112 protein-coding genes, 1 other RNA gene, 1 pseudogene and 2 other annotated features (2 of these 116 running past the window's edge) are annotated in these 115,343 nt (G+C 34.9%); of the genes and pseudogenes, 18 read left to right on the plus strand and 96 right to left on the minus strand.

Annotated elements, in window-relative coordinates; genetic code table 11:
• From C794_RS10315 to gpr, 36 genes are all read right to left on the minus strand, one after another.
• On the minus strand, positions 1–35 hold the beginning of the coding sequence (locus tag C794_RS10315; protein WP_017797055.1) for a tRNA (adenine(22)-N(1))-methyltransferase. The gene continues 703 nt to the left of window position 1, outside the view; only the first 35 of its 738 coding nucleotides appear in the window; the start codon lies at positions 33–35; the stop codon falls past the left edge of the window.
• A 75-nt stretch (positions 36–110) separates the two neighbouring features.
• Positions 111–500 (minus strand): cytochrome c550, encoded by a 390-nt coding sequence (gene cccA / locus C794_RS10320; protein WP_017797056.1) that lies wholly within the window; start codon positions 498–500, stop codon positions 111–113.
• An 88-nt stretch (positions 501–588) separates the two neighbouring features.
• Positions 589–1,098, minus strand: a complete 510-nt coding sequence (locus C794_RS10325) for a hypothetical protein (protein ID WP_017797057.1) — start codon at positions 1,096–1,098, stop codon at positions 589–591.
• 285 nt (positions 1,099–1,383) lie between these two features.
• Entirely contained in the window at positions 1,384–2,517 is a 1,134-nt protein-coding gene (gene rpoD, locus C794_RS10330) for an RNA polymerase sigma factor RpoD (protein ID WP_017797058.1), read from the minus strand.
• A 30-nt stretch (positions 2,518–2,547) separates the two neighbouring features.
• Complete coding sequence (gene dnaG / locus C794_RS10335; RefSeq protein ID WP_017797059.1) at positions 2,548–4,362, minus strand: DNA primase; 1,815 nt, start codon at positions 4,360–4,362, stop codon at positions 2,548–2,550.
• Positions 4,363–4,708: 346 nt separating this feature from the next.
• Positions 4,709–5,524: a pyruvate, water dikinase regulatory protein gene (locus C794_RS10340; RefSeq protein WP_017797060.1), complete on the minus strand. Its 816-nt coding sequence runs from the start codon at positions 5,522–5,524 to the stop codon at positions 4,709–4,711.
• A 33-nt stretch (positions 5,525–5,557) separates the two neighbouring features.
• Positions 5,558–6,187, minus strand: a complete 630-nt coding sequence (gene ccpN, locus C794_RS10345; RefSeq protein WP_017797061.1) for a transcriptional regulator CcpN — start codon at positions 6,185–6,187, stop codon at positions 5,558–5,560.
• 109 nt (positions 6,188–6,296) lie between these two features.
• Entirely contained in the window at positions 6,297–8,375 is a 2,079-nt protein-coding gene (glyS, locus tag C794_RS10350; RefSeq protein ID WP_017797062.1) for a glycine--tRNA ligase subunit beta, read from the minus strand.
• A 1-nt stretch (position 8,376) separates the two neighbouring features.
• Positions 8,377–9,258: a glycine--tRNA ligase subunit alpha gene (gene glyQ, locus C794_RS10355; protein WP_017797063.1), complete on the minus strand. Its 882-nt coding sequence runs from the start codon at positions 9,256–9,258 to the stop codon at positions 8,377–8,379.
• Positions 9,259–9,610: 352 nt separating this feature from the next.
• Positions 9,611–10,381: a DNA repair protein RecO gene (gene recO, locus C794_RS10360; protein ID WP_017797064.1), complete on the minus strand. Its 771-nt coding sequence runs from the start codon at positions 10,379–10,381 to the stop codon at positions 9,611–9,613.
• A 31-nt stretch (positions 10,382–10,412) separates the two neighbouring features.
• Positions 10,413–10,559: a YqzL family protein gene (locus C794_RS20445; RefSeq protein ID WP_017797065.1), complete on the minus strand. Its 147-nt coding sequence runs from the start codon at positions 10,557–10,559 to the stop codon at positions 10,413–10,415.
• A gap of 98 nt (positions 10,560–10,657) precedes the next feature.
• On the minus strand, positions 10,658–11,560 hold the full coding sequence (gene era / locus C794_RS10370) for a GTPase Era (protein WP_017797066.1): 903 nt from the start codon (positions 11,558–11,560) through the stop codon (positions 10,658–10,660).
• Between the two features lie 295 nt (positions 11,561–11,855).
• Positions 11,856–12,218, minus strand: coding sequence for a diacylglycerol kinase family protein (locus C794_RS10375; RefSeq protein WP_017797067.1), 363 nt, complete (start codon positions 12,216–12,218; stop codon positions 11,856–11,858).
• Positions 12,208–12,672, minus strand: a complete 465-nt coding sequence (gene ybeY / locus C794_RS10380; protein ID WP_017797068.1) for an rRNA maturation RNase YbeY — start codon at positions 12,670–12,672, stop codon at positions 12,208–12,210. Before ybeY ends, C794_RS10375 begins: the two co-directional genes overlap by 11 nt.
• The gene (locus C794_RS10385) at positions 12,672–14,804 is read right to left on the minus strand and encodes an HD family phosphohydrolase (protein ID WP_017797069.1); all 2,133 of its coding nucleotides are present in this window, start codon (positions 14,802–14,804) and stop codon (positions 12,672–12,674) included. Before C794_RS10385 ends, ybeY begins: the two co-directional genes overlap by 1 nt.
• Before the next feature lie 64 nt (positions 14,805–14,868).
• Complete coding sequence (locus C794_RS10390) at positions 14,869–15,822, minus strand: PhoH family protein (protein ID WP_017797070.1); 954 nt, start codon at positions 15,820–15,822, stop codon at positions 14,869–14,871.
• Positions 15,823–15,824: 2 nt separating this feature from the next.
• Positions 15,825–17,048: a sporulation protein YqfD gene (yqfD, locus tag C794_RS10395; protein ID WP_017797071.1), complete on the minus strand. Its 1,224-nt coding sequence runs from the start codon at positions 17,046–17,048 to the stop codon at positions 15,825–15,827.
• A gap of 21 nt (positions 17,049–17,069) precedes the next feature.
• Positions 17,070–17,351 (minus strand): sporulation protein YqfC, encoded by a 282-nt coding sequence (yqfC, locus tag C794_RS10400; protein WP_017797072.1) that lies wholly within the window; start codon positions 17,349–17,351, stop codon positions 17,070–17,072.
• Between the two features lie 343 nt (positions 17,352–17,694).
• Positions 17,695–18,189, minus strand: a complete 495-nt coding sequence (locus tag C794_RS10405) for a hypothetical protein (protein WP_017797073.1) — start codon at positions 18,187–18,189, stop codon at positions 17,695–17,697.
• Between the two features lie 36 nt (positions 18,190–18,225).
• Entirely contained in the window at positions 18,226–19,218 is a 993-nt protein-coding gene (gene floA, locus C794_RS10410; RefSeq protein ID WP_017797074.1) for a flotillin-like protein FloA, read from the minus strand.
• An 11-nt stretch (positions 19,219–19,229) separates the two neighbouring features.
• On the minus strand, positions 19,230–20,570 hold the full coding sequence (locus C794_RS10415) for an NfeD family protein (RefSeq protein WP_017797075.1): 1,341 nt from the start codon (positions 20,568–20,570) through the stop codon (positions 19,230–19,232).
• Positions 20,571–20,770: 200 nt separating this feature from the next.
• A complete protein-coding gene (locus C794_RS10420; protein WP_017797076.1) occupies positions 20,771–21,217 on the minus strand; it encodes a GatB/YqeY domain-containing protein in 447 nt (148 codons plus the stop codon).
• Positions 21,218–21,232: 15 nt separating this feature from the next.
• Positions 21,233–21,409, minus strand: a complete 177-nt coding sequence (gene rpsU, locus C794_RS10425; protein WP_010650937.1) for a 30S ribosomal protein S21 — start codon at positions 21,407–21,409, stop codon at positions 21,233–21,235.
• 150 nt (positions 21,410–21,559) lie between these two features.
• The gene (gene deoC / locus C794_RS10430; RefSeq protein WP_017797077.1) at positions 21,560–22,225 is read right to left on the minus strand and encodes a deoxyribose-phosphate aldolase; all 666 of its coding nucleotides are present in this window, start codon (positions 22,223–22,225) and stop codon (positions 21,560–21,562) included.
• A gap of 23 nt (positions 22,226–22,248) precedes the next feature.
• Positions 22,249–23,601, minus strand: a complete 1,353-nt coding sequence (mtaB, locus tag C794_RS10435) for a tRNA (N(6)-L-threonylcarbamoyladenosine(37)-C(2))-methylthiotransferase MtaB (RefSeq protein WP_017797078.1) — start codon at positions 23,599–23,601, stop codon at positions 22,249–22,251.
• The gene (locus C794_RS10440; RefSeq protein WP_017797079.1) at positions 23,598–24,365 is read right to left on the minus strand and encodes a 16S rRNA (uracil(1498)-N(3))-methyltransferase; all 768 of its coding nucleotides are present in this window, start codon (positions 24,363–24,365) and stop codon (positions 23,598–23,600) included. Before C794_RS10440 ends, mtaB begins: the two co-directional genes overlap by 4 nt.
• Positions 24,366–24,373: 8 nt before the next feature.
• Positions 24,374–25,321, minus strand: coding sequence for a 50S ribosomal protein L11 methyltransferase (prmA, locus tag C794_RS10445; RefSeq protein ID WP_017797080.1), 948 nt, complete (start codon positions 25,319–25,321; stop codon positions 24,374–24,376).
• Positions 25,322–25,381: 60 nt separating this feature from the next.
• The gene (gene dnaJ, locus C794_RS10450; RefSeq protein WP_017797081.1) at positions 25,382–26,509 is read right to left on the minus strand and encodes a molecular chaperone DnaJ; all 1,128 of its coding nucleotides are present in this window, start codon (positions 26,507–26,509) and stop codon (positions 25,382–25,384) included.
• Positions 26,510–26,657: 148 nt separating this feature from the next.
• Positions 26,658–28,496: a molecular chaperone DnaK gene (gene dnaK, locus C794_RS10455; RefSeq protein ID WP_017797082.1), complete on the minus strand. Its 1,839-nt coding sequence runs from the start codon at positions 28,494–28,496 to the stop codon at positions 26,658–26,660.
• 34 nt (positions 28,497–28,530) lie between these two features.
• Complete coding sequence (grpE, locus tag C794_RS10460; RefSeq protein WP_017797083.1) at positions 28,531–29,109, minus strand: nucleotide exchange factor GrpE; 579 nt, start codon at positions 29,107–29,109, stop codon at positions 28,531–28,533.
• Positions 29,110–29,197: 88 nt separating this feature from the next.
• Positions 29,198–30,229: a heat-inducible transcriptional repressor HrcA gene (hrcA, locus tag C794_RS10465; RefSeq protein WP_017797084.1), complete on the minus strand. Its 1,032-nt coding sequence runs from the start codon at positions 30,227–30,229 to the stop codon at positions 29,198–29,200.
• A gap of 85 nt (positions 30,230–30,314) precedes the next feature.
• A complete protein-coding gene (gene hemW, locus C794_RS10470; RefSeq protein WP_017797085.1) occupies positions 30,315–31,487 on the minus strand; it encodes a radical SAM family heme chaperone HemW in 1,173 nt (390 codons plus the stop codon).
• A 92-nt stretch (positions 31,488–31,579) separates the two neighbouring features.
• On the minus strand, positions 31,580–33,388 hold the full coding sequence (lepA, locus tag C794_RS10475) for a translation elongation factor 4 (RefSeq protein WP_017797086.1): 1,809 nt from the start codon (positions 33,386–33,388) through the stop codon (positions 31,580–31,582).
• 130 nt (positions 33,389–33,518) lie between these two features.
• Entirely contained in the window at positions 33,519–33,821 is a 303-nt protein-coding gene (locus C794_RS10480) for a hypothetical protein (RefSeq protein ID WP_017797087.1), read from the minus strand.
• An 11-nt stretch (positions 33,822–33,832) separates the two neighbouring features.
• Positions 33,833–34,987, minus strand: a complete 1,155-nt coding sequence (locus C794_RS10485) for a stage II sporulation protein P (RefSeq protein ID WP_026133785.1) — start codon at positions 34,985–34,987, stop codon at positions 33,833–33,835.
• Between the two features lie 104 nt (positions 34,988–35,091).
• Positions 35,092–36,195, minus strand: coding sequence for a GPR endopeptidase (gene gpr, locus C794_RS10490; RefSeq protein ID WP_017797089.1), 1,104 nt, complete (start codon positions 36,193–36,195; stop codon positions 35,092–35,094).
• A 216-nt stretch (positions 36,196–36,411) separates the two neighbouring features.
• Between gpr and rpsT the strand changes: the two genes are divergently transcribed.
• Positions 36,412–36,672 (plus strand): 30S ribosomal protein S20, encoded by a 261-nt coding sequence (gene rpsT / locus C794_RS10495; RefSeq protein ID WP_017797090.1) that lies wholly within the window; start codon positions 36,412–36,414, stop codon positions 36,670–36,672.
• A gap of 72 nt (positions 36,673–36,744) precedes the next feature.
• Here rpsT and holA read toward each other — a convergent pair whose 3' ends face one another.
• Positions 36,745–37,755 carry a DNA polymerase III subunit delta gene (gene holA / locus C794_RS10500; RefSeq protein ID WP_017797091.1) on the minus strand — a complete coding sequence of 337 codons (1,011 nt, stop codon included), beginning with the start codon at positions 37,753–37,755 and terminating at the stop codon, positions 36,745–36,747.
• Positions 37,756–38,082: 327 nt separating this feature from the next.
• On the opposite strand from holA, the gene C794_RS20450 reads away from it, so the two are divergent.
• A complete protein-coding gene (locus C794_RS20450; RefSeq protein ID WP_017797092.1) occupies positions 38,083–38,217 on the plus strand; it encodes a YqzM family protein in 135 nt (44 codons plus the stop codon).
• Positions 38,218–38,288: 71 nt separating this feature from the next.
• Here C794_RS20450 and C794_RS10510 read toward each other — a convergent pair whose 3' ends face one another.
• The 11 genes from C794_RS10510 to C794_RS10560 form a co-directional block, all read right to left on the minus strand.
• Positions 38,289–40,595 (minus strand): DNA internalization-related competence protein ComEC/Rec2, encoded by a 2,307-nt coding sequence (locus tag C794_RS10510; protein WP_017797093.1) that lies wholly within the window; start codon positions 40,593–40,595, stop codon positions 38,289–38,291.
• A gap of 10 nt (positions 40,596–40,605) precedes the next feature.
• Positions 40,606–41,166, minus strand: a complete 561-nt coding sequence (locus C794_RS10515; protein WP_017797094.1) for a ComE operon protein 2 — start codon at positions 41,164–41,166, stop codon at positions 40,606–40,608.
• Between the two features lie 47 nt (positions 41,167–41,213).
• A complete protein-coding gene (locus C794_RS10520; protein ID WP_017797095.1) occupies positions 41,214–41,810 on the minus strand; it encodes a helix-hairpin-helix domain-containing protein in 597 nt (198 codons plus the stop codon).
• Positions 41,811–41,915: 105 nt separating this feature from the next.
• Positions 41,916–42,668, minus strand: a complete 753-nt coding sequence (locus C794_RS10525) for a class I SAM-dependent DNA methyltransferase (protein ID WP_017797096.1) — start codon at positions 42,666–42,668, stop codon at positions 41,916–41,918.
• Positions 42,669–42,671: 3 nt separating this feature from the next.
• The gene (gene rsfS, locus C794_RS10530; protein ID WP_017797097.1) at positions 42,672–43,028 is read right to left on the minus strand and encodes a ribosome silencing factor; all 357 of its coding nucleotides are present in this window, start codon (positions 43,026–43,028) and stop codon (positions 42,672–42,674) included.
• Complete coding sequence (yqeK, locus tag C794_RS10535; protein WP_017797098.1) at positions 43,029–43,601, minus strand: bis(5'-nucleosyl)-tetraphosphatase (symmetrical) YqeK; 573 nt, start codon at positions 43,599–43,601, stop codon at positions 43,029–43,031.
• On the minus strand, positions 43,582–44,157 hold the full coding sequence (locus C794_RS10540) for a nicotinate-nucleotide adenylyltransferase (protein WP_017797099.1): 576 nt from the start codon (positions 44,155–44,157) through the stop codon (positions 43,582–43,584). The genes yqeK and C794_RS10540 overlap by 20 nt, the downstream gene beginning before the upstream one ends.
• 24 nt (positions 44,158–44,181) lie before the next feature.
• Complete coding sequence (yhbY, locus tag C794_RS10545) at positions 44,182–44,472, minus strand: ribosome assembly RNA-binding protein YhbY (RefSeq protein WP_017797100.1); 291 nt, start codon at positions 44,470–44,472, stop codon at positions 44,182–44,184.
• A gap of 2 nt (positions 44,473–44,474) precedes the next feature.
• A complete protein-coding gene (gene aroE, locus C794_RS10550; protein ID WP_017797101.1) occupies positions 44,475–45,305 on the minus strand; it encodes a shikimate dehydrogenase in 831 nt (276 codons plus the stop codon).
• A 20-nt stretch (positions 45,306–45,325) separates the two neighbouring features.
• A complete protein-coding gene (yqeH, locus tag C794_RS10555) occupies positions 45,326–46,426 on the minus strand; it encodes a ribosome biogenesis GTPase YqeH (protein WP_017797102.1) in 1,101 nt (366 codons plus the stop codon).
• Between the two features lie 2 nt (positions 46,427–46,428).
• On the minus strand, positions 46,429–46,944 hold the full coding sequence (locus C794_RS10560) for a YqeG family HAD IIIA-type phosphatase (RefSeq protein ID WP_017797103.1): 516 nt from the start codon (positions 46,942–46,944) through the stop codon (positions 46,429–46,431).
• Positions 46,945–47,317: 373 nt separating this feature from the next.
• Between C794_RS10560 and C794_RS10565 the strand changes: the two genes are divergently transcribed.
• The 10 genes from C794_RS10565 to sigK all read left to right on the plus strand — a co-directional run bounded on the left by C794_RS10565 (position 47,318) and on the right by sigK (position 55,974).
• A complete protein-coding gene (locus C794_RS10565) occupies positions 47,318–47,458 on the plus strand; it encodes a sporulation histidine kinase inhibitor Sda (RefSeq protein ID WP_017797104.1) in 141 nt (46 codons plus the stop codon).
• Positions 47,459–47,801: 343 nt separating this feature from the next.
• The gene (locus C794_RS10570) at positions 47,802–50,219 is read left to right on the plus strand and encodes a Na+/H+ antiporter subunit A (protein ID WP_017797105.1); all 2,418 of its coding nucleotides are present in this window, start codon (positions 47,802–47,804) and stop codon (positions 50,217–50,219) included.
• Positions 50,216–50,650, plus strand: coding sequence for a Na(+)/H(+) antiporter subunit B (locus tag C794_RS10575; protein ID WP_017797106.1), 435 nt, complete (start codon positions 50,216–50,218; stop codon positions 50,648–50,650). The genes C794_RS10570 and C794_RS10575 overlap by 4 nt, the downstream gene beginning before the upstream one ends.
• Positions 50,650–50,988: a Na(+)/H(+) antiporter subunit C gene (locus C794_RS10580; protein WP_011066389.1), complete on the plus strand. Its 339-nt coding sequence runs from the start codon at positions 50,650–50,652 to the stop codon at positions 50,986–50,988. The genes C794_RS10575 and C794_RS10580 overlap by 1 nt, the downstream gene beginning before the upstream one ends.
• A complete protein-coding gene (locus tag C794_RS10585; RefSeq protein WP_017797107.1) occupies positions 50,981–52,465 on the plus strand; it encodes a Na+/H+ antiporter subunit D in 1,485 nt (494 codons plus the stop codon). The genes C794_RS10580 and C794_RS10585 overlap by 8 nt, the downstream gene beginning before the upstream one ends.
• A 5-nt stretch (positions 52,466–52,470) precedes the next feature.
• Positions 52,471–52,947 carry a Na+/H+ antiporter subunit E gene (locus C794_RS10590; RefSeq protein WP_017797108.1) on the plus strand — a complete coding sequence of 159 codons (477 nt, stop codon included), beginning with the start codon at positions 52,471–52,473 and terminating at the stop codon, positions 52,945–52,947.
• Entirely contained in the window at positions 52,947–53,225 is a 279-nt protein-coding gene (locus tag C794_RS10595; RefSeq protein ID WP_017797109.1) for a Na(+)/H(+) antiporter subunit F1, read from the plus strand. The genes C794_RS10590 and C794_RS10595 overlap by 1 nt, the downstream gene beginning before the upstream one ends.
• Entirely contained in the window at positions 53,209–53,568 is a 360-nt protein-coding gene (gene mnhG, locus C794_RS10600; RefSeq protein ID WP_017797110.1) for a monovalent cation/H(+) antiporter subunit G, read from the plus strand. Before C794_RS10595 ends, mnhG begins: the two co-directional genes overlap by 17 nt.
• A gap of 106 nt (positions 53,569–53,674) precedes the next feature.
• Entirely contained in the window at positions 53,675–55,153 is a 1,479-nt protein-coding gene (locus C794_RS10605; RefSeq protein ID WP_017797111.1) for a UDP-N-acetylmuramoyl-L-alanyl-D-glutamate--2,6-diaminopimelate ligase, read from the plus strand.
• Positions 55,154–55,269: 116 nt separating this feature from the next.
• A complete protein-coding gene (gene sigK / locus C794_RS10610) occupies positions 55,270–55,974 on the plus strand; it encodes an RNA polymerase sporulation sigma factor SigK (RefSeq protein ID WP_017797112.1) in 705 nt (234 codons plus the stop codon).
• A 143-nt stretch (positions 55,975–56,117) separates the two neighbouring features.
• Here sigK and mtnN read toward each other — a convergent pair whose 3' ends face one another.
• The 17 genes from mtnN to cymR form a co-directional block, all read right to left on the minus strand.
• Positions 56,118–56,807: a 5'-methylthioadenosine/S-adenosylhomocysteine nucleosidase gene (gene mtnN / locus C794_RS10615; RefSeq protein ID WP_017797113.1), complete on the minus strand. Its 690-nt coding sequence runs from the start codon at positions 56,805–56,807 to the stop codon at positions 56,118–56,120.
• Between the two features lie 15 nt (positions 56,808–56,822).
• Positions 56,823–57,503: a YrrS family protein gene (locus C794_RS10620; RefSeq protein ID WP_017797114.1), complete on the minus strand. Its 681-nt coding sequence runs from the start codon at positions 57,501–57,503 to the stop codon at positions 56,823–56,825.
• 206 nt (positions 57,504–57,709) lie between these two features.
• On the minus strand, positions 57,710–58,186 hold the full coding sequence (greA, locus tag C794_RS10625; RefSeq protein WP_017797115.1) for a transcription elongation factor GreA: 477 nt from the start codon (positions 58,184–58,186) through the stop codon (positions 57,710–57,712).
• Between the two features lie 127 nt (positions 58,187–58,313).
• A complete protein-coding gene (gene udk, locus C794_RS10630) occupies positions 58,314–58,946 on the minus strand; it encodes a uridine kinase (protein ID WP_017797116.1) in 633 nt (210 codons plus the stop codon).
• Between the two features lie 13 nt (positions 58,947–58,959).
• Positions 58,960–59,610, minus strand: a complete 651-nt coding sequence (locus C794_RS10635) for an O-methyltransferase (protein ID WP_017797117.1) — start codon at positions 59,608–59,610, stop codon at positions 58,960–58,962.
• Between the two features lie 59 nt (positions 59,611–59,669).
• Complete coding sequence (gene mltG / locus C794_RS10640) at positions 59,670–60,788, minus strand: endolytic transglycosylase MltG (protein ID WP_017797118.1); 1,119 nt, start codon at positions 60,786–60,788, stop codon at positions 59,670–59,672.
• Between the two features lie 202 nt (positions 60,789–60,990).
• Positions 60,991–61,269, minus strand: coding sequence for a DUF1292 domain-containing protein (locus C794_RS10645; protein WP_017797119.1), 279 nt, complete (start codon positions 61,267–61,269; stop codon positions 60,991–60,993).
• A gap of 61 nt (positions 61,270–61,330) precedes the next feature.
• A complete protein-coding gene (gene ruvX / locus C794_RS10650; RefSeq protein ID WP_017797120.1) occupies positions 61,331–61,744 on the minus strand; it encodes a Holliday junction resolvase RuvX in 414 nt (137 codons plus the stop codon).
• Positions 61,741–62,010, minus strand: coding sequence for an IreB family regulatory phosphoprotein (locus tag C794_RS10655; protein WP_017797121.1), 270 nt, complete (start codon positions 62,008–62,010; stop codon positions 61,741–61,743). Before C794_RS10655 ends, ruvX begins: the two co-directional genes overlap by 4 nt.
• 95 nt (positions 62,011–62,105) lie before the next feature.
• Positions 62,106–64,745, minus strand: a complete 2,640-nt coding sequence (gene alaS, locus C794_RS10660) for an alanine--tRNA ligase (protein WP_017797122.1) — start codon at positions 64,743–64,745, stop codon at positions 62,106–62,108.
• A gap of 312 nt (positions 64,746–65,057) precedes the next feature.
• Complete coding sequence (locus tag C794_RS10665; RefSeq protein WP_017797123.1) at positions 65,058–66,125, minus strand: AI-2E family transporter; 1,068 nt, start codon at positions 66,123–66,125, stop codon at positions 65,058–65,060.
• 43 nt (positions 66,126–66,168) lie between these two features.
• Positions 66,169–66,354, minus strand: coding sequence for a hypothetical protein (locus tag C794_RS10670; RefSeq protein WP_017797124.1), 186 nt, complete (start codon positions 66,352–66,354; stop codon positions 66,169–66,171).
• A gap of 68 nt (positions 66,355–66,422) precedes the next feature.
• Entirely contained in the window at positions 66,423–68,747 is a 2,325-nt protein-coding gene (gene recD2 / locus C794_RS10675) for an SF1B family DNA helicase RecD2 (RefSeq protein ID WP_017797125.1), read from the minus strand.
• 33 nt (positions 68,748–68,780) lie between these two features.
• Entirely contained in the window at positions 68,781–69,446 is a 666-nt protein-coding gene (locus C794_RS10680; protein ID WP_017797126.1) for a tetratricopeptide repeat protein, read from the minus strand.
• A 16-nt stretch (positions 69,447–69,462) separates the two neighbouring features.
• Positions 69,463–70,578: a tRNA 2-thiouridine(34) synthase MnmA gene (gene mnmA / locus C794_RS10685; protein WP_017797127.1), complete on the minus strand. Its 1,116-nt coding sequence runs from the start codon at positions 70,576–70,578 to the stop codon at positions 69,463–69,465.
• 14 nt (positions 70,579–70,592) lie between these two features.
• A complete protein-coding gene (locus C794_RS10690; RefSeq protein WP_017797128.1) occupies positions 70,593–71,735 on the minus strand; it encodes a cysteine desulfurase family protein in 1,143 nt (380 codons plus the stop codon).
• A 148-nt stretch (positions 71,736–71,883) separates the two neighbouring features.
• The gene (cymR, locus tag C794_RS10695) at positions 71,884–72,303 is read right to left on the minus strand and encodes a cysteine metabolism transcriptional regulator CymR (RefSeq protein ID WP_017797129.1); all 420 of its coding nucleotides are present in this window, start codon (positions 72,301–72,303) and stop codon (positions 71,884–71,886) included.
• A 136-nt stretch (positions 72,304–72,439) separates the two neighbouring features.
• On the opposite strand from cymR, the gene C794_RS10700 reads away from it, so the two are divergent.
• Both C794_RS10700 and C794_RS10705 read left to right on the plus strand, forming a co-directional pair.
• Positions 72,440–73,717: a replication-associated recombination protein A gene (locus tag C794_RS10700; RefSeq protein WP_017797130.1), complete on the plus strand. Its 1,278-nt coding sequence runs from the start codon at positions 72,440–72,442 to the stop codon at positions 73,715–73,717.
• A gap of 85 nt (positions 73,718–73,802) precedes the next feature.
• Positions 73,803–74,474, plus strand: a complete 672-nt coding sequence (locus tag C794_RS10705; RefSeq protein WP_017797131.1) for an RsfA family transcriptional regulator — start codon at positions 73,803–73,805, stop codon at positions 74,472–74,474.
• A gap of 107 nt (positions 74,475–74,581) precedes the next feature.
• Here C794_RS10705 and ssrS read toward each other — a convergent pair.
• From ssrS to C794_RS20840, 4 genes are all read right to left on the minus strand, one after another.
• Positions 74,582–74,766, minus strand: a non-coding RNA gene (ssrS, locus tag C794_RS20455) — 6S RNA.
• Between the two features lie 76 nt (positions 74,767–74,842).
• On the minus strand, positions 74,843–76,618 hold the full coding sequence (gene aspS / locus C794_RS10710; protein WP_017797132.1) for an aspartate--tRNA ligase: 1,776 nt from the start codon (positions 76,616–76,618) through the stop codon (positions 74,843–74,845).
• Complete coding sequence (gene hisS / locus C794_RS10715; protein WP_017797133.1) at positions 76,611–77,900, minus strand: histidine--tRNA ligase; 1,290 nt, start codon at positions 77,898–77,900, stop codon at positions 76,611–76,613. The genes aspS and hisS overlap by 8 nt, the downstream gene beginning before the upstream one ends.
• Positions 77,901–77,958: 58 nt before the next feature.
• Positions 77,959–78,179, minus strand: a binding site (T-box leader).
• 52 nt (positions 78,180–78,231) lie between these two features.
• A complete protein-coding gene (locus tag C794_RS20840) occupies positions 78,232–78,405 on the minus strand; it encodes a hypothetical protein (RefSeq protein ID WP_017797134.1) in 174 nt (57 codons plus the stop codon).
• Positions 78,406–78,511: 106 nt separating this feature from the next.
• On the opposite strand from C794_RS20840, the gene C794_RS10725 reads away from it, so the two are divergent.
• A complete protein-coding gene (locus tag C794_RS10725) occupies positions 78,512–79,552 on the plus strand; it encodes an N-acetylmuramoyl-L-alanine amidase family protein (protein ID WP_017797135.1) in 1,041 nt (346 codons plus the stop codon).
• 37 nt (positions 79,553–79,589) lie between these two features.
• Here the strand turns inward: C794_RS10725 and dtd are convergent, their stop codons facing one another.
• The 6 genes from dtd to C794_RS10755 all read right to left on the minus strand — a co-directional run bounded on the left by dtd (position 79,590) and on the right by C794_RS10755 (position 88,683).
• Positions 79,590–80,036, minus strand: a complete 447-nt coding sequence (dtd, locus tag C794_RS10730) for a D-aminoacyl-tRNA deacylase (protein WP_017797136.1) — start codon at positions 80,034–80,036, stop codon at positions 79,590–79,592.
• Between the two features lie 127 nt (positions 80,037–80,163).
• The gene (locus tag C794_RS10735) at positions 80,164–82,368 is read right to left on the minus strand and encodes a RelA/SpoT family protein (RefSeq protein WP_017797137.1); all 2,205 of its coding nucleotides are present in this window, start codon (positions 82,366–82,368) and stop codon (positions 80,164–80,166) included.
• A 611-nt stretch (positions 82,369–82,979) separates the two neighbouring features.
• Positions 82,980–83,492 carry an adenine phosphoribosyltransferase gene (locus C794_RS10740; protein WP_017797138.1) on the minus strand — a complete coding sequence of 171 codons (513 nt, stop codon included), beginning with the start codon at positions 83,490–83,492 and terminating at the stop codon, positions 82,980–82,982.
• Entirely contained in the window at positions 83,482–85,797 is a 2,316-nt protein-coding gene (recJ, locus tag C794_RS10745) for a single-stranded-DNA-specific exonuclease RecJ (protein WP_017797139.1), read from the minus strand. Before recJ ends, C794_RS10740 begins: the two co-directional genes overlap by 11 nt.
• 259 nt (positions 85,798–86,056) lie before the next feature.
• Entirely contained in the window at positions 86,057–88,303 is a 2,247-nt protein-coding gene (gene secDF, locus C794_RS10750; protein ID WP_017797140.1) for a protein translocase subunit SecDF, read from the minus strand.
• A 41-nt stretch (positions 88,304–88,344) separates the two neighbouring features.
• A complete protein-coding gene (locus C794_RS10755) occupies positions 88,345–88,683 on the minus strand; it encodes a post-transcriptional regulator (RefSeq protein ID WP_017797141.1) in 339 nt (112 codons plus the stop codon).
• Positions 88,684–88,755: 72 nt separating this feature from the next.
• Here C794_RS10755 and spoVB point away from each other — a divergent pair, with 72 nt between their 5' ends.
• Entirely contained in the window at positions 88,756–90,306 is a 1,551-nt protein-coding gene (gene spoVB / locus C794_RS10760; protein WP_017797142.1) for a stage V sporulation protein B, read from the plus strand.
• Positions 90,307–90,644: 338 nt separating this feature from the next.
• Here spoVB and C794_RS10765 read toward each other — a convergent pair whose 3' ends face one another.
• The gene (locus C794_RS10765; protein ID WP_017797143.1) at positions 90,645–91,940 is read right to left on the minus strand and encodes an ArsB/NhaD family transporter; all 1,296 of its coding nucleotides are present in this window, start codon (positions 91,938–91,940) and stop codon (positions 90,645–90,647) included.
• Between the two features lie 260 nt (positions 91,941–92,200).
• On the opposite strand from C794_RS10765, the gene C794_RS10770 reads away from it, so the two are divergent.
• On the plus strand, positions 92,201–92,584 hold the full coding sequence (locus C794_RS10770) for a TIGR04086 family membrane protein (RefSeq protein ID WP_017797144.1): 384 nt from the start codon (positions 92,201–92,203) through the stop codon (positions 92,582–92,584).
• 116 nt (positions 92,585–92,700) lie between these two features.
• On the opposite strand, the gene yajC is transcribed toward C794_RS10770, so the two are convergent.
• The 18 genes from yajC to C794_RS10860 all read right to left on the minus strand — a co-directional run bounded on the left by yajC (position 92,701) and on the right by C794_RS10860 (position 112,342).
• The gene (gene yajC / locus C794_RS10775) at positions 92,701–92,961 is read right to left on the minus strand and encodes a preprotein translocase subunit YajC (protein WP_017797145.1); all 261 of its coding nucleotides are present in this window, start codon (positions 92,959–92,961) and stop codon (positions 92,701–92,703) included.
• Positions 92,962–92,977: 16 nt separating this feature from the next.
• Positions 92,978–94,117, minus strand: coding sequence for a tRNA guanosine(34) transglycosylase Tgt (tgt, locus tag C794_RS10780; protein ID WP_017797146.1), 1,140 nt, complete (start codon positions 94,115–94,117; stop codon positions 92,978–92,980).
• Between the two features lie 14 nt (positions 94,118–94,131).
• On the minus strand, positions 94,132–95,157 hold the full coding sequence (gene queA, locus C794_RS10785) for a tRNA preQ1(34) S-adenosylmethionine ribosyltransferase-isomerase QueA (RefSeq protein WP_017797147.1): 1,026 nt from the start codon (positions 95,155–95,157) through the stop codon (positions 94,132–94,134).
• Positions 95,158–95,172: 15 nt separating this feature from the next.
• A complete protein-coding gene (locus C794_RS10790; RefSeq protein ID WP_017797148.1) occupies positions 95,173–95,364 on the minus strand; it encodes a DUF2905 family protein in 192 nt (63 codons plus the stop codon).
• 2 nt (positions 95,365–95,366) lie between these two features.
• A complete protein-coding gene (gene ruvB / locus C794_RS10795; protein WP_017797149.1) occupies positions 95,367–96,371 on the minus strand; it encodes a Holliday junction branch migration DNA helicase RuvB in 1,005 nt (334 codons plus the stop codon).
• Between the two features lie 18 nt (positions 96,372–96,389).
• On the minus strand, positions 96,390–96,995 hold the full coding sequence (gene ruvA, locus C794_RS10800) for a Holliday junction branch migration protein RuvA (RefSeq protein ID WP_017797150.1): 606 nt from the start codon (positions 96,993–96,995) through the stop codon (positions 96,390–96,392).
• Positions 96,996–97,078: 83 nt separating this feature from the next.
• Positions 97,079–97,810: a YebC/PmpR family DNA-binding transcriptional regulator gene (locus C794_RS10805; protein ID WP_017797151.1), complete on the minus strand. Its 732-nt coding sequence runs from the start codon at positions 97,808–97,810 to the stop codon at positions 97,079–97,081.
• A gap of 77 nt (positions 97,811–97,887) precedes the next feature.
• Positions 97,888–98,454 carry a YhcN/YlaJ family sporulation lipoprotein gene (locus tag C794_RS10810; protein ID WP_017797152.1) on the minus strand — a complete coding sequence of 189 codons (567 nt, stop codon included), beginning with the start codon at positions 98,452–98,454 and terminating at the stop codon, positions 97,888–97,890.
• 488 nt (positions 98,455–98,942) lie between these two features.
• Positions 98,943–100,106 carry a SafA/ExsA family spore coat assembly protein gene (gene safA, locus C794_RS10815; protein WP_017797153.1) on the minus strand — a complete coding sequence of 388 codons (1,164 nt, stop codon included), beginning with the start codon at positions 100,104–100,106 and terminating at the stop codon, positions 98,943–98,945.
• 247 nt (positions 100,107–100,353) lie between these two features.
• Positions 100,354–101,208 (minus strand): prephenate dehydratase, encoded by an 855-nt coding sequence (gene pheA, locus C794_RS10820; protein WP_017797154.1) that lies wholly within the window; start codon positions 101,206–101,208, stop codon positions 100,354–100,356.
• A 35-nt stretch (positions 101,209–101,243) separates the two neighbouring features.
• Positions 101,244–102,524, minus strand: a complete 1,281-nt coding sequence (obgE, locus tag C794_RS10825) for a GTPase ObgE (protein ID WP_017797155.1) — start codon at positions 102,522–102,524, stop codon at positions 101,244–101,246.
• Positions 102,525–102,538: 14 nt separating this feature from the next.
• Entirely contained in the window at positions 102,539–103,066 is a 528-nt protein-coding gene (locus C794_RS10830) for a Spo0B domain-containing protein (RefSeq protein WP_017797156.1), read from the minus strand.
• A 147-nt stretch (positions 103,067–103,213) separates the two neighbouring features.
• On the minus strand, positions 103,214–103,504 hold the full coding sequence (rpmA, locus tag C794_RS10835; protein WP_011066439.1) for a 50S ribosomal protein L27: 291 nt from the start codon (positions 103,502–103,504) through the stop codon (positions 103,214–103,216).
• Between the two features lie 14 nt (positions 103,505–103,518).
• Positions 103,519–103,848 carry a ribosomal-processing cysteine protease Prp gene (locus C794_RS10840; RefSeq protein ID WP_017797157.1) on the minus strand — a complete coding sequence of 110 codons (330 nt, stop codon included), beginning with the start codon at positions 103,846–103,848 and terminating at the stop codon, positions 103,519–103,521.
• Positions 103,849–103,865: 17 nt separating this feature from the next.
• The gene (gene rplU, locus C794_RS10845; protein ID WP_011066441.1) at positions 103,866–104,174 is read right to left on the minus strand and encodes a 50S ribosomal protein L21; all 309 of its coding nucleotides are present in this window, start codon (positions 104,172–104,174) and stop codon (positions 103,866–103,868) included.
• 15 nt (positions 104,175–104,189) lie between these two features.
• Positions 104,190–104,305 (minus strand) — a sequence feature (ribosomal protein L21 leader region).
• Between the two features lie 568 nt (positions 104,306–104,873).
• A complete protein-coding gene (locus C794_RS20160) occupies positions 104,874–107,708 on the minus strand; it encodes a gamma-glutamyltransferase (RefSeq protein ID WP_017797158.1) in 2,835 nt (944 codons plus the stop codon).
• Positions 107,709–107,862: 154 nt separating this feature from the next.
• The gene (locus tag C794_RS19820; RefSeq protein WP_017797159.1) at positions 107,863–111,369 is read right to left on the minus strand and encodes an amidohydrolase family protein; all 3,507 of its coding nucleotides are present in this window, start codon (positions 111,367–111,369) and stop codon (positions 107,863–107,865) included.
• Between the two features lie 100 nt (positions 111,370–111,469).
• The gene (locus tag C794_RS10860; RefSeq protein WP_017797160.1) at positions 111,470–112,342 is read right to left on the minus strand and encodes a serine hydrolase; all 873 of its coding nucleotides are present in this window, start codon (positions 112,340–112,342) and stop codon (positions 111,470–111,472) included.
• A gap of 1,332 nt (positions 112,343–113,674) precedes the next feature.
• Here C794_RS10860 and C794_RS21030 point away from each other — a divergent pair.
• Positions 113,675–114,037, plus strand: a pseudogene (locus tag C794_RS21030) (DUF2512 family protein).
• Between the two features lie 134 nt (positions 114,038–114,171).
• Here C794_RS21030 and C794_RS10870 read toward each other — a convergent pair.
• Positions 114,172–115,038: a site-2 protease family protein gene (locus tag C794_RS10870; RefSeq protein ID WP_017797162.1), complete on the minus strand. Its 867-nt coding sequence runs from the start codon at positions 115,036–115,038 to the stop codon at positions 114,172–114,174.
• On the minus strand, positions 115,025–115,343 hold the end of the coding sequence (locus tag C794_RS10875) for a M23 family metallopeptidase (RefSeq protein ID WP_017797163.1). Its footprint extends 458 nt past the window's final position; only the last 319 of its 777 coding nucleotides appear in the window; its start codon lies beyond the right edge, outside the window; it ends in the stop codon at positions 115,025–115,027. The genes C794_RS10870 and C794_RS10875 overlap by 14 nt, the downstream gene beginning before the upstream one ends.

Consider the following 115,343-nt stretch of genomic DNA (forward strand, 5'->3'; position numbering starts at 1 on the left):
TTTAAACGATTTGATAAACTAACTCTCTTACCCATTACCTTATTCACCTTCTACATTAAGAAAAGCTTTCTGATTTTCAGCAGAAAGCTTTCATTCATTTAAACTTATAATTACTGTTTCTCACTTAACCATTGCGTTAATGCTTCCAAATCTTCACCTTGTACTTGAGATTGAGCTGGCATATTCCCTATACCTTCTTGTACAATCTGAGCAATTTCTTCTTGAGAATATTTGCTTCCGATTTCAGTTAAAGCAGGTGCAGATCCACTAGCTAAATCAGATCCATGACACATTGCACAATTATTTTGGAATACTGCATCTCCATCTCCTCCAGCAGTTTCTCCACCGCCTTCTTCAGATTGCTCGGTTTCTTCCCCACCATTTTCTTCAGCGTCTTGAATAGCTTGTCTTTGATCAATTCCAACTACTGAAATAATAATTACAGCAAGGATCCCGATAACAGCAATAATCGCATATGGTATAACCGGGTTTTTTTTCATTATGCTTCCTCCCTTATGTAATCCCCTTAATGCATATATAAAAGACTATATATAGTGTACTTTAAAATCTAATAATTTTAAAGGATTATCATAGAAAATTTAAAAAAACGACATAAATTAACATAGATAAAAGAGCAATTAGACCAACCATTCTTAAAATACGATCTTTAAGGATATATCCTATGATATACCATAGAAAAAATTGAAAACTTACCATAATAATAACAATTAACGGATTAAAAAATAATTGAATTAGCAATATTGATAATTGTAATAAGAACAATAAAAACGATATCCATCCAATAAAAGAAATAAGTTGTTGATGTGGACGAAAAAATATAATTCCTATTCCACTAAAAATTAATCCGAATGCTAATAATAAAAATTGTAATTGTGAATGATTATAAAAAATAAAAAGTGTTGATACAACTACTAGCATTACCAGTATTAAACTAAAATATACAAAGGCAATTCGATGTTTCTTTCGTTTGCCTTCTGCTACTTTTATTTCTCCACCTTGTGAATATAATGCAAGGAGATAATCACAATATCTCTCGGGTAATAAACGATGTTCTTTCCAATAACTAATTTCATTCATGATAAGTTTCGTTTTTTCTTTTGAAATCCGGATCACCCCATTTTTTAGATATACATAGAGGTTGGGCCAAAAGTATTTATGCAAAAGATAAATCCGAATGATTGGTTATTGAAAATCTGCTTTAGAAATATACTCCGCTTATCCTAAGGCGGCTGGTGCGGATGATTATACATCAAGATCTCGCCTAAGCCTTTTCCCATAAAAGTATCCGTATATTTCTTTCGCTTATTCTAACTATCATCCGTCTTTTGACCAAAACTTTTTGTTATGTCCCAACCTCTTGATTTAATCTAAAAAGTCTTTAAGACGCTTGCTTCGACTTGGGTGTCTTAACTTACGGAGTGCTTTAGCCTCTATTTGTCGAATTCGTTCACGAGTTACTCCGAAGACTTTTCCTACTTCTTCTAATGTTCTTGTTCGCCCATCATCTAGTCCAAATCGTAATCGCAGGACATTTTCTTCTCGATCTGTCAGCGTATCTAAAACATCTTCTAATTGTTCTTTTAGTAATTCATAAGCCGCATGATCTGATGGTGATATCGCTTCTTGATCCTCTATAAAGTCTCCTAAATGAGAATCGTCTTCTTCTCCAATTGGTGTTTCTAATGATACTGGTTCTTGAGCAATTTTAAGAATATCTCTTACTTTATCCGGACCTAGCTCCATTTCTTCTCCAATTTCCTCTGGAGTAGGTTCCCGTCCAAGGTCTTGAAGTAAAGACCTTTGTACCCGAATCAACTTATTAATCGTTTCAACCATATGAACTGGTATTCTAATTGTTCTTGCTTGGTCAGCTATTGCACGAGTAATTGCTTGACGTATCCACCATGTTGCGTACGTACTAAATTTAAATCCTTTACGATAATCAAACTTTTCTACAGCTTTGATAAGACCCATATTTCCTTCTTGGATAAGGTCCAAGAACAACATTCCTCTTCCAACATAACGTTTAGCTATACTAACTACTAATCGTAAGTTCGCTTCAGCAAGACGTCTTTTTGCTTCTTCATCGCCTTCTTCAATACGTGAAGCAAGATCGATCTCTTCCGCAGCAGACAATAGATTTACCCTACCAATTTCCTTCAAGTACATTCGAACAGGGTCATTAATTTTAATGCCTAATGGTACACTTAAATCATTAAGATTAAATTCCTCTTCTTTAGCGATTTTCTGCATTTCGGGGTCATCCTCCGACTCACCTATCACATCAACACCCTGTTCTTCTAGGTACTCATAAAATTCATCCATTTGTTCGGGTTCAAGTTCGAAATTAGATAAACCGTCTGCCACCTCTTCATAGGCTAATGAACCGCGTTTTTTTCCAATTTCTAAAAGTCTATTCTTAGCTTGTTCTAAAGTAGTTACTTCCGTTGTTTCTGTTACTTCTTCTTTCATATGCGAAGGCTTTTGTTCGGCCATGAGTCCCCCTCCTTCCAAATCAAATAATTTTTAGTCCATGTGCTTACGCTGTTTTTGAATTTCAATAATTTCCATTGCTATTTTAGCAGCTTCCATTGGATTGTTTTCTTGCTCTGCAATTCTTTGCTTTTCTTTCAAGGATTTAATACTTACATTTTGATTACTTTCGTTTAAGATAAATCGAATGTAATCATCAATTTCTTCATCTGTACTATTTGCAATATCCGTCATCATCACAGCTTCAACAACTTGTTTCTTTAAATGATCATCGGATAATCTTTCCATAAATAATCCTATATCTGGAGGATTACCCTCCTCATAATAAGCATATAAATGCGTAGCAATTACTTTGTGATCATTAACATTAAATGCCGCTCCTAAATCGTTTTGTACCTTTTCAGTAATATACGAATCCTGCAACATATATGCAATTAATTTTTTTTCTGCATTAATATAAGCAGGATGAAGCTTGGTTTGGTATGATGAAATACTTTTATTAGTATATCTGTTATACCGCTGATTATCCCTATAATCCTGTTGATTATTACGATACGATTGTAATTGTGTCATTAAAGAATCATGAGATAAATTAAATTCTTTATGCAACTCTTGGACATAATATTCCCGTTCTAGGGTGCTCTCAATCATCGAAAGTTCTTTTAGTACTTTTTCGATATAAGCAATCCGATCTCCTTCTACTTTTAAGTTATAATCTCTGCGAAAATATCTCATATAAAAGGTCATATACGTATCACTTGTTCGTATAATCCGGTTCTGAAAAGCCTCCATACCATTACTTCGTATAAAACTATCTGGATCATCAGTAGGATCCATTTTTGCAATTCTTATATCACATCCTACCGATCGAAGTAATTGAGAAGCTTTGTAGGCCGCATTAAGTCCTGCATCATCTCCGTCATAGCAAAGTATTACTGTTTCTACGTAACGGTTTAATAATTTTGCTTGGGCTTCTGTCAGAGCTGTACCTAATGTAGCCACTACATTTTTTAAACCAGCTTGATAAGCACTAATAACATCAACAGACCCCTCAAATAAAATAACTTCATTTTCTTTTCGGATATGCTTTTTTGCTAAATCAAAATTAAATAATATTTTACTTTTTTGAAACAACCCGCCTTCAGGGCTGTTTAAATACTTTGGTTCTACACCATCATGCAACGCACGCCCAACAAAACCAACTGTTTTCCCTATAGCATTCCGGATTGGAAATATTACTCTCCCACGAAAACGGTCTATTACATCATGTTCATTATGTGCTGATAAAATACCGTTTTTTACAAGTAATTGTTTACTAAATCCTTTCTTGGTAAGAAACTCTAAAGTAAAGTCTTTTATATTCGGAGCATAGCCAATCTGAAAGTCCTCCATTGCTTCATCAGTTATACCACGTTCTTTCAAATATTGATAACCTTCTTTACCGTCTTTCGTGTACTTCAGTAAATGATGATATAACTTCATAAGCCAATCATTTGCTGTAAGAACTTGTTGATCTTCATCTGATAAAGAGGATTCTTTTTTAATAGATGATTGAGGCAATTCAATTCCTTGCTTCTCTGATAAGAACTGTAGCGATTCATAAAATGTAAAACTTTCTATTTCTTTCAAGAAGGTGAATACATTACCACCTTTTCCACATCCAAAACAATGAAAAATTTGTTTTTCTTGAGATACCGAAAAAGAAGGTGTTTTTTCCCCGTGAAACGGACAAAGGCCAAAATAATTTCGCCCCTGTTTCTTCAGTTGAATATATTCTCCAATAATATCAACAATATCATTAGCATTTTTCACTTGTTCAATGATTTCATCTGGTACTTGATTGGTCATCTTTACCACCATACTATAATATTATTCGTGACATCTTAAAAAAATCCTTCAGTTTTCGACATATTTTTCTCTTATTCCGAAAAAAACACCTTCTAAATGCTAAAAGTAACTCTCAGAAGGCTTTCATAATATTTTTTTCGCTAATTACCTTTCTTTAGATTCTACAAAAGTGTAGTAGAATCCTTCTTTCTTCTTAATGTTTTACTTTTCAGAATTGGATTTTGTATTGTTATGCTCACACGAATGATTATTATAATATATTTTTTAATGGATATCTATCATTTTGCCTCATAATCTAGTAAAAAGAAAAACATTCTGCTTTTACGACAGAATGTCATCTTACTGTTTATAATGCATTATTTTCTTGTTTCAACCGCAATATTTGATTTGCGGTTTCTTCCACAGCTTTATTAGAAACATCAATGACCTGACAACCAATTTTATCGACAATAGATTGGAAGTATGCTAGTTCTTGCTCGATTCTATTCATATTCGCATACGATGCTTGATCGCCAAGTCCAAGTGCCTTTAGTCGTTCTTTTCGAATACTATTCAATTTTTCTGCTGTAATCTTTAAACCAATACATTTTTTCGGATCAACCATCATCAATTCTTCTGGGGGATCTACTTCAGGTACAATTGGTACATTTGCAACTTTAATTCTCTTGTGAGCAAGATATTGCGATAATGGGGTTTTAGAAGTCCGAGATACTCCTATCAAAATGATATCAGCGCGTGCTATCCCTCTTGGATCCCTACCATCATCGTACTTAACAGCAAATTCGATGGCTTCTATTTTTTTAAAATAGTCTTCATCCAATTTATGAACTAACCCTGCCTCTAAACGGGGAGTTCGATTAAAAACTCTTCCCATTGCATCCATTGTTGGTCCCATAATATCGATGGCTTCTACTTCTAATTTTTGGGCTTGTTGATTTACATATGCCCTTAATTCAGGATCAACTAGTGTAAATCCTACTATGCTAACGGTATCTTTCGCAAGTGTAAGAAACTCATCTATCGTTTCTTTATCCTCTACATATGGAACTCGTTGAATTTTATAATCTCCATTTTTAAATTGACTCAAACCTGCTTTAACTACTAATTCCGCAGTTTCTCCCACAGAGTCAGAAAGAACATAAATAATTGGTTGGGTAGACATCCATATTACCCCTCTCTTAAGAATCAATAATCATTATATATTTTCATCCGTAGTTAGTTCTACTAACAACTTAGTCATTGTTGTCTTTGTTATTCTACCTACTACTTCTAATCCATGATCACTGTCCTTGACAACCGGAAGTCCATCGATTTGTTTTGATATTAATTTATGAGCAGCGTCGATTAACAAATCATCTTTACGGCAGACTGTAATGTTTGGCATACGTGTCATTATAATATGCACTGGGATGCTGGTTAAGTCTTGGTGCCCCATACTTGTTCTAAGTAAATCTTTTCTTGATAATACACCAGTAAGACAAGCATGATCATCAACAACGAATAATGTTCCTACATCTTCTAAGAACATAGTTGAAATTGCATCATATACAGACACACTTTCTTTGACTGCCACAGGCACCTGTTGAAATTCATGCACCTTATATTTCTTAATTTTTTCAGATAGTAACTCTGAAGCGGTTTTTCCCGTATAGAAATACCCTACTCGTGGTCTTGCATCTAAAAATCCCGCCATTGTTAATATAGCTAAATCCGGACGAAGGGTAGCTCGAGTTAAATCTAGTCGGTCTGCAATATGCTCCCCAGTAATTGGACCATCAGCTTTTACGATTTCTACTATTTGCTGTTGTCGTTTTGTTAAGTCCATTTTTTCACCACCCAAATAGCAACTATTTGTTGCTATTTAATTTTGATTGCGACCTTTTTCCTTCATTAATTGTATCAGTTATGATACCAACAAGCATCTATTTTTCCATCTAAAATTGTTGTTTCCATTCAATTTTTCTTAAATCAGCATATGGAAGGATTAGAGATGCAAGTGCTTGTATTAATGCAAGACGGTTATTACGTATTTTTATATCATCTGCCATCACCATATTGTTGTCAAAGAACGAATGAATTGGAGCTGCAAGTTGAGCAAGTGTAGCTAACGCTAGTTTCGTTTCATTATGCATGAGTTGATTTTGGTATACTTCTTTGACATCTAAATAACGCGCATAAAGTTTTTTCTCTGATTCTGTTTCTAATTTTTCTTCACTAATCGATTCATTTGTTTCTACTTTATTCGATAAATTTAAGACTCGGACGAGAGCTTCCTGGATTGGTTTGAATGATTCATCATTTCGTTTACCAGATAATTCTTGTGCCTTATCGAATGATACAAATATATTTCCAATCTTTTGATCAGTTACAGCGTGGATAACGTCTACTTCTAAACCTGCATCTTTCATTAGATATACTGTTCGCAAACGGAAAAATTCAATTAATTCTTTGGTCGTTTTCTCACTAATCGTTACACTGGATGCTTGGAAGACCTCTAATGCAATATCGATTAATTCTTCTACTGTAAGATTCCATTTTTCATTGTGTAGTATCCGCAATATACCAGCAGCTTGTCTCCTTAGCCCGTATGGATCCTGTGAACCGGTTGGTATTAAGCCAACAGCAATGCAACCAGCAATTGTGTCTAACTTATCCGCTACACTAACCACGGAACCGATTACCGATTGTGGTAAATCATCTTTAGCATGTTTGGGTTGATAATGTTCTTTTATAGCTTGTGACGTAGCTTTATCTTCACCAAAATGATTCGCGTATTTTTCACCAATAATTCCCTGTAATTCCGTGAATTCATTGACCATATTTGTCATTAAATCGAACTTAGAAATTTCTGCTGTCCGCTCAATTTTTTTTCTGTCATCTACTGCTAAGGATAGTTTTTCTGAAATGCGATCTGCAATTTGCTTCATTCTCTTTACCTTCTCGGAATAAGTACCTAGCTTTTCTTGAAAAACTACTTTCGTTAGTTTCTCTTGGAAGAAATCGATGGATTGCTTACGATCCTCATTATAGAAAAATTCTGCATCAGCTAAACGAGCTCTTAATACTTTTTCATTACCTCTGGAAACTGTTTCAATATGATAATCATCTCCGTTACGAACACCTATAAAGTAAGGCTGTAACTTCCCATTTTTGTGAACTGGAAAATAGCGTTGATGTTCTTTCATTGAAGTAATTAACACTTCAGAAGGAATTTCTAGATAAGCTTCTTCAAATTTCCCAACAAATGCAGTAGGATATTCTACTAAATTACGCACTTCTTCCAGTAGCTCCTGATCCACTGGAATTTCAAAACCATGTTCTTTTTCCAGATTTGACAGTTGATCGACAATCAGTGTTTCTCTTTCTATTGCTTTTGCAATCACATAATTATCTTTTAGTGTTTTCTCATATTCAGCCGGTTGCTGTAATGTTACTTCTTCACCTAAGAATCGATGTCCATACGTTATATTATTTGTAGCTACATGGGCAATTTCAAATGGAATGACTTCATCTCCATACATAGCCACTAACCAACGAATTGGTCTTGCATAACGTATAGTCTCATTACCCCAGCGCATATTCTTGCCAAAAGTTATGGATTCAATAATCGATTTGAATTCAGGCAATAATTCTTGAATAGATTTTCCTTCAATATGCTTTGTAACATAAATATAGGAATTGCCTTTTACTTCTCTAACAATAATATCATCTGTTGATAATCCTTGTCCTTTCGTAAATCCTTGCGCTGCTTTTGTCCAATTTCCTTCTTCATCTTTGGCAATTTTAAGTGCTGGACCTTTTACATCCTCTTCAATAGATGTTTGTTTTTCAGCCATATTTTTCACTAAAACAGCTAGCCTTCTCGGTGTTGAATAAGATTCAACGTTGTCTGAAGATACCCGATTTTCCTCTAACCATTTTTTTGTTTTTGTATATAATTGTAATTCTGCATCATCAATAAAACGTGCTGGTAATTCCTCTAATCCAATCTCAATTAATACATCACGTGCCATTTTAATTAGCTCCTTTCTCTTGAAGCATCGGAAAACCTAATTTTTCACGTTCGGAAACATATATTTTGGAAATACTTCTCGCTAAGTTACGAATCCTAGAAATATAACCAGTTCTTTCGGTAACTGAAATAACTCCTTTTGCATCTAATAAGTTAAATGTATGTGAACATTTAAGAACATAATCATATGCAGGGAATACAAGTCTTTTTTCCATGGTTTGCTTTGCTTCTTGTTCATACATTGAAAACAAGTTGAAAAGCATTTCCGTATCCGACTGTTTAAAAGTGTATGTGGAATGTTCAAATTCAGGTTGATAAAAGATATCTCGAATGGTAACACCATTATTCCATTCAAGATCAAATACATTCTCTTTATCCTGAATATACGATGCTAAACGCTCTACTCCATATGTTAGTTCTACAGTAACGGGATTTGCTTCAAGTCCACCAATTTGTTGAAAATAGGTAAATTGTGTAATTTCCATACCGTCCAGCCATACTTCCCACCCTAATCCAGCTGCACCTAATGTAGGATTCTCCCAATTATCTTCCACAAATCGTATATCATGTTCTAATGGGTTAATCCCTAATTTTTTTAATGACTCTAGATATAGTTCTTGAATATTATCCGGTGATGGTTTCATTATTACTTGGAATTGATGATGTTGATATAATCGATTAGGATTTTCCCCATATCTACCGTCATCTGGCCGCCTAGATGGTTCCACATATGCGACATTCCAAGGTTCAGGGCCCAAGCTTCTTAATAATGTCATTGGAGACATCGTACCTGCACCTTTTTCTGTATCATAAGCTTGCATAAGTATACAATTTTGATCTGACCAATGATTTTGTAATGTTAAAATCATTTCTTGAATATTCATATTGTCAACTCCTTATTTTATAATGCGAGACTTACAGGAATTAAAGACCGTCATCCCGCACACTTTTTTCTCTTCTTATAAGAAAAACCGTCCCTATGTCTATAATAGACATAGGGACGGTTTTACCGCGGTTCCACCCTACTTGCTCATGGTACCTGAGCCACTTTATAGTTCATTGCTCAAAAGTTCCTTCTTAAGGGTACTATCCTCTAGCTTTCACTATCCTAGAGTCGCTAACCATAGTAAATCCTTAATACTCTTCTTCTTCTCTGCAATAAAATTTATTTTTTAAATATGTAAAAATAATACTCTATACGGTTCATATTTGTCAATAATTACATAAATTGAAACTTCATTCAGTTGGAGAATTACCGTCCGTTACATTCAATAAATCTAATTGGTCCAATACTTTACGTGATTTAATCCCAAATCCACCATACTGATCATAATACTCATATAGTATCTTTCTTATCAATTGAACATTGGCTTTTTTCATTCGGATATTTCCAATTCGCTTCAAATCTACTTCACTAAAGAGGTACAATAATCGAGATAGTTTTCCCGAAATAGTAATCGCTTCTGGATCAAAATAAGCGCATTGTTGACATAACATACCACCTTCACTAATTGAAAATCTTATTAAATTTTCTCGCTTACCGCATCTACTGCATTGGTGAAGTATAGGAGCAAACCCTGCTTTTTTATATAACTTTAATTCATACATAATTATAGGTATATCAACTTCATCATGATTATTTATCCATAATAATGTCTGATAAAACTGTTCAAATAAATATGGATCATTATCCTTAGAATCAAGCAGTTTATCAGTTAATTCTGCGATATATGATACATAAGCTGTTTTAAAAATATCTTCTCGAACGATGCGAAAAGAATCAAGCACTTCGCCTTGTTGTATCGTACTTAATCCTGTACCGATATATACAAAAAATCGAGCATTAATGAATGGCTGCGTAACAGCAGCCATTCTGCTTTTTGGTTTTTTGGCTCCTTTTGCCAAAGCATTAAATTTACCTATTTTATTACTGAAAATAGTTACTAACTTATGCGTTTCTCCATAGTCTTGTGTTTTAATAATAATTCCATCAATTTTTTCAAGCATTCGCTCCACCTTACTTTCTTCACAAGATGAGCTATATATTGGTTTCAGTAGAAGATACTTCTGTTGATTCTTTAGCCTGTCCATCATTATCCATTGTTGCATTTTCTAATTCTTTCATCAATAAATAGGTTTCTATGTTTCCTGTATGACTAAACAACTTCCATGTTAAATCTACCACAAGAAACCCCACCTTTCTTTAATTATTAAGTTGAAAATGTAACTTATTTATAGAATGGCTTTTCTAAATCAAATCATAAGTATTAAATATTTCCATGTTTAATATTCGTCGTTTCTAAATCCAAATTCATGTAGTTGGTTTTGTCTGTTTCTCCAGTCTTTCTTCACCTTAATCCATAGCTCTAGGTATACTTTAGAACCAAGTAACGCTTCAATATCTCTTCGTGCTTGTTTTCCAATATTTTTCAACATCGTTCCTTGCTTTCCAATCAATATTCCTTTTTGAGAACTTCTTTCAGTCACAATTGTTGCTTGAATGAGTAACTTTTCATTCTCATTCTTCTCTATATTCTCAATTACTACTGCAATTGAATGAGGAACCTCTTCTTTAGTTAAATGCAATACTTTTTCTCGAATTAACTCAGAAATTACAAATCGTTCTGGATGATCTGTAACTTGATCTTCCGGATAATATTGAGGACCTTCTGGTAAATGATTCTTCAAGACATCGACTAAGTGCTCGACATTATTTCCTTCTAGAGCAGATATCGGTATAATTTCTTCAAAATCATAAAGCGACTTATACTTTTCTATTAGTGGTAATAGCTTATCCGGGTGAATTAAATCAATCTTATTAATAATAAGAAATACTGGACTATTAACTTTTTGCAGCAAATCAATAATATATTGATCTCCTCTTCCATATCCTTCATTTGCATTTATCATAAATAAAATGCTATCAACTTCATTTAATGTATCTTCTGCAATTTGAACCATAAAATCCCCAAGTCGATGTTTCGGTTTATGAATTCCAGGGGTATCAATAAAAATCATTTGTGCATCATCTGTAGTAAATACACCTTGTATTTTATTTCTTGTTGTCTGTGCTTTATCACTCATAATTGCAATTTTTTGACCAATTACTCTATTCATAAATGTTGATTTACCAACATTAGGGCGACCAATAATTGATAAAAACCCTGATTTAAAATTTGTTTCCATGTTGTATCCTCCGAGACGTTAAATTTTATTAATTTATATCATACTATAAAATGATTTCAGTTTCATTAAATCGACAAAACCTTTAAAAACTTTCTTTTATTTGCGATAGAGTGTAACTCTATTACGAATACTCAAATTAGCAATACATGTTGCATTATTTAAGGCTTCATGACATGTTTACATATTAATTAAGGATTTTTTCGATCGAGTATTGTAAAATATTAAAAAAGTCCAAACCTCATGTAAGATTTAGACCTTTTCATTCCAATTTTAATTTGGCTTACACAACTATTCTTTATAAAAGTTCAATTATTTTTGGAGCAAATATCATGATACCAACTACTACTGCAGTTAGGGCAGCTATTAAAACTGCACCTGCTGAAACATCTTTAATAAGTTTTACTGCTGGATGAATTTCGGGTTGAACATAATCCATTACTTTTTCAATGGAGCTATTAATCATCTCTGTAACTAACACTAGTCCAATCGTGAGCATAATGACTGCCCACTCTACATTCGATAAACCAATCATGATACCAAATAATATTACAACTACCGTGGAAATTAAATGTAGTTGGAAATTGGATTCTGTCGAAGCAATTTCTTTAAGACCATTCCAAGCATATCGGAAACCTATTTTTCTTCGTTTACCTTTCAACGCCAAATTCACCTAGTATTTCTTCTTGTCGAGAAAACATTCTCTTCTCATCCTCTTCTTTCATATGGTCATATCCTAATAAGTGTAGGAATCCATGTACTGCTAAAAATCCTAACTCTCTTTCTAGACTATGATCATATTCAATGGATTGTTCTTTTGCTTTGTCCACGGAGATAACAATATCTCCTAATACGAGTGGTCCATCAGCTCCGATTATCTCCATCTCATCTTCATTACTTTCTTGCATTGCAAAAGAAATAACATCTGTTGGAGTATCCTTCTGACGATAATTGCGATTTAAAACCTGAATCTCTTTGTTATCAACAAAGTTAACGGATAATTCAGCTTCCGAAGTAACACCTTCTTTTTTAGCTGCAAAATCCAATAATCGTTGAATTAAATCAATATAATCCTCCGATACAGAGTTTGTTTCATCATGAAAGTCAATGTGCATTAGTTTTCCTCCTCTTTCGGATATTGAATTCGAGAGTGAAATATTCCTTTTAATGATTCACAAATAGTAAATTGAATTACAGTAAGTTCCTTTAATGTTAAAGGACTATCATTTAATTGTCCATCAGCAACTTTATCACGGATAATACCAGAAACAATTGCTTCTATTTTTTCTTCAGTTGGTTCTTTTAAAGAACGGACTGCTGCTTCTACTGAATCACAGATGCAAATTATTGCCGTCTCTTTTAGTTTTGGTTTTGGACCCGGGTAACGGAACTCACTTTCTTCTACTTCAGGTTTTTCTTCTTTTTCTTTCATGTAAAAATATTTTAGTAAGGAATTAGAGTGATGCTGCTTCGCAATATCGATAATTTCCTTCGGCATTCGATGCTCTTTTAACATATCAGCACCATCATAAGGATGTCTAATAATAATATCAGCACTTTTTTTTGGTGGCATAAAATCATGAGGGTTGCGCATGGCTACCTGATTCTCAATAAAATACTGTGGCCTTACTGTTTTCCCTATATCATGATAATATGCCCCAACTCTTGCCAATAATCCGTTAGCCCCTATTGCTTCACATGCAGTTTCACTAATATTAGCTACCATTACAGAATGATGATACGTGCCTGGTGCTTCAGTTAATAATTTTTTTAATAGTGGTTGATTGGGATTAGACAATTGGAGTAATTTCATATCTGATAAAACACCTAATAAGCTTTCAAATAAAGGTAGCATTCCCATTGCTAGTACTGCAGCAAAGAATGCAGAAATTATTCCAAAACTGGATTGAATAATAATATCCATCCATGTATATTTTTCAAACGATAAAAATATAAATAATAATATAGTTGCAATATGAATAAGTGACATCCCAAAAGCAGACTTAAGGATTGCATATCTATCTTTAACATTAGATAGTAAGCCAACCGCTGCTACTTGCGAGACTAAAAAGTATATCCCTACTTCTACATTCAACGCCCCGGCAATTTGACCATTAAAAATAACTGTTGCAATAATGGAATAAAATATTGCCATTTTTATTGCAATCCGCTCATGTAACAGTAATTTATGTAATATTGCTGCTGTGGCAATTGGTGTTACAAAAAATAATTGATTTGATTGCGTTGTATATATACTAGTGACCTTCATTAGCAAGACAGTGACTACACTGATTAATAATACCGCTGCAACCTTTTTCATATTCCAATCATTTTCTTTTGCATTTCGATATAACTCAACTGCTATAAATATTGTAATAATGGCTATTAACAAACTCAACCCTAATAATGGAAAAATATTTCTTTCAGAGTCTAGTACACCTACTATGTCTAATTTTTCATAGATTTCATTCGTGATTGTTTGACCTTCTCGAACGATAACCTCTCCAGCTCGTATCATAACTGGATCAACTGTTGTAGCAGCATCTTTTCTAGCCTGGGAGGTTTTTTCATAATCAAAAAAGGAATTCTCCGTTACTGCAAACGTAGCTAAATCATTGAGCGCTAATGTTAATTCTTCATTGAAATCTGAGTATTCTACAGTTTGTTCTACATTAGCTATCGCAGTCTGTATATTTTCAGTCCGTACTCCCCTATTTAAAGTTTCTTCTAGAGCCTCCATAAAGATCGTTTGGGCTTGTTGTAAATCTTCATCTGATTGGGAAAGGATTGTAATTAGAGTTTGATCATTGATTTCATTGCTAATTTCATTCGATAACAATTGTTTTAACTGAATTGCTTTGTCTTGATCGGTCAGTGGAGGTACATCATTGTCTTCATTTGCTTCTTCAACTTGCTCTTCATAAAATTTATCAACTGCATCAAATAATTCAGTAATATAATTTAATCGCTCTTCTGTTACTTCTTCTGAGATATCATATCGATCTGGTACAGATTGTACAGCTTCTCTTGTCCTTCTTTCTGTCTCACCTTCATCTTCGATTGTAATTGGTGATCGTATCGTTTGATTAGCATTACTAAACCTCTCGATTTCATAAGTTTCTGTCTGTACGTTATCCCACATCAGTATAAACAAGAATAACCCTAATAAAATCACTGGTGGAATAATAATAATTGTTGAATGTTTCTGTTTAAACAACTGGTACCTTTCTGCCCATTTTTCTTTCACGTAATCTCACCTCAATGATATAGAAATAAGACCCTTTTTACGGGTCTTACTTTTGTATAAATTTTCATTTTTCATATGCGTCAATAATTTTTTGGACAAGTGGATGGCGAACTACATCAGTTTGACTGAGGTGAATGAAGGATATACCTTCAACTTTAGAAAGTAATTGTTCTGCAACTTGTAGTCCGGATGTAACTCCTTTTGGTAAATCAATTTGTGTGATATCACCTGTTATTATCATTTTCGAACCAAAACCAAGACGAGTCAAAAACATTTTCATTTGAGCAGGAGTTGTATTTTGAGCCTCATCCAATATAACAAATGCATCATCTAATGTTCTTCCTCGCATATATGCTAGAGGGGCAATCTCTATTGTTTCTCGTTCAATGAGACGTAATGTATGTTCTGATCCAAAAACATCATGCAGTGCATCATAAAGGGGTCGCAAATAAGGATCGACTTTTTCTTTTAAATCCCCTGGCAAAAACCCTAGACTCTCACCTGCTTCTACAGCAGGACGAGTTAGTATAATCTTTTTAACTAGTCCATTTTTTAATGCATGTACTGCCATTACTACAGCGAGATAGGTTTTCCCAGTTCCCGCTGGACCAATCCCAAATACTAAATCGTTACCTTTAATTGATTGTATATAGCTTTTTTGTCCAAGCGTCTTTACCCTAATTGATTTTCCTTTATAATTCTTAGTTATTTCATCTTCAAATAAAGTCTCAAACTGTGAGATTTTACCTTTGCGTGACAACTCTACAGCGTAAACAACGTCACGTTCAGTTATCGTTTGTCCTTTACGGATAACATTTAACATTGCTAAAAGAATCTCTTTTACTTGTTGTGTTGCTTGTTCTGAACCAGAAACACTAACAGCTTCTCCACGTGATACAATATTCACATCGAGCAATGTTTCTAGCTGTTGTAGGTGCTTATCATTTGTACCAAATAAACCTAAAGTTTCGTTGGTACCATTTAATTGCAAATCTAAATCAGTTAAGCGTTCGGACATAATCAGTCTCCTTGGCGAATAGGTTCATTTTTTACTATATTTTCTTCTACAGAAACATAAACGATTAATTTTACTTTACCATGCTCGATACGTTCATGCAAAACTTTTTCTGACAATATTTCCGCATCAGGACCCAGTTCGTTCTCTAATTGTTTTACCGCTTGCTGTTTACCTGCTTCAATTGCTTCTTCCTTCGTTCTTTCTCCTTCATGTAATTGTTTTTCATTTATTTCAGATTCTATAATTGAAATTGGTAATTGCCATTTTAAAAACTGGATCGGTTTTTCATTTAATTCTACTTGTGTTTGTTTAAAATCTGGATCACGAAATCCCCATATCGGGAATTGAAGTTGTCCCATTTTCATATAATATTTATTTTTATTATTACCTGTTAACTGTTCATAATTATAAGACAAGGGTACAGTTAATGTAACTTCATACCACGTATTTGCAAATATTTCTGCTTCAGCAGCAATTGGTTCGGTTTTATTCTTATCTGACTCATTTTCATCTTCGTCTTGATCTTCTTCATAACTTATATCTCCTGATACGAGTAAATCTCCTGGTTTAACATAATCATTGATTTGTTTTACTGGTTCTCCTTTGGAAACATACATCCTCGTTATAACTCCTTCTTTAGCAGCAACAATATTTCCCGGTTCACCAGGATCTAATTCTTCAACGATTATCTTTTCCACCCCTTCTAAATAAAGGGTTGTCCCTTGTAATTCAACACCTGCCCATAACAATTCTGGAACATCATCTAATAAATTCCTTTGAATATCTTTTGGTGTATCCACAGAAAATAACCAAACACCAGGATGAATGCCGTAGCTATCTAATTGTACTTTAATTTTCTCCTCTATTTCTTTCGGTACACCAGTTATATTAACAGACCATAACAAATTAGATAAAAATAAAAAAAATAACACTCCACCTATAATACCTATTACTAAGAATCGTTTTTTTAAGAATCGAGAAAATCCAAATGGTAATCCTTTTCTCTCTTCAAAAGAGATTTTATATATTGTTCTTCTACGTAATTGCTTTAGTTTCTTAATATCTTGTAACTTTAATTTAGCAATACAAGCTTTTGAAGAGACCTTTTTAACATCCCAAATTAAAATACCTTCATTTGCACATTTTTGGAAAAATAGCTCCGGCTTTTCGCCAGAGACTCGAACTGTTACATATCCTCTTATCCTCTTGCCATAATTACGTTTCATTGGAACCTCCTATTCTACGAGTTAATCCGGTAAAAATTTCACCTCATGAATGGTACCCTCCAACATAATTTCTTTCGGTAACATCATCTTTAATACAAATGCATCTCCTTTAATTTGTACATAACCATTCGTTACCTTTAATTTTAATTCGTTATTGGAATAAACCTCTAACCCTTGATGATTTTCAATATAAAAATGAATATGCCCTATGATTGTTATTCTAGGCATTTCTAGAATAACATCAGAAGGAAGAGAGAATTGTTCAATTAATAGTGAACGAATTCGCTGATGCCATTTAGCCAATGATGATCCCCCCTCACATAGATATGTATGAGAAAACTCCAATAATAAGAACAAGAACCGATCACTATATGTAATTAGCAAATAAAGAAATAAGAAAAAAGCATATAAAGTGAAATTTCATGTAGTGGAAGGATATTCTTCCTCCAACGAAAGCTTGTTAAACTTAAATTAATATTTAGAGAGTTTAAACCACTTATCCTTTATAGTTAAGTCAAATCGTCTTTAAGTTGAGTTGTTACATGTAAACATGCTGATTAATTGGAGTTCTGCTAAATCAAACACAAAAAATCCCGATTATCCATAACGATAATCGGGATTTGCATTAATGATATTATTAGCCTATCTAATGTGAACGATCACGTATCACACTTCGATATGGTTTCTTTGCTCTTGGAGAGCCTAGAACTTCTGACATAATTATACCATTTACAAGACCTTCTGCGCTTAGATTACTTGTAACTCGACGCTTCATTTCTTGCTGGCTTATACCTTGATTTTCATTTTTGTTTGTAGGTAAAATTGTCGAAGTATCTTTCTTCTCCAGATCCTCTACATTCTGTACCTGGGCACTATATTTATTAGCAATACGCTTCATTTGCTCTTGCTGTTGTTCCTGAATATTGCCTGCTGATATAGTGGGTCTTTCTTGTTCGGCATAAACCTCTCTTTCTGCTCTAGGTTGACGCTGCGTAGTTCTAGGAGCAGAGTTGGACTGTTTTTGAGGTGGAGTTTTTCTTTTTTGCTCTTCCTGATTTTTCTTTTTGCCATCTCCAAGTACTGCAATAATACCTGAAATAATAACAAAAACTAAAAATAGGTTTTCAAAAATCCAGTCCATTATATCCCTCCTTTACATCCACAATTGGAAAAGGTATTACTGTTGGTCATCATCTTTGTTCTCTTTAGACAATTTACCAATAGAATCACGCATATCTGTATCAGCATCAATGTTTTGGTAATTCATGTAATCCATAACACCCATTTTTCCAGAACGTAATGCTTCAGCTAGAGCAAGTGGTACATCTGCTTCTGCTTCCACCACTTTCGCACGCATTTCTTGAACACGTGCTACCATTTCTTGTTCTTGTGCAACAGCCATTGCGCGTCGTTCTTCCGCTTTTGCTTGTGCAATATTCTTATCTGCTTCTGCTTGGTCAGTTTGTAAGATTGCACCAATGTTCTTACCGATATCTACATCTGCAATATCAATAGATAGAATTTCAAATGCAGTACCAGAATCAAGTCCTTTACTTAACACCGTTTGTGAGATAGAATCTGGATTTTCTAATACTTGTTTATGATGGTCGGAGCTACCGATTGTACTTACAACACCTTCACCAACACGAGCAATGATTGTTTCTTCACCTGCACCACCGACTAAGCGATCAATATTTGCACGCACTGTAATACGAGCAAGCGCCTTAACTTCAATACCATCCATAGCGATACCTGCAATAAATGGTGTTTCAATTACTTTTGGGTTAACGCTCATTTGTACAGCTTCTAAAACATCACGACCAGCAAGGTCAATAGCTGCACCGCGTTCAAAAGGCAAATCAATATTTGCACGATGTGCCGCAATTAATGCATTCACTACTCGGTCTACATTACCACCAGCAAGATAGTGACTCTCTAATTGATTTGTTTTTACATTCAACCCTGCTTTATGTGCTTTAATTAGTGGGTTAATTACTCGATTAGGTACAACTCTACGTAATCGCATCCCAATTAGAGTGAAAATACTTATCTTAACCCCTGCAGCAAGTGCACTAATCCAAAGTGCTACTGGGACAAATGTAAACAAAATTGCTAAAGCGATAAGTACCGCTGCTATAATTATTATTGGTAAAATTACATTACTATCCATTTATACGCCTCCTAATTTTTTTTGATTTCCTTTACTACTACACGTACACCTTCTACACGAATGATTTTAAGATGTTGTCCTTTCCCTATAAATGAACCATCTGACACTACGTCAATTTGTTCATCTTCAAAAAGACCAATCCCTGATGGGCGCAGCGATGTTAATGCTGTTCCTTCCAGTCCTACTAGTTCTATTCGGTTAACGGAAGACACATATCCTTGCTCTGTTGCAGTACTATCTCTTAGTATAATATGGCGGAAAACTCCTTTATCCATTCCAATTCTTCTAAACAAGATTACCCCAACAATTACGGCAATTAAAAAGGCTATACCTATACTAAGAGACATATGACCAAGATCGTAACCGGACATAAACAAAGAACCTATTACGGCGGCTATACCAATAAAGCCCAGAATACCGCTTGTAACAAAAAATTCAGCAATAATTAAACCGACACCAATCAATAGAAGAATAATTGCTTCCATACCTGCAAGACCAGCTACAATATGTCCATAGAAAAATAATAACAGTGCAACTAATCCCATTGTTCCAGGCACACCAAAACCAGGTGAATACAATTCTACTACTAAACCAAGACTCGCAACGGATAGTAGGATGGGGATTACTACAGGGTTCGTTAGAAAGCGAGCTAGTTCTTCTGCAAAAGATGTTTCGACTTCTACTACACTTGCATTACTTAATTCTAGTTCTGAAAGTAACTCATTTCGATCATCTACTATTCCTTCTGCATAACCTACTTCTACAGCATCACTTGGTCCTAAAGTTAAAAACTTCCCTTCCGGAGCACCAAATTCTGGAAGGTCAATGCTACTATCTGCCATTGCTGCTGCAAAAATCGGATCTCTCCCTTGTGATTCAGCAGCACTTCTCATTTGTGCTAACCAAGCAGATTGAGCTTTTGCATCTGCAGCTGTTCCATCTTGATTAATTACCCCACTTGCTCCCATAGTAGCATGTGGGTTAAAGTAGATATTATCAGAAAATAACGCGATATAAGACCCAGCTGATAGTGCTTCGTTAACTATATACGATGTGGAAGGAACAACTAAGCTTTGAATCAGCGAACCGATTTTACCTGCCGAATCTACTCTCCCTCCTGGTGTATCTATTTCAAAAATGATATGATCTGCACCATTTTCCATCGCTTCTTCTGTTGCTCTATTCAAGAAGGCTTCTAAACCTCGCTCTACTTCGTTTTCTATTGGAATAATATAGACGGTTTCTCCTTCCCCTTGTTCTGCATCTACGGAATTTCCAGATGCAAAAGGTATGCAGAAAAGAATCACAATGAAAGTTATGTATACAGCATATCTAATCCGCTTTCCAATCAACTTAAATCACCCCCTATAAATCACCTATACCTATAATACGAAGCAATCAGTTAAAAGGATTCATCTTTTTTCGCGTATTCGGTACATCTTGATAGTACCATACAATTGAACAGTAGAGAAAGTCAGACCTTAGCAACGAATAAACATTATTTAGATTTCATCAAAAAGAGATCATCCCAGTTTAGGATGATCTCTTTTAATTAGCGCAATTCTTCTTGCACTTTTGTTTTTATTTGAGAGCCATCTGCTTTACCTTTTACTTTCGGCATAACAGCGCCCATCACTTTACCCATATCCTTCATCGATGTAGCATTCACTTCTTGAATCGTTTCCTGAATGATCGATCTTAACTCATCATCTGAAAGTTGTTCTGGTAAATACGTATTAAGTATTTCCAGTTCTTTTTCGATTTTTTCTACTAAATCTTCTCTTCCAGCATTCTTGAATTCTTGGAGGGAATCTTTTCTTTGTTTAACTTCTCTAGACAGAATTGTTAAATCTTCGTCCTCAGAAAGTGTATCTTTACCAAGTTTTATCGATTCATTCTGAATAGAAGCTTTTACCATGCGAATAACGCTAAGGCTTTCTTTATCTTTGTTCTTCATCGCTTGCTTCATATCTTGATTCAGACGATCAAGTAACGTCATACGCTTGCACCTACTTTAGAATTTACGTTTTCTAGCAGCTTCTGATTTCTTCTTACGTTTTACACTAGGTTTTTCATAGTGTTCACGTTTACGATATTCCTGTAGTGTACCGCTTTTTGACACACTGCGTTTAAAGCGACGAAGAGCATCTTCAAGAGACTCGTTTTTACGAACGCGAGTTGTATTTGACATGCTAATTTCCCTCCCTCCGAAGCACAAAACCAATTTATACAAGCATGAATCTACTCTCATGCCTTTTTAAAGTATAATATAAACATGTTTACAGGTCAACGGTTATTTGTATCTAATATTAAAAATTGGGAACAAAGAATTGTACAGATTTTAGTAGTCGGATGATCCTTGTTCACCTGAAATAATTGCCACACCCGAGCTAGCTCCAATTCTAGTCGCACCCGCTTCAATCATAGCTTTTGTTTGCTCTAGATCGCGAACACCACCAGATGCTTTTACACCCATTTCCGGACCTACTGTCTCGCGCATGAGGCGAATATCTTCCACAGTTGCTCCACCGCCAGAGAATCCAGTAGAAGTTTTTACGTAGTCAGCTTCTGCATTTTTTGCTAATTTACAAGCTCGTACTTTTTCGTCTTCTGTTAAAAGACTAGTTTCGATAATTACTTTTGTTAAAGCTTTTCCTTTAGCTGCTTCTACAACTGCACGAATGTCTTTTTCAACGAATTCATCATTATTTGACTTTAATTCACCAACATTGATTACCATATCGACTTCTGTAGCGCCATCCGTTATAGCTTGTTTAGTTTCAAATATTTTTGTTTCTGTAGAAGTTGCCCCTAATGGGAAACCAATTACTGTACAAACTTTAACTGGTGTATCTTTTAATTCATTATGGCAGTATGACACCCAATGCGGATTAACACAAACTGAAGCAAATTCATGTTGCTTTGCCTCTTCCACAATCTTCACAATACTTTCCTTTGTTGTTTCTGGTTTTAGTTGCGTATGATCGATATATTTAGCTAAATCCATTAAATCTCTTCCTTTCAAATAAGTTAAGCACCATAAACTTTTGCTTTACTGTGTGTTGAATGTTCCATAACTCGAACAAAGATTCCTTGATTAATAGGATATCCTGATTTAGTTACTTTGACTTTAACAATTTTTCCTATTAAGTCAGGTGTACCTTCAAATTGTACTTTCATATAATTATCAGTATAGCCAACTAATATATTTGGTTTGTCCTCATCTAGTCGTTCTTCTGGTATAACCTCTAATACTTCATTTTCATATCTTGAGGCATATTCTTTCGCAAGTTGGTCAGAAAGTGCAATTAAATGATGAACGCGTTCTTCTTTGATAGTGTCTTCAACTTGATCTTCCATACGAGCAGCTGGTGTTCCTGTTCTTCTCGAAAATGGAAATACGTGTAGTTCTGCATATCCAATTTCTTTTATAAAGGAATAAGTTTGTTGAAATTCTTCCTCTGTTTCACCCGGAAATCCAACAATTACATCGGAAGTAATCGCTAATCCAGGTAATGCTCTTTGCAGTTTACTAACTTTTTCTTTATAAAAACTTGTAGAATATTTTCTTCGCATTCGAGCTAGAACACTATCGGATCCTGACTGCAACGGTATATGAAGATGACGGACAATCTTATTACTTTTGTCTAGCACGTCAATGACTTCATCCGTAATTTGACTAGCTTCAATAGAACTGATTCGAATTCGCTCTAATCCTTCAACTTCTTCTAGTTCTCTGAGTAGCATAGCAAAATTGTAGTCTTTCATATCTTCTCCGTATCCAGCTGTATGAATACCAGTTAGAACAAGTTCTTTATACCCTGCTTTTACTAATTTATTAGCTTGCTCTATCACATTCTTTGGATCTCTAGATCGTAATAATCCTCTGGACCATGGAATAATACAAAATGTGCAGAAGTTGTTACAACCTTCTTGTATTTTCAATGATGCACGCGTACGATCAGTAAAAACTGGGACATCCATTTCTTCAAAGACGCGATTTTTCATTATGTTTGAAACACCATTAATAGGTTCTTTTGTTTTCTGGTGTTCTTCAATATAAGAAAAAATATTTTTACGATCTTGCGTACCTACTACTATATCTACGCCAGGGATTTCCATTATTTCACCTGGTGAAGTTTGAGCATAGCACCCAGTTACGCAGACCACTGCATCTGGATTTTTACGAATCGCTCTGCGGATGACTTGTCTGCTTTTTTTATCACCAGAATTAGTAACCGTACAAGTATTAATCACATACACATCCGAATTATGATCAAAGTCTACTCTTTCATAACCTTCTTCTTTAAACATCCTCCAGATTCCTTCTGTTTCATAATGATTAACTTTACAGCCCAGTGTATGAAAAGCCACTGTGGTCATGTTAAACACCTCAATTCTTCTAATTGATAGGAAATACTCGATAGAGCATATAAAGCGGCTGTTTCTGTGCGTAAAATACGTTTTCCAAGGCGGATAGGTATAAAATCATTTTCTATTAATTGGTCTGCTTCTTCATTTGAAAACCCGCCTTCAGGACCAATACAGAGAATTATTTTATCATGAGATGAAATGTTTTGTAGCGAGTTCACCAACTTTGAAGTCATCTTCTCTGTTTTTGCTTCTTCTTCATACGCAAATAATTTTACAGTGTGAGCAGGAGCTTCATCCAAAAGTTGTTTTAAATTCATAACCGGATATAACGTAGGGATCCGATTCCGATGACTTTGCTCACTTGCTTCCTTTAGGATTTTTTGAAATCTCTTTACTTTTTTATGATACTTTTTCTCATCATTCCAAATAGCTATTGAACGTTCAGCTTGGAAAGGGATAAATGCTGTAGCACCCAATTCCGTACCCTTTTGAAGTATCAAATCAAACTTATCCCCTTTTGGTATCCCTTGAGCAATCGTAACATGTACCGGTAATTCATTCGTGTCTTTTAACCATTCTATTACTTCTACATCCACATAATCATCCGTTAACATCGTAATACGACATAAAGCAGCTTGTCCGTTCTCAGAATTACAAATGATGTTCTCACCAACTTGTGATCGCATTACTCGTTGTAGATGATGGACATCATCTCCTGTAATACGTATTGAGTTCCGAGTAACATTTTCTTGTAATACAAAGTATCTTTGCATCTCTTCACCTACTTTTCACTTGGCTTCTTAGCAACAATTGAAACCCAGTCTTCCATTTCGTTTAGAGAAATAACTTCAAATCCTTGTTCCGTCAATTTATCTTTTACAAGTTGTTTTTTATTTTGGATAATTCCAGAAGTGATAAAATATCCGCCTTCTTTTAAATTACTCCATGCATCATCGACAAAACGTACGATAATCTCTGCTAAGATATTGGATACGATGACATCTGCCTCTTGCTGAACACCCTCTAGCAAGTTATTTTGTTTTACCATAACTGATTCATGAATCTGATTTAACTTGGAGTTTAATTTTGTACTTTTTACAGCTATTTCATCAAGATCGTAAGCATACACTTTTTCCGCCCCTAATTTGGCAGCAGCTATACTTAAAACACCTGATCCACAACCTACATCCATTACTAAATCTCCTGGATTTACATACGCTTCTAATCCTTGAATACTTAGAACTGTTGTTGGATGTGTTCCCGTACCAAAAGCCATACCAGGATCTAATTCGATAATCAATTCATCACTAGATACTGGTGTATAATCTTCCCATGTGGGAGTAATTGTAATACGATTCGATATTTTAACCGGTTTATAATACTTCTTCCATGCCGTTGCCCATTCTTCTTCATGAACTTCACTTAACAAGACTTCATTCTTACCTAAATCAATGTCATAGAGCAACAATTGATTTATAGCCTGTTTTATTTCTTCAACCGTTTCTCCTAAAAAGCTATTCATAGGAAGATATGCTTTTATACGTACTCCTTCTTCAGGGTATAGTGTGGGGTCAAGGTCATAAAGTTCCCCAAACTGAGCACGCTCCATCCTCTCAAGATCTAATGGATCCTCAATAACAAGACCACTTGCACCAGTTTCATGTAGTATATTCGAAATTGGTTCAATTGCTTCATTTGTTGTATGAATACTTATCTCTGACCATTTCATTTAGTTACCACCCGTCCAGGAAAAAATATCTATGTAAACGGCACAAAAAATTTTGTACCGTTATTCTCCTTTAAAAGCTCTACGAAAGCGTTGGAAAATATTATCATCTTGTTCATCAGTTGACTCATTTCCACCAAGTTCATTAAACTCTCGAAGTAGTTCTTTTTGTTTTTCAGATAAGTTAGTAGGTGTCATCACTTTGATCTTAATATGCTGATCTCCATGCCCTTTACCTCTTACATTCGGTGCACCTTTACCTTTAAGTCTGAAAGTTTTTCCAGTTTGTGTCCCAGCAGGAACTTTAACTTTTACTTTTCCATGTACCGTAGGAACCTCTAATTCATCACCCAAAGCAGCTTGCGCATAGGTCAGAGGCAATTCGCAGAAAATATGATCTCCTTCACGTACAAAGAAATCATGTGGTCGTACTTTAATTACGACAAATAAATCTCCTGCCGGGCCACCATTTATACCAGCTTCGCCTTTACCCGCTACTCTAATTTGTTGACCTTCATCAATGCCTGCTGGAATGGTGATATGAATCTTCTTCTTCTTCTGGATTTTTCCTGAACCACCACAAGTATTACATTTTTCAGGTATTATTTTACCGGAACCTTGACAATAATTACATACTCTGCGATTTACTACACGTCCAAATGGTGTGTTCTGTTCTTGGTTTAACTGACCAGCACCATTGCAATGGGAACATGTTTGTGGTTTTGTTCCTGGTTTTGCACCTGATCCATTACAAGTGTCACAAGATTCTTCTTTTGGAATTTCAATATCCGTTTCTTTTCCAAAGATAGCTTCTTCAAAGTTTAAAATCATTGTATATTGCAAATCATTACCTTGTTGTGGAGCATTTGGATCACGTGAGCGACCTCCGCCTCCAAAGAACATATCAAATATATCTCCGAAGCCACCAAAGTCTTGTGCTCCACCACCAAAGCCTCCAAAGCCTTGACTTTGAGGTCCTGAATGACCAAATTGATCATATTGAGCACGTTTTTGGTCATCACTAAGTACTTCATAAGCTTCTTTCACTTCTTTAAACTTATCCGCTGCACCCTCTTCTTTATTCACGTCTGGGTGGTACTTACGAGCCAATTTACGATAGCTTTTCTTTATTTCATCTTGAGATGCAGATTTATCAATCCCTAATATCTCATAATAATCTCGTTTACTCACCTTACATCACTCTCCCGACACACTTATAGCATAAGTTTTATCTTATCATCAACTATTTGTCTAAAGCAAATAGTTATTTCCATAAATCCCTAAAAAAGTCAAAGTCAAGAGAATCCTGACTTTGACTTTTCATTTATTTCATCAGCTATTATTTTTTATCATCATCGTCTACTTCAGAATAATCAGCGTCTACAACATCATCATCTTGTTTACCACTTTCTTCACCTTGCTCACCAGAAGCTTGTTGAGCTTCTTGTTGTACTTGCTCATAAAGTTTAGCAGATAATTGTTGTACATGCTCTTCTAATGCTTCTTTTTTCGCTTTCACTTGTTCCATATCACCGGACTCAAGCGCTTGTTTCAATTCATCTTTAGCAGATTCTGCTTTTTGTTTATCTTCTTCAGAAACTTTATCATCTAAGTCTTTGATTGTTTTATCTGTTGTAAAGATAAGTTGATCTGCTTCATTTCTTAAATCTACTTCTTCACGGCGTTGTTTATCCGCATCTGCATTTTCTTCAGCTTCTTTTACCATACGATCTACTTCCTCATCAGAAAGACCTGATGAAGATTTAATTGTAATTGATTGTTCTTTATTCGTACCAAGGTCTTTTGCACGTACGTTAACAATACCATTAGCATCAATATCAAAGCTAACTTCAATTTGTGGCATACCACGTGGTGCTGGTGGGATATCAGTTAATTGGAAGCGTCCAAGTGTTTTATTATCTGCAGCCATTTCACGTTCACCTTGAAGGACATGAATATCAACTGCTGTTTGATTATCAGCTGCAGTAGAGAATGTTTGAGACGCACTAGTTGGAATAGTAGTATTACGTTCAATTAATTTTGTAGTTACTGCCCCCATCGTTTCGATACCTAATGATAATGGTGTTACATCAAGTAATAATACATCTTTTACATCCCCTTGAAGAACTCCACCTTGAATTGCAGCACCAAGTGCTACGACTTCATCTGGATTTACACCTTTTGAAGGATCCTGACCTAATTCTTTCTTAATAGCTTCTTGAACAGCCGGGATACGAGTAGAACCACCAACAAGAATTACTTTATCAATGTCGCTTTTTGATAAGCTTGCATCGGATAATGCTTTACGAGTTGGTTGCATGGTACGTTCAACTAAGTCTGAAGAAATCTCGTCAAATTTCGCACGGGACATAGTCATTTCTAAGTGTAACGGACCAGCTTCTCCTGCTGTTATAAACGGAAGAGAGATTTGTGTTTGTGTTACACCAGATAAATCTTTTTTCGCTTTTTCTGCTGCATCTTTCAAGCGCTGTGTAGCCATTTTATCTTGAGATAGATCAATTCCGTTTTCTTTTTTAAACTCTTGTACCATATGATCAATAATCACTTGGTCAAAATCATCTCCACCTAGACGATTGTCACCTGCAGTAGATACTACTTCAAATGTACCATCACCAATATCAAGAATAGACACGTCAAATGTACCACCACCAAGGTCATACACAAGGATTGTTTGATCTTGATCTTCTTTGTCAATACCATATGCTAATGCTGCTGCAGTAGGTTCGTTAATAATACGTTCTACTTCAAGACCTGCGATTTTACCTGCATCTTTTGTAGCTTGACGCTCTGCATCATTAAAGTATGCTGGTACTGTGATTACCGCTTTTTCCACTTTTTCACCAATGTAATCTTCCGCATAAGACTTAATGTATTGAAGAATAATCGCAGAAACCTCTTGAGGAGTGTATTCTTTATCTTCAATTTTAACTTTATAGTCTGTACCCATGTGACGCTTAATAGATTGAATAGTATTTGGGTTTGTAATTGCTTGTCGTTTAGCTACTTCACCAACTTGGCGTTCACCATTTTTAAAAGCAACTACAGATGGAGAAGTACGGTTACCTTCCGGGTTCGGAATGACAACAGCTTCGCCACCTTCCATTACTGATACACATGAATTTGTAGTTCCTAAGTCAATTCCAATAATTTTACTCATTGTTTATTTCCTCCTTAACTGCAATAACTTTCAATTATTTATTCACTTTTACCATCGCTGGTCGAATAACACGATCTTTAAGCTGGTATCCTTTTTGTAATTCTTCTACAACTACATTGGATTCCACACTTTCATCCTCAATTTGCATTACTGCGTGATGAAGATTCGGGTCAAAAGCCTCACCCTCGGTTTTGATTGGCTCAACACCTTGCGATGTTAAAGCTTCTTGTAGTTGGCGATACACCATCATTATACCGTCGATAATGCTCTTGTTTTCTTCCGTCACTTCAACCTGTAAAGCTCGTTCAAAGTTATCCATAGCTGGTAAAAGTTCCGTGATTAAATCTTGTGATTTATACTTACGATCCGCCTCTCTTTCTTTTAGCGTTCTTCGCTTATAGTTATCAAATTCTGCTTGAAGACGCACTAAGCGATTGTAAGTTTCATCTTTTTCTTGTTGTAGTTTTGCAATTTCATCATTTTCAACAGCCTCTTCTTGAGGTTGCTCCGTTTCATTCTCTTCTGATTGATCAACGGATTCGTTTACATCAATTACTTCTTGTTCGTTTTCTTGCACTTGGTCAGAAGTAACTTGATCATTTTTATCATTCATTTGAGTGGCACCTCGCTTTCAATTTCCATCATTGACTATATCATGATTGCACTAATTAGAAAACCAAGACGTTTTAAAAGAATTTTAGCTAAGAATCTCGCTTATACCACTTATCTAAAGTGTTAGTCATTTCATCGGAAATTCCTTTCATTAAAGAAATCACCTTTTTGTATTCCATTCTTGTTGGCCCTAATAAGGCAATTGTGCCCATAAGATTTTCTCCAACATGATAGGATGCAGTTATGAGACTTAAATCTTTGATTGCTTCTACTTCATTTTCATTGCCAATCGACACTTTTATACCATGATGTGTATTTTTTAAGAGATTTGCTATTTCATCTTCTTGTTCTATTAAGGCATAAAACGATCGAATTTTATCAACATCGTTAAACTCAGGCTGCATTAGAATGTTCGATTTCCCGCCAAAATACAATTTAACAGGATGTTCGTTCATAAAGAATGCTCGAAGTAAATCAAAAGAAGCCTCAGAATCAACTATATAGCGTCTCATTAGTTGTACAACCTCACTGGAAATAACCTCACCTAATCGTATAATCGGCACACCTCTTAACCGGTCATTTAAAATATTCACTAATTTTTCTAAATCCGAAGAATCTATGCCTTTAGGTAGGGCAAAAGATCGGTGCTCTACATGACCAGTGCTGGTTACTAGGATCGCTACAGCGGTATGATCAGAAAGTGTCAATACTTGAATTTGTTTCAGCGTAGCTTCAAACATTTCTGGCCCTAAAATTATCGAAGTATAATTTGTTAGTTCAGATAATACTTCTGCAGTCATTTGTACTACTTGTTCAAATTCGAAAAACTCTCCGTCAGTATAATTACGTAATATTCCCGCTTCATGCTGGTTCATCACTGGACCTATAAGGTGGTCTACATAATAACGATAACCTTTTTCTGAAGGAATTCTTCCTGATGAAGTATGCGTTTTTTCAAGAAAACCTAAATCTTCTAAGTCCGCCATTTCATTCCGGATAGTAGCTGCACTATACGGAAGGTATTCCTTTTTTGATAATGCACGTGACCCAATGGGGTGTGCAGTTTCAATAAAATCATCAATAATGACTTGTAAAATGATCAGTTGCCTTTCAGTTAACATGATGATCACCTCTGTTAGCACTCTTGATTATTGAGTGCTAATTCTATAAATAAATTATCAAATCCCTTTTTCTTTGTCAAACAGTTTAGCTTTCTAATTGAATAATTTTATCATCAAAAGATTGCATCATTAAGAATTTCGAGAATACTTGATCCCCTAATAGCATTCCTCTGTCCGTTAAACGGTAGTTCCCATCTTTCAATCTTAATAAACCTTGTTCTAATAGCACCTGCAATTCATTTGCATATAATTTTTCGAGAGATACTCCATATTTTTGTTGAAACATCTTTTTACTAATTCCAGATGTTTTACGTAGCTGTAAGAAAAGTTCTTCTTCTATTTGGTCTTTAATAGTGATTGTTTCAATTTCGTCAATTGCACTTCCTTCACTAGCAGAACGGATATACGTACCTAATGGTTTAATATTTGATGTTCGCTTACCTGGAATGTATCCATGAGCTCCTGCACCAAACCCGTAATAATAATCATTATTCCAATATGTAAGGTTATGGTTACTTTCATATCCAGGTTTTGCAAAATTACTTATTTCATACTGCTCTATTCCACGATTTATCATCTCCCGTTGCAATATGCGATACATTTCCACTTCTGCATCCTCTGGAGGGCGTTGTAACTGACCTTTATTCTGCTTATGATAAAATACCGTCTTCGGTTCGATTTGTAATGCATAGGTTGAATAATGTGGTAATCCAAATTGAAGCGCATCATTTAATGTTTGTTCAAAGTGTTCTACTGTTTGGTTTGGTAATGCATAGATTAAATCCAGACTTATATTATGGAATTCATTTTTGGTTAATAGATTGACTGTTTCATATACATCTTTCACAGAATGCATTCTACCGATTTTACGTAGCATGTCATCGTCCATTACTTGTACACCGAACGAAACACGGTTAACTCCATACGAAGAAAGTAAATGAGCTTTTTCTTGATCGATGTCACCGGGATTTATTTCAATCGTAAACTCTTTACAAGTTCCTAAATTAAATTTTCTATCTAAAAAACCAAATAATTTTTTGAGTTGTTCAACATTTAAAGCAGTAGGTGTGCCTCCACCCATATAAATTGTATCTACATGAACATTATATCCTGATACTGTGCAATCTATTTCACGGATGAGTGCTTCAACATAATCGTCAGCCTTATTTTCCATATAAAAGTATTTAACAAAATTGCAGTAATGACATATTTGTTTACAAAATGGAATGTGTATGTATACTGCCTTTATTGAATTCAAAATTAATCAACCCTTCTAATAAAAAGGAAAACTGATAGATATCATTCTACCAGTCCCCTCTATATCCATTTATAAATCTTTTTATCATACTATTAGTTATCATCCATCTTCAATACCGCCATAAATGCCTCTTGCGGTACTTCTACAGATCCAACCATTTTCATTCGTTTCTTTCCTTCTTTTTGTTTCTCTAATAGTTTACGTTTACGTGTTATATCTCCACCATAGAGTTTGGCAGTAACATCTTTACGTACTGCTTTAATATTTGATCTCGCTACTATTTTATTTCCTATCGCAGCTTGTACTGGTACTTCAAATTGTTGTCTTGGAATTAACTCTTTTAATTTCTCTACAATTTGTTTTCCGCGCTCATATGCAAAATCACGATGGACAACAAAAGATAATGCATCTATCGTATCTCCATTTAATAAAATATCCATCTTAACTAAGTTCGATTGTTGATAGCCAATTAATTCATAGTCAAATGAAGCATATCCTTTTGTATTAGACTTTAGTTGGTCAAAGAAATCAAAGACAATTTCGGATAATGGTATATGGTATACGACATTTACTCGAATGTCATCCATGTATTGCATATCAATAAAATTACCACGTTTTTTCTGTGAAATCTCCATAACTGGGCCAACATATTCATTCGGAACCATTATTGTTGCTTCAACATATGGTTCACGTATTTGTTCTACTACTTGAGGATCAGGCATCTCAGATGGGTTATCGATATTTAATACTTCTCCATCTGTTTTTTCAACCTCAAAAATAACACTTGGTGCTGTTGTAATTAAATCAATACCAAATTCCCGCTCAATTCGCTCTTGAATAATTTCCATATGCAATAGACCTAAGAATCCGCAACGATATCCAAAACCTAATGCTTGAGAAGTTTCTGGATCATACTGTAACGAGGAATCATTTAATTCAAGACGTTCTAAAGCTTCTCTTAAGTCATTATAATCATTGGAATCGACTGGATACATTCCACAGAACACCATAGGATTTAAACGACGATAACCAGGCAAAGCTTCTTCTGCTTTCCGATTTGCATGAGTGATGGTATCCCCTACACGAGAATCTCCCACATTTTTTATAGAAGCAGTCAGATATCCTACATCTCCTACGTGTAATTCTTTTTTAGGAACCGTTTTTGGTGTAAATACCCCTACTTCATTAACTTCAAATTCTTTTCCTGTCGCCATCATTTGAATCTTATCACCAACTTTTATTGAACCTTCTTTCACACACACATAAGCGATAACACCACGATAAGAATCATATAAAGAATCAAAAATTAAAGCTTTTAAAGGTGCTTCACCATCACCAGCTGGTTCTGGTACGACTTCTGTAACACGTTCTAATATTTCTTCAATACCAATATTTGCTTTTGCAGAGGCTAATATAACATCGTCACCATCAATTCCTAGTATATCTTCTAATTCTTTTTTGACTTTTTCAGTATCTGCACTAGGTAAATCGATTTTATTAATTACAGGTATAATCTCAAGCTCATTTTCCATAGCTAAATACACATTCGCTAATGTCTGAGCTTCGATTCCTTGAGCCGCATCAACTACTAAAATTGCTCCTTCACAAGCAGCTAAACTTCGAGAGACCTCATATGTGAAATCCACATGTCCTGGTGTATCAATTAAGTGAAAAATGAACTCTTCTCCCTTATTACTTGTGTATGCAAGTTGAACTGCGTTTAATTTAATCGTAATTCCACGTTCGCGTTCTAAATCCATTCCATCTAATAGTTGATCTTTCATTTCACGCTTCGTTACTGTTTTTGTATTTTCAAGTATTCGATCAGCTAAAGTAGACTTCCCATGGTCTATATGAGCGATAATCGAAAAATTCCTGACGTTTCTTTTTTTGTTCGCCATTTCATGCACACTCCTAGTTTTAATCCTACACGTTTCTATATATACTATATTAAAATAAGACGTCAATTACTAGGATGATTATAGCAATTGACGCCTTCAGATTCAATTATTAAATAAACAAATAGGTTTATTAAAAAAAGATTTTGGATATTTCATACATAATTCCAACTATGATATCAAACACTTTTTTTACCGTAGCTTCTAATACCGAAGCGGTTTTATTTGTTAATGAATATTGTCCCTCTTCGATTTCATATACGTTTGCTTCTTGTTCCATTGATGGTTGCGAAGATTCAGTCTCAGTTGTTTCTTCTACAGCAGGAGTGGTTTCAGTAGTTTCTACTGTTGATGCTTGTTCATCTTTTTGAATTCCAAATACAAATCCGGATAGGAAAAATATAACCATGATCAACAATATTATTAAACCACGCATATTACCGCCTCCTAAGGATTAGACACTTCTTCTGCATCCCAATAATATTCACTAAATACTTCAGCTAACGCATCAGCGGATCGATACAGTTCTTCCATCGTATTGTCGACTCCTCCAAATTCGATTAGTAATGCATTACCCGAAACATCTTGATTATATACTCCATTTCCATTTGAACCATCTTTTGGATAAATACCTCGACTCAATCCTGGATATTTTTCTTCAATAAGTGCATTTAATTCTGTAGCAGTCTTCATATTTTCTTCATAATTCGCATGTGCTGTCCCAACAACAAAAATCAGTTTGGCATAGCTTTCTCCATCAATTTCTATTGTAGTTTTATCTCTACGTAACGCATCACGATGTAAATCAAACACATACTGAATATCTTTATTTCCAGAAAATGCTGTTTCTACTGCTTCTCGAGATACTTCATAGGACTGATGATATTTTTTCCCTTGTTCATTCAGTTGTTGGCCAAAATCTGTCTTATCGACGTAAGTACCAATACCTTTTCGTTCTAGAGATTGTCCTAGCCGTTCACTGACTTTAGAAATATTAATTTCGGCATGCATCGCAGAGTTTGGATCTTCCACACCTGGCAAATGTGGTAAAAACGATTCTCGATTGTGTGTTGTATATAGGAAAACAACATCTCGATCACCAGTAGTTTGCTCTACATCTTCTTCAGGAGGAAGCTCTTCATCAACATCTTCTTCTACAACAGCTTCCCGGTCCTTCAACACTTCTTCCAAAGGAGGATTGGATTCAATAGGAAAGCTTGTAAAATGATTATCATCGCCGCTCGCCATTAAAATTTGGCTGTCATATATTGAAAAACCAGGTAATTCATTTCCTAGGAGACTTCTCGGATCACTTGGTTGTATATTAGTTGCAAGCTGGAAGAATATATTTGATAACTTAGGCAACTCTTCATCATCAGGGAAGGAACTTTTATATGCTCGATTTTCCATTCCTAACATATTATAGAATACCAATTCATCGATATTTCTTGTCCAATCAGACAAAATAGTTGAAGAAAAGCGATAAGCCGGCTGAACTGTAGTTAAGATGCCGATCATTAAAAATAATACGAGTATGCTCGCTAGGTATAGTCCACTTCGCCTTGAAAAGACTTGTATAAAGGGCTTGATGTTTTTTTTCATAAGAATACACGACTCCACCTTTCCATCCAACTCTTAATTTAATCTATGAGAGGAATTTAAAAAGTAGAACCGTGTAATGATAAAAAATAGAGTATTTAATAGAGCTAACGAGAATAGTTAGCAAAGTTATCAACATCAACCTTTTCATGTAATGCAGTATTTATACCATTAGCTAATACCTCTGCCATATCAATCATAAATCCATCAACTTCTTTTGGAGTTACCATTAAATTATGTCCCATCGGCGTAAGAACCTCGGTGATAAGTTTTCGCTTTTCTTCATCTGACAGTTCCCCTACAATTCCTAAAACTGTCTTTCTTTTTTCCATATTTGGTAAATCTTCGTCTGTTAATTCTCTACTTCCAAACGACATACCGGCAGGAGTTAAAGATTTAGATGGGTCATCTTTTTCTTTCCACTCTCTACCAAAATGTTTTAAGACATAGTCAATCGTATCACTTGTAATGGTAACTGCATCAACAACTGTGGGAACTCCAATAGCGATCACCGGAATACCTAACGTTTTTTTGCTGATTTCTTTTCGTTTATTTCCAATTCCAGATCCAGGATGAATTCCTGTGTCTGAAAGTTGAATCGTTTCATTTACACGATTAATAGAACGAGAAGCTAATGCATCGATTGCTATTACCAAATCAGGTTTATACTTTTCAACTATCCCAAAGATAATATCACTAGTTTCTATACCTGTTACTCCCATAACTCCTGGAGTAACAGCAGCAACATCACGATAGCCTTGTGCTACAGTCTCATATTGCAGACGAAAAAGATGACTCGTTACTAATACTTTTTCTACGGTCATCGGTCCTAACGCATCCGGAGTAACATTCCAATTTCCTAAGCCAACAACTAAACATGTACTTTCTTTCGTAACGTTATTTTTCCTCATTAAGTCTTCTAGTTCTTTTGCCAAAACTTGAGCTGCTTGTCTTTGACGATCCGTATCTTGTTTTTTCACCCCATCAGCATAGATAGTGACATAGGAACCTGGTTTTTTTCCTAAGATCTTTTCTCCTTCTTTATCAATATCCACATATGAAATCTTAATATCTTTATCCGTTCTTTCTTTAAATGTAACTCCTTTTATCTCTTTATCACTTGTTTCTTCAGGCTTCGATTCACTGTACATATCCTTCGCTTCAATTGCTAAGTCAGTACGAACCTGGAAAGGGACTTGTTGTTCTTCCATCTTCTCATCCTTTCAAATTATAATTCCATTCTTAGAATGAGCCTTTTTAATAAATTCATACTTTATTTTATCTTTAACAATCAACAATTCTATTGAAAACTAACGTTAGCTTTGGTACAATACTTGTTGTCCTGATGAGAAATGGAGAACTTAAATAGAAGTATTTGAATAATCGAATCTGGAATCTATAGAAGCTTTTGTAGGAGGTGAATGAATATGGCAAATATTAAATCTGCAATTAAACGTGTAGAAGTTAACGAGAAGAAACGTGTTTCTAATAGCAAACAACTTTCTGCAATGCGTACTGAAATTAAGCGTGTAGAGAAAGCAGTTGAAGCAAACGATACAGATAATGCGAAATCTCTTTTCCAATCTGCATCAAAACACATTGATAAAGCAGCTCAAAAAGGTATCATCCATCAAAATGCTGCTAACCGTCAAAAATCTCGTTTAGCAAACCAGATAAATGCATTATAAAACTAAATGGATCGAATACGACCATTTAAAAAAGCCGAATGAATTCTAAGAGATGAATTCATTCGGCTTTACTTATACAACTAATTCCATTAATAATAATTCAAACGCTAAACTTTTTTCCATCTTCCCTTGCTTCATTACACTATCCGTTTCAGCAAGTTCCTGAATCATCTGTTCTAATCTATCTTGTGAAATATTTCTTTCTCTAGACATTGCAATTTTAATGACATATGGATGAGCTCCAATTTGTTTTTGCATTTGAAACTGTGTATATCCCTTTTGTTTCATTAATTTTACTCGAAGGATCATTCTGAACTGATAAGATAATAAAGCGATCATCGCAATAGGATCTTCATTCATCTTTTCTAAATCCTTATAGATCTTCATTGCTCGTTGAATATCTCCATGCATAACTGCATCCACCATTGCTAATGAGGTGCTTGTTGGAGTGTGAGAAATCAATCGTTGAGCATCCGCCTCGCTAACATGTCCCCCATCTCCCACATATAACGCCATCTTCTCTACTTCACTCTGTAATAACTGGATATTATTCGCAACTTCTGCCTCTAACATATCTTTAGCTTTAGAATCCATTGTTATCTTATTTTTTGATATGATTGAATCCAGCCATTTTCTCGCATCTTGTTCTTTTATTTCTTGACAGTCCACAAGTTGGGAATTGTTTTTAAGGTGTTTTGTTATCTTTTTACGTTCATCTAATTTTTCATAAGGAGCAATAAGTAATAAGACTGTATAATCTGGAGGATTTTGAACATACTCTTCTAAATAAGAAGTATTATGTTCAAATGGTAGCTTGTCCGGTTTTGCTTTTAAAAATGATGCATTGGTAGCAACAATCAGTTTTTTTTCCTCAAAAAACGGAAACGTCTCTGCATCTGTTAGTACTTCTTGAATTGGAATTTCATTTAAGTCATATGACGATAAATTACTTTTATCTCCATTTAATACTTGTTTTGTTAGAGCTTGTTTCAATTCTTCTAAAAAATATGACTCCGTTCCAAATGCAAGATAAACAGGTTGAACAGATTTCTTAATATCATTTACAATATTCATTATTGACATTTCATTCACACACCTATGTACTTTATATCCATATGTTAAAATGGAATGAAATGAATAGCAAGTGATATTAATTTTATAGGAGGAGAAACGCTAAAATTTATGTTGAAAGTCTTCTCCTCCTAGCTCATCTATATTAAACGCCATAGGAAAAGCTCTAGAAACCATCCCTATTGACGATATTTTTTACCTATCGTTAGTTTTTCCGATGATAGTAAAAGTATAGATGTTAACTCTTGCTAAAATTGGCTTTCATATGTGTTTCCAATGAGGTAGATTTTTTAAAGTATTTCATTTATACTTAAATTGTGATAATAGGAGGGGTACAAGTTGAACGAATTTGAAAAAGATGTACAGTATAAAGGAAATGATGTAGTTGATTCAATCAAAGGTTTTACTTTTTCATTTCTATTCTTCTTTTTAATCTTTGCAATTGGCGTAGCAATTAGTTTTATCGGTCAATAACTGAAGATGAATCGCGTAAAAAGGAAGGGATTATAGTATCTCTTCTTTTTTATTTTCTCTTCAACGATAGTTTATGGAGAATGTATTAAAAATGTTCCTTGATTATTTGAAAAATAATATTGAATTGCACCATGCAAATCCGTACGTAAAATATCGATACCTTTTGATTCCAATGTTTCAATTACTTCTACCGATGGATGTCCATATCGATTATTTCTACCAACTGAAATCAATCCAAAATCGGGATCAATTTCTTCAATATATACACTGTCACTAGATGTATTGCTTCCATGATGTGCGACTTTGAGAATATCAATATTCATTTCTGGATGATTCTTTATCAACGTCTTTTCTACATCGCTTCCAATATCTCCTGTAAATAGCCATTTTGCTCCCAAATCAGCATATAATACTAATGAATTGTCATTTAGTGATTGATGATCACTAGTTGGAGAAAGAACATGAAAATTAGTAAAGTTGCCTCTAATGGTCTGAACAGCTTCAATTCGTTTAATAATTTGATTTGGAAATGAAGCTTGAATATTTTTAATTAACTGATCATCAAAAAACGAACTCACCATTATTGTATCAACAGTTACTTCTTCCAAAATATACTCCAAGCTGCCTATATGGTCCAAGTCTTCATGTGTTAATATAATGGCATCCAAATGTGTTATCCCTCTTGAATAAAAATAAGGGCGTAATATTTGCTTATACACACTTCTACTTGCCTCCATACTTTCAAAATCAAAGGTTGAGCCTGCATCCACTAATAAAGTATCTTGTCTATATGGAGTTTCGATTAATATTGCATCTCCTTGTCCAATGTCAAACATCGTAACAATGCCCTCTTCGCTTAAGTAAGGTTTTAATGCTCCAAATATTATAGGGAGACAAAAAAGCACTCCTGATAAAAACGCCACCTTCATTCTCTTTATTTCCAGTTCGTACATAAACCGAAAGAAAAAAATATAATAAACAATTACTGCGGTGATAGATAACCCGTTCATAAACAAAGGAAATGACAAATAAGTATCTACCCATACCAGAAAATTAACTACAACAGAATGAATCCATTGAAAAGAATTGTCTAAAATAAAAAGCACTTGTTTCGGTAAGAATGATAATAACGTAGCAATATACATCAATGGTATGACAAACAAAGTGAAGTAAGGAATAATAATGACATTTAGTAAAATCGATAGCGGTTGGAAAATATAGAAATAATGCAACTGTAATGGGAGGATAGCCATTTGAGAAACAAAACTTATTTGCACTATATTCCATAAAGTTGATGTTGAATAAGAAACCCACTTGGCCGAGAGGAGAATGGCAAATGTGACAGCAAAAGAAAATTGAAATCCTACTTCATAGATAACATAAGGATCAAAGATTATTAATGACAAAAACACAAAACTAAAAATATCTATATACAAGAATTTCTTTTTAAACTTTTGAATAACAAGTAAAATCGTAATCATCCAAACTGCTCTCCAAACAGAAGGTTCACCACCGGCTAATATACCATATAAAGGTAAAAATAAAATTAAAAGTAATTGTGCCCTCTCTTTTGTTACAATATTACCTTTTACAAGTAATAGAAGCACAATGGCAATTATTAATGTGATATTTGATCCTGAGATCGCAATTATATGAGATAAACTCCATCGTTGAAATAATTCTTCAGTAGGTTCATCCATCATAGAATCATCACCAAATACAATAGAGGTTAACCACATAACGGTATTATCACTCCATCTTCCATGCATATAATCAATAAGTTGATGGCGTAACAAATATATATGACTTAATGGTTGTGGATCAGTACAATGTATTTGATTTAAATTTTCAATTATGATTTGATAATGAATATCTTTTTGTAGTAGAAATTGTTGATAATTAAATTGGGCAGGATTTGTACTCGAAGATGGTTTTTCTATAGATTCGTGAGAGGTTTGAATTACGCAGGAAGCTCCGTGTAAAAAATCCCCATTCTTAACAAATGAGGCTTGTGATTGTGCCGGTTGGTCAAAAAAGTACATAACTAAGAAATTGGTATTCGAAATAGAATGTGACCCTTCCAACTGAAATTGCATATATTCATCCGTTATGACAGCTGATCCATTAATACTACCAGTTACGTGTGACGATAGGTGTTCGAATTTCTCCTCCGCCACTTCCTCAATCTCTGGTATATAGAATGTAAAAAAACAGAATGAAATAATTGAAATTATAAATGGCAGTAAAGGAAAACCTTTACGTGCCTTTAACCAAATTAACCAAAGAATAATTAACAGTGGCAACCATTCTGCTTTAGAGCTGACATAAAGAATAGCTGCCCCTGTTGTTATCGCAGCATAATACCAATACCCTTTCATCGATATGTACCTATTTGAATAGGCGCTCTGCTTTTTCTTTAAAAAGGGAAATCTCCGTATCATTCTCAGATACTTCATCGATTTTATCGATAATCTCTTGAATAAACTGTACTTTTTCTTGAACATTTACATCTATTGACAATTGATGTAACGGGACTTTTACAATTTTTACTCCTGCCTCAGCAAACAGTTCAATCGCATATGGATGATTATGATAGTCCTCAGCATAATACACTGTTTTTATCCCACTTTGAATTAATTGCTTTGTGCATTGTAAACAAGGAAAATGAGTAACGTAGACGTCTGCACCTTCAGTTGGCACCCCAAACTTAGCACATTGTAATAATGCATTCGCTTCTGCATGAACTGTTCGGACACAATGGCCATCAATTACATAACAACCTTCATCCGTACAATGTACACTTCCAGTAACGCTACCATTATATCCTCCTGCTATTATCCGCTTATCCCGGACAATTGTAGCTCCCACTTCAAGTCTTGTACAAGTACTTCGTAGTGACAGTAAATGGCTTTGTGCCATAAAATATTGATCCCATGAAATTCTCTCCATCTTAGACTCGTCTCCTTTTATTGCACTGCTATAAAAGCTTTTTCTCTCTAAGGAATTTGAATATAATCTTTTAATGATTCAACCGTCTTTTCACCAATACCAGAAATATTTAATAAATCTTCTAATTCACGAAACAATCCATTTTCTTCACGATATTGAAAAATTGTTTCTGCCTTACTTGGCCCAATACCTGGTAATTGTTCTATTTCTTGTACTGAAGCATAATTTATTCGTATTTTTTCATTCGCCTTATCCATGTCTGCACTTATATTAGTATCTTGATCACCTTGTTCTGGAACTGCAATAATCATTTCATCTTGAACAAGTTGAGCAAGATTGACTTGAGACTGATCAGCATCCACACTAAATCCACCCGCTAATTCAATCACATCATGAATACGGTCATTTTGTTTTACAGTGTAGACCCCAGGGTTTTGAACTGCACCTTTTACATCTACCACAAATGACTGTTCCTTATCTTTTGTTGATACAGAATTTAAATTATCTTGAAAAAGTTCATCGGTATCATGTGTCTCAATAGGGAGTTCTGCAGAGGAATCTTGCTTTTTAGTAAATACTATAAAGAAGAAAACAGCTAATCCTGCAAGCAAGAAAAACGAGGATTTTTTCAGAAGATTTAGCAACAGAATTTACACCTCCTTCTGAAACTGACTTTATAAAGATATATAATCAATTCGACAAATATCTTTTATCTCCTTCTTTAACTCACATCACAAAAAACATAAAAATTAATCATTTTTTCCAGCTAAAAAAAAGATTCTTTCCCCTTCTTCTACATTTATTTTGTTTTCAAAGGAAAAATCAGCAAATACTTGGATATTATTGAATCCAGAATTAAAAAGTAATTTTTTATAAAATTCAACTGAAAATGTCCGTTGATGATGCGTTTCTGTATAACGTTCATATTTTCCTGATTGATCCTCTTCAAAGAAAGTCAATTCATGAATCATCTCTCCTTCTCGATCACCGGGTTGACAAAACCAAATATAAGCAGCCGCATCAGTTACATCTGCAAAAGTGTTGTTAATATAATTTTCTTCAATATGCAACAAACTGTGGACGTCAAAAAGAAATAGTCCATTATTATTTAGTGAACGGTATATAGAATTGAAAAACTCGGCCAAATTACTAGGATTTACAATATAATTTACAACATCACAACAACTGATGGCCATATCCATGTACGGAATATTATTTAATTTAGTTATATCTTGGTGTAACCAACTAATGGAAAGAGAAAGATCCGTCTCTTTTTTTGCAAGTTCTAACATGTCCTCAGATATATCAATCCCTGTTAAATCATATCCTTGAACAGCAAGTTTTCTAGTAATTACTCCCGTACCACATCCAAAGTCTACAATAGAATTAACTTGACGGTTAGAATATGAATTAATCACTTCTTGAATAACTGCTACCCAATCATCATATGGTGCATCGATCATTAGCCGATCATAAAGAGTGGCCATTTTACTATACGCCATAAATTAGCGTTCCTGTCCTAAATGTAGTGGAATTTGATTTGCATCCCCCCATAATTTTTCTAAATTATAATAATACCGTTCATCTTTATGGAAAATATGGCAAACAATATCTCCAATATCCACTAACACCCAGCGAGCCTGATCAAAACCTTCTATTCGTTTTATGCTTAATCCCTTTTCCTCTACAGTTTCTTTAACTGCTCTAGCAATTGCTTGAACTTGTCGTTCATTGCTTCCATGACAAATTAGAAAATAATCGGCAACTAGAGATACCTCATTCATATCTAATGCAATAATATTTTCTGCTCGTTTATCATCGCATGCTTCTGCAACATGTTTTATTAATTCTTGTTTATTCATTTAAATTCCTCCATTAATTTGATTTCGCAAATCATTATAGGCATGTATGCTATCCGGATATATCGTGTTATTCTTTGATATTAAATACATCGTCGTATTCTTAGCTGCCATCCAACAAGCTTTAGTCAAATCTTCATATGCTACTTCCCGAACTTCTTCCACACCAGGAAATTGTCTTCCTGGTTCAATATAATCGGCTAAAAAGATAATTTTTTCTAATTGAGACATACATGCTCTACCAGTTGTGTGATATTTGATTGCATTACGTACATCGCTTGTTTGTACTCCATATTTTTCTTTTATAATATGCGACGCTACCGGACCATGCCATAATTCATGATGATAGTCTAATAAGTCGTTAGGAAGATCAGTTTCTACAATAATTTGTCTCATTATCGTTTGATCAAAGTACTTTGCATAATCATGAAAAATAGCCGCTAATTTAGCATTAGGGATAGATTCATTATATCGTTTTGATAAATCAACAGCAGTATCCATGACTCTTAGCGTATGTGCGAATCTATGCTCGGTTAACTGATCTTTCACATCTTGTTTAATTACGTCCAAATCCATATAACTGATGCTCCCTCACATATTGCATTACTGAATTAGATAGTAGGTATCGAATCCATTCTCTTCTTTGTAATCTTTCTCGTAACATTGTAGAAGACAAATGAATAGTAGGAATATCTACAAAATGAACAGGATAGGTCGTTTCCAGAGAATATCCCGGGCGGCTCACCCCTACAAATGTAATTATTTCTATCAATTCATCTATCCGATACCATTTAGGCAAAAACTCTACCATATCCCCGCCAATAATAAAATAAAATTCATCAGAAGGGTACAATTTTGTTAATTCATGAATTGTATCATACGTATATGACTTCCCTTCCCTTTTTAATTCTATATCATTTAATTTAAATGACGGGTGATTACGAATTGCTAATTTTAACATCGATGTTCGATGACCTGCACTTGTAGTCGTGTGCTCCTTATGGGGAGGTGTATTCGTCGGAATAAACCATATTTCATCTAATAGTTTTGCTCTTCGAACTTCTTCTGCTATCAATAAATGACCAATATGTGGAGGGTCAAAAGTGCCACCAAGGATACCTATTTTCCTCAATTCTATTCACCTTCTATATTTCTGTTATGGTAAATTAATCTGTTTATTTTCCAATGACTCTTTATATAATACGATATTATTTCCAATTACTTGTACAAGTTCAGCGTTAGCTGAGGTAGAAATTTGCTCAGCAACTACATTCTTGTCCTCCATGCAATTTTGAAGAACACTTACTTTAATTAATTCTCTTTTTTCTAGTGCTTCCTCTATTTGTACAACCATATTATCATTAACCCCGTCTTTTCCCACTTGAAAAATAGGCTTAAGTTGATTTGCTTGAGATCGTAAATATCTTTTTTGTTTTCCTGTTAGCATTATTATCTTCCTTTCAATATTTGTTCGATTTGCATATCCATATCAGATACATTGACATGTGTGCCTGTCCATATTTCAAATGCCGCTTGCGCTTGATATAACAACATAGTATGACCATAGTGAATATAAGGTGTTCGCTGTTTTGCTAATTGCAGAAAATGAGTCTCTAGCGGTTGATATACGATATCACTTACAACCGTTTCTTCATTAATATTATCTAATGCAATAATTGAACGTGGTTCATTCATACCGACAGCAGAAGTTTGAATAATTAAATCAAATTGATTTAACTCGTTTATAGCTTCTTCCAAACTAATTACTATTGCATCTTTATTTGTTCCAACAATGAATTCTGCGTGGCTTAACGTTCGGTTAGCTATTTTTATATTATTGTAACCTTCCTGTACCAAAGCATGAAAAATACCTCTTGCCGCTCCACCAGCTCCAAGGATTAATACACGCTTATCTGTTACTCCTTTCAAAAAAGGATACGCTGCATATAAGGATCGCAAATAACCCTGTCCATCTGTATTATACCCAACCCATTCTCCATCTTTAATAGATACAGTATTTACTGCCCCCATAAGATTTGCGGTATCATCAACTTTATCTAAGAAATTCATTATCCTTTGCTTATATGGAACCGTAACATTAAAACCAGTTAAAGATGTGCTTTTGAGTTTTTCTATATTATTTTCAAAATTCTCATCCGGATTAATTTCAAAAAGTTCATAGGATCCTTCCAGATTTGAACGTTTTAGAAATTCATTATGAATCCATGGTGACATCGAATGTTCTATTGGATAACCAATTAATTTTAAAGATAGTGTCAACGTTCTCCCCTCCAACTAACTTATATAAGTGATTTACGAACAGTAATAGATATGCCTTTCCAAGTATGAGCTTGTACAGTAGCTCCTTTCCCTTGCACACTGATCCACCCTAATCCCGGGAATACAATATCCATTTTCTCATCATTTAACTTAAACGTTTTGCCCACAAATTCAGGTAAGTTATTAATGGATTCAGCATGAGGCGGAGACAATAACTCTCCCAAATGATCTTTATACAGCTGATCTGCTTTTTCTAATTTCGTCCGGTGAATGGATAACTCGTTGGAGAAATAACATACGAACGACTGCTTATCACCTTTTAGAAAATCTAAACGAGCTAATCCGCCAATGAATAATGTTTGTTGATCCTGTAATTGATACACTCTTGCTTTAATTTCTTTTCTAGGTGTGATTGTCTTTATATCTTTATCTGAAATGTAATGAGCCATTTGCTGTTTATTTACAATTCCCGGCGTGTCCACTAAAACATTATGATCATCCAAAGGTATTTCAATAAAACCTAATGTTGTACCAGGAAAATAAGAAGTAGTGATTGCATTTACTTCCCCTGTTGATTGTTCAATCAATTTATTGATAAATGTAGACTTACCAACATTTGTGGTGCCAACAATAAATACATCCTCTTTATCTCTATATGCCTCGATTAATTGTTTTAACGAATCTATCCCAGTTCCTTTTATTGAAGAAATAAAAGCAATATCCTTTACCTTTATTCCTAACTGACTAGCTTCTCGTTGCAACCAACTTTTCAATTTATTTACATTTGTTGACTTTGGAAGTAAATCTAATTTGTTACCAACAAGAAGAATTGGATTGTCACCCGTTATTCTAGGTAAACTTTTTAATAATGTTCCATCCACATCAAAAATATCGATAATGTGCACGATTAGACCGTCAGTATCACGAATAGAACTTACCATTTGTAGAAAATCATCATCAGATATATTAACATCTTGAATTTCGTTATAATGTTTTAAACGAAAACAACGTTTACACAATACTATTTCCTTATTTAAAGAACTTTGTGGTGCGTAACCAGCTTCTGACGGATCAGAAGTTTGAATTTCTACTCCACAACCTTGGCAAATCAATTGCTCCAAAATTATTCCTCCCAGCTAATTTTTCCTTTACGACGCATATAATTTAGAATTCTGCGTTCAATCGTACGGTTTATTCTTGTAATTTTACCATCTGTCTCTACAATAGGAACAACTAAAACAGTGTAGAATCCTGCAAAGTTTCCTCCTAAAACATCTGTTAAGAGTTGATCTCCAACAACTACAATTTCTTCCTTAGATAATTCCATTTCTTTAGCCACAGTCTTAAATGCTTTGCTTAATGGCTTTCTTGCACTATAAACAAATGGCGTTTCTAATGGCTCAGAAAATACTTGCACTCGTTCTTGGTTATTATTTGAAATTATCGTTACTTTAATATCATTTTCACGCATTTCTTGAAACCATCTGATAATCTCAGGAGTAGCATCCTTAACATCCCAAGCAACTAAGGTATTGTCTAAATCCGTTATAATTCCTTTAATACCACGTTCTTTTAACGTTGTCGGTTGCAAGTCAAATATACTTTTCACGTGTTCATTTGGTAAAAATCTAGATAACATCTTCACACCTCATGTTCTTCCATCTTATCACTAATGCAATATCTCATTATAACTAATCCTATTACATCTTACTAGGTTTTTTAAAGCAATAACCATAAAAACAATAATTCTATGCAAATTGATGAAATTTCATTCCTAAATTATCAATATTATCTGAAGAATCGTTCGACAAATTATTACTAATATCGATTCTGTGGATAACTTTACTAACATTATAAAAGTTTATATAACGTATATTACAGAAGTTATTGATCTCTTTATACACAAGTTATCTACAAGCTAATGTAGATAACTTCAACCTTGTCCAACATTAAATTACGTGTTAAATTATTAATATCTTAAAGACAGATGAAGGGTAGGAGGAGGCTGTATTATGGAAAATTTATCGGATGAATTACTGCTTGAATCCTATTATACAGCATGCGAATTACAGTTAAGTCCTGACTTTCTTTCTTTATTTGAAGAGGAAATTCATAAACGTTGTCTTTCTCACAAAATCAAAAATACTGTTTAATTTTGTCTAAAATAAGCAAGCGATCTTCAAATTTTCCATTTGAAGGTCCTTTTTTTTGACTTTTTTTTGAAATTTGATGGTGTTTTTTCCTATTTAATATAAAGATTTAATGCTAGAGTTTTTGCATACTTTATACATGCATGCACCTCTCTTATAGGTTATACTGTTAAATAGTTCAGCATCTATATAGTTATCACACCGACGGTATTGTATGTAATCTAACTACAAGGAATTATTATTTCAGTATGGATGATTTCTTTCCATTGTGGAATCTTAACTAACAACAAAAGACAACTAAATAAAATTTTATGCTCTTTATGTATAGAAAAAGGAGGAATTATCTTTGACAGTTTTACATTGGGCTACTCTATCCCCCTTTTTGATAGCCATTCTTATTCCATTTTTGTATAAATATGTAAGGAAAGTGCATACTGGCTGGTTTGTTTTACTCTTACCTCTTACGTTATTTATCTATTTTCTTTCGTTTCTACCGAGTACTAGAGAAGGAAATGTAATTTTTGAACATCTTGCCTGGGTACCTTCACTTGGTATCAACTTTAATTTATACATAGATGGCCTTAGTCTATTATTTGCTTTGTTGATTACTGGAATTGGTACGCTAGTTGTACTTTATTCCATATATTACCTTTCCGACATTAAAGAGAAGCTGAACAACTTTTATGTATATCTCTTAATGTTTATGGGAGCAATGTTAGGAGTCGTTTTATCCGATAACCTTATAGTTATCTATGTGTTTTGGGAAGTAACAAGTATTGCTTCGTCCTTGTTAATTAGTTATTGGTATGGTAGAGAAAAATCAATATACGGTGCTCAAAAATCAATGTTTATCACTGTATTTGGTGGATTATCGATGCTCGGGGGCTTTTCCATTTTATATGTAATCGCTGGAACATTCAGTATTCGTGAATTAATTGCAAATGCGGATATTGTGATGGCTAGTTCGTTATTTTTACCTGCAATGATTCTTGTATTATTAGGTGCATTTACTAAATCTGCTCAGTTCCCTTTTCATATCTGGCTACCTGATGCGATGGAAGCTCCAACTCCGGTTAGTGCTTACCTTCACTCAGCTACAATGGTAAAAGCGGGGATATACCTGGTTGCTCGACTAACAGGTGTGTTTGGTGGGAGCCCAGAGTGGTTCTGGATAATTACAATCGCTGGACTAACAACATTGACATGGGGATCCATATCCGCTGTTCGTCAAAAAGATCTAAAAGGTATATTAGCTTTTTCAACAATTAGTCAATTAGGGTTAATTATGAGCTTACTCGGTGTCGGCTCTGCTGCATTCTATTTCCAAGATGGAGATAATGCATTGTATACTACCGCTATTTTAGCAGCAGTATTTCACCTAATTAACCATGCTACCTTCAAAGGAAGCTTATTTATGGCTGTAGGAATTATTGATCATGAAACTGGTACGAGAGATATACGAAATCTAGGCGGTTTAATGACGATTATGCCTATTACAGCAACGGTTTCTCTGGTAGGACTGGCTTCAATGGCTGGATTACCGCCATTCAATGGATTCTTAAGTAAAGAATTGTTCTTTACTGGAATGTTGAACGCAACAGAATACGGTATTTTCAACCTAGAAACTATAGGTTATATCATACCTATTGTCGCATGGGTGGCTAGTGTGTTTACTTTCTTATACTGTATGATTATGTTCTTCCGCACATTTACAGGTAAATTTGATGGAAGCAAACTAAAAGTTGACCATGTTCATGAAGCTCCTATTGGAATGTTAGTAAGTCCTGTTATTTTAGGAATTTTAGTTATTTTCTTTGGTTTGTTCCCTAATGTATTAGCATATTCGCTGATTGAGCCAGCAATGGCTGGAATCTTGCCAGGAATTTTAAATCCGGGTGAATTTTTCAATGTTCACATTAGTCATTGGCATGGATTTATACCAGAACTCTTTATGACAATTGGTGTAATAGTTCTTGGAGCTCTTTTATACCTAACAATGAGTAAATGGCAAAAAACAGCTTTTTACCTTGGCGAAAGAGACATATTTAATTATGCCTATGACTATGGTTATGACGGATTAATCAAGGGATCTCAATGGATAACTCGTATTCAAATGACTGGACGTCTTCGGGACTACTTTATTTATATGTGTGGATTTATGATCCTTCTCATAGGATATACGCTGTATAAGTTTGATCTACCTTCGTTAGACTCAATGGAACTTTCACCAATTGATCCATTTGTGTGGATCGTTGCTATCGTGTTTATAGGTTCTGTTATTGCAGTACCATTTATTAATAACCGCCTTGGTTTAATTATAACCACAGGAGTAACTGGTTTTATAGTAGCTCTATTTTTCGTCGTTTTCCGTGCTCCAGATCTCGCACTAACACAATTACTTGTTGAGACTGTAACAGTTATCCTATTCATGCTTGCTTTTTACCACTTACCTAAGTTGAAAAAAGAAAAAACAAGCAAAGGAATACATGCGATAAAACTAATTATTTCGATTTCATTTGGAGTAATGGTTACCGTTGTATCGTTAAGTGCTTTTTCAATGGGAAGTACGGCTGGATTTCCTTCTATTTCCGAGTATTTCACAGAATTCTCAAAAGAACTTGCTGGAGGATATAATATCGTAAATGTAATTTTGGTTGATTTTCGTGGTCTAGATACGATGTTAGAAATTCTAGTTGTAGCTATAGCTGTGATATCAATAATTAGCCTTATTAAACTCCGTTTCAAAGGGAGTGAAGATGTATGAAACAAGTAAAACCGAATGATGTTATGTTACAGACATTTGCTCGTATGTTAATTTTTATAATACTAGCCTTCTCCATCTATTTACTATTAGCAGGACATAATAATCCTGGAGGAGGATTTATAGGTGGTTTAATGACCGCCAGTGCCATTTTAATTCTGTATTTAGCATTTGATATGAAAACAATTCGTAAATCAATACCACTAGATTTTGTTAAAATTATTGGTATTGGACTACTATTTGCAAGTTTAACCGGTGTGGTATCCATGCTTTTTGGATTTCCATATCTAACTCAATTCTTTGACTATTTTCATATTCCTCTTTTAGGGGAAGTAGAATTAACTACTGCACTACCATTTGATTTAGGTGTTTACTTTGTTATTGTGGGTAGTGCATTAACGATAATATTAACAATCGCGGAGGATGATAAATAATGGAACTATTGATGTCAATCATCATTGGAATAGTATTCAGTGTCAGTATCTATTTATTCATGTCCAGAAGTCTACTCCGTGTAGCTGTTGCAAGTGTAATACTTTCACATGGTGTACACTTACTTCTTCTAACCATGTCTGGATTACAAAGAGGTATTGCACCAATTTTGAGTTTTGAATCTGATGCATACGCAGATGCCCTTCCACAAGCATTAGTACTAACAGCAATTGTTATTAGTTTTGCAGTAACTTCTCTATTGCTTGTTATGGCATATCGCACATATAAAGTGCATCAAACGGATGATCTAGAAGAGTTAAGGGGTTCTGCTGATGAGTAATTTAGTTATTTTGCCGATTATAATACCATTTATAATCGGTGCTATATTATTAATGTTTGCAAAGCACCATAAAGTACAGCGTATAATTAGTGGTATTTCCATGATTATATTATTAGCTCTAGCTATATATCTTGCTATTTATGCATACCAACATGGTACTCTAGTGTTAGAATTAGGTAATTGGAGTGCACCTTTCGGTATTGTGCTAGTTGCTGACTTACTGTCGACGTTTATGGTATTACTTGCTACCCTTGTTGGAGCAGTATGTTTATTCTTTGCTTTTAAAACAATAAATTCGGATAGGGAAAAGTATTATTTCTATCCACTATATTTCTTCTTATTAATCGGTGTAAATGGAGCATTTTTAACCGGTGATTTATTTAATCTATTTGTATTTTTTGAGGTAATGTTAATCGCCTCATACGGATTAATTGTCCATGGTGGTACAGGCTACCAGTTAAGAGAATCATTTAAGTATGTAATTATAAATGTTTTTGCTTCAGGGTTATTTATAGTAGCAATTGCATGGATATACTCTATCACTGGTACAATGAATATGGCTCATATAGGAGAAAGAGTTGCAGAGCTTGACCAAGCAGGTGCATTAAATGTAGTAGCTGTCCTCTTATTTATTGTATTTGCATCAAAAGGTGCCCTCTTCCCACTTTACTTTTGGTTGCCAAAATCTTATTTTGGTCCTCCAGCTGCAATTGCGGCATTATTTGGTGGATTACTAACTAAGGTTGGGATATACGCAATCATCCGTACCTTTACAGTTATATTCAACCATGATCCTGGATTCACTCATAAAGGAATTATCGTTACCATCGCTGGTTTCACAATGTTATTTGGTGTATTAGGAGCTGTGTCACAATTTGATTTTAAACGTATCCTCTCCTACCATATTATTAGCCAGGTTGGGTATATGGTTATGGGACTTGGAATCTTCACACCATTAGCTATGGCAGGTGCTATCTATTATATAGCACACCATATGATTGTAAAAACGGCATTATTCTTATTTGCTGGTGTGACGGAGAAAATAACAGGAACAACAGATTTAAAGAAAATGGGAGGACTACTTGGAAGTCATCCTGCCCTAGCCTGGATGTTCTTTATTACCGCTGTCTCATTAGCTGGTATACCTCCATTAAGTGGATTCTTCAGTAAATTCCCGATTATCTTGGCAGGTTTCGAAGAAGGTCAATATGTGATTTCTGGAGTAGCATTACTTGTAGGTTTATTAACACTATTTTCGATGATGAAAATATTCAGTTATGCCTTCTGGGGTAAGCAAAAACATACAGAAGAACAAGCGAATATTCCTATCGGTAAATTATTGTTGCCAGTGGTACCATTAGTTGTATTAACGATAATTTTAGGTTTTGCAGCTGAACCAATCTTCACTTACTCCTTAGATGTTGCTGAACAGATTATGGATCCTTCAAATTATATTGAATCTGTCCTTAAGGAGTAGTGACTATGCCTTTTCAAATTTTATTAAATGTATTAATTGCATTTTTATGGATGTTTTTACAGAATGATTATACCGCAATTACTTTCGTTCTAGGTTATCTTATTGGAATATTATTGTTGTTTTTCATTCGACGATTTCTTAAAACCGAATTTTATTTTAAAAGAGTTTGGGCAGCTATTAAATTAATTTTCTTATTTTTAAAAGAGTTAATTAAAGCAAATATCGATGTCGTACGAGTAGTTCTAAGCCCGAAACTTAACAATAAACCAGGAATCGTTGCTGTTGAAACAAAACTAGATACCGATTTAGAAATTTCCTTGCTTGCAGCTCTAATTACTTTAACACCTGGTACCGTTTCAATGGATTTCTCACCAGATAGTAAAACTATATATGTACACTCCATTGATGTTCAAGATCGAGAAGAAGTGATTCGAGATGTACAGAATACTTTTGAACGAGCGATTATGGAGGTGACAAAGTAATGATGAATACAATACTTATGATTGCGTTAGTAATAATGGCAATAACGCTTGCTTTGTTATTTATACGCGTAATCATTGGTCCTTCCATTCCTGATCGAATTTTAGCTTTAGATGCAATTGGCGTTACACTTGTAGGTTTTATTGGTATCATCATGATACAACAAGACACAATCGTTTATTCAGATGTAGTACTTCTGTTAAGCATTTTAGCTTTTGTTGGTACCTTCGCTCTATCAAAATTCTTAGAAAGGGGTGCTGTTATTGAACGTGGTGATTGATACAATCGTAATATTATTGGTAATTATTGGTTTGTTCTTTACCGTTGTTTCCGCAATTGGTGTATTACGTCTGCCTGATGTGTATTCCCGTGCACATGCAGCAGGAAAAAGTGCGACACTTGGAGTAATGTCAATTATGTTAGCAGTATTTATTCATTTCTTGTCTCATGGTACAATGAATGCAAAAATACTATTAGCAATAATTTTTCTATTTATGACAGCCCCATTAGCAAGTTTAATGATTACACGATCTGCATATCGAACAGGAGTTAAATTATCAGATAATACTACTATTAATGACCTTGCGGATATGTATAAAGAAGAAACAAAAGAATCCAATTGATAAAATTGGGTTCTTTTTTCTCTATTTTCCAGATTAATTAATGTAGGAATTGGAAATATTACTAACAACTCAGATACGATAACTTATAAAATAAGGAGAAATCAACTTGAATACTTATGATCTTATTTCAGCCCTAAAAATAAAACAACAAATTGGTCAATTACCGAACGTTATTTCTTCCATTTCACACAATTCTCGTCAAGTGACCGATAACTCCTTATTTATTTGTATAAGTGGTTTTACTGTAGATGGGCATAAATTTGTAACGGAAGCTATAGAAAATGGTGCAACATGTATTGTGGCAGAAAGAGATATTGATATCGATACAAATAAAGCTGCGTTAATAATTGTTCCAGATACAAATAAAGCCATAGCAACTCTGGCTGCTACCTTTTACAATCACCCTTCTCATGCCTTAACATTATACGGGGTTACAGGAACAAATGGAAAAACAACGGTGACAACCATTATTAAGCATTTATTAACACAAAATGGACTTTCTGCTGCCCTAATTGGAACGAACGGTTTCCAGATAAATGAAGATATATATTCTAGCAGTAACAATACAACGAGTGACATCTTAACAAATCAACATCTGCTGTATGAGTCAAAAAATCAAGGTGTAACACATGTGGCAATGGAAGTATCGTCGCATGGATTAGAACAAGGCCGTCTATGGGGAATTGATTTTTCCGTAGCTACCTTTACCAATTTATCTCATGAACATTTGGACTATCATGGAAGTATGGAAGAATATGCTGCTACAAAGGTTCAATTATTTAGCTCTCTGTCTATCCAGCCTAATAAACAAAAATTCGCTATATTAAATCGAGATGATAGTTGGTACGATTTTTTCCAAAAACGAACCCCTGTACAAATTGTTTCGTATGGAATTCATGAAGAAGCGGATTTCCGAGCTACTGAAATAAAATATCATAAAGACGGCACAACATTTGAACTTTTAACACCAGAAGGAAACTATCGAGTACAAACAAAACTTATGGGTGAGTTTAATGTATATAATATTCTAGCAGCGATCGCCACGGTTTATACAAAAGAATCTATTCCCTTAAAAAAATTAGTTAAATCAATCGAATTCACCCCTAGCCCTCCTGGCAGAATGGAGAAATTAGAAAATGATGGAGGTAGGCATATATACATCGACTATGCTCATACTCCAGATGCACTAACAAAAGCAATTAATAGTTTACTACCTTTCAAGCAAAACAAATTAATTGTCGTCGTAGGTACTGGTGGTGACCGAGATAAAAGTATACGACCGTTACTAGCTATAGCAGCATCAGTAGCAGACTATGTTATTTTAACCATCAATGATCCAAGACATGAAGATCCAAATAAGATATTACAAGACCTTGAAAAAGGAATGTTACATCATCAATATGCTTGTATAGCAGATCGTAAACTAGCTATTCGTGAAGCAATAAATCAATCTTCTCCTGACGATATTATTTTAATTGCTGGGAAAGGAAAAGAACCGTATCAAATAATCAAAAATAAAAAAGTAACTCATAATGATGCTACAATTGCACTAGAATGTAGCAAAGAATTATTTCCAAATATATAAAATGTATTGATTTTATTTGGACAGACACGATTTCACCTCTACGCTCATAAAGTGTTACATAGGCTAATACCTAGCTGTTTTGACACATAAGCTATAGTTTTAGGAGGTGATCGCGTTTGTCCGGAATATTATCCGTACTTGGCCTTATTATCAAAGAAGCACTTTTCTTCGTATCCTATGTAAAGAATCATTCTTTCCCTCAGCCCCTTCCCCCAGATGAAGAAGCTAAATATCTCCAACTTATGCAAGAAGGAGACGAGATGGCGAGAAATAAACTTATCGAACATAACCTTCGTCTCGTTGCACATATTGTAAAAAAATTCGAAAATACTGGTGAGGATATGGAAGATTTAATATCTATTGGTACAATTGGACTAATTAAAGGCGTAGAAAGCTTTTCTACCGATAAAGGTACCAAATTAGCCACTTATGCTGCTCGGTGTATAGAGAATGAGATTCTAATGCATTTACGGGCATTGAAAAAAGTTAAGAAAGATGTCTCTCTTCACGACCCTATTGGCCAAGACAAAGAAGGAAATGAAATCAGTTTGATTGATATTTTAGAAGCAGAGAATGAAAATGTAATTGAGTATATTCAGTTAAATATGGAGATATCAAAAATGCAGAAGTATTTTTCTGTATTGGATAAACGAGAACGGGAAGTCATTGTTTATCGTTATGGCTTAAATGATCGTGAAGAAATGACTCAACGTGAGATTGCTAAGAAATTAAATATATCAAGAAGTTATGTCTCTAGAATTGAAAAAAGGGCATTAATGAAAGTATTTCATGAATATTATCGAAAAGAAAGGCAGAACTAAAATAAAACAATAGTTGCTTTGAGCTTGCGCCGGACGTGGCTGGTTCAGTTATTTAGTTATTCATTGCACACAAATTTTATAATTTCCTTTGCTATAACGTAAAAAGCAGCCAATTAGTTTGGCTGCTTTTATAATAAATAAAATTATATTTTATTAACCATAGTTATTATTAATTGAGCAGCATTTTTTCCAGCTGTCTCTAAAAATTGATCAAATGACACGGATGATTTTTGTCCGGCAATATCAGATAAAGCACGGGTAATAACAAATGGTGTATTGTATCGATAACATACTTGTGCAATAGATGCTGCTTCCATCTCTAATGCTAACATATTCGGAAAACGTTTTTTAACAATATCCGTTTGATCCTTTCTTTGCATAAATGAATCACCTGTTGCAATGATTCCAGTCCTTGAACTAATTTCTATATCTTTCATAACTTCTGAAGCTAAATCAACTAGTCGCTCATCTGCTTTATAAGTTGCTGGCATACCAGGTACTTGACCATACACATAATCAAATGCTGTTGCGTCTACATCATGATGCAATACTTCTGTAGAAATTACTACATCTCCTACTTGTAGATCACTAGCAAACCCACCAGCAGAACCAGTATTTATAATGATGGTCGGGGAGAATCGCTCATGTAGAATAGTTGTAGCCATTGCAGCATTTACTTTTCCAATACCTGATAATAGTAAAACTACTTTCTTGTCCTGTAGATGACCTTTATAAAAGTAGCAACCTGCTACCTCTAATTCTTCAATATCTTTCATTTGCTGTTTTAAAAGAGCAATCTCTTCGTCCATTGCTCCAATTATTCCAATTGTCATAGTAACCCCCAAAATCTATTTTTTATCATTCTCGATCAGCTCTTCTACTTTGGTAGGTTGCCAACCTTCTCCATCAATCCATTGAAGGTATACACGAAACACTTGCGTTTCATCCATGTCGGAAACGGTAGCAACTACTTTTTGATCACCGCCATTTTCGACGCGCCATTCTACCATGTTTTCCGGATTAATACCCGTTACCATAGAAGTTGCTTCTTTAATTTCAATTCGATCCTGTGAACCATCATCATACGTCGTTGTATGCGGACCTTCTTGCTCTGTACCAATAGGTTCCCAATTACCTGTATATGCTTCTGAAACATTTTCATCCGATGGTTCAACTGATTCTGTTTCTACATTATTGTTTTGTTCATTAGCTTGTTCGTTATTATCATTATTTTCTTCCGTTGAATCATTCTCTTCATCTTGTCCATTTTCTTCGTTGTCTGTGGAATTATTATTTTCTTCCTCTTCTTCACCTGGTTCAGTTATAAGGAAATCAGAGTCTTCATCTGAAGATGAGTTTTCATTCTCATCAGCATTTCGTTCTTCTCCTCCACTACCACCAAACACCCAAATTCCGAGGAGAATTATAACTAAAATACTAGCAGCGATTATACCAATCGTTATGGCTTTTGTACTCTTTCTTCTTTTTTCAAATTTATCCGATCTCGTTTGATTCATATCACGACTCATCAGATTCCCTCCCCACCTTTATAATTGTAGCATACTACCGTATTCTCGCAGTGACAACTATTTTACGTATAAAAATATTATAACGGTAACAATACTTTATAACATTCGTTTCTAACAGGGATTTTAAGGTTATTATTCGTATTTACACCTATTTAGTTACCAAAATGAAATGCCTATAAAGTATTTTACTCTACAGGCATCTACACTTACTCTACATTTGTAATTCGTACATCTATATCTCCACCAGGTGTTGATACGGTTACTTCTTCACCAATTTCTTTTCCTAATAAGCTTGTAGCCATTGGAGAGTCATTGGATATTTTCCCTTCAAATGGATCCGCCTCAGCGCTTCCTACAATTGTATAGGTTTCTTCATCACCATCTGGTAACTCTACAAAAGAAACGGATTTACCAAGGGATACAATATTAGGATTATCATTATCATTTTCTATAATTACAGCATTACGTATCATTTTTTCAACTTGCGTTATACGTTGCTCCACAAATGCCTGCTCATCTTTTGCAGCGTCATACTCCGAATTCTCAGACAGATCACCAAAGTCACGAGCAACTTTTATACGCTCTACAACTTCTTGTCTACGATCTGTCTTTAAATAATGTAATTCTTCCTCTAATTTATCTTTTCCCTCTTGTGTCATGTAATAGCTTTTTTCAACTGTCATCTCTCTACACTCCTTCTTTTCACTTTCCAATTAAATAAGTCTTACAACTTATGTTGGAAACATTTACAATATACTAATGCCTACTATGGCAGATTTATTATTAATTTTCAATATATCTTTCCGTTTATTATAACCCTCTAGATAAAATTTTTTCTATTTTAGAAGCCATGATATCAATTGCGACATGGTTTTGTCCACCTTCAGGTATGATAATATCAGCATAACGCTTCGTTGGTTCAATAAATTGCAGATGTGATGGACGAACATTTTGGATATATTGATCAATTACTGAATCCAATGTTCTACCACGCTCCTTGATATCACGCATTAAACGACGAATAATTCGTAAATCCGCATCGGTATCAACATAAACCTTTATATCCATTAAATCAACTAAACGTGGATCTTCAAGTATTAATATACCTTCTACAATAATAACTTCTTTTGGTTCCACACGAATAACGTCTTTTGACCGTGTATGAATTTTATAATCATAAACAGGTTTTTCAATTGGTTCATTATGCATTAATTGCTGTAAATGTTCTATTAATAAATCATTATCAAACGCCAATGGATGATCATAATTTGTATTTAATCTTTCTTCGAATGGTAAGTGACTTTGATCTTTATAATAATAATCTTGCTCGATTACCAAAATTGATGTTTCAGTAAATCGTTGACAAATTGAGCGGGTTACAGAAGTTTTTCCTGATCCACTTCCTCCTGCTACTCCAATTACTACTGGTTTTTGCTTTGTCATTATCTTGCTCCTCCTAATTTCCTACTTCTTGCTTATAACTAATAGCTACTCCATCACCAATCGGTAAAATTGATGTCTGATAATATGAATGATTCATTAATTTTTCATTAAAGTCTCGTAATTTTTTTACCATACTTCGAAAACGTTTAGGAGTCTCCTCAGGTGTTGCTACATACCCTCTAAATAATACGTTGTCCGTTATGATTAATCCACCATTTTTCACCATTGAATCGGCTAGTTCTAAAAATTTGCTATACTGTCCTTTTGCAGCATCAATAAAGACCGTATCAAAGAGCTCATTATTTCCTTGCAATCGGCTCATTTCTTCCAAAGCGTCTCCATGAATGACCTTTATGCAATCATCTTTGTCCAACTTACTAATATTTTCAATGGCATCAAAGTATCGTTTTTCATCTTTTTCAATCGTTACGATGGTAGCCTGGTGAGTATTTTCTTGCATTCGTAATGCGGAATAACCTATGGCTGTCCCAACCTCTAGAATCCGCTTTGGTTGGTGGATTTGTAATAATACTTGAACAAAATGCATACTTGTTTTGTCCATTATAGGTATATTATTCTCTTCTGCAACAACCTCAAGTTGCTCTGCCCATTCAGGAGAATTAGGAGTTAAACTTGCCAAATAATGTGATATTATATCATCCATTGTTTTCCCTCTCATCTAAATGAAAACGGAATGTGAAGATATTCTCTCCACAACTCCGTTTAATTAATATATTCTTCTCTATTTTCTACATGCTGTTCAAAATCCTCTGCGAAATGGAGATTTCCTTCTGAATCATGAAGGAAATATAAATAGTTAGATTCCTCAGGTTCAACTACTGCTTTTAACGAGTTTTCCGCAAAGTTAGAAATAGGTCCAATAGGAAGTGCCTCAACAAGGTACGTGTTATAAGGTGATTCAACTTCCAAATCTTCAAATGTAACTACTTCCTGATGTTCTCCTAGTGCATAAATAACTGTAGGATCAGTTTGTAATTTCATATCATTCTCAATACGATTGTAGAAAACCCCGGAAATTTGAGGACGTTGTTCTTCTGCCGCTGTTTCTTTTTCAATGATACTCGCAAATGTAATTGCTTCATGTACCGTAAATTCCGTTGATTCTACTTGTTCACGATAACGATTATAAACTGTTTGAGTTTGTTGAAGCATTTTTTCAATAATTGTATCAATACTTGGGTTCTCTTCATAAAAATCATAGGTGGAGGCGAATAAATATCCTTCTAACGGAGTTCTTATATCTTCTTGTAATATCTCTTCCGTTAATAAATCCGGATACTTTTCAATTAATTCTTCTATATATGCATCATCGTTAATTCTTTCAAGAAATTCTTCTTTTGTAAAGTCTAAATTCTCACTATAGATCTCTGCAATTTGATCCACGGTTAAGCCTTCAGGAATTGTTATTCTATGCGTTGCTTCCATAACCACTCTACCTGTTTGCAGTGACTCAATGATTTCATTAAAATTCATGGATGGTGTAAAAGTATATTCGCCTGCTTGGAATTCAGTAATATTATTGAACTTCGTATAAAAACGAAAAACCCTAGCATCTTTTATAATTCCGTTCTCTTCTAATGTATTCGCAATCGTTGATGTTGAAGAACCCATAGGAATTTCTACAGCAATTTTTTCATCACTATCAGGGTTAACAGGTTTTAAAGAACTGCTAATATATAAATATCCTGAAATTCCACCAATAATTAATATGAGTACCATTGCGATAATAATTATGGATACAATTTTTCTAACAGTGGAAGCTTCTTCTGCTCGTTTTTTCATATTATAAAAGAAGCCACCCTGCTTTTCTTTATTCGACACTATGTATCCCCCTTTCATCCGCTATATTATACTAAAAAACGCCAACATATTCCATTATTATATCAAAAGCTTCATGAATCCGTTTTAGAGCCGTACAAATTGGACCACGTCTGAAGGAGATATAGGAAACACGCAGGTTTAGAGGTTAACATATAAAAAGCTGATGCCACCTAAAGGCACCAGCTTGCAATATTTTGTTGTATTAAGCATCTTCTTCTTCTGCTAAGGTGTTTAACATTTCTTCTACCATTTGCCATTCATCATCAGATTCGATTGGGAAAAGCGTAAAGTCTTCATTTTCCTGTTCTTCGAATCGAAATGCATATACCTCAACTTCTTCTTCTTCTGCTTGTTCAGCAGGAACGACTGCAATGTATGATTGTTCCGTTTCATCTACATCAAATGTAAACAGAACTTCAAATAAATGCTCGTCCCCATTTTCATCCGGAATAATAATTCGTTCTTTTTCTTCTAAAGCCATATAAATCCTCCTTTCCAGAGTAACTGGCTATAACACCATTGTAAAATTTAAGGATTCCACTTTATTTTTGGTCCAAGTATCCCTGTAATATCATGACAGCAGCCATTTTATCAATAACTTTTTTACGCTTACTACGACTCATATCTGCTTCTAGTAGAATACGTTCAGCTGCCATTGTTGTTAAACGTTCATCCCATAAATCAACGGGAATTTGAAATACTTTTTCAATATGCTTGGCATAACGTTGAGAAGCTTCTCCACGCTCACCGATTGTGCCATTCATGTTTTTAGGTAATCCAATAATAGCTTTTCCTATTTCATGTTCACTTATTATTTTTTCTAATTCTTTATCGGCAGAGGACAGGTCATTTTCATCCCAGCAAATGGTTTTTATTCCTTGAGCAGTCCAACCTAAAGCATCGCTAACTGCCACACCAATCGTTTTTGAGCCGACATCTAAACCAATTATTTTCATTTAGTCTCCTTGTTCTGTTCTAGATAAAACTTAACAAGTTCTTCGATCACTTCATCACGTTCTACCTTACGAATTAAATTTCTGGCATCATTATACCGCGGGATATACGCAGGGTCACCAGATAATAAATACCCTACAATCTGATTGATCGGGTTGTATCCTTTTTCTTGCAGTGATTCATGCACTGTCATCAAGATTTCCTTAATATCCTGATCAAATGGTTCTTCTGAAAAATTGAATTTCATCGTTTTATCAATTGAACTCATCGTGACACCTCATCCCAATTTGCCTTCTACAAATATTTTAACATGTTTGTGGTTATTATTATACTTTTTTCCTAATGAACATACAACCATCAAGATTATTTGACGGTTTCTGCTATATATTGCTCCACGGATTGGAGAGCTTCTTTAATTTTAGAAGGGTCTTTTCCACCCGCTTGAGCCATATCTGGACGGCCACCACCGCCACCGCCACAAACAGTAGCAGCCTGTTTCACAATATTTCCAGCGTGCATGTTCTTCTCTAACATATCTTTTGTAACTCCAGCAACTAGTTGAACTTTACCATTGTTTTCTGTAGCAAGTAAAATTACTCCTGAAGAAAGCTTCTGTTTCAATTCATCCATCATTGAACGTAATTGATTCATATCTTTAACGTTTACTTCTTGTGCAAGTAAAGGTACCCCTGAAATTTCTTTTACCTCATCAAGAATCGAAGACGCTTCTAAGTTAGATAACTTAGCACTTAACGAATCTACTTGCTTTTGTGATTCTTTTAATTCAACTTGTAATCCCTCAATACGATCAGGCAATTGTTCTTCTGTAGTTTTTAGTTTTTGAGCACTAATATGCAATAAATCTAATTTTGTCTTTAAATAATCATAAGCTTGTTTACTTGTCACAGCTTCAATACGACGTGTTCCCGCTCCGATCCCTGTTTCCTGTACAATTTTAAATAAACCAATTTCCGCAGTATTTATTACATGACATCCACCACATAATTCAATGCTATAGTCACCAATTTGAACAACACGAACAATGTCACCATATTTTTCACCAAATAACGCCATTGCTCCCATTGCTTTTGCTTCATCAATTTTCTTACTTTCAATTGCTACAGGTAATGACTCCCATATTTTTTCATTTACTTTTTGTTCGACTTGTTGTAATTCTTCTGCTGAAACACGATGGAAATGAGAGAAATCAAATCGTAGTCTTTCTGGACGAACTAGTGATCCTGCTTGGTTTACATGACTACCTAATACATCTTTTAAAGCTTGATGTAATAAATGGGTAGCTGTATGATTCTTAATAACATGATTTCGGAAAGTTGTTTCCACAACAGCATGAACAGGTTCGTTAACTTTGAAATTACCTTCTTTAACTTCGACTTGGTGAATATGTTGTCCATTTGGTGAATTCTGAACATCGGAAACATAGGCAGAAGCATTTTCTGTATAAATCCACCCATTATCAGCTACTTGTCCCCCACTTTCTGCATAAAACGGTGTTTCTTTTAAGAAAACGTACAATATATCTCCCTGATTCGCTTCATCAATTTGCTTCTTGTCTTTTATTAAAGCTTCTATAGTAGTTTCCTTCTGTAATTGGTTATAGCCAACAAACGAACTTTCTATTTTTATCTCAGTGAAAATCGTATCTTGCACCTGCATAGAATCCACTTTTTGACGTGCACTCCTTGCGCGCTCTCGTTGTTTACTCATTTCTTTTTCGTAGCCAGCTTGATTCACAGTAAAGCCCTGTTGTTCGACATATTCCTCTGTTAATTCTTTTGGAAAACCATACGTATCATAAAGTCGGAATACTTCTTCTCCTGGGAATACCTCACTACCTTTTTTACGCTCTTCTTCTATAATAGAAGTTAAGATAGTTAAGCCATCATTCAGTGTTTCATGGAATCGTTCCTCTTCCACTTTGATAACGTCAGAAATGTAATCCTTATCTTTTTGGACTTCTGGGTAGAAATCTTTCATTATGTTCCCTACTACTGGTACTAACTGATACATAAATGGTTCATTAATACCTAAGTCCTTCGCAAATCTTACTGCACGGCGAATTAATCGACGCAGAACGTAACCTCTTCCTTCATTGGAAGGCATTGCTCCATCTCCAATAGCGAAACTAACTGTTCGGATATGGTCTGCAATTACTTTAAAGGAGGTATCTTCTGCCTCTAAAACACCATATTTCCGATTCGAAATTCGTTCTGTTTCACGAATAATCGGCATAAATAAATCTGTTTCAAAGTTAGTTGATACCTGTTGGATAATCGATGTAAGACGCTCTAAACCCATTCCTGTATCAATGTTTTTCTTAGGAAGCGGAGTATACGTATCATCTGGATTATGGTTAAATTGAGAAAATACAAGATTCCACACTTCTAAATAGCGATTATTTTCTCCTCCTGGGTAAAGCTCAGGATCGTTTGAATCATTACCATAAGCCTCTCCTCGGTCATAGAAAATTTCTGTATTGGGTCCACTTGGCCCTTCACCAATATCCCAAAAATTTTCTTCGATACGGATAATGCGTTCTTTTGGAATTCCGATATCATTTAACCAAATATCATACGCTTCATCATCTTCAGGATGGACAGTTACAGAAAGTAATGATTCATCAAAGTCAATCCATTTTTCATCCGTTAAGAATTCCCATGCCCATTCCATTGCCTCTTTTTTAAAATAGTCTCCAATGGAAAAATTACCTAGCATTTCAAAAAACGTGTGATGTCTTGCTGTAAAACCAACATTTTCAATATCATTGGTACGAATCGACTTTTGTGCATTTACAATTCTTGGATTTTCTGGAATAACTCTACCATCAAAGTACTTTTTTAATGTAGCTACTCCACTATTTATCCATAATAGTGTCGGGTCTTCATGAGGTACAAGTGATGCACTTGGCTCTACAGAATGACCTTTCTCTTTGAAAAAATCGATAAACATTTGTCTAATTTCTGCTGATGTTAGTGACTTCATTTTATTATCCTCCTTTAAACTTATCAGCCAATAAAAAAATCCCCTCTCTGCTTATGCAGGGACGAGATATCGCGGTACCACCCTAATTATGAATAAAGTTTATTATCCATCACTTGAGTCATGGTAACGGTGTGAAACCGACGGTGATTAGCCGTACTCAGGCATAGCTTTCCATGATAACTGTCTAGTGTTCCTTGCAGCCTTAGGGAACTCCTCTCTTTAAAACAACTATATTCATGTACTTTTACCTTCTACGTGATAAGCCTTATTATGTTAGCGCCATTATATAATAAGTTAATCGCAATAGTCAATCTAGGTATGTCGAAATTCAATAAATTGCTGAACAATAACTTTTGCTATCATTAAAATTGGTACTGCTAAAATCATTCCTAATAGTCCTCCAAGTTGACTACCTAATAATAGTGCAAAAATAATTGCGACTGGATGAATGCGAATTGTCTTACCCATTATATATGGAGATAATAAGTTACTTTCGATAATTTGCAAAATAAATATCGCTAAAATTACAAGTAAAACCTTTCCGCTATCCCCTGCAGTATAGGCAATTGTAATCACCGGAATTGCACCAATTATCGGTCCAAAATAAGGAATGATATTTACAATCGCTAATATACTTGCAAGTAATAATGCATAGGGTATCTTCATTAGCATAAATAACAAAAATGATGCAATTCCAACAAATAAACTAACAATTAATTGACCTCTTATGTATCCTCCTAACCCTTTGTCTAATTCTTTCATTAAAATCTTCGCATCATCTCGATATCGAGAAGGGATAAACTTTCCTAAAAATGAAAGAATTTGTTTGAAGTCTTTTAAAAAATAAAAGACAAGAACAGGGATAACAGTAATAATAATTACTTTATCGATTAAACCATCAAAACCACCAACTAAATTCGCAAGCAATTGGTCTATTCGCGATTCAATCGATGCAATCATATCATCTATTCGGTCATGTACACCTTCTGGCAAGAAAGAAGTATATTCATACACTCGAAGGATGAGTTGTTCATAGAGTGAAAAGAACTCCGGTATATTCTTACTTATCTCGGATATTTGTTGCACAATTACTGGATATCCCAGATAAATCGACAGACCAACACCACCAAAAAAAATAAGATAGATAAGTAAGATAGCTATACCTCGATGAATATGAAGTTGATGTAATTTCTCAATTACTGGATGTAATAAATAGGTAATAAGCATGGCGATAATAAATGGAATTAACAGTTTTCCAACAAACATAAAGAACCCGCTATAATAAGGGATAGTAATTACAAATAAATAAAAAGTGATAATGACTAAAATACCTATTACGAGATAGTAGATGACAGTTTTTCGGTCAATTTTTTTCCACATAAATACACTCCTCAGCTATTTTTCATGTAAAGCTGGGAGTATATCACAAGCGTCGTTCTTCTAATGTAAATAGATCGTCTAATGAGCTTAAACTACCATCTGATTCAATTTGATGAACGTTGATTTGATCACCGGAAACAGACAATTCGATACAGCATGACCAACAATAATAGTCCTGGGAACCAATTTTACCAATTTGTTTACCATGACAATTTGGACAACGTAGCATATATATCCCCTCTTTATTAAGAATTATTGCTACTATCCTTGCCCAATAAATTAATAATTATACTCAATTTACATAAAGTCATATGGGGAAACTTCTTCATCGTCTTGTTTGATGTCTTTTTTTATAGATTCATTTTCTATTCGTGAGACTAAAGCATCTTTTAATGAAGTATTACGTTGATTTGTATCTTTGGTATTTACACCTTTAATAAATGCGGATTGTTCCCCACATATTATCAACGATTCTTTACTTCTCGTTATCGCTGTATACAATAAATTTTTTCTCAACATACGATGGTGTGCATATACAACCGGTAAGAGTACAATTGGAAATTCGCTTCCTTGCGATTTATGAATCGAAATACAAAAGGCATGTGTGAAATTATTATAGTCCTTACGAATATAAACAACTTCTTTATCTTCAAAAGCAATGACAATTTGTTCTTCATGTTCGGTGTTTTCTTCTGGTTTAAATATCGCAACAATCTCGCCAATATCACCATTATAAACGCCATCTTCAGGTTGATTGACAAGTTGAATAACTCGATCGCCAACACGGTAAATGACATCTTGATAATGAATCTCTCTACGCTTCTCAGTTGATGGATTTATCAATTTTTGCAGTTCCTGGTTGATGATATTAATACCTGCTTGAGAACGATACATCGGAGCTAAGATTTGAATGTTATTCAAATCTATTCCTTTTGCTTTTGCCTTTTTCATAATGGAAGATATAACTTCTATCATTTGAGGCTCTCTACATGAAATAAAGCTAAAATCTCGATCATTGGATAAAGACGATGTTGTACAATTATCTTGTTTAATATCATGAGCTAACTGAATGATTTTTGAGCCTTCTTTTTGCCGGTATACCTCTTGTAGAGAGACTGTCGGTAACAAGTTACTATGCATAAGGTCCGTTAAAACTTGTCCCGGCCCTACAGAAGGAAGTTGATCTTCATCACCTACTAATAACACCTGCATATCCGCCGGAATAGCTTTGAACAAATGATTTGCTAACCATATATCAACCATAGAAAATTCATCCACTATTAATAACTTTCCATCTATTTGGTCATGCTCATCTTTTTCAAAGCTACCAATCCCATTCCAACCTAATAACCGATGAATGGTTACTGCAGGAATTCCTGTAGATTCTGTCATTCGCTTGGCTGCTCTTCCTGTAGGAGCTGTGAGCACAAAAGGAAAATCTGACTTATTCTTATAATCTTTTAGGTCTAACGATACTTTTTGCAAAGCCGCATACGCTTTTAGGATCCCTTTTATTACGGTGGTTTTTCCCGTGCCAGGACCTCCGGTTAAAATCATTAATTTTGAATGGATTGCATGATTAATAGCATCAAACTGTTCTTTTCCGTAACTTAATACTTCTTCTTCTTCAATAGAACCAATAATTTTTAACATTTCTGCCATAGGGATATTTTCTTCCAGTGGCTTATCTATAATTCGCTTTAGGTTTGCAGCAAAGCCATCTTCTGCATAGTAAAGAGAAGGTAGATATACTTTTTCATCAATGACGATGATTTTCTTTGCCGCATTTAATTGATTAAAAACTTCAGTGACAATCTCTATATCACTTGTAGCAATACGTAATAAATCTACAACTTCTTCCAAACACAATCGTAAAGGTATGTATACATGGCCAGATTGAATAGCTTGCTGTAAAACAAAGATAACCCCTGCTCCAATCCTACTTTCATGAGTTCCAGCTATACCTTGTTGCGTTGCTATTTGATCGGCTGTTCGAAAGCCAAATCCTTCAATATCAAATACAAATTGATATGGGTCTTGCTTTAATAATTCTATGGCTTCATCCTTATACGTTTGATAAATAACTTGAGCCATTTTTAAGCCAATACCATATGTTGCTAAATGAACAGCAACATGTTCAAATCCTTGATTTTCTTTAAGTCTATTCGACAGTCGTTCAGCTGTCTCTTTAGATAAACCTTTAATTCCCATTAAAGCGTCATCATTATCTAAAATCTTTGATATTGCCTGCTCACCGAGTTTATCTACAATTCTCTCTGCAGTTCTTTTTCCAACGCCATAAAAGAGATCGCTTGATAAATAACTTATCAAACCATCTCTTGAACTTGGTATTATTGTTTCATAAGAATGAACCTTTAGTTGTGTCCCATACCTCGGATGTTTTTCTAATTCACCATAAAAACAGTAAGCCGTCTGTTCTTGAAGGGTATCAAAATAACCTTTTACAATAATTTCTTTATCATCATAATCTAGATTCGTATCATCTATCTGGACACGAATAATCGAAAAATGTTCGGCTGCATTTTGAAATATTGTAGTAAGAACGGTACCTTTGGCAAATAAAGGTATATTTTGATCTTCAGACATAATATAATCTGTCATTTTAATAACCCCTTAAAATAAATCCATATGGTATTACTCCTGATCTTCTAAAAATGCCAATACCGTTTTCTTACCATTTGCAGCCAGCACATGATCAGGTTGAATTTCCAACGCCTGTTCAAAATAGCTCATTGCCTCATCAGCATTATCATGGAACAGCGAAATAACACCTAAATTATAATAAGCATCACTATGATCTTCATTTAACTTTAAAACTTGATGGAATGTTTTTTCGGCTTCCTCTAAATACTCTAATTGGGCAAGAGCAAGCCCATATTGGAATAGTATTGTTTCATCATTATTAGAGAGCTCCGTTGCACGCAATAAATAAGGTAAAGAAAATTTGATTTGTTCATCATTTTTAAAACTCATTCCTAGCATAAAGTAAGCATCACTTTCTTCCAAACCATTTTCAATTGCTTGTTTAAAATACTGCTGTGCATTAGAGAACAATTCTTTATCAAAATATAGATTCCCTAATGCGTAATAAGCAGTCGCAGCATTTTCATCTAAGTCAATGGCTTTTTCAAAAAAACGTTTTGCGCGCTCGGTTTCATTTAATTGGAGTAATAAATTCCCAAAATTTATATAACCAGTTGGATCTCCTGGATTTTGTTCAATTACTTCATTAAAAAGAGCTGCTGCTTCTTGATATTTATTCTCTTTCATTAAACTAATTGCTTGTTGATTCTTGTCCATTGTTGATTCACCCATTTTATCCTACATAATCTAATTTATGGTCATTTTTAATAATTGTATCAATAGTTCCTCCACCAAGGCATACGTCACCGTCATAGAATACTACAGCTTGTCCTGGAGTGATTGCCCGTTGGTCTTCTTTATATGCTACATATACTTGGTTATCTGATTTGATAGTTACATTTACTTCACTATCTTGTTGACGATAGCGGAATTTTGCGGTACATGTAAAGGAATCAGAAATTTTGTCAGGTTGAATCCAATTAATATCTGTAGCAATAAGTGCATTCGAATACAAATAATCATTCTCATATCCTTGACCAACATATAAAATATTATCAGATAAATTTTTACCGACTACAAACCAAGGATCCCCAGAACCACCGATTCCAAGACCTTGTCGTTGACCAAGTGTGTAGTACATTAAACCATCGTGAGTACCTTTAATGCTACCATCTAGCGTTTGCATTTCGCCTGGTTGTGCAGGTAGATATTCACTTAGAAATTCTTTAAAATTTCGTTCACCTATAAAACAAATACCCGTAGAATCTTTTTTCTCTGCCGTAACTAAACCATGTTCTTTGGCAATTTTACGAACTTCTGATTTAGGTAAATGTCCCAATGGAAACATCACTTTTTTCAGTACATCTTCAGACAATTGGTTTAAAAAGTACGTTTGATCTTTATTATCATCATTACCTCTTAACATTTGAACACGACCATCATTATCACGATGAACTTGTGCATAATGTCCAGTTGCTAAATAATCTGCTCCTAGAGCCAATGCATGGTCTAAAAATGCTTTGAATTTTATCTCTTTATTACACATAACATCTGGATTTGGTGTTCTTCCTGCCTTATATTCATCTAAAAAGTACGTAAATACTTTATCCCAATATTGTTTTTCAAAGTTAACTGAGTAGTACGGAATGTCTAGTTGATTACATACACGTACTACATCGTCAAAATCTTCCGTAGCTGTACATACACCAAATTCATCGGTATCATCCCAATTTTTCATGAAGATACCTACAACATCATAGCCTTGTTGTTTAAGTAATAAAGCAGCTACAGATGAATCGACTCCTCCGCTCATTCCAACAACTACACGTGTATTTTTGTTATTTTTCATGTTCGTTCCTTCCTTTATTTTAATAATCTATTCACAACTTTTACGATTCGATTACTTGCTTCTTGTATATTTTCCGCTGAATTCATACTACCAAAACTAAATCGAATGGAATTCGTAGTAATTGGATTTCCTTCACCATACATTGCTGCTAATACATGAGAAGGCTCTACACTTCCAGCCGTACATGCACTTCCACTAGATGCGGCAACACCATCAAGATCAAAATTAGTTAACATAGCTTCTACATTGACTCCATCAAAACTAATATTGATAATCGATGGGATTGTATGATCTTTATCTCCATTAATTGAAAATAATATATTTTTTTCAGTTAATGTTTGGAGAAGAATTTGTTTATAGGATTGGTAAAGTTTCAATCTCTCGTTCCTATTTTGCATTGACAATTCAACTGCTTTTTGAAATCCGACGACTCCAGGAATGTTTTCAGTACCAGCACGACGTTTACGCTCTTGTTCACCACCATATGACAAGGCGTTAATAGCTATTCCTTCTCTTGCATAGAGAAATCCGATTCCTTTTGGTCCATTGATCTTGTGAGCAGAGGTTGTTAATAAGTCAATTCCCAATTCATCAACATTAATATCTAATAAGCCATACGCTTGCACTGCATCAGTATGAAAATATGCTTGGTGTGATTGTAATAGCTTACCTATCTCTTCAATTGGTTGAATCACACCTGTTTCATTATTTACAAACATTATTGATACAAGAATTGTCTCATCCGTTAAAGTTTGTTCTAAATCTTCTATATTAACTCGTCCTGTATCATCTACAGGTAAATAAGAAACTGTAAAACCTTGTTTTTCAAGTTCTTCTGCCGTATGAAGTGTAGCATGATGTTCTTGTACAGTGGTAATAATATGCCTACCCTTGTGCATATTTGCTTTTGCAGTTCCAATTAATGCTAAATTATCGGCTTCCGTTCCACCACTTGTAAAGATTATTTCTTTTTCTATTGCATGAATAGATTGTGCAAGAAATCTTCTCGCTTCATCTAAATGTTGCCTAGCTTTTCTCCCAAATGAATGAACACTTGAAGCATTTCCTACAACATCCTGATAAATTGGTAACATTGCTTGTACAACTTCATCGGCAATTGGTGTAGTAGCAGCATGATCTAAATATATTGGTTGCATTGATAAAAAACCCTTTCCTTCTAACTGAATCAATTTCATAATTAAGATAGTGGATACAATCCCAATGCCTATAATTCAAACATTAATATCTAACACTAATTATTCATTTTTTAAATAAAATTTAGCATTAAGAAATTGACTAAGCTATTTAAATATAAAACATATACGCATCGCGTGGTTCATCATTTTCATGATCTACTAAATCTTGTAATGTAGTATGATCTAAAACATCTTTAACTGCGTCTCGTATGCTTAACCATAAGGACTGTTGTGCTGGTTTTTCTTCTTCCATGCCTTCTACAATTGTTAATGGACCTTCAAGAACTCTAAGGACATCACTTGCTGTTATCAATTTTGGCTCTCTAGATAACATATATCCGCCATAAGCTCCACGCACACTCTTCACTAAACCTGCATTTCTCAAAGGAGAAGCTAACTGCTCCAAGTAATGCTCGGAAAGATTATTTTCATTTGCAATCATTTTCAAAGAAGTTGGACCTTCTCCGTAGTGAAGTGCTAACTCAATCATAATTGTTAACCCGTATCTACCTTTTGTTGAAATCTTCATTTATGGACACCTCATATTCTTCGTTCCTATTGCATTCTACATGTTATTATATCATGACAACCATCCTCTTGCATTTCAATAGAATCCACTATAAGCTTGAAGGATAAAACAACTGAAATAAAAAGGACGATTTATTATGAATTATCATCAACCGCTCGCATATCGCATGCGTCCGAAAAACATAGATGAAATTATAGGACAAGAACACCTTGTTGGTCAAGGGAAAATAATTGATAGGATGGTAAAAGCAAAGATGCTATCATCCATGATTCTTTTTGGACCACCAGGGACGGGAAAAACTTCTATGGCTTACGCTCTAGCAAATAGTGTCGGCCTACCTTTAAAAATATTAAATGCTGTAACTGATAAAAAGAAAGATATGGAAATAGTCGTAGAAGAAGCAAAAATGAGAGGGCAAATGGTACTTATTCTTGATGAAGTTCATCGACTAGATAAAGCCAAACAAGATTTTCTACTCCCTCATTTAGAAAGCAACCTACTAACCTTGATTGGTTGTACCACGAGTAATCCATATCACTCTATTAATCCTGCAATACGCAGCCGCTGTCATTTATTCGAACTGCACGGTTTAACGATTGAGAATGTGAAAACTGCGTTACATCGTGCAATATTACAACACAATGAAACATCTCAATATGATATTAATATAGAGGAAGATGGACTTGAACATCTAGCTTTAGCAGCAAATGGAGATTTACGATCATCCTTAAACGGATTAGAGTTAGCGATAAGTTCAACTCCACCAACGGAAGCTGGTGTAATTGAGATAACATTAGATATTGCGGAAGAGTGTATGCAAAAAAAATCCTTTTCACATGATAAAGATGGGGATGCACATTACGATGTTTTATCCGCCTTTCAAAAGTCAATCCGTGGTAGTGATGTAGATGCAGCACTACATTATTTAAGCCGCTTAATTGAGGCAGGAGACCTCGATAGTATTGCAAGACGGATGATCGTTATTGCATATGAAGATATCGGGCTTGCTAACCCTCAAGCAGGTCCAAGAGCTGTAGCTGCTGTACAGGCTGCAGAACGATTAGGTTTTCCAGAGGCTCGAATACCACTTGCAAATGTCGTTGTAGAACTTGCATTATCTCCAAAATCGAACACAGCCTATAAAGCATTAGACGCAGCATTGAGTGATATAAGAACTGGCAGAAGTGGAGATGTCCCTGCTCATCTTAAAGATTCTCATTATAAGGGAGCAGAAAAATTAGGAAGAGGACAAGAATATTTATATCCTCATAATTATCCTGGTGCCTGGGTAGATCAACAATATCTCCCTGACTCTATCAAAAACCGAATCTATTATTCACCAAAAGATACAGGTAAGTTTGAAAAAGCACTAAAACAAGTATATGAAAAAATTCAACGAGATAGGAAGAATTAACGTATATTTACACTTCTTTACGGTAACAATAGAAACTACTATACACAATTTCTATTGATTTCTAAAAAGAGGAGTGAATATTCAAATGGCAAAAGTAAGACAAGATGCGTGGTCACATGAAGATGACTTATTATTAGCAGAAACTGTTCTTCGTCACATTCGAGAAGGAAGCACTCAGTTAAATGCGTTTGATGAAGTTGGTGATAAGCTTAATAGAACTTCTGCTGCATGCGGATTCCGTTGGAACGCAGAAGTACGTATGAAATATGATAATGCAATTGATCTAGCTAAAAGACAACGAAAAGAGAAAAAGAGAGCAATCAGCGCAGGCATGAAAAAAACATACAGTACACAACAACCTGCAACATTCTCATCTAGCATGGAAGAAGTAGAGCTTAGTGACTCTCCAAAACAGATAACTAACTCTACACCAACTATTAATTTAGATACCGTAATTCAATATTTACGAGAATTAAAAAAAGACTATCATGCTTCCAATCAATCAAAATCTGCATTGGTATCCATAGAACATGAGAATACAACGCTAAAATCAAAAGTAGAAGAATTACAGGATAAATTAGCGGATACCGAGAAGCAACTGGCTACCATGCAAGAAGATTATCAAACATTTATCCAAATAATGGATCGTGCTAGAAAAATGACTGTTTTTAATGATAATGAAAACGGATTTGTTGCACCAGCTTTCCGAATGGATAAGAATGGTAATTTAGAACAACTTGCTAATGGTTCAAATTAATAGTCATGTTAAGAGAAACTGGATGATTTCTAGTTTCTCTTTTTTTGTATATCAATAAAACACAAAACTGCCAAGAAAATATCCTGACAGTTAATTTTATGTATACGCTCAATCCCGATTGTGCCGTCTTATTTCAAGCTTTGATCCCGCTATCAGCAGGTGGGTGTCCTGTTTTAAAGATATTGTGCCTCCTACAAATTTAGGCTTGCACGCACATTAAAAACCAATTAGACTCCCATTTTTACAGTTGTTCGGTCAAAATACTTTTAATAGACGAACACATCAGGATGAAGCATAAAGTAATTTTATTGTGTGTTCATATTAGCATAAATGTTTTTTCAAGACAATAGGTCAGCTGTACGAAAATTTTATTGATCTTTTCCTATTGATTGCAATTGGATAGATAATTCATCTAATTGATCATTACTTACACCACTTGGAGCTGAAGTCATTAAATCAGAGGCTGAAGCTGTTTTTGGAAATAGTATGGTATCGCGTAAATTCGATCTACCTGCTAACAACATAATAATACGGTCTAGACCAAGAGCAATTCCTCCATGGGGAGGTGCACCAAATTCTAAAGCATCTAATAAGAATCCAAATTGATTACGAGCTTCTTCTTCTGAAAATCCTAAAACATTAAACATTTGATCCTGTTGTTCCTTCTGATGAATACGTATTGATCCTCCTCCTAGTTCAAAACCATTTAAAACTAAGTCATATGCATTTGCACGTACACTAGCAGGATTGGATTCTAATTTATCTATATCTTCTTCAACTGGAGAGGTAAATGGATGGTGTGCAGCAAAATATCTGCCTAACCCTTCGTCATACTCTAAGAGTGGCCAATCTGTTACCCATAAGAAATGGAACTTGGATTCATCAATTAGGTCTAACTCCTTGCCTAAGTGAAGACGTAAAGCTCCAAGACTATCGTATACAACATTTGTTTTATCCGCTACAAACAGCAATAAGTCTCCTTGCTCTACATCTGCACGCTCACGAATCCCCGTAACTTCCTCTTCAGATAAAAATTTAGCAATAGGTCCTTTCAATTCACTTTCTTCAGCTTTTAACCAAGCAAGCCCTTTAGCATCATAAACTTTTACGTATTCTGTTAATTTATCAATATCTTTACGAGAATAATTATCAGCTTTACCCTTTATATTTAATAAGGCAACCTTTCCACCGTTATCTACTGCTTGAGAAAAGACCTTAAATCCAGATGAAGCCACTAAATCGGAAACATGAATTAACTCTAAACCAAAACGTGTGTCTGGTTTATCGGAACCGTATCTATCCATTGCTTCTTGATATGGCATACGTGGTAATGGTAATGAAATTTCTATACCTTTTACTTCTTCCATTACTTTTTTCATCATATGTTCCGTCATATCCATTATTTCATCACTTGTTAAAAATGATGTTTCAATATCGATTTGAGTGAATTCAGGTTGTCTATCAGCACGTAAGTCCTCATCACGGAAGCATCTTGCGATTTGATAATAACGTTCAAAACCGCCCATCATGATTAATTGTTTAAACAATTGTGGAGACTGAGGTAAGGCATAAAATTCACCTGGATGTACACGACTAGGAACTAAATAATCCCTCGCTCCTTCTGGTGTACTCTTCGTAAGAATCGGTGTCTCCATCTCCATAAAATCATTGTCATTTAAGTAGTTTCGAATTGCTTGTGTTGTTTGATGACGTAATCGAAATGTTTCTTGTAGTGAATTTCTGCGCAAGTCTAAATATCTATATTTAAGTCGAACATCTTCAGATACATCGGTTATATCTTGGATGGTGAATGGTGGCGTTTTTGCTTTATTTAAGATTTGAATGCCTGAAGCATTAACTTCAATCTTACCAGTTTTCATGGAAGGATTGAAGGTGGATTCATCACGAGCAACCACTGTACCATTTATTTGGATTACATATTCAGAACGAATATTTTCCGCTGTTTCCAAGGCCTCTTTTGAATAGTCAGGGTTAAAGACAACTTGTATTACTCCTGATTTATCACGAAGGTCAATAAAAATTAATCCGCCAAGATCACGACGTTTTTGAACCCAACCTTTTAGCAGTACTTTTTCATCGATGTTTTTTTCAGTTAGTCTTCCCGCCATTAATCTTTCACTCATTTATTATTCCTCCATTCAATTTTCCCTTAAGAACCTCTATTAATTGAGACATGGAAACCTCACTTTGATTACCTGTAGACATTTCTTTTAAAGTGACTTCCTGCTTTTCAATTTCATCATCACCAAGGAAAATGACAAATTTAGACTGGTAACGATCGGCAGCTTTTAATTGCCCTTTCATTTTGCGTTTTTGATAGTCCATATCAGCTTGTATTCCATTCATACGAAGCTTCTTCACGATTTTCGCCGCTTCTAACTTAGCTCCATCTCCCATATTCGCAACAAAGCAGTCAAGTTGTTGATCAATAGGTAGTGTTATACTTTCAGCCTCAAGCGCCATTAATAACCTTTCTAAACCCATTCCAAAACCAATTCCAGGTGAATTAGGTCCTCCAAACTCTTCACTTAATCCATTATAACGTCCTCCACCTGCAAGGGTTGTAATTGCTCCAAACCCTTCTGCTTCACTCATAATTTCAAAAGCAGTATGGTTATAATAATCTAATCCCCGCACAAGATTCGGATCAACTACATATTCAATATCCAAAGCATCTAAATATGCCTTTACTTCGTTAAAGTATGTTACTGAATAATCATTTAAGTATTCAATTATTGAAGGTGCTGTCTTCATAGCAGGATGATCTCTATCTTTCTTACAATCAAGCACACGCAGTGGATTTTTATCTAATCGATTTTGACAGTCATGGCATAATTCTTCCCTGTGAGGTTCGAAGTGTTGAATTAATGCATTACGATGCGATTTTCTACTTTCTTGATCACCTAATGAATTAATAACAAGTTTTAAAGATTTTAAACCGAGACCTTTGTATATATTCATTGCAAAATCAATTACTTCTGCATCCACTGCAGGATCTTCACTGCCAATAACCTCTGTTCCAAATTGATTCAACTGTCGCATTCTACCTTTTTGAGGGCGTTCATAACGAAACATGGAACCAAAATAAAATAATTTAATTGGTTGATTAGGACTTCCGAATAGTTTATTTTCTACATAAGCTCGAGCTACAGAAGCAGTTCCTTCTGGACGTAATGTTAGACTTCTTCCACCACGATCTTCAAAAGTATACATTTCCTTCTGAACAATATCCGTTGTATCTCCTACCCCTCTTTGGAATACTTCGGTATGTTCAAACAGCGGGGTGCGTATTTCTTGATAATGATAACTATTACAGATCTCTTTAATTTTACTTTCTACAAATTGCCATTTTACAGTTTGTTCCGGTAATAAATCAACAGTTCCTCTTGGAGCTTTCATGCTCATAATCTTACCTCCTTAAGATTATCCGTACATATAAAAAACTCCCGTCCCTTCAAATTAAAGAAGGGACGGGAGTTTACCCGCGTTGCCACCCTAGTTGATGCTCAAAATTAGAACATCCGCTTTCACAGTTAACGCCTGCAACACGTTTATACCTACTATATTCGATATAAAACCTCCAGAATGTCTTTCATATGGAGCATATAGGAAATAGTTTCCAGCCAATGACTACTTCTCTCTTTGCTACTGCTTCCAAATTACTTTTTCTTTCAACGGTTGTACGTTCTTATTTTACTTGGAATGTCTATTATAATAATCTCTGTTTGTAAGAATGTCAAGAACGGATTATCTTTTTCTTTAATAACTTTACTTCACCAATGGATATCCCTAACTCTGAAGCAATTTCCATATAATTCGAGCTTTCTTCTATTTCCATAAAATGATGTAGATCTGCAGATAATAGATCAGAATTTTGGTTTGCACCCCAGTGTTTTTTTTGCACTCGCAATATTTCCACTCCTCCAAATAAATTCCATTCCTACCTCTAGCTTTGCCTAAAAGAATATTTTTTATTATACTGTTAAAAGATAAAGTTCTATTCGGGGAGGAAGATCGTGAAATTAACGACATTTTTATCAACCATTTTATTTACGCTACTGTTTATCTTTATATTTGAACAATCAGTAACTGCTGACACTGCAATTGTAGATGGAGAAGGAATACATGTGAGAAGTGGTCCAGGTTCTGAATACGATAGTATTGGGAATGTAAATGAAGGGCAATCTTATCCATTAGTACAGCAACAAAATGATTGGGTGGAAATAGATTACAATGGTGAGTCAGGCTGGGTTTCCCAAGAGTACATAAATATTGAGCAAACAGAGCAAGAATATGCTGAAATAGATAGTGAATCCGTAGAAACGGTCTACAATAACACACATCTAAGATCAGGTCCTTCTGTTAATGATTCTATTATTGATTATGTTGATCAAGGAACTACTTTAAATATTGTTCAGAGTGAAGAAGAATGGCTAGAGGTTGAGTATAAAGAATCAACTGCCTTTGTTCATCGAGATTTTATTTCGGATACCACAAAGATACCAAATAATGATGGATTTAAAAATAAAACAATTGTAATTGATGCAGGTCACGGTGGAAGAGATGTTGGAGCAATTGGTACCTCTAATACGTATGAAAAAGACTTTGCATTTCTAACGGCTCAAGAATTAGCTAGTGAGTTGACTTATCTTGGAGCTGATGTACACATGACAAGAAGTCATGATGAGTTCATTTCATTAAATAGTAGAGCATCCTATGCAAATTTTGTTGATACAGATGCCTTCATTAGTATTCACTACAACAGCGTAGCTGACCTACCAAACGTCACCGGAATTGAAACCTTCTATTACAATGAAAAAATGAAACCACTCGCTGAATCGGTTCAACAAGGGATGATTCGGTCTTCAGGGGATGAGGACCGCGGAACATCTTATGGAGATTTCCAAATTCTTCGTTTAAGTTTACAGCCTTCCCTATTATTAGAATTAGGATTTATTTCTAATAAAGAACAAGAAGCACTGCTTTCAACAACCGGTTACCAAAAACAATTAGTGAGCGGGATACTTGAAGGATTATCCACACACTTTAATCGATAAAAAAATCGCCAGCTTTTTCGGAAGTCTGGCGATTTTTTTATCGATCTTTACTGTCAATAATTAAAGTTACAGGTCCGTCGTTCGTTAATTTCACGTCCATCATAGCACCAAATTTACCGGTTTCTACATGTATCCCTTCATTCGTTAAAGAAGTGTTGAATTTATTATATAAATCTTCAGCTATCGATGGTTTTGCTGCTTGCATGAAGTTCGGTCTTCTTCCTTTACGGGTATCACCATATAATGTAAATTGAGAAACAGAAAGGATGCTTCCGCCTATATCTTTTAAGGATAAGTTCATTTTTCCATTATCATCTTCAAATACACGTAAATTAGGAATTTTCCCTACCAAGTATTGTATATCTTCATGTGTATCTTCGTGTGTAATACCTAGTAATACGACAAATCCTCTGGTTATACTACCTACAATTTGATTGTCTACTGTTACACTTGCTTCTTTTGATCTTTGTATAACTACCTTCATATTAAATAACTCCTAACCATAATACGAAATTCATTCAGCCGGGGATTCGTTCAAAAGCATGACCTAAAGGCTCTTGAACAGAATCGAGTTGAGAATGATTTCACTCCCTTGATAAAAAATGGTCGTTTTATTGCACTGTCCTTGTTACGGTATAAACATCTCGAATTTGTTTAATTCGGTCAACAATCTTTCTTAAATGATTTGTATTATGAATTAATATAGTTAATTGAATGATCGCCATCTTATTTCGATCCGATCTTCCATTCACATGCGTAATGTTCGTTTTCATCTCATTTACTGCTTGAAGAACTTCATTCACTAGTCCTCTACGATCGTATCCAGTTATTTGTAAATCAACATGATACTGCTTCCGTTCAGCGTATTCACTTTCCCACATTACATCTATATATCGCTGTTTTGCTTCTTCCGTTTGAACATTTGGACAATCTGCTCGATGTACTGATACTCCTCTACCTTTTGTGATATAGCCTAATATCTCATCCCCTGGTACGGGATTGCAACATTTAGCAATACGAACAAGTAAGTTATCTACACCAGCCACTCTAACCCCGGAATCCTTTTTGTACATTCTTTTTGTATGTTGATCTGAATCTGTCTTGACTTCTTCAATAGTTGTTTGCAAATCTTGTTCTTTCTCGCGAGATTGTCTGATTTTTTCCGTTAATCTCGTTGCAATTAAAGAAGCAGTAATTCCCTGATAACCAACTGCAGCATACATATCATCTTCATTTTGGAAATTAAATTTATCAAATACTCGATTTAAATTGTCTTGGGTTAAAACTTCCTTAGGATCAATATCATTTTCACGTATTTCTCTTTCGACTGCTTCTTTTCCTTTAACAATGTTCTCATCCCGTTGTTGTTTTTTAAAGAACTGCTTAATTTTACTTTTCGCTTGTGAAGTTTGTACCATCTTTAACCAATCTTGAGAAGGACCATAAGAATGCTTGGAAGTCATTACTTCCACAATATCGCCATTTTGTAATTCATAATCTAATGGCTCCATTTTGCCGTTAATTTTTGCACCAATCGTTTTATTACCTATTTCTGTATGAATTTTAAATGCAAAATCTAATGGAATTGAACCTGAAGGAAGTTCTATTACTTCTCCCTTCGGTGTAAATACATATACCATGTCTGAAAATAGATCGATTTTCAATGACTCAATAAATTCTTCTGCATCATGAGTTTCACTTTGCCATTCTAGTATTTCACGAAACCAAGATAACTTCTCCTCGAAACTACTTTTTTCTCGAGAAGCTTTTCCTTCTTTATATGCCCAATGTGCAGCTATACCGTATTCCGCAATATCATGCATTTCTTTTGTGCGTATCTGTACTTCTAACGGGTCACCTTTTGGACCAATTACAGTTGTATGAAGTGATTGGTACAGATTTTGTTTTGGCATTGCGATATAATCTTTGAATCGTCCAGGCATCGGTTTCCAATTTGTATGAATAATACCAAGCACTGCATAGCAATCTTTAATATTTTCAACAAGAATACGTACAGCAAGTAGATCATAAATTTCATTAAATTGCTTTTTTTGATTCACCATTTTTTGGTAGATACTATATAAATGTTTCGGTCGGCCTGACATTTCCGCCTCGATATTAACCGTATCCAATTCAAGTGCCAACTCATCGATAACTTCTTGAATATAAGATTCTCTTTCTTCGCGCTTTTGCTTCATTAATTGAACAATCCGGTAATACTGCTGCGGATTCAAATATCGTAAGGCAGTATCTTCTAACTCCCATTTAATAGTTGAAATACCTAAGCGATGTGCTAAAGGGGCAAATATTTCTAATGTTTCATTAGAAATTCTACGTTGTTTTTCTGGAGCAAGATGTTTTAAAGTGCGCATATTGTGCAATCGATCTGCAAGTTTAATCATAATAACACGTATGTCTTTTGCCATTGCTACAAACATTTTCCGATGGTTTTCCGCTTGTTGTGCTTCTTTTGTTTCATAGCGAATTTTACCTAACTTGGTTACACCATCTACTAACATTGCAATTTCATGATTAAAGGCTTCTTCTAATTGTTCTACGGTTATATCAGTATCCTCAACAACATCATGTAAAAACCCTGCAGATATCGTCTCTGAATCCATCTGTAAATTAGCTAATATTCCTGCGACTTGAACAGGATGGATAATATATGGTTCTCCAGATTTCCGAAATTGATCTTTATGCGCATCAGAAGCAAATTCATATGCTTGCTCAATTAATGCGATATCATCTTCAGATAAATACGTTTTTACTTGTTCCACTATATCCCTTATCGTTACATTTTCATCTTTTGCCATGTAATCACCTTTACTTGCTGTATATTCATATAAATAACTTTATTCATTTTAACATTTTAGTTAATTTCATATGTAATGGAAGACGACGACTCCTGTAGCTTAAAAACGACTAGGAAAAGAAGTTATTTTTTCCTACTTAGTTGAAGCCGAGACTTTCTAAAAAAAGCTACCACTTGCAAAGGAATCAAACATTGTAACATTTAGATTCCACACAAATATCTTATTTTCAAATTGATTTATTTGTTAAATAATATTAATTATAAATCTTTTTGATCCATACTGTCCAACTATAAAAAAAGTGCCCGTTTAATGACGTACAATCTGCGTCTTTTTCCTTTGAGTTTAAGGAAACATGTTGAGCTCGAACAAACTGATGTTGACTTTCAGTCAGAGGGAACAAGCACGACTAAGCCTCATAAAAATCGTAATGGAGAGCGTCAAGTATGGAGTTAAGATTACTCTCACGAAAAGATTTACTAATTGCAGGGTTTGCGCCGGAAGTAGCTGGTTCAGTTAAATAGTTATCAAATTTTATAATTTCCTATAAGATTATAAAGAAGTAGGCCTGACAATTCTATGGCAATGTCAGACCTACCGTTACAACTCTAACTCTAATATGTCATTAAAGTTAATACATCGTATCCTTCTAGTTTATCTTTTCCATCTAGGTATCCTAATTCAACAAGAAATGCACACCCAACAACAATGCCTCCAAGTTGTTCTACTAATTTAATCGTAGCTTCTATCGTTCCACCAGTTGCTAGTAAATCATCTGTAATGAGTACTCGTTGACCTGGTTTAATTGCATCTTTATGAATCGTTAGTACGTTTTCACCATATTCTAATCCATAATCTACTTTAATAACTTCTCTAGGTAGTTTGCCTTCTTTTCGTACAGGCGCAAATCCTACTTCCAATGCATAAGAGACAGGACAACCAACAATAAACCCTCTAGCTTCAGGACCTACAACTAGATCAATTTCTTTATTTTCAGCATAATCAACAATCTCATCTACTGCAGACTTGAATGCTGCTCCATTTGCCATTAGTGGAGTAATATCCTTAAATTTAATACCTTCCTTAGGCCAATCTTCTACAATTTCAATATAATTTTTAAATTCCATGTGTTGCTTCCTCCCTCGGATTTTCCAAATAATCCATGCACTCCATAAACCATTTTCTTAAATCCTCATAATTTGAATAATACAGTTGTTTTTCTATCTCAGATTGTTGCTCTCGCGATTGATAAACAGTTGATTCTGATAAGTCTTTCTTAAGTGGATTATCTAATGCCGTTATTTTACCATTTTCTATTTTAACAAAGCCTAAATCTGAAAACACTTCAGACATAAAATTAATTTTATCATCATTCCAACCTTTATGCTTTCTTAACGAATCTAGATAAGTATGCATATGGAATGGGCCTTGTTTCTTTATTAATGCATAAAACCACACAAAATCTTCTCTACTAGGAAACGCAAATAAATAATTGCTTGATTCCACTTCATAACAAGCTACAATTTTCTTTGGTTGAAAATAATTAATCACATATTTTAAATCATCCAAATGTTTGGGAAGTTCATCTATATAAACTGTTTGGCATTTGTTATAGTCACTAATAATGTCTTTATTATAACTAACTTGACTAACTTCACTTACCATATTTTTTGTTTGATTACTTACAATGATTGCATCCTCTTCAAAATGAGGAATAATATTTTCTCTACGTTTACCTCGAAAATCAAATAACTGCCACTCATCTATCTTCATATCCTGAATCATTAATTGTGCAGTCTGGTTACCGTTCCATTCGTTAATCGATAATTCCCCAGCAATTTTTATCGGTGTTTGCGGGGCAATTTGATTATATACGTCACCCCATCCGAAGCCAATAGCATCCATACGAGTAGAACTTGTACGAAATTGCATTTTTAAATGATTCTTTTGGCTACCAATTCGCTTTATGTCCGCAGGAATTTCTTTAATTTGAAAAACAGGCTTCGGGTTTTTCATCCCAAAAGGAGCAAGCTTTGAAATATCCCTTATTAATTCTAAAGTAATATGTTCCAAACTTAATTGTCCACTTATTTCCAATTCCTGTTTTAAATCTTCTTCAGCAAGTTCGTTGTTTAATATATTATCAAGTTGAAATTCTAACTTATCTACATTTTCTATCGGTAACGTCATACCAGCAGCTTGAGAGTGCCCACCAAAGTGTGTAAACAGATCTCTCATACGCATACAGCCTTCAAATAAATCAAAAGCAGGAATACTACGAGCAGAGCCTTTAACAACTCCTAATTCAGGCTGAGTTGATAATACAATTGCTGGTCGATCATATTTTCGAACAAGATGTGAAGCCACAATTCCGAGAACTCCTTGGTTCCAACCTTCATTAGAAACTACAATAATTCTACGCTCTGGTTTTGATTTCACAATTTGATCGGCTTCACTAACGATACGTTGAACAACTTTCTTTCGTTCATCGTTTATTTTGTTGATTTCATTTGCTATTTCGATAGCTGATTCCATATCTTCCATAAGAAGTAATTCGACTGCTAAGTCAGCGTCCTGTAATCTTCCAACAGCATTTAATCGTGGACCAATAGAAAAACCTATGGACTGCTCATCTAAATCTTCTAGTTGGCATACTTGTATTAATGCTTTTAAACCTACATCCGTAGTCGTTCGTAATTCCTCTAACCCGTAATAGGCTATTACTCTATTCTCGTCGAATAAAGGTACTAAATCAGCAATTGTCCCAATTGCAGCGTATGATAATAACTGAACAGGAAAATACCCCAGAATTGCTTCTGCAAATTTTAAAGCTACTCCAACTCCAGCTAATTCCTTAAACGGATAGTCGGGAGAACATTTAGGATGAATAATCGCGAAGCATTCTGGTATATTGGTTTGAGGTTCATGATGATCGGTAATAATTAAATCCATACCTAGTTCATTAGCTATATCTGCTTCATGAACCGACGTTATACCAGTATCTACAGTAATAATTACATTATACCCTTGTTCAGATGCGGTACGAAATGCCGTTTCATTAGGACCATAGCCCTCCGTAAACCGGTTAGGTATATAAAAATCGCATTTAGCCCCTAGTTCAGTTAATGCTTTTAACATTACTACTGTTGAACTTACTCCATCTGCATCATAATCGCCAAATACTAAAATCTTTTCTTCATTTTGTATTGCTTTATGTACTCGTTGAACCGCTTTTTCCATGTCCTTTAAAAGAAATGGTTGATGAAGATCTTCTATTTGCGGGGATAGAAACCGTTGCACCTCTTCATTTGTTGTTAGTCCTCTTTGAATAAACAACTGCTTCATTAATGGAGATTGATCAGTATTTTCTAGTAAAGAACTTTTATGATCTTCTATCTGATTATATCTCCATTTCATTTTACTCTCTAACATACGTTCACCCCTGACTAATCTATTATACAAAAGTAAGTTAAGAGGAGCAAATAGATTATATATTCTTTTTTAATTATTGACTATTACATCAGAGATAATAGACATAAAAAAAGAAAAGGGTGGAACTGAAATATTTAATCAGAAGATAAACATGAATGAACTAAGCTTTGAAAATCACTCCATATATTTCCAGAGCCAATTTGCAAAATCATCCATCTTCTGAATAATACTACTTCGTATGTCCCATCCTCATCTTAAATTACACTTGTGGTCCTTCTACTTTTTCTTTTTTTGTGAAATCTACCGGTTTATCTTTAACTGTACGGGCTCTCCAAACGAACCACAATTGTGATGCAAAGAGTAGAGAAGAATACGTTCCAGCCAATAATCCTATTAGTAACGCAAGCGCAAAACTCCAAATAGATGTCGCGCCTAAAATCAAAAACGCTAATACAGCGATAATTGTTGTTACTGAAGTATTCACAGTTCTGGTAAAGGATTGTACAATACTTCTATTAACAACTCCTGCTAATGCTTTAAAGGATTTTACCCGTTTTTCACGACGAATGTTTTCACGGATTCGATCAAATATAACAATAGTGTTATTGATTGAGTAACCAACTATAGTTAAAATCGCAGCAACAATCGTAACGTTAAATTCTATTTGTGTGACACTGAATAACACAAGCATCAGAAATACATCATGTAATAATGCGATGACCGCCGTAATACCAAAGAAAAATTCAAATCGAATGGTTACGTAGGCTATCATAAAAATTGATGCTATTGAAACTGCATATATTGCATTTTTAACTAATTCTTGTCCTACTATTGGTGATACAACACTTACACTTGGTGTTTGACCATAAAGTTCATTAAAATGCTGTTGAACTTCATCTACACCAGATTCATCAAGTACAGTGTCAAAACGTGCAACTGCAATTTGATTATTTTCTCCTGATAAATTCACGGAGCTAACTTCATGACCAAGTTCTGCAAATTGGTTTTCCACTTCTTCGGCAGTTAGGGACTGGTCAGCAACCACCTCTATCCTAGAACCACTTGTAAAATCAACTCCAGGATTTATTCGGAAAATACCAATAGCGATTGCGCCAACAATAACTATAATCGAAGTTGTAATAAAAAATTTCTTTCGATGTTTGACAAAATTGATGGAACGTCCAAAGATTTTCGGGTCTTCTTCCGGTTTTGCAATGTCTTGGATTTGTGTTTTATTAACACCTAGCCATGGTTTTCGGTTTTTAAGAACTCCACTCTGTACCCATAACCCCAGTAATAGACGTGTTCCAAGTACTGCTGTAAGGAAGCTTAAAATTATACTGATGATTAACATTGTAGCGAATCCCTTTACAGAACTTGTTCCGAAAATAAATAATACAATAGCTGCAATTAAAGTCGTTATATTCGCATCTAATATAGTTATAAATGAATTTGAATTACCCGATTTAAAGGAAGCCTTTACGGATTTTCCTAGTCGAAGTTCTTCTTTTATTCGTTCGAAAGTAATTACATTAGCGTCAACTGCCATTCCAACACCAAGTATTAACGCAGCAATACCAGGTAATGTTAGAACTCCGTTTAGCATTTCAAAAACTAAGATTACCAAATATACATATACTGCGAGGTTAATTGCAGCAATGATTCCAGAAAAACGATAGAAACCAATCATAAATAAGATAATTAATCCAACACCGACAATACCTGCAAACACTGTCTCGTTTAATGCCTGTTCACCAAATTGAGCACCTACAGATGTTGAAAATATTTCAGTCATATGTACAGGTAATGAACCTGAATTAATAATATCTGCCATTTGCTGTGCAGACTCAACCGTAAAATTACCATTAATCATAACATTACTAGAATTGATTGGACCATCTACATTTGGAGCCGACACGTATTTGGGTTCAGATTTTGCAGACTCTTCTTCAAAAGAATCACCTTCTTGATAATCCATCCAAATAACTAAACGACTATCTTCCTTTTCACTAATTTCAGTAGTAACATCACCAAACTTAGATGCATCTTTTAATTGCAATGTAACAATGGGAGCATTTGTATTGGGATCAAAGTCTTGCTTTGCACTTCCTTCTACTAGATCAGTTCCGTCCAAATACAAATTATCATTAACATCACGGAAGGTTAGATGTGCGGAAGTTGATAGCATTTCCCTAGCTTCCGCTTGATTATCTACTCCTGCTAATTGAACTCGAATTCGATTATCACCTTCGATATCAATTACAGCTTCACTGATACCTAAACGGTTTACTCTGTCATTCAATGTTTGTACTGTACCTTCTAATAAACTCTGTGAAATTTCTTGAGATGAATCTACCGGTTCTACTTCATATAAAACTTCAAAACCACCTTGTAAATCGAGTCCGAGGTTTACATCTTTTGTGATATTGGTAAACGTTGTTCCAATTACTCCTGCCAAAGCTAATACGACAAGAAAAAAGGCAACGATTCTACCTCTTTTTTTCATCGAATCCATTTCCTCCTTCATATGTATTACGATTATTATTATTATGCATCTGCATTATTTTCTGTCAATGCAACAATAGATGCCATCAAGTCCTCATTTTGATAGGAAGACATGGTTAAATAACTTAGGTAAATATTTGAACCTAAGTGAAAAATATCCTGAATAACTTCATATAACCGTTTTTCTGGATCTCCTCTCCACACCTTTTCTTTTAAGCATCTCCAAACATCATCCGCTGTAGCCTGTGAATAGCCTAGCATTTCTAGCTCTTCCGCTTTACTTTGTAATGCCGGAATAATGGTTTGTTTCCATCCATCCACATTATGCTTCATTTCCATTTTATCGCCACCAATTCCATTATAGATTGGAACAACTGTCATGCTTTGTCCACCTAATTGCATATATATCATTGTATATCAATTTTAAATATTTGAGAAGGCAGGTCGACAATTATGACCAAACAATCATTTCTACAAGGAGCTATTATATTAATTGTAGCTGGAATGATTACCCGTTTTATGGGATTTATTAACCGTATTGTTGTTGCAAGATTGATGGGAGAAGAAGGTGTTGGATTATATATGATGGCATTACCAACTCTATTTCTGGTAATGACATTAACACAGTTCGGACTTCCAGTTGCTATTTCAAAACGAGTTGCTGAAGCTGATGCGCAAAATGATCAACAAAAAATTAAGAAAATAGTCGTTGTATCTTTAGCAATTACTCTATCCGCTAGTATTGTCTTTACTGCAATATTAATACTTATTGCTCCTTTGGTGGCATCAACGTTGTTAACAGATGAACGCGTCATGGTACCACTTATTGTTATTAGTCCTATTATTCCAATTGCAGCTGTGTCAGCAGTATTACGAGGGTATTTTCAAGGAAAACAAAATATGACTCCTCAAAGTGTAGCTCAAGTTATCGAACAAATAGTAAGAATTATATGCGTTGCCCTATTTATTCAGCTACTTCTTCCTTATGGAGTAGAATACGCAGCTGCCGGAGCAATGTTTAGTGTTATTTTAGGTGAATTCATTTCATTACTGTATATGGTTCGTAAATTTAAACGGAAACGAACGATTAAAGTAAGGAATAATTTTTTTAAAGTATTAGCTGACGGAAAACAAACAGCGAAAGACTTATTTTCTATCTCAATACCTACCTTAGGTAGCAGAATGATTGGTTCATTCTCTAACTTTTTAGACCCCATTTTGGTTGTTCAAAGTCTTGCACTCGCAGGAGTAACAGCTACTGTTGCTACGAAGCAATACGGAGAACTCACCGGATATGCGATGCCTTTGTTATTTCTACCAACATTTATTACAAGTTCTTTATCTATTGCACTCGTTCCTTCTATAGCAGAAGCGGAAGCCAATAAGCAGATAAAAATGATTCACAACCGTATTCATCAATCAATACGAATTTCCTTTGCATCTGGAGCAATTTCAACTGTCGTTCTTACGATCTTTGCGACAGAGATACTTACGTATATGTACGGTTCAAGTTCTGCAAGTAAATTCTTGTTGTTGATGGCACCTTTTTTCTTATTTCTTTATATACAAGCTCCCTTACAATCTGCACTACAGGCACTTGATTTAGCTAGACCAGCTATGTGGAATAGCCTTATCGGTATGGGAATGAAATTTTTAATAATGATCTTATTTGCATCGAATCCTTCATTTGGCATATTAGGTGCTGCCATGGCAATTTGTGTAAGTGTAGTAATTGTAACGCTCCTTCACTTAGCAGTATTAAAGAAAAATATTAATTATATGATTCCGTTTATTGATTTTGTTAAGATGATTGTCTTAGTTGGTCTTACATTTGGTATCGGATATTCATTAAAGCAAATCATGCCTAATCTTGACGGACAAATTATTATTTTTGGAGCTTTATTAATTGTATTACTATTAATATATATCCTATTGCTATTTATATTAAAATTTATAACAAAGCAAGAGCTTCAGCAAATTCCCTTATTCAGAAAAAACAAGTAATACTACTGGTACTTTAAAAAATTGAAAAGAAAATAACGACCAATAGTTGGATTTTATTCTTATATCCGTATTAGTCGTTATTTTCTTTTTATCCCGTATGAGTTAATTTCATGTGTGAAAACTGAAAATTGTTCTGCTTGATTTCCATTGCAGGGAATGCTTTTTAGTAGATTCTTAATTATACGATAACTAAAATAAAGACGAACACAATTTCTAGTGGATCTTCAGTTCACGCTATTCCTACAGGAGTCGTCGTCTTCAATTACAATCGAAGGCAAATGAAGTTTCTCTTTATTATCATTAACTTATTATCAAATGAATTCAAATTTATTATGCTTCTACATATTGGTATAAGGTAATAAATATCGAAAATAAATATATATGGAAGATACAATTAATGATATAAATACGATAATCAATCCAAATTTCATAAAACGGAGAAAAGGTATTTTTTCACCTGCAGTTTCTGCCATCCCCGCAACAACAACATTTGCTGAAGCACCAATTAGCGTAGCATTTCCTCCTAAACAAGCTCCTATAGCTAGTGCCCACCATATTGGGTCCAAATAAATCATTCCATAAGATTCAAATTCTTGAATTACTGGGATCATAGCTGCAACAAATGGAATATTATCAATAAACCCAGAGAATATCCCAGACATCCATAATATAAGTATTGTAGTCGTTACATAATCCCCTTCTGTAGTTGCAACTAATAATCTTGCTAGTTCATCAATAATACCGACCTGTTCTAATCCCCCAACAATAGTAAATAAACCAATAAAGAAAAATAATGTTACCCATTCTACTTTAGAAAATACTTTTTCAGTATGTAAATCCTTTTCTGTAAGTAGTAAAAGTAGAATAGCCCCTGATAGAGCAATAGCTGTCATTGACACATGTACAATTGAATGGAGTATAAAGCCCATTATGGTTAGCAATAGCACACTTACTGATTTATATAATAAAGGAGAGATTAATAATTTTTCCTTTGCGTCTAGCTTTACTATTTTCTCAACTTCTGGTCGTGCTTCTTTTAAGGATTTGCGAAATATAACTAACAAGAATAATATCTGAATAACAAACATTATTATTGCCACTGGTCCTGTATGTTGTAGAAATGATAGGAAAGTAAAATGATCGACAGCTTGTCCAATCATTATATTTGGAGGGTCCCCAATTAAAGTCGCAGACCCTCCTATATTTGAACTAAAAATGATCATTAATAAAAAGGGAAACAACGGTAAGTTTAGTAATTTCGTTATTTGAATCATAACAGGCACAAAAATTAGTACAGTTGTCACATTGTCTAGAAATGCTGAACCAATAGCCGTTAAAATACCAGAACCAATCAGTAAAGCAATCGGATTACCTTTTACTTTTTGCGCAAAACGAATTGCGATAAATGTAAATAGTCCTGTTTTTTCAGTGATTGAAATGAGAACCATCATCGAAAATAATAAAGCAATTGTATTCCAATCAATATATTGCGTAAATACCTCATCTATCGTATATACACCTGTTAATATTAAAAGAGTTCCACCCGCCAGTGCTATAATTGCTCGGTTAACTTTTTCCGTCATAATAAAAATATAACTTACGATAAAGATAATTCCTGTAAGAATCACTTCCATATATCTTATCCTCTCGTTACAAATATTTATATCACCGTACTTATTCGTGTAAATCTCCCTGTGAAAACTGGGAGGTAGGATAACAGATACTATCTCCCACTAACTTGCTAAACGTCAATGGATACTTAATCATCCATTGACATAAGACTCCCTTATAAGACTATATGCAAAGATAGAGTGAAATATCTTCTTCTAAATTGAATTCTTAGGAATAAACTGTATTAGATGAGGACAAACACTTTCTAAAGGAGGCTTATAGTTTGAATAGAAATCAGTGGACTGCGTTATTATATGGATGGATTGCTTTATTCGGAATTTTAATCATTGCTAGTTTTATTCTGGCATTGCTGCTCAATTTCACAGAATTTAGCGAGTCAGCTTTAAGTTTAGTTACTTTAATAATTGGTATTGTAGCTCTTTTCATTGGAGGATTAATTGCAGGATTAAAAGGAAAAAACAAAGGATGGATGATTGGAGCTATGATTGGAGTAGGTTTCACATTATTAATATTTCTAGTGCAATATTTAGGTTATCAGCAAGGTTTTTCGTTAAAACAAACTGCCTATCATAGTCTTTATCTAGGTGTTGCACTTCTTGGGGGTATTATAGGTGTAAATTTATCAGGTACTACCGAGGTTGAATAAAGTAGATAATTAAAAAAGCTAATGGTGATGTATATGCCCTTTTAAAGCGCCACATCGTCATTAGCTTCTTTTATCTTCCCATAACTACATCTTATGTATATATGGGCTAAGTGAAATTAGTCTTGTTTAACTTCACGAATAGCATTACGATCGTAAGTTAACTTCGTACCTTCTGGTGTAATTAATACAATCGTACCTTCATCTAACGCATGGATTTTAGCGTGTAAGCCACCAATAGTAATGATATCATTACCTTTTTCTAAGTTATCCTGCATTTGTTTTACTTGCTTTTGACGCTTTTGTTGTGGACGAATAAGTAGGAAATAAAAAATCGCAAACATTATTATAATCCACAAAAATGGCATAATAGCTTCCATCTACTTCAACTCCTTTCTAAAAGTTCTTTGGATTAGCTTTGTTTAATCCATATTGTTCAAAGAATGACTCTTTGAAATCACCAAGTCGATCTTCTTTTATAGCAGTTCGGACTTGCTCCATTAATTTTAACAGAAAATGCAAGTTATGATAAGTCGTAAGTCTGAACCCGAATGTTTCATTACATTTTATTAAATGCCTGATGTATGCTCTTGAGTAATTTTTGCACACGTGACAACTACAATTCTCATCTATCGGATTAAAATCTCGAGCATATTTTGCATTTCTTACTACTAATCGTCCATTTGATGTCATGCATGTTCCGTTACGTGCAATTCGGGTTGGTAGTACACAGTCAAACATATCAATACCCCGAATCGCTCCGTCTATCAGTGCATCTGGTGAACCAACTCCCATTAAGTAACGAGGTTTATGCGATGGTAGAAGCGGTGTAGTAAATTCTAATACTTGATTCATTATATGCTTTGGCTCCCCAACAGAAAGTCCGCCAATTGCATAGCCGGGGAAATCTAACGAAACAAGGTCTTCTGCACTTTGCTTTCGTAACGCTTCATATTCGCCACCTTGAACAATTCCGAACAATCCTTGGTCATAGGGACGATTATGTGCCTGTAGACATCTTTCCGCCCAGCGAGATGTTCTCTCCACCGAAGCTTTCATATAATTGTATTCTGCTGGATATGGAGGACATTCATCGAAAGCCATCATAATGTCAGAACCAAGAGCGTTTTGAATATCCATTGCTTTTTCAGGTGACAAGAAAAGTTTCTCACCATTTAAGTGATTACGGAAATGGACCCCCTCTTCTTTTATTTCTCGCATATCGCTAAGACTAAATACTTGAAAACCACCTGAATCAGTCAGAATTGCTCCATCCCAATTCATAAACTTATGCAACCCACCTGCTTCACGTATAATATCCTCACCTGGGCGTAACCAGAGATGATACGTATTCGATAATATTATGTTGGCTTGCATAGATTGCAGATCTTCAGGACTCATTGTTTTTACTGTTGCCAAAGTCCCTACAGGCATAAATGTTGGTGTATCAAAGGAACCATGAGGAGTATGAACTCGTCCTAATCTTGCTCCTGTTTGTTTATCCGTCTTAATTAATTCATACGTTATAGGATTCATTTTATTCTTCCTTCTTATAAGATTAACATAGCGTCACCGAAACTAAAGAAACGATATTTTTCTTTCACTGCTTCATTGTAAGCATGAAGGATTGCTTCTTTACCAGCTAATGCGCTTATCATCATAATTAATGTTGATTTAGGTAAATGGAAATTTGTAATTAAACCATCAATCGCACGGAATTCATATGGGGGATAAATAAAAATATCTGTCCACCCACTTGTAGCAACAAACTTATCATGATCACGAACAACCGTTTCTAATGTGCGAGTAGATGTGGTTCCTACAGAGATGATTCTCCGACCTGTTGTTTTAGCTTCATTAAGTTTTTCTGCTGCTACTTCCGACATGGAATAAAACTCCGAGTGCATATCGTGATCTTCAATTGAATCGACACTAACTGGTCGAAATGTACCAAGCCCTACATGTAATGTGACAAAAACAATATTGACACCCATCGCTTCGATATCTGCTAACAACTTATCTGTAAAATGTAACCCGGCAGTAGGTGCAGCTGCAGAACCTTTCTCTTTTGCATAGACAGTTTGGTATCTATCTTGCTCAGGTAATTGCTCTTTAATATATGGAGGTAATGGCATCTCACCTAATTGATCTAAGATTTCATAAAAAATACCAGTATAAGAAAAAGTCATGATTCGTCCGCCGTGATCTTTAAGATCAATACAAGTCGCTTTTAACTCCCCATTACCAAATACGACTTCAGTGCCAATTTTTACTTTTTTAGCTGGTTTAACAAGTACTTCCCATGTATCTTCTTCTTGTTGATGTAATAGTAAAACCTCTATTTTTGCACCAGTATCTGATTTTACCCCATATAATCTTGCAGGCAGAACCTTTGTGTCATTTAATACCAAACAATCACCCGCTTGTAGATAAGTAGTAATATCTTTGAAATGACGGTGAGTGATTTCACTAGTTTGTTTATCCAAAACACATAAGCGTGAAGATGTTCGATCTTTAAGCGGTGTTTGTGCAATTAATTCTTCTGGTAAATGAAAATCAAAATCTTCTATTTGCATGTTTATCTCCTTCATTTAACGAAATCTTCCAATGACGAACATAATCAATGTCAGTATGATACTAATAACAATTGAAGTTACAATTGGAAAATGTAATGTAAAATTACCTTTATTTATTGTAATATCCCCGGGTAATCTGCCAATAAACGTCCACAGAATACCAATTATGATAAAAACAACTCCAATGATAATAAACATTTTACCCATGTTTAGTCTTCACCAGTCCTTTTTATTCCTAAATGGTCATACGCCTTAGACGTAATGACTCTTCCCCTGGGTGTCCTTTGGATAAAACCAAGCTGTAATAAGAAAGGCTCATAGACTTCTTCAATCGTTTGCGATTCCTCACCGATAGTAGCTGCAATTGTGTCTAAGCCTACCGGTCCTCCATGAAACCCTTCAATAATTCCTAAGAGTAGTTTATGATCAACATGATCTAATCCTGCATCGTCTACTTGAAGCATATTTAATGCTTCTTTTGTTGACTCCAGACTTATTTCCTCTTCTCCTTTTACTTGAGAAATGTCTCTCACACGTTTTAAGAGCCTATTGGCAATTCGCGGCGTACCCCTTGATCGTCTTGCCACTTCAATAGCTGCTTTTGAAGCGATTGGCATGTTAAATATATCAGCAGTACGCTCTACAATATTGCATAAATCTTTTATCTCATAATACTCGAGACGGCTGAGTACTCCAAACCTATCGCGCAAAGGAGCACTTAATAAACCGGCTCTTGTTGTAGCTCCTACTAACGTAAAAGGAGGCAAATCAATTCTTACAGATCGCGCACTTGGACCAGAACCAATAACAATATCAATAAAGAAATCCTCCATAGCAGCATAGAGTACCTCTTCTACCGATCTAGGGAGTCGATGCACTTCATCAATGAATAAAACATCACCCGGCTCAAGGGATGACAATATTGCTGCTAAGTCTCCTGCTCTTTCAATAGCAGGACCTGAAGTGGAACGAAATTGAACACCCATCTCATGAGATATGATTGATGCTAGGGTCGTTTTCCCTAACCCTGGAGGACCATATAATAACACATGATCTAACGGTTCTTCACGCATTTTAGCTGCTTGAATAAAGATAGTTAGGTTTTCTTTTACTTTATCTTGCCCAATATATTGGGCAAGCGTAGATGGACGCAGACTAAATTCTATCTCTACATCTTGATCTTGAAGCTCTCCGTCTATCATTCGATCATCCATTTATTCTCCTCCCCCTTCCTATTTTGCTAATAATGCTAATGCTTTACGAATAGCTTCATCTGTACTTAACTCAACATTTTCTTTTTTCAAATGAGGCAGTACTTGCTTAACCTCTTTATCTGTATATCCTAATGCTTTCAGTGCTTCCATCGCTTCAGAGTACACTTCATTATCATTAACATTAATGCTTCTACTCTTTTGCTGTTCATCTGATACGGAGAATACGCTTGCTAACTTTCCTTTTAAATCAAGGATTATTTGTCTTGCTGTCTTTTTACCAACACCTGGAAAACTAGTTAAAAACTTATCATCTTCATTCTCAACTGCAGAAATAAATCCTGAGATATCCACTCCTGCCAAAATGGCTAAAGCTCCTTTTGGACCAATTCCTGAAACAGATATTAGCTTTGTAAATAAGTATTTCTCATCCTTATTTCGAAACCCAAATAAAATTTGTGCATCCTCTCGTATATGATGATAGGTTTGTATATGTATTTGCTGATTGAGTAAATCTTGAAAAATAAAAGGATTTGGGCACACTATTTCATAACCAATTCCACCTACATCCACAATGAGCGATTCATCCCCTAAGGAAACCAACGTCCCTTTAACATATGCAATCATTATTTTCATCCCCTATTTAATTACATAAGAGAATGAATAAACTTCTATTTCATTGTGAAATAGAAGCCTAAACATTCCATTAACTAATTACTTTCTTCTAAATTATGATGGATATCTTGAACGTCTTCACTTTCCTCAAGCGCATCTATTAACTTCATCATTTTTGCTTCATCTTCTGATGATAGTTGATTATAGTTTTGCGGGATTAATGTCACTTCAGAGTCAGCTAGAGTGTATTCATTTTCCTCTAAATATTTTACAACTTCTTGAAAATCTTCCGGTTCTGTATAGAGCTCAAAAGCCCCCTCTTGTGGAACAACGTCTTCCGCTCCTGCTTCTAAAGCATCCATTGTTATAGTATCCTCGTCTAAAGTACCCTCTTCATTTTCAATAACAATATATCCTTTACGATCAAACATAAATGATACACTGCCATTTTCGCCAAGGTTTCCACCATTTTTTTTGAAAGCGTGGCGTACTTCAGCAGCAGTACGGTTCTTATTATCGGTAAGAACATTAACAATTACGGCTACTCCACCTGGTCCATAACCTTCGTAGGTTATTTCTTCATAGGTTGCTCCATCAAGAGAACCTGTAGCTTTTTTAATGTTACGTTCAATATTGTCATTTGGCATATTATCGGCTTTTGCTTTCTCAACAGCTGTACGCAACGCAGCGTTTGTATTTAAATCCCCGCCACCTTGCTTAGCTGCAAGATATATATCTTTAGCATGACGCATAAAAATTTTACCTTTTTTTGCATCTTGTGCATTTTTACGTTTTTGTATATTTTTCCATTTGGAATGACCAGCCATAAGATCTTCCCCTCTCTTCAAACTCTTTTTTTACTATATCAAAAAAAGCCTATTTGGAAAAGGGATAAAGACTTCTATCATTGATTCTTATCTAACTGAAATATATCTTCAAATAAGTGTTCAACCTGCTCTCCCATTTCTTTTGCCTGTAGTCTGGAGTCCAAGTTTTTCATTCGGTCCCACTGTATATCATCAGTATAAACAATAATTTCTTTATTGTTATCTTCAAGTTGCCTTTCAATATGCTTAACAAGTTTATCTCCAGTATCAGGATCTGCATGTTCCTTTAATATTACCCCTACTACAATGCGTTCTTCAGTAGATGCCACTTGTGCTTGTACAACATCTACCCTATTTCTCAATGACTCAGTTAAACGAATAGACTCTTCATTTGTGAAGGCATCGGTATAATGATTTGCACGAGTTTCATTTACACCATACTGTCTACTTTGAATATAGCCACCTTGATCTCCAATAGATTCTGGCTGATTAGAATTTTCCATCTCTTGGTCTTCAAAGTGTATTGGTTGTACTGATTCAGTACGGTTATTATTTTGCTGATCATTTGTTGTATTATCATCCGTACATCCCATTAATATGGTTCCAAAGAAGATGCTTGAAAAAAACAGATTATACATTCTCATAATAAAAACCTCCCTTAAACTTATTTTGTATAAGGAAGGTTCTTTTACACAGTTAAATATAGGTAATTTTACAGAACATCTAATTTATATCGCATGTAACTAACAGTAATAGCTGATTTCAAACTAATTTTACTTAGCCAAAGAATGAGAGCGGGGTAAATTGTCTATAAATGCCCGATATTGTTCAAAAGCCTTCAAGCCTTGCCTTTGTAAAATCCGAATGAATAGGTTTTGAAAACCCGCATCAGAAATATATACTCCTTTCCGCGGGCGACTGGTGAGCCTCCGGTTTCTACGCAATCCGGGGGTCTCACCTAGGCCTCACTCCCACAGGACAAGGAGAACCTCGACAGCATCGCACGCAGAAAATCGATTTTTGATTTTCAAGGAGTCTCCGTATATTTCTTACGCTTATTCTAGCTATCATCCGTCTTTTGAAAAAACCTTTTTGTTATGTCTCAACCTCACCGCTTTATTCGTTCTTAATATTACGAGGATGATTTTGGCGATTGAGGGTAGAATGGTGGTTTTGGATAAACTGAACGATGTTGATTATCTATAAATTGTGCAGGAAATGTTGGTTGAGAATTTGTTGGTCCTTGATTTTGTTGAGCATTCATTTGCGGATTTTGTTTGTTCATTTCAGACGTATTTTCATTTCTATGCAGAGCGTTATTTACATAAGGTGTTGCACCTTGATATGGCGTAAAATAATTATCATTTACTGGTCTTCCATAGTCTTGAAACATTTGACCTTGATTCATATTGGACGACATCCAATTCATATTCTGAGCATTATTCATAGAATCCTCTGTATTATTTTGTTGTTGTACATTCATTGAATTTCCTGGTGAACCAAAATTATTTCCTTGCCACATCGCATTATTATCATTTCCTTGGTATCCAGTAAAATTCATTGAGGAATAATTTTTTCCCCCACATCCACAATCCCCACTATCTGATGCTCCCAATACTTCACCATGTGACGGATGAAATCCATGACCAGGATGCATCATAGGCATTGGTGCAAAACAAGGATCAAAACATGGTGGCGGCGGACATGGTACAAAATATACTGGACCCGTATTTGGTGGGCAAGGCATTGGTGGACAAGGCATCGGCGGGCAAGGTACTTTGATTGCCCCTGGTGGACAGAAATCCTCCACTGGCTTTTCTTTTGGCTTCTCTTTTGGCTTTTCTTTTGGTTTTACTTTCGGTTTCTCCTTTGGTTTTACTTTAGGTTTTTCCTTCGGTTTCTCTTTTTTCACTTGCTCTTTCGGTTTTTCTAAGATTGGCATACTAGGCATTGAAGGCATTGAAGGCATCTTAGGTTGTGTTTGCATTTCCTTTATAGGCTTTTCTTTCTTATACTCATCTTCTTTTACTACAGCAATTGGTGTTGGAGACTGCTGCTTATAAGGATGCTGTGTTTCTTTTTTTGTTTCCTTCTTTTTAGCCTGCTGCGTCTCTTTTACGGATGTTTCTTTTTTTACTTGTTTTGCAGTACCTGGTATTTTTATTTTCATTCCTGGCATTATTTTTTCTGGGTTAGATAACTGTGTATTTACATCTTTTAATTCTTGAAAATCAACTCCATACTTTTTGGATAAATTCCACAATGTATCTCCCTTTTGTACAATGTGTATTTTCAAAATGAACGAACTCCTTTCCCTTCATTTCTGGGCTGGGCTAATACTCTATATCAGCATATGCACTAGAAATGAAAAGTTGCATATATGGAAAAAGCAGCTCTACATAATTCCAAGATCAAAGGCGCTTGGCCGGACGTGGCTAGTGGAGTCATTTAATCATCCACAGTACACATATTTTATAAATTCCTTCTGCAAACATAAAGCTATCGATTTAAATCGATAGCCAAAATATTGTTATACCTTAAATTTAGTGTTGTAACATATGATATACAGGATAAGTACCTAAAATCGTCACTTGACAACCAAGTGCTTCTAGCTCTGATTTTACCCCTGGAAATAGTATATCATCATATGGTTGATCCACATCAATTATAAAGAAATAATTACCTAACCCTGTCTTTGTTGGGCGTGATTCAATTTTAGACAGATTTAATTTTCTCCATGAAAACGCAGATAAAATCTGATGAAGAGCACCTGACTGATCATTTGGTAAAGTAATCAGCATCGTTGTCTTCTCAGAATCTTTTTTATGCCTAATGTGTACCTTCTCCGGATAATTAGATAAAACTAAGAATCGTGTATGATTATTAGGGTAATCATGAATATTTTCTTGCAAAATATGTAACCCATACTCTTCTGCTGCTAATCGATTTCCGATTGCAGCGATGGGTTCTTTTGAGTTACTTACAATTTCAGCAGCTTTTCCGGTTGAAGACGTATGTTTTGTTAGTGCGGAATGCAAATGGTGGTGTAGATATTGGTGACATTGTGCAATAGCATGACTATGCGAATATACTTCATGAATATCTGAAAGGGTGCTTGTCACTTCTTTGCGTACAAGTAAATGTTGTTGAATCGGCACTATTATCTCAGCAACAACCGGCAATCGTACTTGATGTATTAGATAATCAATGGTCAATTGGACAGTACCCTCAATAGCATTTTCTATGGGCACAACTCCAATGTCTACTTCTCCTTTATCCACCGCATCGATACATTCTGGAATTGTTCTATATCCATTTTTCATTTCCCCATTAAATACTGAATCTACTGCCATTTTAGTAAATGTACCTTTTGGTCCTAAATATCCTATACTAGTCACTTTACTTCCCCCTTGCAGCTACTGTTTCATCATAGTTACTCTATAAATTCAAATTCATACTCAAGTAATCTGACAACGTCTCCGTCTTGGGCTCCTCTTTCTCGTAAAGCTTTATCTACGCCCATTCCTCGTAGTTGTCTAGAAAAACGTTGTACAGCTTCATCGTGCTGAAAGTCAGTCATTTTAAATAATTTTTCTATACGTTGTCCATATAATACAAATGCACCATCTGGATCTCTCGTAATATGGAAAGGATCTTCTTCTTTTTGAAATCTGTAAACGACGGTATCGTCTGTTTCTTCTAATTCTTTTTCATATTTTGGAATTGTTTCTAATTTATCTGCAATAGCAAATAAGAGATCTCTTAACCCATCCTTCGTCAATGCAGAGATTTCATACACAGGTATATCAACTTCTAATTTATCTTTAAATTGAATGAGATTCTCTTGTGCATTTGGCATATCCATTTTATTCGCGGCAATAATTTGCGGACGATCCATAAGTTTTTCATCATAATCACTTAATTCTTGATTAATCATTATATAATCTTCATATGGATCTCTACCTTCTGTCCCTGCCATATCGATAACATGCAGAATAACTCTTGTTCGTTCTATATGTCTTAAAAATTGATGCCCTAATCCTACACCTTGTGATGCTCCTTCAATTAAACCTGGTAAATCTGCCAAAACAAAACTCCGTGAATCCTGAGTATCAACAACACCTAAATTTGGTGATAATGTTGTAAAATGATAATCAGCGATCTTCGGTTTTGCAGCACTAACAACAGACAATAAAGTTGACTTACCAACACTCGGAAAGCCTACAAGACCTACATCCGCTATTAATTTCAATTCTATCTTTATATTTCTCTCTTGACCTGGTTCACCATTCTCTGCCATATCTGGTGCAGGATTTCTAGGTGTTGCAAATCGTGTGTTCCCACGACCGCCTCGACCACCTTTTACAATCACTGCTTCTTGTTCGTGTTTTGTAAGATCAGCAATCACTTCTCCTGTATCTTCATCAATAACAGTCGTACCAGGAGGTACAGAAACTATTAATGGCTCAGCATTTTTTCCATGCTGCGTTTTACTCATTCCATTTTCTCCACGTTTTCCTTTAAAATGACGGTTATATCGAAACTCCATTAGTGTATTTAAACCTTCATCTACTTTAAATACAACATTTGAACCATTTCCGCCATCTCCACCAGCCGGGCCGCCTTTAGGAACATATTTCTCTCTACGATATGCTACAAGGCCATTACCACCATCACCAGCTTTTACATATACACTTACTTGATCGACAAACATTTTATTTCACCTCATTATTCTCTAGTTTGCGAGAATACGAATTGCAACCGGTCATTAAATCGTTCGATTTGTATATTTCCTAAATTACTTTGCCAAACGTCAACTGACATATTTGGAATATTTCCTTGTACACCAAAAATAATATTCCATTGGTCTTTTTTGATGTTATCTATTATTCGTATTTCCACTTCATACATGGAATCAGAATACAAATGATTCTGTAATACATGCATTATTTGATTACATTTACTTACTATCCATTGATCATCTATTGGATGATTATAAGTAGTGGAAGTTGCTTCAATAAAATAAGACATTGAATACGATCGATAGTATTGTTCGAATTCTAATATCCATAGCATTAAAGAAGGAGCTTTTAATTGCATTAATTTCCTCTCTTCTTCGTAATATGCAATCGCCTCATTTAATTTATCTTCTGCTTTTTCTACTTTCCCCATACTCAAATATCCAGATACTAGTTGTAATCGATTCATTAGATCATGACGATAATGTTGAATTATATGCAGTACATCCTCAGTCATCGATTTCACCTCATTAAAACTGAGTATAGCAGAAAAAGAGAGAAAGCAAAAGAAAGACTCATAAAAAGCAAGAGGAAAATTTTTAAGCAATAGAAAAAAGAACTCCAGCTATAATTAACCGGAGTTCTTTATCTTAAGCATAGAAAATTATGCTTCTTTAGCAACTGGATATACACTTACTTTTTTACGATTACGACCATAGCGTTCGAATTTCACAACACCGTCGATTTTTGAGAAAAGCGTGTCATCTCCGCCGCGACCCACGTTCTCACCTGGGTAGATTTTTGTTCCACGTTGACGATAAAGGATAGATCCACCAGACACAAATTGACCGTCCGCACGCTTAGAACCTAGGCGTTTCGATTCAGAATCACGTCCGTTTTTGGAACTACCTTGCCCTTTTTTCGTAGAGAAAAATTGTAAATCAAGACGTAGCATAGAAGTGCACCTCCTTATTTATAATTCACTTGCATATGATCTCCGTATTCCGCTTCAATCGTTTGAAGAGATACCATCATACCTTCTAATAGTAGCTGAACGCGTTCAGCTACCTGCAGATCCAGGTTTTCAGGAATTTCTACATATAAGTAGCCTCCGTCTTTCCCTTGATCAATATGCAAATCTGTATCACATAATTTAATTACTGCATTCACTCCTCCAAATGATACAGCAGATACTCCTGCGCAAACAAGATCATAACCATATGGTCCACTATCTGCATGTCCAGAAAGTTCAAATGCTGTTATTTGGTTATTTGTTTGGAATACAGTAACTTTAATCATTATAATCCACAGAACCTTTATGCATTAATTTTGTCGATTACTAACTTCGTATAAGGTTGACGATGACCTTGTTTACGATGATAGTTCTTTTTCGGCTTAAACTTGTGTACATCAATTTTCTTTTGACGACCATGTTTCTCTACTTTTGCAGTAACAGTAGCACCGTCGATTAATGGAGCACCAACTTTAACGTCATCCCCACCAATGAATAGTACTTTGTCAAACGTTACAGATTCATTTACATCAGCTGTAACTTTCTCTACATAGATTTCTTGGCCTTCAACTACTTTAATTTGCTTACCACCAGTTTCAATAATTGCGTACATGTTCTTGCACCTCCTCATTCAACTCAGACTCGCCATTTAGGTAATCCAATACGGATTTTCAAATGTACAGCATAAACAATGAATGCTGTTTACACTTTACACTCACCTATTCTGTGCGGTTGTAGCACGGGTGCTACGATGAATAACAGATTGATGTTACCATGTTTTGATACATTTTGTCAAGCACCTACCCAATTAAAAATTCCTCAGAAATGGAGTAACTAATTATCCAACTCATTCACAATGACTTCATCAAAATAGAATTTATTTAACTATCGTAGTCAAAATTAATAAAACTAAACAATAATCGACCAGTTCTCGCTTCCAACCCTTCTTTCACAATATCTCACTCATCTAGCTCCTTTTCATCACTATTCCATAATCTTACCATTTACTCACCTTCTTTCTGATACATAGCCTGATGAAGAGCTGGAAGTGTTATTCGCATCCGATTCAGCTAAGCTATCTTTAGGGCTTACACCGAAATAAATTATGAAAATTACGAAAATTTTTAAGGGAGTTTTCCAAATTACTCTTCTTTCACCCTCCTTATAAAATAAAATACCGTACAAAATGTAAAATATTTAACGGGTTGAGTTATAGGTACTTATAAATCTGTTAATAAAAGCTTTCGCTTCTATAATAAAAAGGAAAATATTAACAAAGAGTAATCTACTTGATAAGTTATAAAGCCTTATTCTATTGCCACTTATCTAACAAAATAGCAGCATGCATTTTTAACTCAATAGCGGCTTCTTCAGAAATTAACCCTTCTTCTTGACGACTTACCAGTAAAGTAAAGCCATTCATATGTTTTATAGCTTTATCTATCTGTTCATCTCTTTCGTAATGTTCAATAGCATTCAAATGGGTAGTTAGCAATCGAGCTACTTCTTCATTCTCAATTTCCCCATTTTCTACATATCCTTTTACCAGCTCTTTCATCAAGGTTACACTGGAATCTTCGGGAGGTGTAGGTTCTTCAATTTCATCCTTATCTATAGCCATTGCACTTCCTCCACCTCTTCTGACAGGCTCTGCAGCAGCCCTAATATTTCCATTCTCGAGAAACTCCACTCCGTTTGCGGCACTAATTCCTTCTGCAGCATTATCAGCTATAAAAGTATGACCCATGTCTTCCAGTTCTTCTAAAAGTGCCCCATATTTATCAAGGTAAACTCCTTCATATTGCGTACTAGCATGACCTAAATTCCTTTGCGATAATCTCGGTTCAGCAATCGCTTCCGGTAAGGTCATATTAAAATCAAGTTGACTGATGATAATTTGTAAATTAGTTGTGATAATCCGGTTACTTCCTGGCGATCCAACTGTCATTACGGGTTCCCCATCTTTTGTTACAATAGTAGGGGTCATTGCACTCAACATACGAAGTCCTGGTCTTGGCGCATTAGGGTGATCAGGGTCTTGCATTGGTGTTCTTCCAGAAAATCCATTGTTTAAAATAAATCCATACCCAGGAACAACCATTCCATTCCCTGCAATACTATTAATCGTCTTCGTATAGCTCACAATATTCCCGTCACCATCAGCTACAGATAAATGAATGGTCTCAGTAGGAATTTCTTCCTCTGCTTCCTGGGAATTAACTGCATCTTTCTCCAAAGCAGTCAATTGTGTATCAGCATTTTTTTCGAATGTCGTTAATTGCTCACTATCAGCTAGGTCATTAATGGTAATCTCATCAAATTGAATCGTATTTCCATTGTCGTGATCAAAATTAATCACACTAAGGAGTGCTTTACCTAAGTCTTTATTGGCCATTTCCTCCTCAGTTAGCTCATGGGTCATATCCCACTCTACAGGCTCTTCAATATTGTCATTCCATACACGAACGCCTAGTTGGTTACCTTCAGATTTCAGTCTTAACCAATTCCAATCTGTGGACAAATCAATGTTCTCAGTACCAAATGTAGTGGACCTCCCATCCTCTCTTCCTCGTAAAATCATATTTTGATTATCCGCTCTTAATTCAATGCCATATCCATTTTCCACCATAGAGCTTCCAGAACTAAACCTATCGGCCTGAATCCATAAACGTAAACGCTGGTCATTTCCAAGTTCATTAAACCGGAACTTCACTAATAATTCACTTTCAGTTAAAGAACGCATGTCCGGAGTAATTAACCCGTAAGCACTTCCATTTCCCTGTAGGCGGTTATCTATAACCACTTGACCTGTGTTATTCTGAATGCTATATGATGCACCAGGGGGTGTTCCTGGCCAAGAATGGAGATTTGCAAAGACAGTCGAATCCCACCCGTCTCCATCATTTCCTTCAAAATCATGGTGAAAAGCAATCCCCTCTTCTGGAGGTTCCGGCTGCTTATCCGGATCTTCATCATATGGCCATGGATTCCCCGGTGCAACCTGGCCAATCGTAGCGTGATTGTCTGATATGTTATATCTCCGCTCGGCAGCATAACCCTTTGACATTAAGCCATCTACCGGGATCAAAGTATGTGCAGGATCACCCATGTACATGCTTCGGTCTGCAAATGCATAACGGGAAGCTTCCAAAAAGTAATGATAAGCTTGGGGTTTAGACATATTTTCCAAATCATAGGCTTCTAATATATTTAAAATCTCACTAATTGTTACACCACTTGATGTAGGTGGCACACTATAAATATCATAGTCCCGATAGGTCGAATGAGTTGGCTCCTTATGAATCACTTCATAGTCTTTCAGATCATTCATCGACATATTTCCAGCCAAAACCTCTCTAGTTAGATTATCCACAACGGGAGGGTTATGAATGGTATCTAATACTGCTTCTGCAATCTCACCCTCATAAAAAACTTCACTCCCGTGTTCAGCAATTAAACGATACGTGTTTGAAAGATCAGGATTTTTCATAATAGTTCCCAGTTCCGGTACCTCTCCATCTTCGTCCAAGTAAAGTTCTGTAGAGCTTTCAAAAAGTCGGAATTTATCCGCATTTTCACTCGTTTCCCTAAGAAAATTGGCATCAGCAGGAAAACCTTCTTCCGCCAAATCAATTGCTGGCTGAAGCACTTCCTCCAAGGACATCGTTCCGTATTCTTCTAGTGCCTCTTCCCAAGCCTTAACCATGCCTGGTATACCTGTTGCCATTCCACTTGAACTACGAACGTTAGCAGGATACACTTTTCCAGTCTCTGGATTAATAAAGGATTCCGGTCCGAAGTTTTCACTCGTTTCAGTCACATGATCCAAGACTACGAAACGATCTTCTTCAGCTAGATAGATATTCATAAACCCTCCACCGCCAATGCCACCGGAAAATGGCCGGGTTACTGCTTGTGCCGCAGCAGCTGCAACTGCTGCGTCAACTGCATTACCGTCATTTTTGAGAATTTCAACCGCAGCGCTCGATGCTTCTACATGCTCTGTTGAAACTGCTCCACCGTCACCGGTAGCTGTGGGAGTTTGTCTGGGATCTCCTGGGTCACCTGCTAGCCCAGTCATAGGCATGGTGATGGTTATTAGAACTATTAAAAATATAGATGTTAATTTTCTAATTCTTTTTTGCATGATAGTTCACCTCTCCCTATTTTAAATACTCCCTGTAATCAATCTTGTATTATCACAGGGAGTAGCAAACAATTAAACCCAAAATCTATTAAACTTTTTTACTGTTTAGCCAAATATTGTACATCTGGTTAAATTAATCTTTTCCTATATGGAACTATTCCCAAAATTCAATAAGGTCCTCCGAGTGGGAGACTAGTGTAGCAGCTGCTTCCTCAGAAATGAGTCCATTTTCCTCAAAATGAACGAGCAATTCATCTTTAAAGCTATTCATGTGTTTAATAGCCTTTTCCATAGCACCATCTTCTTCATAGTGTCCAACGGAAGTTAGATGTGTTTGCAATACTCTAGAGGTTTCGTCGTCTGCAATTTCCCCCTCATCTCTGAATTGTTTAACAAGAAGTTTCATTTCTTCAATAGTCAAAGGCTCTGAAGGAGATTCTGAACCTTCATCACCTAAAAAGGCTTTTATTTGTTCTTTTCCAGCTATATCAATTGTTACTACCGGTTTTTCATCATCGATGGTTGGATCGTTTTCATCAATAGTAATCCTGAATGTTGTTAGTTCCTCACCATTTAATGGTCCTGAACCGGTAAAGCTCAACCAGCCATCAAAAGTCTGAATTCTACCAAAGTTCTCTGCATCTAACTCTATGTCATCATAAACAAGAGACATACTTCCTGTGGCCTGATAATCATTAACTCCTTGCTCCAAGTTAAAGGAAATCAAGGAATCTGATTCTGTTTCATCCAATGGCAAAATTTTACGATTATCGCTTACTTCAAGATTTTCACCTTGTGTTACTGGACGAGTAGGCATATTTGGTTCAATTTTCACAAATTCTCCAGGTTGTATTCCAACTAATTCTCCATTGTTTAAAGCTAATTCTCCATTTACCAGAACTTGTTCAATACCATCAGCATACTGTCTCGGTTCCTCAAATGTAGCATTGTCTATGACAGTATCAGGATTAAATATAGTAATGTCGGCTTTCATACCTTTAGCAATATAACCACGATCAGATAGACCAATTAGTGAAGCAGGTAATGAAGTCATCTTTTGAATAGCTTCTTCCCATCCGAGTAGTCCTTCTTCTCTTACATACTGTCCCAAAACTCTAGGCTGTGTACCATAACGTCTTGGATGTACTTCATTAGAGGTGCTAGCCCCTCCATCCGAAGCTATGGCAACAACCGGAGATTGAATAAATCTCCTAAAGTCGTCTTCGTGGCCAAAGTCATAGATGGTTCGCAAGCTTCCTTCTGTTTCCAAAATTTGCATCGTTGTTTCACCTATTGTTAATTCTCTTTCTTCTTCAACATAGGTAAAATCCCATTCTTCGGGTTCTTCCTCGCCATCTTTCCAGATACGAGCATTTACTTCCTCATCTTCAGCATGTATTCGTAGCGTATACCAATCCGGCTCTAAATTTGCATCCACGGATTCAAGTACTTGTGTTGTACTATCGTTACGCTTTATAAAAGACATTTCATTGCCTTTTAAGTCAAATTCAACTCCGAATCCATTAACTGGCATAGTCATACCGGATTTGAATTCATCCGCTTTCGTAAAAACTCTTAATTGTTGATTTCCACCAATTTGATCGGCTTTAAAACGTAATAAAACATCGCTGTTTTTAACATCATCCATGTTAGCAGTAAATTTACCATACGTACTGCAACATACATCGGTATTATATCCATCAAGTATTACTCTTCCAGTATTTTCTTGAATCGTAAATTCGGCTCTGTCTTTCGGGAAAGAATGAAGTTCAATAAATTTGTCTCCATCCCAATTGTCATCGTCATTACCATCAAAATTATAATCATAATAAACATCATCACCGGAAGATGACTCTACAATAAAATCATTGAAATGGAATGCATTACTTTCAGTATCAAGATTTGTTATGCTAACCATAGCTTTTTGATCTTCAATCACTTCTTCTTTTGAAACATCTATGCTGGAATCCCATTCTTCCGGCTCGTCTTCATTAGATGGCCACATTTTAACTAGTAAAGTATTATCTTCCAACTTTACTTTTAGATCCTGCCATGTATCCGGTTCTAATCCGGCATCAGAAATTGTCTCATGAATCGTGGATGTGCTATTTTCTCTTTCATATACCTGGATTCGATCTTGGTCAAGTCGAACTGCAACTCCATAACCATTTACAGGGAATGAACTTCCCGATCCAAAGTTGTCGGAATTAATCCATAACCTCATGATTTGATTCGCCCCCAGCGTATCTCCAACTTTAAATCGCATAAATGTTTCACTATCTCCAACATCAGGCATTGTTGGAACAACATTTCCATAGGCACTTGAATTACCGCTTATTCTCTGAGCAACATTTATTTGTCCAGAACCATTGTTTATCGTATGACTAACTGCATCAGCTGGGTAAGAATGCAATAGGTCAAATTTTGACGTATCCCATTCTCCACCATCTTCACCTTCAAAGTTATATTCATATACTTTATTTCCACTTGAATCAGTTACTGTTATCTCGTCAATTTCTACATCAAATTCATGATTATAATTCAGATTTAGAAACGATAAAAGGCTTCTGTTTCGTGGGTTCCCACCTCCTGTTTCCATATAGTCAGCAAGTGTCTTACGTTTTGTTGGAAAATATACCCCTTCAGGACCTTGTACTCGACTGTACATTATCTCTTCAATTTCTTCTGCAATACCATCCCTTAATTCTGGGTCTCTAAACCTTTCTAACATTGCACTTCTTCCACCTTCTTCAACCCATGGTGGAACGATTGCTGTTAGTCCAGTTTGACTTCTAAGATAAGGATAAATATCTGCTGCAGTATAAATTCCCCGCTCATTTGCATCATTGATGAGTTGCATCATTTCTTCGGATTTCCCCCAGTTATTTGGACCCATTGCTTTAATATGGGTAATAACTGGTGTTAACCCGGATTCCTCTCCAATTTCAATCGTTTCAGCAGTCGATTCAACCACTTCGTTATTTTCATTTCTTTGGTGGTTAGTGAATTTCGTTCTCCATGCTCCAGCTGCACTTACCACATCAATGACATCTTCTCTGTCTGCAAAATATCCTGGTCTATAAAACAGGCCGGCCGAAACACCTGCGGCTCCTTTTTCCATTGCTTCTGTAATAAGATTTCGCATTTCTTCAATTTCAGCATCAGTTGCTCTTCTGTCTTCATTACCAACTACTTCACTCCAAACAGAATTAAATCCAATATAAGACGCAACATTTATACCTAAACCGTCATCTTCCAAATCAATGCGGGATTGCAAATCTGTTGGTCCCGCGCCATCAGGACTTAATACTTCCATGGTCACTCCTTGAGATAACGAACTTTGAGCTTGTCCAAGTGCAGATAGGGTAGCATGACTATGGACATCTATAAAACCAGGTGCAACAAAATTCCCTTCTGCATCAATTTCTTGATCGGCAGTTGCATTTGACAAATCGCCAATGTCTGCTATATATCCGTCTTTTATAGCTACATCCGCATCATATCGACCTAACCCTGACCCGTCTATAATTGTTCCGTTTCTAATAATGGTATCAAAACCACCTCCACCGTTAGCGCTTACATAAATATCATTAATGACTAAGCTAATCATTAGAATGAATACAGAAAATATATACATGTACCTTTTCATTTTTTCAACCATAAATTTGTAATCCTCCTTCTTAAAAAAGAGTTTACTAGAAACATTAGAATCAAAACTTAAATTTTATTAGACCTCATTGGAAATGAATAATACAATACTTTTATTCGACTATATAATCCATTACACGCTCTCCAATTTCTGCCATAACTATACGTGATGATTTTAATTCTGCGTCTTCTGACATTACAGACACATATACGACTTCATCTTGATAAGTAAACATGCCGATATTATGTCTGACATTTGTGCTTCCTAAGCTACCCCCTTTACTATAATTACTAATATCTTTATGACGATCACTTCTATAATGGCTTAATATTCCTTCTCCCATTATTCGTAAAAATTCCTCTTTATTTTCAGAACTTAATATATCGCTTTCAAATGCAGACTGCATTATAGTTGCCATATCCTTGGCTGATGTAAGGTTATCATTTGGTCGAACAGATTCCATCATATATCTTTGGAGTATTGTATCTTCAGCCCCCATTTCTGCTATAGTCTGATTTACAGAATCCATTCCAACCCTTTCTATAATCATGTTTGTTGCTGTGTTATCTGATTGTGTAATCATTAGATATAATAAGTCTCTAAGAGAAAGGGTTTGATTGGCTGACATATGGCGGATTATTCCACCACCTGAAGTGATATCAGAATCACTTACTGTAATCTTTTCATCTAAATTTATAATTCCTTGTTCTCCTTGTAGCAATGCTTCCATTAAAATTGGCACTTTAATCGTACTTGCAGAAGAATATACCTTTTCTTCCTCAATTCCTATATCTCCGTCTTTGGTACTTATAAATACAGAATAGTTTGTGTTATCCCCAATAATAGATTCAACATCTTCTTCCAACGATGAAAATCCGCTGCTTTTTTCACTAGCAAATCCATTGATTGACAGACCTATGAATAAACTAAAGAGAAACGTTGATAATATAAGTGATAGCTTGTTTTTCAAAGATTTATTTACCAATTTAAAAACCTCCTCTCTATAAGTTTTTATGATTAAATTTCAAAATTCTTCATATACCGACTGCCACATAAAAGCCACTACAACTCTTTAGCATCCTTTGTAGATTTTAGTTCCTTTAAACAGAAAATTGATTATATATTTTAATTATCACCTCCGTTCGTAATTTAGACGTTTCAAAATTCACCTCCAACTTAAAATGTAAATCTAGTGAAAATTAATGTCAGACACCGTGTATAATATCATTCACCACAGATTGGTAGATAATCTAATGAGGGTGTTGGCATTATCTATATTTTATTTCATTATCATTTGTGTTTTGAAGTGGGAGTAGAGACGACTGGGATTGTGCCTGTCATCATTCTTCACAAAACGCGGAAGCATTGCTTTTTATTCTCTTTATGTTTAATCCATTCAAAAGCAAAGTATTTTTATTGCGATTACTCGCCTCACCGTAGACATATATATCGTAATTAATTGTAATAAGGTAGAGTAATTATTTTGTGATTGGTAGAGGTTGATGTGTTGATTGATTGTAATGGATTGCATTTTACTAAGAAAGTTATCCTTTTGTGAAAAAAACAACAAATAATTCATCCTAATGTAACATTAATGAAATATACTATCTTTTCAGATTATAACTTCTATTTAATTATTAGTAAAAAACGAAATTTTAAAATAGTGAGAATATTTATGATGTAAATGGAAAAAACTAATACTTTTCCATTAAATTAATTTAAAAAATGGTTAAAAAAGAGGTCTATTTCTACCTGGTTAAAATTGGGCTTTTTTACCATTTATATATATCTCTAACTTTCTGAGCCTCAAAATATTTTATTGATGTAGGTTATAAAACCTCATCAATAGAAGAAAATCCATAAAAATGCTCCAATTTACTATAGAAAAAAAGTACTACATAATATAACTAATTTCTATTTTCATAAAAAATGAATAAATAGACTTATGTAAAAGTGTAACCGTCAAGTACGTTTGAACACTTTTTGCTTAAAATAACGACTCTCTATTTTTAACATGATGACTTCTTCATTTAATTAGACGAGAGAAGACGAATCGAGAATAGCTGTTGAAATCTCTAGCTCCCTCTTTTTGCCTTCCTTTTTAATACTGATGACTTACGAAAAAATATTTTGTTTGCATATCGGACTTAACAATACTTCTCCTTACACCTTTCTTTAATGAAAGATTAAATCCGTTCACTATCTAAACAATACAAATTTGGAGAAGGGAGTACATCATGAAACATGTAAACTCTTTATTAATTAGTTTGTTCGATCACTAGTTCTTCTATATATCGTCCTTGGATTAATATTTGAAATGACATTCGGCGAGGTTTTCCTTTTAACTGCAGTATTAGAAATAGTTGCCTATTTAATTGGTGACATGTTGGTTCTGCCAAGAATGAATAATACAGTGACGACGATTGTAGATTTTGTATTAGCGCGATTATTCATTGATTTTATGATGGTATGACATTGGCAGATAGTGGATTTACAGCTTCTTTAAATTGCTGCGATATTGGTAGGTTTGTTTGATGCAGTCTTCCATCACTATGTAGGAAACAATGTGTTACCTAATGATCGGAGTAACTCGGGGCCTAGAAATCTTCAATACCAAACGGAGGCATCTGATGAATTAGGACAAGACCAATTAGATGAAAACAATAACAACGATAAGTAATACCTACCCTTTGGTTAAAAACTTAGATTTCCACTTGTAATTACAAAACAGCATACTCTTTAGGGAGTGTGCTGTTCATCATTTTTTATCATTAATGTTAAATTTCCTAGACTCTTCCCCACCCTCAATGGAAATCAACACTTATAAAAAAATGTATCGCCAATTTTACCTTTAATCTGATTCTCTTGAAAATAATGTTCTAGACATTCACTATCGTCTATAAAAATTCTCGATTCATCTGGATATTTTATATAGATTGGATGTTTTTTTTCACGATGAAAAAACGACAACACTTCACCATATGTACTTTCAGAAGACACATATAAAGGCTTTACAGAACGAACAATATGCTTTCCTTCATATCGATGAAGTAAAAATCTAATAAATACATAGAAACGTTGCTTCCACTCTCTCCAATTTTCTACAAATAGAAACGCCCACACAAAAAATGCACTCAACGTAAAAGGCAAGAACAATAATTGTAGGGCAACAACAACTGCTATCATAACGAATGATGATATGATCGTAAAATGGTATGCCCCTTTAAAAGGAAATAAATACGAACAAAGTAATAATAATAATTTACCGCCATCCAATGGCCAAACAGGTATTAAATTAAACAAAAGAATCATCGAATTATAATAGAAAATTAAAGAAATTAAAGCTTCTGGTAATAATTGAAACCCGTTCACAAAAATTAACCCACCATAAATAAGAATATGAACAAAAGGACCCGCAATAGTTACAACTAACTCTTCTCGAATCGGTTTATTTCCATGTTCATCGGTTTTCATTACTCCACCAAATGCCCACAAAATAACTAAGGGAATTCTCCATTTATAGTACGCAGCTGCAAAAAAATGCCCGAGTTCATGCAAAAGAACGAGAAAAAAAATAATCGCCATTTCCATAATAGTACCTGTTAAGAAAGACACTATAATGAATATTAATAAGATGGGATGTATACGAATGGGTGGTATCCATCTATTAATTATTGTCATCAACTTGAATCACCTGTGCCGGGTCTACATAATGATTATCCTTCTCTATCGAAAAGAAAACTGATTGTTCTTCTGTAGTAGGTGTAAAAGTTCCTACCAACTCATTTGCTTGAATAAATTGATATAGATGAACATCAACTGAACTTAGATTTCCATAATGAGATATTGATCCATCAGAATGTTGAACCTTCACTGTTTTTTCTGTACTCGTATCATTTCCTGCAAAAACAATCACCCCTTCATTTATTGCAGTTACATTGGTTGATTGTCCTGGATCAATCTTTATGCCAATTCCATTCGCTTCA

The organism is Oceanobacillus kimchii X50, from assembly GCF_000340475.1.
In the GTDB taxonomy this organism is placed as follows: Bacteria; Bacillota; Bacilli; order Bacillales; family Amphibacillaceae; genus Oceanobacillus; species Oceanobacillus kimchii.

Coding starts and splice junctions, on each gene's coding strand:
- cccA (WP_017797056.1), bottom strand. CDS start 500: ATGAAAAAAAACCCGGTTATACCATATGCGATTATTGCTGTTATCGGG.
- C794_RS10325 (WP_017797057.1), bottom strand. CDS start 1,098: ATGAATGAAATTAGTTATTGGAAAGAACATCGTTTATTACCCGAGAGA.
- rpoD (WP_017797058.1), bottom strand. CDS start 2,517: ATGGCCGAACAAAAGCCTTCGCATATGAAAGAAGAAGTAACAGAAACA.
- dnaG (WP_017797059.1), bottom strand. CDS start 4,362: ATGACCAATCAAGTACCAGATGAAATCATTGAACAAGTGAAAAATGCT.
- C794_RS10340 (WP_017797060.1), bottom strand. CDS start 5,524: ATGTCTACCCAACCAATTATTTATGTTCTTTCTGACTCTGTGGGAGAA.
- ccpN (WP_017797061.1), bottom strand. CDS start 6,187: ATGGACTTAACAAAACGACAACAGCAAATAGTAGAAATCGTAAAAGCT.
- glyS (WP_017797062.1), bottom strand. CDS start 8,375: ATGGCACGTGATGTATTAATTGAGATTGGATTAGAGGAATTACCAGCA.
- glyQ (WP_017797063.1), bottom strand. CDS start 9,258: ATGAATATTCAAGAAATGATTTTAACATTACAAAATCATTGGTCAGAT.
- recO (WP_017797064.1), bottom strand. CDS start 10,381: ATGCTTGAAAAAATTGATGGAATTATTATTAAAACACAAGACTATGGA.
- era (WP_017797066.1), bottom strand. CDS start 11,560: ATGGAAACAAATTTTAAATCAGGGTTTTTATCAATTATTGGTCGCCCT.
- ybeY (WP_017797068.1), bottom strand. CDS start 12,672: ATGCACATTGACTTTCATGATGAAACAAACTCTGTATCGGAGGATTAT.
- C794_RS10390 (WP_017797070.1), bottom strand. CDS start 15,822: ATGTCCGAACGCTTAACTGATTTAGATTTGCAATTAAATGGTACCAAC.
- yqfD (WP_017797071.1), bottom strand. CDS start 17,048: ATGAAACGTAATTATGGCAAGAGGATAAGAGGATATGTAACAGTTCGA.
- C794_RS10405 (WP_017797073.1), bottom strand. CDS start 18,189: ATGGACTGGATTTTTGAAAACCTATTTTTAGTTTTTGTTATTATTTCA.
- floA (WP_017797074.1), bottom strand. CDS start 19,218: ATGGATAGTAATGTAATTTTACCAATAATAATTATAGCAGCGGTACTT.
- C794_RS10420 (WP_017797076.1), bottom strand. CDS start 21,217: ATGACGTTACTTGATCGTCTGAATCAAGATATGAAGCAAGCGATGAAG.
- rpsU (WP_010650937.1), bottom strand. CDS start 21,409: ATGTCAAATACAACTCGCGTTCGTAAAAACGAGTCTCTTGAAGATGCT.
- deoC (WP_017797077.1), bottom strand. CDS start 22,225: ATGGATTTAGCTAAATATATCGATCATACGCAACTAAAACCAGAAACA.
- mtaB (WP_017797078.1), bottom strand. CDS start 23,601: ATGACCACAGTGGCTTTTCATACACTGGGCTGTAAAGTTAATCATTAT.
- C794_RS10440 (WP_017797079.1), bottom strand. CDS start 24,365: ATGCAAAGATACTTTGTATTACAAGAAAATGTTACTCGGAACTCAATA.
- prmA (WP_017797080.1), bottom strand. CDS start 25,321: ATGAAATGGTCAGAGATAAGTATTCATACAACAAATGAAGCAATTGAA.
- dnaK (WP_017797082.1), bottom strand. CDS start 28,496: ATGAGTAAAATTATTGGAATTGACTTAGGAACTACAAATTCATGTGTA.
- grpE (WP_017797083.1), bottom strand. CDS start 29,109: ATGAATGATAAAAATGATCAAGTTACTTCTGACCAAGTGCAAGAAAAC.
- hrcA (WP_017797084.1), bottom strand. CDS start 30,229: ATGTTAACTGAAAGGCAACTGATCATTTTACAAGTCATTATTGATGAT.
- lepA (WP_017797086.1), bottom strand. CDS start 33,388: ATGGCGAACAAAAAAAGAAACGTCAGGAATTTTTCGATTATCGCTCAT.
- C794_RS10480 (WP_017797087.1), bottom strand. CDS start 33,821: ATGCGTGGTTTAATAATATTGTTGATCATGGTTATATTTTTCCTATCC.
- C794_RS10485 (WP_026133785.1), bottom strand. CDS start 34,987: ATGAAAAAAAACATCAAGCCCTTTATACAAGTCTTTTCAAGGCGAAGT.
- gpr (WP_017797089.1), bottom strand. CDS start 36,195: ATGGAAGAACAACAAGTCCCTTTCCAGGTTCGTACTGACTTAGCAATT.
- rpsT (WP_017797090.1), top strand. CDS start 36,412: ATGGCAAATATTAAATCTGCAATTAAACGTGTAGAAGTTAACGAGAAG.
- holA (WP_017797091.1), bottom strand. CDS start 37,755: ATGTCAATAATGAATATTGTAAATGATATTAAGAAATCTGTTCAACCT.
- C794_RS10510 (WP_017797093.1), bottom strand. CDS start 40,595: ATGAAAGGGTATTGGTATTATGCTGCGATAACAACAGGGGCAGCTATT.
- C794_RS10515 (WP_017797094.1), bottom strand. CDS start 41,166: ATGGAGAGAATTTCATGGGATCAATATTTTATGGCACAAAGCCATTTA.
- C794_RS10525 (WP_017797096.1), bottom strand. CDS start 42,668: ATGGCGTATAGTAAAATGGCCACTCTTTATGATCGGCTAATGATCGAT.
- rsfS (WP_017797097.1), bottom strand. CDS start 43,028: ATGAATAAACAAGAATTAATAAAACATGTTGCAGAAGCATGCGATGAT.
- yqeK (WP_017797098.1), bottom strand. CDS start 43,601: ATGGATTTGGACGTAATTAAACAAGATGTGAAAGATCAGTTAACCGAG.
- yhbY (WP_017797100.1), bottom strand. CDS start 44,472: ATGCTAACAGGAAAACAAAAAAGATATTTACGATCTCAAGCAAATCAA.
- C794_RS10560 (WP_017797103.1), bottom strand. CDS start 46,944: ATGTTATCTAGATTTTTACCAAATGAACACGTGAAAAGTATATTTGAC.
- C794_RS10565 (WP_017797104.1), top strand. CDS start 47,318: ATGGAAAATTTATCGGATGAATTACTGCTTGAATCCTATTATACAGCA.
- C794_RS10575 (WP_017797106.1), top strand. CDS start 50,216: ATGAAACAAGTAAAACCGAATGATGTTATGTTACAGACATTTGCTCGT.
- C794_RS10580 (WP_011066389.1), top strand. CDS start 50,650: ATGGAACTATTGATGTCAATCATCATTGGAATAGTATTCAGTGTCAGT.
- C794_RS10585 (WP_017797107.1), top strand. CDS start 50,981: ATGAGTAATTTAGTTATTTTGCCGATTATAATACCATTTATAATCGGT.
- C794_RS10590 (WP_017797108.1), top strand. CDS start 52,471: ATGCCTTTTCAAATTTTATTAAATGTATTAATTGCATTTTTATGGATG.
- C794_RS10595 (WP_017797109.1), top strand. CDS start 52,947: ATGATGAATACAATACTTATGATTGCGTTAGTAATAATGGCAATAACG.
- mtnN (WP_017797113.1), bottom strand. CDS start 56,807: ATGACAATTGGAATAATTGGAGCAATGGACGAAGAGATTGCTCTTTTA.
- C794_RS10620 (WP_017797114.1), bottom strand. CDS start 57,503: ATGAGTCGTGATATGAATCAAACGAGATCGGATAAATTTGAAAAAAGA.
- greA (WP_017797115.1), bottom strand. CDS start 58,186: ATGACAGTTGAAAAAAGCTATTACATGACACAAGAGGGAAAAGATAAA.
- udk (WP_017797116.1), bottom strand. CDS start 58,946: ATGACAAAGCAAAAACCAGTAGTAATTGGAGTAGCAGGAGGAAGTGGA.
- C794_RS10635 (WP_017797117.1), bottom strand. CDS start 59,610: ATGGATGATATAATATCACATTATTTGGCAAGTTTAACTCCTAATTCT.
- C794_RS10645 (WP_017797119.1), bottom strand. CDS start 61,269: ATGGCTTTAGAAGAAAAAGAACGAATTATTATTCCGGATGAAAATGGG.
- ruvX (WP_017797120.1), bottom strand. CDS start 61,744: ATGAAAATAATTGGTTTAGATGTCGGCTCAAAAACGATTGGTGTGGCA.
- C794_RS10655 (WP_017797121.1), bottom strand. CDS start 62,010: ATGAGTTCAATTGATAAAACGATGAAATTCAATTTTTCAGAAGAACCA.
- alaS (WP_017797122.1), bottom strand. CDS start 64,745: ATGAAGTCACTAACATCAGCAGAAATTAGACAAATGTTTATCGATTTT.
- C794_RS10665 (WP_017797123.1), bottom strand. CDS start 66,125: ATGTGGAAAAAAATTGACCGAAAAACTGTCATCTACTATCTCGTAATA.
- C794_RS10670 (WP_017797124.1), bottom strand. CDS start 66,354: ATGCTACGTTGTCCAAATTGTCATGGTAAACAAATTGGTAAAATTGGT.
- recD2 (WP_017797125.1), bottom strand. CDS start 68,747: ATGACAGATTATATTATGTCTGAAGATCAAAATATACCTTTATTTGCC.
- C794_RS10680 (WP_017797126.1), bottom strand. CDS start 69,446: ATGGACAAGAATCAACAAGCAATTAGTTTAATGAAAGAGAATAAATAT.
- mnmA (WP_017797127.1), bottom strand. CDS start 70,578: ATGAAAAATAACAAAAATACACGTGTAGTTGTTGGAATGAGCGGAGGA.
- C794_RS10690 (WP_017797128.1), bottom strand. CDS start 71,735: ATGCAACCAATATATTTAGATCATGCTGCTACTACACCAATTGCCGAT.
- cymR (WP_017797129.1), bottom strand. CDS start 72,303: ATGAAGATTTCAACAAAAGGTAGATACGGGTTAACAATTATGATTGAG.
- C794_RS10700 (WP_017797130.1), top strand. CDS start 72,440: ATGAATTATCATCAACCGCTCGCATATCGCATGCGTCCGAAAAACATA.
- C794_RS10705 (WP_017797131.1), top strand. CDS start 73,803: ATGGCAAAAGTAAGACAAGATGCGTGGTCACATGAAGATGACTTATTA.
- aspS (WP_017797132.1), bottom strand. CDS start 76,618: ATGAGTGAAAGATTAATGGCGGGAAGACTAACTGAAAAAAACATCGAT.
- hisS (WP_017797133.1), bottom strand. CDS start 77,900: ATGAGCATGAAAGCTCCAAGAGGAACTGTTGATTTATTACCGGAACAA.
- dtd (WP_017797136.1), bottom strand. CDS start 80,036: ATGAAGGTAGTTATACAAAGATCAAAAGAAGCAAGTGTAACAGTAGAC.
- C794_RS10735 (WP_017797137.1), bottom strand. CDS start 82,368: ATGGCAAAAGATGAAAATGTAACGATAAGGGATATAGTGGAACAAGTA.
- C794_RS10740 (WP_017797138.1), bottom strand. CDS start 83,492: ATGGAATTTAAAAATTATATTGAAATTGTAGAAGATTGGCCTAAGGAA.
- recJ (WP_017797139.1), bottom strand. CDS start 85,797: ATGTTAGAGAGTAAAATGAAATGGAGATATAATCAGATAGAAGATCAT.
- secDF (WP_017797140.1), bottom strand. CDS start 88,303: ATGAAAAAAAGAGGTAGAATCGTTGCCTTTTTTCTTGTCGTATTAGCT.
- C794_RS10755 (WP_017797141.1), bottom strand. CDS start 88,683: ATGACAGTTGTTCCAATCTATAATGGAATTGGTGGCGATAAAATGGAA.
- spoVB (WP_017797142.1), top strand. CDS start 88,756: ATGACCAAACAATCATTTCTACAAGGAGCTATTATATTAATTGTAGCT.
- C794_RS10765 (WP_017797143.1), bottom strand. CDS start 91,940: ATGGAAGTGATTCTTACAGGAATTATCTTTATCGTAAGTTATATTTTT.
- yajC (WP_017797145.1), bottom strand. CDS start 92,961: ATGGAAGCTATTATGCCATTTTTGTGGATTATAATAATGTTTGCGATT.
- tgt (WP_017797146.1), bottom strand. CDS start 94,117: ATGAATCCTATAACGTATGAATTAATTAAGACGGATAAACAAACAGGA.
- queA (WP_017797147.1), bottom strand. CDS start 95,157: ATGCAAATAGAAGATTTTGATTTTCATTTACCAGAAGAATTAATTGCA.
- C794_RS10790 (WP_017797148.1), bottom strand. CDS start 95,364: ATGGGTAAAATGTTTATTATCATTGGAGTTGTTTTTATCATAATTGGT.
- ruvB (WP_017797149.1), bottom strand. CDS start 96,371: ATGGATGATCGAATGATAGACGGAGAGCTTCAAGATCAAGATGTAGAG.
- ruvA (WP_017797150.1), bottom strand. CDS start 96,995: ATGATTGCATATGTTAAAGGGACGTTGGTTTCCTTAGGGGATGAATCG.
- C794_RS10805 (WP_017797151.1), bottom strand. CDS start 97,810: ATGGCTGGTCATTCCAAATGGAAAAATATACAAAAACGTAAAAATGCA.
- C794_RS10810 (WP_017797152.1), bottom strand. CDS start 98,454: ATGAGAATGTATAATCTGTTTTTTTCAAGCATCTTCTTTGGAACCATA.
- obgE (WP_017797155.1), bottom strand. CDS start 102,524: ATGTTTGTCGATCAAGTAAGTGTATATGTAAAAGCTGGTGATGGTGGT.
- C794_RS10830 (WP_017797156.1), bottom strand. CDS start 103,066: ATGACTGAGGATGTACTGCATATAATTCAACATTATCGTCATGATCTA.
- rpmA (WP_011066439.1), bottom strand. CDS start 103,504: ATGCTACGTCTTGATTTACAATTTTTCTCTACGAAAAAAGGGCAAGGT.
- C794_RS10840 (WP_017797157.1), bottom strand. CDS start 103,848: ATGATTAAAGTTACTGTATTCCAAACAAATAACCAAATAACAGCATTT.
- rplU (WP_011066441.1), bottom strand. CDS start 104,174: ATGTACGCAATTATTGAAACTGGTGGTAAGCAAATTAAAGTAGTTGAA.
- C794_RS20160 (WP_017797158.1), bottom strand. CDS start 107,708: ATGCAAAAAAGAATTAGAAAATTAACATCTATATTTTTAATAGTTCTA.
- C794_RS19820 (WP_017797159.1), bottom strand. CDS start 111,369: ATGGTTGAAAAAATGAAAAGGTACATGTATATATTTTCTGTATTCATT.
- C794_RS10870 (WP_017797162.1), bottom strand. CDS start 115,038: ATGACAATAATTAATAGATGGATACCACCCATTCGTATACATCCCATC.